This window comes from Herbaspirillum sp. GW821-FHT09A12 (assembly GCF_059418325.1).
Window position 1 is genome coordinate 56,364 of record NZ_JBWKPR010000004.1, and the last position, 114,985, is coordinate 171,348.

Annotated in this window: 101 protein-coding genes, 1 tRNA gene and 3 pseudogenes (2 of these 105 only partly in view); 46 read left to right on the forward strand and 59 right to left on the reverse strand. The window is 61.3% G+C overall.

What is annotated here, in order from left to right; genetic code table 11:
* Together ahpF and ahpC are read right to left on the reverse strand one after the other, a co-directional pair.
* On the reverse strand, positions 1 to 117 hold the beginning of the coding sequence (ahpF, locus tag AC07N6_RS12430) for an alkyl hydroperoxide reductase subunit F (RefSeq protein WP_494781668.1). 1,479 nt of this gene lie to the left of the window's left edge; only the first 117 of its 1,596 coding nucleotides appear in the window; its start codon is at positions 115 to 117; its stop codon lies beyond the left edge, outside the window.
* 173 nt (positions 118 to 290) lie between these two features.
* Positions 291 to 854: an alkyl hydroperoxide reductase subunit C gene (gene ahpC, locus AC07N6_RS12435; protein WP_494781667.1), complete on the reverse strand. Its 564-nt coding sequence runs from the start codon at positions 852 to 854 to the stop codon at positions 291 to 293.
* A 94-nt stretch (positions 855 to 948) separates the two neighbouring features.
* Between ahpC and AC07N6_RS12440 the strand changes: the two genes are divergently transcribed.
* Entirely contained in the window at positions 949 to 1,218 is a 270-nt protein-coding gene (locus AC07N6_RS12440; RefSeq protein WP_494781666.1) for a hypothetical protein, read from the forward strand.
* Positions 1,219 to 1,223: 5 nt separating this feature from the next.
* Positions 1,224 to 1,670: an acyl-CoA thioesterase gene (locus AC07N6_RS12445; RefSeq protein ID WP_494781665.1), complete on the forward strand. Its 447-nt coding sequence runs from the start codon at positions 1,224 to 1,226 to the stop codon at positions 1,668 to 1,670.
* An 88-nt stretch (positions 1,671 to 1,758) separates the two neighbouring features.
* Here the strand turns inward: AC07N6_RS12445 and AC07N6_RS12450 are convergent, their stop codons facing one another.
* Positions 1,759 to 3,627, reverse strand: a complete 1,869-nt coding sequence (locus tag AC07N6_RS12450; RefSeq protein ID WP_494781664.1) for a phosphoenolpyruvate carboxykinase (GTP) — start codon at positions 3,625 to 3,627, stop codon at positions 1,759 to 1,761.
* A 14-nt stretch (positions 3,628 to 3,641) separates the two neighbouring features.
* On the opposite strand from AC07N6_RS12450, the gene AC07N6_RS12455 reads away from it, so the two are divergent.
* Complete coding sequence (locus AC07N6_RS12455; protein WP_494781663.1) at positions 3,642 to 4,001, forward strand: hypothetical protein; 360 nt, start codon at positions 3,642 to 3,644, stop codon at positions 3,999 to 4,001.
* A 448-nt stretch (positions 4,002 to 4,449) separates the two neighbouring features.
* Positions 4,450 to 5,436, forward strand: a complete 987-nt coding sequence (locus tag AC07N6_RS12460) for a D-2-hydroxyacid dehydrogenase family protein (protein ID WP_494781662.1) — start codon at positions 4,450 to 4,452, stop codon at positions 5,434 to 5,436.
* Here AC07N6_RS12460 and AC07N6_RS12465 read toward each other — a convergent pair.
* Positions 5,414 to 6,178 carry an L-asparaginase gene (locus AC07N6_RS12465; protein ID WP_494781661.1) on the reverse strand — a complete coding sequence of 255 codons (765 nt, stop codon included), beginning with the start codon at positions 6,176 to 6,178 and terminating at the stop codon, positions 5,414 to 5,416. The two genes, AC07N6_RS12460 and AC07N6_RS12465, sit on opposite strands and share 23 nt — an antisense overlap.
* Before the next feature lie 466 nt (positions 6,179 to 6,644).
* On the opposite strand from AC07N6_RS12465, the gene AC07N6_RS12470 reads away from it, so the two are divergent.
* Positions 6,645 to 9,242, forward strand: a complete 2,598-nt coding sequence (locus AC07N6_RS12470) for a chemotaxis protein CheW (RefSeq protein ID WP_494781659.1) — start codon at positions 6,645 to 6,647, stop codon at positions 9,240 to 9,242.
* Between the two features lie 94 nt (positions 9,243 to 9,336).
* Positions 9,337 to 9,825 carry an asparaginase domain-containing protein gene (locus AC07N6_RS12475; protein WP_494781658.1) on the forward strand — a complete coding sequence of 163 codons (489 nt, stop codon included), beginning with the start codon at positions 9,337 to 9,339 and terminating at the stop codon, positions 9,823 to 9,825.
* Positions 9,826 to 9,837: 12 nt separating this feature from the next.
* Here AC07N6_RS12475 and AC07N6_RS12480 read toward each other — a convergent pair whose 3' ends face one another.
* Positions 9,838 to 10,740: a LysR family transcriptional regulator gene (locus tag AC07N6_RS12480; protein ID WP_494781657.1), complete on the reverse strand. Its 903-nt coding sequence runs from the start codon at positions 10,738 to 10,740 to the stop codon at positions 9,838 to 9,840.
* Between the two features lie 147 nt (positions 10,741 to 10,887).
* Between AC07N6_RS12480 and AC07N6_RS12485 the strand changes: the two genes are divergently transcribed.
* From AC07N6_RS12485 to AC07N6_RS12495, 3 genes and pseudogenes are all read left to right on the forward strand, one after another.
* Positions 10,888 to 11,943, forward strand: a complete 1,056-nt coding sequence (locus AC07N6_RS12485) for a YeiH family protein (RefSeq protein WP_494781656.1) — start codon at positions 10,888 to 10,890, stop codon at positions 11,941 to 11,943.
* Between the two features lie 228 nt (positions 11,944 to 12,171).
* Positions 12,172 to 12,837: pseudogene (locus tag AC07N6_RS12490) on the forward strand (site-specific integrase family protein); the annotation flags it as partial.
* A pseudogene (locus AC07N6_RS12495) lies at positions 12,807 to 14,446 on the forward strand (DUF3363 domain-containing protein); the annotation flags it as partial. The pseudogenes AC07N6_RS12490 and AC07N6_RS12495, both read left to right, overlap by 31 nt.
* 121 nt (positions 14,447 to 14,567) lie before the next feature.
* Here AC07N6_RS12495 and AC07N6_RS12500 read toward each other — a convergent pair.
* From AC07N6_RS12500 to AC07N6_RS12535, 8 genes are all read right to left on the reverse strand, one after another.
* A complete protein-coding gene (locus tag AC07N6_RS12500) occupies positions 14,568 to 15,686 on the reverse strand; it encodes an amidohydrolase family protein (RefSeq protein WP_494781655.1) in 1,119 nt (372 codons plus the stop codon).
* Positions 15,687 to 15,698: 12 nt separating this feature from the next.
* Positions 15,699 to 16,985 carry an NTP/NDP exchange transporter gene (locus AC07N6_RS12505; protein ID WP_494781654.1) on the reverse strand — a complete coding sequence of 429 codons (1,287 nt, stop codon included), beginning with the start codon at positions 16,983 to 16,985 and terminating at the stop codon, positions 15,699 to 15,701.
* 221 nt (positions 16,986 to 17,206) lie between these two features.
* Positions 17,207 to 17,935, reverse strand: coding sequence for an SDR family oxidoreductase (locus AC07N6_RS12510; protein WP_494781653.1), 729 nt, complete (start codon positions 17,933 to 17,935; stop codon positions 17,207 to 17,209).
* A 10-nt stretch (positions 17,936 to 17,945) separates the two neighbouring features.
* The gene (locus AC07N6_RS12515) at positions 17,946 to 18,221 is read right to left on the reverse strand and encodes a hypothetical protein (protein ID WP_494781652.1); all 276 of its coding nucleotides are present in this window, start codon (positions 18,219 to 18,221) and stop codon (positions 17,946 to 17,948) included.
* Positions 18,222 to 18,293: 72 nt separating this feature from the next.
* The gene (locus AC07N6_RS12520; RefSeq protein ID WP_494781727.1) at positions 18,294 to 19,244 is read right to left on the reverse strand and encodes an aldo/keto reductase; all 951 of its coding nucleotides are present in this window, start codon (positions 19,242 to 19,244) and stop codon (positions 18,294 to 18,296) included.
* A 318-nt stretch (positions 19,245 to 19,562) separates the two neighbouring features.
* Positions 19,563 to 20,312, reverse strand: a complete 750-nt coding sequence (locus AC07N6_RS12525; RefSeq protein WP_494781651.1) for a DUF1330 domain-containing protein — start codon at positions 20,310 to 20,312, stop codon at positions 19,563 to 19,565.
* A gap of 95 nt (positions 20,313 to 20,407) precedes the next feature.
* Positions 20,408 to 21,073, reverse strand: a complete 666-nt coding sequence (locus tag AC07N6_RS12530; RefSeq protein ID WP_494781650.1) for a carboxymuconolactone decarboxylase family protein — start codon at positions 21,071 to 21,073, stop codon at positions 20,408 to 20,410.
* Between the two features lie 94 nt (positions 21,074 to 21,167).
* Positions 21,168 to 21,692 carry a (R)-mandelonitrile lyase gene (locus tag AC07N6_RS12535; RefSeq protein ID WP_494781649.1) on the reverse strand — a complete coding sequence of 175 codons (525 nt, stop codon included), beginning with the start codon at positions 21,690 to 21,692 and terminating at the stop codon, positions 21,168 to 21,170.
* 368 nt (positions 21,693 to 22,060) lie between these two features.
* On the opposite strand from AC07N6_RS12535, the gene AC07N6_RS12540 reads away from it, so the two are divergent.
* A complete protein-coding gene (locus AC07N6_RS12540) occupies positions 22,061 to 22,954 on the forward strand; it encodes a LysR family transcriptional regulator (protein WP_494781648.1) in 894 nt (297 codons plus the stop codon).
* 302 nt (positions 22,955 to 23,256) lie between these two features.
* Complete coding sequence (locus AC07N6_RS12545; protein ID WP_494781647.1) at positions 23,257 to 24,318, forward strand: NAD(P)-dependent alcohol dehydrogenase; 1,062 nt, start codon at positions 23,257 to 23,259, stop codon at positions 24,316 to 24,318.
* A 120-nt stretch (positions 24,319 to 24,438) separates the two neighbouring features.
* On the opposite strand, the gene AC07N6_RS12550 is transcribed toward AC07N6_RS12545, so the two are convergent.
* The gene (locus AC07N6_RS12550; RefSeq protein WP_494781646.1) at positions 24,439 to 25,335 is read right to left on the reverse strand and encodes a LysR family transcriptional regulator; all 897 of its coding nucleotides are present in this window, start codon (positions 25,333 to 25,335) and stop codon (positions 24,439 to 24,441) included.
* A gap of 138 nt (positions 25,336 to 25,473) precedes the next feature.
* Between AC07N6_RS12550 and AC07N6_RS12555 the strand changes: the two genes are divergently transcribed.
* From AC07N6_RS12555 to AC07N6_RS12590, 8 genes and pseudogenes are all read left to right on the forward strand, one after another.
* Positions 25,474 to 26,454: an aldo/keto reductase gene (locus tag AC07N6_RS12555; protein WP_494781645.1), complete on the forward strand. Its 981-nt coding sequence runs from the start codon at positions 25,474 to 25,476 to the stop codon at positions 26,452 to 26,454.
* A 10-nt stretch (positions 26,455 to 26,464) separates the two neighbouring features.
* Positions 26,465 to 27,238 carry an SDR family oxidoreductase gene (locus AC07N6_RS12560; RefSeq protein WP_494781644.1) on the forward strand — a complete coding sequence of 258 codons (774 nt, stop codon included), beginning with the start codon at positions 26,465 to 26,467 and terminating at the stop codon, positions 27,236 to 27,238.
* A gap of 13 nt (positions 27,239 to 27,251) precedes the next feature.
* Complete coding sequence (locus AC07N6_RS12565) at positions 27,252 to 27,563, forward strand: putative quinol monooxygenase (protein WP_494781643.1); 312 nt, start codon at positions 27,252 to 27,254, stop codon at positions 27,561 to 27,563.
* 35 nt (positions 27,564 to 27,598) lie between these two features.
* The gene (locus tag AC07N6_RS12570) at positions 27,599 to 28,366 is read left to right on the forward strand and encodes an SDR family NAD(P)-dependent oxidoreductase (protein WP_342738233.1); all 768 of its coding nucleotides are present in this window, start codon (positions 27,599 to 27,601) and stop codon (positions 28,364 to 28,366) included.
* Positions 28,367 to 28,404: 38 nt separating this feature from the next.
* Entirely contained in the window at positions 28,405 to 29,487 is a 1,083-nt protein-coding gene (locus AC07N6_RS12575; protein WP_494781642.1) for an FAD-dependent monooxygenase, read from the forward strand.
* Between the two features lie 259 nt (positions 29,488 to 29,746).
* A pseudogene (locus AC07N6_RS12580) lies at positions 29,747 to 30,208 on the forward strand (LysR family transcriptional regulator); the annotation flags it as partial.
* 128 nt (positions 30,209 to 30,336) lie between these two features.
* Positions 30,337 to 31,608 carry a TraB/TrbI/VirB10 family type IV secretion system protein gene (locus AC07N6_RS12585; protein ID WP_494781641.1) on the forward strand — a complete coding sequence of 424 codons (1,272 nt, stop codon included), beginning with the start codon at positions 30,337 to 30,339 and terminating at the stop codon, positions 31,606 to 31,608.
* Positions 31,605 to 31,847 (forward strand): DUF2274 domain-containing protein, encoded by a 243-nt coding sequence (locus AC07N6_RS12590; protein WP_494781640.1) that lies wholly within the window; start codon positions 31,605 to 31,607, stop codon positions 31,845 to 31,847. The genes AC07N6_RS12585 and AC07N6_RS12590 overlap by 4 nt, the downstream gene beginning before the upstream one ends.
* A gap of 328 nt (positions 31,848 to 32,175) precedes the next feature.
* Here AC07N6_RS12590 and AC07N6_RS12595 read toward each other — a convergent pair whose 3' ends face one another.
* Complete coding sequence (locus AC07N6_RS12595; protein WP_494781639.1) at positions 32,176 to 32,646, reverse strand: SRPBCC family protein; 471 nt, start codon at positions 32,644 to 32,646, stop codon at positions 32,176 to 32,178.
* 117 nt (positions 32,647 to 32,763) lie between these two features.
* Between AC07N6_RS12595 and AC07N6_RS12600 the strand changes: the two genes are divergently transcribed.
* The 7 genes from AC07N6_RS12600 (at position 32,764) to AC07N6_RS12630 (ending at position 40,407) form a co-directional block, all read left to right on the forward strand.
* Positions 32,764 to 34,836 (forward strand): UvrD-helicase domain-containing protein, encoded by a 2,073-nt coding sequence (locus AC07N6_RS12600; protein ID WP_494781638.1) that lies wholly within the window; start codon positions 32,764 to 32,766, stop codon positions 34,834 to 34,836.
* Positions 34,837 to 35,047: 211 nt separating this feature from the next.
* Positions 35,048 to 35,854 (forward strand): basic amino acid ABC transporter substrate-binding protein, encoded by an 807-nt coding sequence (locus AC07N6_RS12605; protein ID WP_494781637.1) that lies wholly within the window; start codon positions 35,048 to 35,050, stop codon positions 35,852 to 35,854.
* A gap of 71 nt (positions 35,855 to 35,925) precedes the next feature.
* On the forward strand, positions 35,926 to 36,669 hold the full coding sequence (locus AC07N6_RS12610; RefSeq protein WP_494781636.1) for an amino acid ABC transporter permease: 744 nt from the start codon (positions 35,926 to 35,928) through the stop codon (positions 36,667 to 36,669).
* Between the two features lie 37 nt (positions 36,670 to 36,706).
* Positions 36,707 to 37,984 (forward strand): TIGR03862 family flavoprotein, encoded by a 1,278-nt coding sequence (locus AC07N6_RS12615; protein WP_494781635.1) that lies wholly within the window; start codon positions 36,707 to 36,709, stop codon positions 37,982 to 37,984.
* A complete protein-coding gene (locus AC07N6_RS12620) occupies positions 37,981 to 38,190 on the forward strand; it encodes a SlyX family protein (RefSeq protein ID WP_494781634.1) in 210 nt (69 codons plus the stop codon). Before AC07N6_RS12615 ends, AC07N6_RS12620 begins: the two co-directional genes overlap by 4 nt.
* A gap of 40 nt (positions 38,191 to 38,230) precedes the next feature.
* The gene (locus AC07N6_RS12625) at positions 38,231 to 39,382 is read left to right on the forward strand and encodes a Y-family DNA polymerase (RefSeq protein ID WP_494781633.1); all 1,152 of its coding nucleotides are present in this window, start codon (positions 38,231 to 38,233) and stop codon (positions 39,380 to 39,382) included.
* 98 nt (positions 39,383 to 39,480) lie between these two features.
* Positions 39,481 to 40,407 (forward strand): recombination-associated protein RdgC, encoded by a 927-nt coding sequence (locus AC07N6_RS12630; protein ID WP_494781632.1) that lies wholly within the window; start codon positions 39,481 to 39,483, stop codon positions 40,405 to 40,407.
* 97 nt (positions 40,408 to 40,504) lie between these two features.
* Here the strand turns inward: AC07N6_RS12630 and AC07N6_RS12635 are convergent, their stop codons facing one another.
* Entirely contained in the window at positions 40,505 to 41,182 is a 678-nt protein-coding gene (locus AC07N6_RS12635; protein WP_494781631.1) for a TetR/AcrR family transcriptional regulator, read from the reverse strand.
* 317 nt (positions 41,183 to 41,499) lie between these two features.
* Here AC07N6_RS12635 and fusA point away from each other — a divergent pair, with 317 nt between their 5' ends.
* Positions 41,500 to 43,605 carry an elongation factor G gene (gene fusA, locus AC07N6_RS12640; protein WP_494781630.1) on the forward strand — a complete coding sequence of 702 codons (2,106 nt, stop codon included), beginning with the start codon at positions 41,500 to 41,502 and terminating at the stop codon, positions 43,603 to 43,605.
* 59 nt (positions 43,606 to 43,664) lie between these two features.
* On the opposite strand, the gene AC07N6_RS12645 is transcribed toward fusA, so the two are convergent.
* Positions 43,665 to 44,477 carry a class II aldolase/adducin family protein gene (locus tag AC07N6_RS12645; RefSeq protein ID WP_494781629.1) on the reverse strand — a complete coding sequence of 271 codons (813 nt, stop codon included), beginning with the start codon at positions 44,475 to 44,477 and terminating at the stop codon, positions 43,665 to 43,667.
* A gap of 116 nt (positions 44,478 to 44,593) precedes the next feature.
* Here AC07N6_RS12645 and AC07N6_RS12650 point away from each other — a divergent pair, with 116 nt between their 5' ends.
* Positions 44,594 to 45,514 carry a LysR substrate-binding domain-containing protein gene (locus AC07N6_RS12650; RefSeq protein ID WP_494781628.1) on the forward strand — a complete coding sequence of 307 codons (921 nt, stop codon included), beginning with the start codon at positions 44,594 to 44,596 and terminating at the stop codon, positions 45,512 to 45,514.
* Positions 45,515 to 45,762: 248 nt separating this feature from the next.
* Here AC07N6_RS12650 and AC07N6_RS12655 read toward each other — a convergent pair.
* Both AC07N6_RS12655 and AC07N6_RS12660 read right to left on the reverse strand, forming a co-directional pair.
* Positions 45,763 to 45,839, reverse strand: a tRNA-Asp gene (locus AC07N6_RS12655).
* A gap of 99 nt (positions 45,840 to 45,938) precedes the next feature.
* Positions 45,939 to 46,532 carry a nitroreductase family protein gene (locus AC07N6_RS12660; protein WP_494781627.1) on the reverse strand — a complete coding sequence of 198 codons (594 nt, stop codon included), beginning with the start codon at positions 46,530 to 46,532 and terminating at the stop codon, positions 45,939 to 45,941.
* Positions 46,533 to 46,673: 141 nt separating this feature from the next.
* Between AC07N6_RS12660 and AC07N6_RS12665 the strand changes: the two genes are divergently transcribed.
* Positions 46,674 to 46,964, forward strand: a complete 291-nt coding sequence (locus AC07N6_RS12665) for a hypothetical protein (protein ID WP_494781626.1) — start codon at positions 46,674 to 46,676, stop codon at positions 46,962 to 46,964.
* Between the two features lie 149 nt (positions 46,965 to 47,113).
* Here AC07N6_RS12665 and AC07N6_RS12670 read toward each other — a convergent pair whose 3' ends face one another.
* The 12 genes from AC07N6_RS12670 to rpmH form a co-directional block, all read right to left on the reverse strand.
* Positions 47,114 to 49,885 (reverse strand): DEAD/DEAH box helicase family protein, encoded by a 2,772-nt coding sequence (locus AC07N6_RS12670; RefSeq protein WP_494781625.1) that lies wholly within the window; start codon positions 49,883 to 49,885, stop codon positions 47,114 to 47,116.
* On the reverse strand, positions 49,882 to 50,946 hold the full coding sequence (locus tag AC07N6_RS12675; RefSeq protein WP_494781624.1) for a virulence RhuM family protein: 1,065 nt from the start codon (positions 50,944 to 50,946) through the stop codon (positions 49,882 to 49,884). The genes AC07N6_RS12670 and AC07N6_RS12675 overlap by 4 nt, the downstream gene beginning before the upstream one ends.
* Positions 50,946 to 52,739, reverse strand: coding sequence for a site-specific DNA-methyltransferase (locus tag AC07N6_RS12680; RefSeq protein ID WP_494781623.1), 1,794 nt, complete (start codon positions 52,737 to 52,739; stop codon positions 50,946 to 50,948). The genes AC07N6_RS12675 and AC07N6_RS12680 overlap by 1 nt, the downstream gene beginning before the upstream one ends.
* Position 52,740: 1 nt before the next feature.
* Positions 52,741 to 55,824 carry a TrlF family AAA-like ATPase gene (locus AC07N6_RS12685; RefSeq protein WP_494781622.1) on the reverse strand — a complete coding sequence of 1,028 codons (3,084 nt, stop codon included), beginning with the start codon at positions 55,822 to 55,824 and terminating at the stop codon, positions 52,741 to 52,743.
* Complete coding sequence (locus tag AC07N6_RS12690; protein ID WP_494781621.1) at positions 55,824 to 58,724, reverse strand: SNF2-related protein; 2,901 nt, start codon at positions 58,722 to 58,724, stop codon at positions 55,824 to 55,826. Before AC07N6_RS12690 ends, AC07N6_RS12685 begins: the two co-directional genes overlap by 1 nt.
* Positions 58,725 to 58,743: 19 nt before the next feature.
* Complete coding sequence (locus AC07N6_RS12695; protein WP_494781620.1) at positions 58,744 to 59,736, reverse strand: restriction endonuclease; 993 nt, start codon at positions 59,734 to 59,736, stop codon at positions 58,744 to 58,746.
* A gap of 26 nt (positions 59,737 to 59,762) precedes the next feature.
* Entirely contained in the window at positions 59,763 to 60,080 is a 318-nt protein-coding gene (locus tag AC07N6_RS12700) for an HVO_A0114 family putative DNA-binding protein (protein WP_494781619.1), read from the reverse strand.
* A 491-nt stretch (positions 60,081 to 60,571) separates the two neighbouring features.
* Positions 60,572 to 61,972, reverse strand: coding sequence for a tRNA uridine-5-carboxymethylaminomethyl(34) synthesis GTPase MnmE (mnmE, locus tag AC07N6_RS12705; RefSeq protein ID WP_494781618.1), 1,401 nt, complete (start codon positions 61,970 to 61,972; stop codon positions 60,572 to 60,574).
* A gap of 185 nt (positions 61,973 to 62,157) precedes the next feature.
* Positions 62,158 to 63,852, reverse strand: coding sequence for a membrane protein insertase YidC (yidC, locus tag AC07N6_RS12710; RefSeq protein WP_494781617.1), 1,695 nt, complete (start codon positions 63,850 to 63,852; stop codon positions 62,158 to 62,160).
* A 16-nt stretch (positions 63,853 to 63,868) separates the two neighbouring features.
* Positions 63,869 to 64,216, reverse strand: coding sequence for a membrane protein insertion efficiency factor YidD (yidD, locus tag AC07N6_RS12715; RefSeq protein WP_494781616.1), 348 nt, complete (start codon positions 64,214 to 64,216; stop codon positions 63,869 to 63,871).
* Between the two features lie 13 nt (positions 64,217 to 64,229).
* Positions 64,230 to 64,631 carry a ribonuclease P protein component gene (rnpA, locus tag AC07N6_RS12720; RefSeq protein ID WP_494781615.1) on the reverse strand — a complete coding sequence of 134 codons (402 nt, stop codon included), beginning with the start codon at positions 64,629 to 64,631 and terminating at the stop codon, positions 64,230 to 64,232.
* Between the two features lie 27 nt (positions 64,632 to 64,658).
* Positions 64,659 to 64,796: a 50S ribosomal protein L34 gene (rpmH, locus tag AC07N6_RS12725; protein WP_006461360.1), complete on the reverse strand. Its 138-nt coding sequence runs from the start codon at positions 64,794 to 64,796 to the stop codon at positions 64,659 to 64,661.
* 577 nt (positions 64,797 to 65,373) lie between these two features.
* Between rpmH and AC07N6_RS12730 the strand changes: the two genes are divergently transcribed.
* From AC07N6_RS12730 to AC07N6_RS12750, 5 genes are all read left to right on the forward strand, one after another.
* Positions 65,374 to 65,598, forward strand: coding sequence for a hypothetical protein (locus tag AC07N6_RS12730; protein WP_494781614.1), 225 nt, complete (start codon positions 65,374 to 65,376; stop codon positions 65,596 to 65,598).
* 626 nt (positions 65,599 to 66,224) lie between these two features.
* Entirely contained in the window at positions 66,225 to 68,147 is a 1,923-nt protein-coding gene (locus AC07N6_RS12735) for a PrkA family serine protein kinase (RefSeq protein ID WP_494781613.1), read from the forward strand.
* Positions 68,148 to 68,308: 161 nt separating this feature from the next.
* Complete coding sequence (locus AC07N6_RS12740; protein WP_494781612.1) at positions 68,309 to 69,574, forward strand: YeaH/YhbH family protein; 1,266 nt, start codon at positions 68,309 to 68,311, stop codon at positions 69,572 to 69,574.
* The gene (locus AC07N6_RS12745; protein ID WP_494781611.1) at positions 69,571 to 71,100 is read left to right on the forward strand and encodes a SpoVR family protein; all 1,530 of its coding nucleotides are present in this window, start codon (positions 69,571 to 69,573) and stop codon (positions 71,098 to 71,100) included. The genes AC07N6_RS12740 and AC07N6_RS12745 overlap by 4 nt, the downstream gene beginning before the upstream one ends.
* Before the next feature lie 28 nt (positions 71,101 to 71,128).
* Complete coding sequence (locus tag AC07N6_RS12750) at positions 71,129 to 71,782, forward strand: LON peptidase substrate-binding domain-containing protein (RefSeq protein ID WP_494781610.1); 654 nt, start codon at positions 71,129 to 71,131, stop codon at positions 71,780 to 71,782.
* A 26-nt stretch (positions 71,783 to 71,808) separates the two neighbouring features.
* Here the strand turns inward: AC07N6_RS12750 and AC07N6_RS12755 are convergent, their stop codons facing one another.
* From AC07N6_RS12755 to metH, 4 genes are all read right to left on the reverse strand, one after another.
* Positions 71,809 to 72,498 (reverse strand): MarC family protein, encoded by a 690-nt coding sequence (locus AC07N6_RS12755; protein ID WP_494781609.1) that lies wholly within the window; start codon positions 72,496 to 72,498, stop codon positions 71,809 to 71,811.
* 122 nt (positions 72,499 to 72,620) lie between these two features.
* The gene (locus AC07N6_RS12760; RefSeq protein WP_494781726.1) at positions 72,621 to 73,802 is read right to left on the reverse strand and encodes an MFS transporter; all 1,182 of its coding nucleotides are present in this window, start codon (positions 73,800 to 73,802) and stop codon (positions 72,621 to 72,623) included.
* 262 nt (positions 73,803 to 74,064) lie between these two features.
* Positions 74,065 to 74,361, reverse strand: coding sequence for a WGR domain-containing protein (locus AC07N6_RS12765; RefSeq protein ID WP_050467747.1), 297 nt, complete (start codon positions 74,359 to 74,361; stop codon positions 74,065 to 74,067).
* Between the two features lie 52 nt (positions 74,362 to 74,413).
* Positions 74,414 to 78,157, reverse strand: a complete 3,744-nt coding sequence (gene metH, locus AC07N6_RS12770; protein ID WP_494781608.1) for a methionine synthase — start codon at positions 78,155 to 78,157, stop codon at positions 74,414 to 74,416.
* 196 nt (positions 78,158 to 78,353) lie between these two features.
* Here metH and AC07N6_RS12775 point away from each other — a divergent pair, with 196 nt between their 5' ends.
* A complete protein-coding gene (locus tag AC07N6_RS12775) occupies positions 78,354 to 78,944 on the forward strand; it encodes a phosphorylase family protein (RefSeq protein WP_494781607.1) in 591 nt (196 codons plus the stop codon).
* A gap of 70 nt (positions 78,945 to 79,014) precedes the next feature.
* On the opposite strand, the gene AC07N6_RS12780 is transcribed toward AC07N6_RS12775, so the two are convergent.
* Together AC07N6_RS12780 and rocD are read right to left on the reverse strand one after the other, a co-directional pair.
* The gene (locus tag AC07N6_RS12780) at positions 79,015 to 79,896 is read right to left on the reverse strand and encodes a dimethylarginine dimethylaminohydrolase family protein (protein ID WP_494781606.1); all 882 of its coding nucleotides are present in this window, start codon (positions 79,894 to 79,896) and stop codon (positions 79,015 to 79,017) included.
* Positions 79,893 to 81,131 (reverse strand): ornithine--oxo-acid transaminase, encoded by a 1,239-nt coding sequence (rocD, locus tag AC07N6_RS12785; RefSeq protein ID WP_494781605.1) that lies wholly within the window; start codon positions 81,129 to 81,131, stop codon positions 79,893 to 79,895. Before rocD ends, AC07N6_RS12780 begins: the two co-directional genes overlap by 4 nt.
* A gap of 162 nt (positions 81,132 to 81,293) precedes the next feature.
* Here rocD and AC07N6_RS12790 point away from each other — a divergent pair, with 162 nt between their 5' ends.
* From AC07N6_RS12790 to AC07N6_RS12800, 3 genes are all read left to right on the forward strand, one after another.
* A complete protein-coding gene (locus tag AC07N6_RS12790) occupies positions 81,294 to 81,761 on the forward strand; it encodes an Lrp/AsnC family transcriptional regulator (RefSeq protein WP_494781604.1) in 468 nt (155 codons plus the stop codon).
* A gap of 132 nt (positions 81,762 to 81,893) precedes the next feature.
* Positions 81,894 to 82,505 carry an isochorismatase family protein gene (locus tag AC07N6_RS12795; RefSeq protein WP_494781603.1) on the forward strand — a complete coding sequence of 204 codons (612 nt, stop codon included), beginning with the start codon at positions 81,894 to 81,896 and terminating at the stop codon, positions 82,503 to 82,505.
* A 59-nt stretch (positions 82,506 to 82,564) separates the two neighbouring features.
* Positions 82,565 to 83,023, forward strand: coding sequence for a cupin domain-containing protein (locus tag AC07N6_RS12800; RefSeq protein ID WP_494781602.1), 459 nt, complete (start codon positions 82,565 to 82,567; stop codon positions 83,021 to 83,023).
* A 72-nt stretch (positions 83,024 to 83,095) separates the two neighbouring features.
* Here the strand turns inward: AC07N6_RS12800 and AC07N6_RS12805 are convergent, their stop codons facing one another.
* The 9 genes from AC07N6_RS12805 to hemE all read right to left on the reverse strand — a co-directional run bounded on the left by AC07N6_RS12805 (position 83,096) and on the right by hemE (position 94,176).
* On the reverse strand, positions 83,096 to 83,983 hold the full coding sequence (locus AC07N6_RS12805; protein ID WP_494781601.1) for a LysR family transcriptional regulator: 888 nt from the start codon (positions 83,981 to 83,983) through the stop codon (positions 83,096 to 83,098).
* 105 nt (positions 83,984 to 84,088) lie between these two features.
* Positions 84,089 to 85,042, reverse strand: a complete 954-nt coding sequence (fmt, locus tag AC07N6_RS12810) for a methionyl-tRNA formyltransferase (protein WP_494781600.1) — start codon at positions 85,040 to 85,042, stop codon at positions 84,089 to 84,091.
* A gap of 46 nt (positions 85,043 to 85,088) precedes the next feature.
* Positions 85,089 to 85,895, reverse strand: coding sequence for an SDR family oxidoreductase (locus AC07N6_RS12815; RefSeq protein WP_494781599.1), 807 nt, complete (start codon positions 85,893 to 85,895; stop codon positions 85,089 to 85,091).
* Positions 85,896 to 85,989: 94 nt separating this feature from the next.
* Positions 85,990 to 86,691: a thiol:disulfide interchange protein DsbA/DsbL gene (locus AC07N6_RS12820; RefSeq protein WP_494781598.1), complete on the reverse strand. Its 702-nt coding sequence runs from the start codon at positions 86,689 to 86,691 to the stop codon at positions 85,990 to 85,992.
* Between the two features lie 280 nt (positions 86,692 to 86,971).
* On the reverse strand, positions 86,972 to 87,586 hold the full coding sequence (locus tag AC07N6_RS12825; RefSeq protein WP_494781597.1) for an SPOR domain-containing protein: 615 nt from the start codon (positions 87,584 to 87,586) through the stop codon (positions 86,972 to 86,974).
* 41 nt (positions 87,587 to 87,627) lie between these two features.
* Positions 87,628 to 89,379 carry an arginine--tRNA ligase gene (gene argS / locus AC07N6_RS12830; protein ID WP_494781596.1) on the reverse strand — a complete coding sequence of 584 codons (1,752 nt, stop codon included), beginning with the start codon at positions 89,377 to 89,379 and terminating at the stop codon, positions 87,628 to 87,630.
* A 155-nt stretch (positions 89,380 to 89,534) separates the two neighbouring features.
* Entirely contained in the window at positions 89,535 to 90,080 is a 546-nt protein-coding gene (locus AC07N6_RS12835) for a DUF6622 family protein (protein ID WP_494781725.1), read from the reverse strand.
* Between the two features lie 128 nt (positions 90,081 to 90,208).
* Positions 90,209 to 92,347 carry a primosomal protein N' gene (locus AC07N6_RS12840; RefSeq protein ID WP_494781595.1) on the reverse strand — a complete coding sequence of 713 codons (2,139 nt, stop codon included), beginning with the start codon at positions 92,345 to 92,347 and terminating at the stop codon, positions 90,209 to 90,211.
* 749 nt (positions 92,348 to 93,096) lie between these two features.
* On the reverse strand, positions 93,097 to 94,176 hold the full coding sequence (gene hemE / locus AC07N6_RS12845) for a uroporphyrinogen decarboxylase (RefSeq protein ID WP_494781594.1): 1,080 nt from the start codon (positions 94,174 to 94,176) through the stop codon (positions 93,097 to 93,099).
* Positions 94,177 to 94,459: 283 nt separating this feature from the next.
* Between hemE and AC07N6_RS12850 the strand changes: the two genes are divergently transcribed.
* Positions 94,460 to 95,254 (forward strand): transporter substrate-binding domain-containing protein, encoded by a 795-nt coding sequence (locus tag AC07N6_RS12850; RefSeq protein WP_494781593.1) that lies wholly within the window; start codon positions 94,460 to 94,462, stop codon positions 95,252 to 95,254.
* A 49-nt stretch (positions 95,255 to 95,303) separates the two neighbouring features.
* Here the strand turns inward: AC07N6_RS12850 and AC07N6_RS12855 are convergent, their stop codons facing one another.
* From AC07N6_RS12855 to AC07N6_RS12915, 13 genes are all read right to left on the reverse strand, one after another.
* A complete protein-coding gene (locus tag AC07N6_RS12855; protein WP_494781592.1) occupies positions 95,304 to 96,116 on the reverse strand; it encodes a polyphosphate kinase 2 family protein in 813 nt (270 codons plus the stop codon).
* A 105-nt stretch (positions 96,117 to 96,221) separates the two neighbouring features.
* Positions 96,222 to 96,674, reverse strand: coding sequence for a CoA-binding protein (locus AC07N6_RS12860; RefSeq protein WP_494781591.1), 453 nt, complete (start codon positions 96,672 to 96,674; stop codon positions 96,222 to 96,224).
* A gap of 190 nt (positions 96,675 to 96,864) precedes the next feature.
* Positions 96,865 to 97,287 (reverse strand): F0F1 ATP synthase subunit epsilon, encoded by a 423-nt coding sequence (locus tag AC07N6_RS12865; RefSeq protein ID WP_494781590.1) that lies wholly within the window; start codon positions 97,285 to 97,287, stop codon positions 96,865 to 96,867.
* Positions 97,288 to 97,480: 193 nt separating this feature from the next.
* A complete protein-coding gene (gene atpD / locus AC07N6_RS12870; protein ID WP_050467729.1) occupies positions 97,481 to 98,881 on the reverse strand; it encodes a F0F1 ATP synthase subunit beta in 1,401 nt (466 codons plus the stop codon).
* A 64-nt stretch (positions 98,882 to 98,945) separates the two neighbouring features.
* Positions 98,946 to 99,818, reverse strand: coding sequence for a F0F1 ATP synthase subunit gamma (atpG, locus tag AC07N6_RS12875; RefSeq protein ID WP_494781589.1), 873 nt, complete (start codon positions 99,816 to 99,818; stop codon positions 98,946 to 98,948).
* Between the two features lie 29 nt (positions 99,819 to 99,847).
* Positions 99,848 to 101,389, reverse strand: a complete 1,542-nt coding sequence (gene atpA, locus AC07N6_RS12880) for a F0F1 ATP synthase subunit alpha (protein WP_494781588.1) — start codon at positions 101,387 to 101,389, stop codon at positions 99,848 to 99,850.
* A gap of 47 nt (positions 101,390 to 101,436) precedes the next feature.
* Positions 101,437 to 101,970: a F0F1 ATP synthase subunit delta gene (locus AC07N6_RS12885; protein ID WP_494781587.1), complete on the reverse strand. Its 534-nt coding sequence runs from the start codon at positions 101,968 to 101,970 to the stop codon at positions 101,437 to 101,439.
* A 1-nt stretch (position 101,971) separates the two neighbouring features.
* Positions 101,972 to 102,442, reverse strand: coding sequence for a F0F1 ATP synthase subunit B (locus AC07N6_RS12890; RefSeq protein ID WP_494781586.1), 471 nt, complete (start codon positions 102,440 to 102,442; stop codon positions 101,972 to 101,974).
* A 74-nt stretch (positions 102,443 to 102,516) separates the two neighbouring features.
* Positions 102,517 to 102,762, reverse strand: a complete 246-nt coding sequence (gene atpE, locus AC07N6_RS12895; protein ID WP_006461334.1) for a F0F1 ATP synthase subunit C — start codon at positions 102,760 to 102,762, stop codon at positions 102,517 to 102,519.
* Positions 102,763 to 102,838: 76 nt separating this feature from the next.
* Positions 102,839 to 103,660 carry a F0F1 ATP synthase subunit A gene (atpB, locus tag AC07N6_RS12900; RefSeq protein WP_494781585.1) on the reverse strand — a complete coding sequence of 274 codons (822 nt, stop codon included), beginning with the start codon at positions 103,658 to 103,660 and terminating at the stop codon, positions 102,839 to 102,841.
* Positions 103,657 to 104,001 carry an ATP synthase subunit I gene (locus tag AC07N6_RS12905; protein WP_494781584.1) on the reverse strand — a complete coding sequence of 115 codons (345 nt, stop codon included), beginning with the start codon at positions 103,999 to 104,001 and terminating at the stop codon, positions 103,657 to 103,659. The genes atpB and AC07N6_RS12905 overlap by 4 nt, the downstream gene beginning before the upstream one ends.
* A gap of 678 nt (positions 104,002 to 104,679) precedes the next feature.
* Complete coding sequence (locus AC07N6_RS12910) at positions 104,680 to 106,857, reverse strand: TonB-dependent receptor (RefSeq protein WP_494781583.1); 2,178 nt, start codon at positions 106,855 to 106,857, stop codon at positions 104,680 to 104,682.
* Positions 106,858 to 107,075: 218 nt separating this feature from the next.
* On the reverse strand, positions 107,076 to 107,966 hold the full coding sequence (locus AC07N6_RS12915) for a LysR family transcriptional regulator (protein ID WP_494781582.1): 891 nt from the start codon (positions 107,964 to 107,966) through the stop codon (positions 107,076 to 107,078).
* 319 nt (positions 107,967 to 108,285) lie between these two features.
* On the opposite strand from AC07N6_RS12915, the gene AC07N6_RS12920 reads away from it, so the two are divergent.
* The 7 genes from AC07N6_RS12920 to AC07N6_RS12950 form a co-directional block, all read left to right on the forward strand.
* Positions 108,286 to 108,891 (forward strand): isochorismatase family protein, encoded by a 606-nt coding sequence (locus AC07N6_RS12920; protein WP_494781581.1) that lies wholly within the window; start codon positions 108,286 to 108,288, stop codon positions 108,889 to 108,891.
* 157 nt (positions 108,892 to 109,048) lie between these two features.
* The gene (locus AC07N6_RS12925; protein ID WP_494781580.1) at positions 109,049 to 109,543 is read left to right on the forward strand and encodes a nuclear transport factor 2 family protein; all 495 of its coding nucleotides are present in this window, start codon (positions 109,049 to 109,051) and stop codon (positions 109,541 to 109,543) included.
* Positions 109,540 to 109,950, forward strand: a complete 411-nt coding sequence (locus AC07N6_RS12930; RefSeq protein ID WP_494781579.1) for a DoxX family protein — start codon at positions 109,540 to 109,542, stop codon at positions 109,948 to 109,950. The genes AC07N6_RS12925 and AC07N6_RS12930 overlap by 4 nt, the downstream gene beginning before the upstream one ends.
* Before the next feature lie 11 nt (positions 109,951 to 109,961).
* Entirely contained in the window at positions 109,962 to 111,155 is a 1,194-nt protein-coding gene (locus tag AC07N6_RS12935) for an MFS transporter (protein WP_494781578.1), read from the forward strand.
* Positions 111,152 to 112,291, forward strand: a complete 1,140-nt coding sequence (locus AC07N6_RS12940) for an FAD-dependent monooxygenase (RefSeq protein ID WP_494781577.1) — start codon at positions 111,152 to 111,154, stop codon at positions 112,289 to 112,291. The genes AC07N6_RS12935 and AC07N6_RS12940 overlap by 4 nt, the downstream gene beginning before the upstream one ends.
* A 91-nt stretch (positions 112,292 to 112,382) precedes the next feature.
* The gene (locus AC07N6_RS12945) at positions 112,383 to 113,798 is read left to right on the forward strand and encodes an efflux transporter outer membrane subunit (protein ID WP_494781576.1); all 1,416 of its coding nucleotides are present in this window, start codon (positions 112,383 to 112,385) and stop codon (positions 113,796 to 113,798) included.
* Positions 113,799 to 113,839: 41 nt separating this feature from the next.
* Positions 113,840 to 114,985, forward strand: partial view of an HlyD family secretion protein gene (locus AC07N6_RS12950; RefSeq protein ID WP_494781575.1) — the 5' portion only. The gene runs 63 nt beyond the window's last position; the window shows 1,146 of its 1,209 coding nt (coding positions 1–1,146); it begins with the start codon at positions 113,840 to 113,842; the stop codon falls past the right edge of the window.

A 114,985-nucleotide genomic window follows, 5' to 3' on the forward strand; every position in this document is an offset into this window, starting at 1 on the left:
GAGTTCCTGCATCTCACGGGATTTGGCGCCATCATCCAGCGACGCGACGATCTCGATCGGCTGGGTGACCTTTTCCAGGTAGGCCTTCAATTGGGTCTTGAGATTGGCATCAAGCATGATGATTCACTTCCTCTGTTGAGAGATTTCATATCGTCCGGGCCACGGCATCCGCCTTGTGGGTTTCAGCCGCTTGCCGATGATGTTTCGCAGGCCCGGACGTGTACTACGAGATTTTTTACTACCGTTGAATCGTTGAGTGGGCCGTGCAGCAACCCAATCAATAACTCAAATTAAATTTTGCCAACCAGATCCAGGCTCGGCTTCAAGGTTGCAGCGCCTTCTTCCCACTTGGCGGGGCAGACTTCACCCGGGTGCGAAGCGACGTACTGGGCAGCCTTGACCTTGCGCAGCAGTTCGGAAGCGTCGCGGCCGATGCCGTTGTCGTGGATTTCCAGGATCTTGATCTGGCCTTCCGGGTTAATCACGAAAGTGCCGCGCAGTGCCAGGCCTTCTTCTTCGATCAGCACTTCGAAGTTGCGCGCCAAGGTAGCGGTCGGGTCGCCGACCAGCGGGTATTGCACCTTCTTGATGGCTTCCGAGGTGTCGTGCCATGCCTTGTGGGCAAAGTGGGTGTCGGTCGAGATGCCGTAGATTTCCACGCCCAGCTTCTTGAATTCAGCGTAGTTATTTGCCAGATCTTCCAGTTCGGTCGGGCAGACGAAGGTGAAGTCGGCCGGATAGAACACGAACACGGACCATTTGCCCTTCAGGGTCGCTTCGGAGATGTCGACGAACTTGCCATCGTGGTATGCAGTTGCCTTGAACGGTTTGATAGTGGTGTTGATCAGGGACATATCTATTTCCTTTTTAGGGGGTTGAGTGAAGCAGTGGTAAGAATAGTAAAACGCCAAACGAAATAGATCAATTTTATTTAATCAATATTTTTGATTGGATTTAACTATCGATGTCGAGGACGATGCTATCAGCGGAATTTCAAGCAAGCAACAAACAACTCGCTTGAACCACATGGTGGCGCCGTGCATTTCTGCAAGCCGCCATCCCGGCAAATTCCGATCGCGATCGCTTAACATTGAAGCGGCGCGCACAGCGCTCAACAGCCGGCTGGCGGCGCCGCAGGATCAGGATCCCGCCGCAATGTTACTGCAAGGAAGCGAATTTTGTGCGCACCGCACCATCGGCCACCGCCCCACACCATGAGCACCATGAGCGAACACAAACCCGTCCCCGGCCATCGCGCCGACTATCGCCACTTCCATGCCATCCAGACGCGCTGGATGGATAACGACGTCTACGGCCACGTCAACAACGTGGTCTATTACAGCTGGTTCGACACGGCGGTGAACCATTACCTGGTGGCCAGCGGCGTGCTGGACATCGAACGCAGCCCGGTGATCGGCCTGGTGATCGAGACGCGTTGCAATTACTTCGCCTCGGTGGCGTTTCCGGACAAGGTGGACGTCGGCGTGCGGGTAGCGCATATGGGACGTAGCAGCGTGCGCTACGAGATCGGCATTTTCAAGGAGGGCGAGGACAGCGCGGCGGCCCAGGGGCATTTCATCCACGTCTATGTGGATCGCGCCTCCCGCCGCCCGGCAGACATCCCGGCGCCGATGCGCGCAGCATTGGCCCGCATCGCCGTCGCCGGCTAAGCCGCCGCCCAAATGAAAACGCCTGCCGCATCGCTGCGGCAGGCGTTCCTTACTTCATCGATGCATACTTCATCGATGCATCACAGGCTCAGGCAGCCAGTTGCTTTTCCAGCTTGCCCTTGACGCCTTCCAGCTCGCCCGGCAGCTTGTACTTGAGCTTTTCGAACAGCTCCGCGTGCAGTTCCAGCTCTTTCCGCCATGCGGCCTTGTCGATGGAGGTGATGGTGGCGAACTGCTCGGCGGTGAAGTCGATGCCATCCCATTGCAGGTCGCCGAAACGCGGCGTGAAACCGAACAAATGCTCGGTGGCGCCGGTCTTCACGCCTTGCGGATCTTCGATGCGGTCCAGCATCCACTTCAGCACGCGCATGTTGTCGCCGAAGCCCGGCCACACGAACTTGCCGTTCTCGTCGGTGCGGAACCAGTTGACGCAGTAGATCTTGGGCAGCTCGGCCGGCGAGGCGGCGATCTTCTTGCCGATATCCAGCCAGTGCTGGAAGTACTCGCTCATGTTGTAGCCGGCGAAAGGCAGCATCGCGAACGGGTCGCGGCGCACCACGCCCTGCTGGCCGACGGCCGCGGCGGTGGTTTCCGAGCCCATGGTGGCGGCCATGTAGACGCCTTCCACCCAGTTGCGGGCTTCGGTCACCAGCGGCACCGTGGTGGAGCGGCGGCCGCCGAAGATGAAGGCCGAGATCGGCACGCCGGCCGGGTCGTCCCAGGCGGCGTCGATCACCGGGTTCTGGGTCGCGGCGACGGTGAAGCGCGCGTTCGGGTGCGCGGCCTTGCGGCCGGTTTCCTTGGCGATTGCCGGAGTCCAGTCCTGGCCCTGCCAGTCGATCAGGTGCGCCGGCGCTTCCTTGGTCATGCCTTCCCACCAGACGTCGCCGTCATCGGTCAGCGCCACGTTGGTGAAGATGGTATTGGCCGCGACCGAGGCCATGCAGTTGTAGTTGCTCTTTTCGTTGGTGCCCGGCGCCACGCCGAAGTAGCCGGCTTCCGGGTTGATCGCGTACAGGCGGCCATCGGCGCCCGGCTTGATCCAGGCGATGTCGTCGCCGATGGTGGTGACCTTCCAGCCGCCGAACGCCTTGGGCGGAATCAGCATGGCGAAGTTGGTCTTGCCGCAAGCCGACGGGAAAGCCGCGGCGACATAGTGCTTCTTGCCTTGCGGCGATTCGACGCCGAGGATCAGCATATGCTCGGCCAGCCAGCCCTGGGCGCGGCCCATGGTGGAGGCGATGCGCAGCGCGAAGCACTTCTTGCCGAGCAGGGCGTTGCCGCCGTAGCCCGAACCGTAGGACCAGATTTCGCGGGTTTCAGGGTAGTGCACGATGTACTTGGTGGCGTTGCACGGCCATGCCACGTCCTGCTGGCCGGCGGCCAGCGGCGCGCCGACGCTGTGCACGCAAGGCACGAAGTCGCCATCGGCGCCCAGCACGTCATACACGGCACGGCCCATGCGGGTCATGATGCGCATGTTGACGGCGACGTAGGGCGAATCGGACAGCTCGACGCCGATGTGGGCGATCGGCGAACCCAGCGGGCCCATCGAGAACGGCACCACGTACAGCGTGCGGCCGGCCATGCAGCCGTCGAACAGGCCGTTGAGGGTCTGGCGCATGTCGGCCGGGTCGGTCCAGTTGTTGGTCGGGCCGGCTTCTTCCCTGGTCTTGGAACAGATGAAGGTGCGGTCTTCCACACGCGCCACGTCGGACGGGTCGGAGCAAGCCAGGTAGCTGTTGGGGCGCTTTTCCTGGTTCAGCTTCTTCATGGTGCCGGCGGCGACCATCTCGGCGCACAGGCGGTCGTATTCTTCCTGCGAGCCATCGCACCAGTAAATGCGAGCCGGCTTGGTCAGCGCGGCGATTTCCGCGACCCAGTTGATCAATTTCTGGTGTTTGACGTACGCGGGTGCGTTGACTGCGGGAACGCCAGCCATGAGGGGTTGGTTCATAGGTTTTACCTCCAATGCCACAAGTTAAAGAATTCGTCTTGGCACGGCAGGATCGTCGTCTGCTTGTAACTGGCGGGTGGGTATCCGGCGCAGGTCACGCCAGCCAGCGATACGGCGGTCTTGTCGACAGCGGCCGGTCTCGGCCGCAAGGCCCGCAGCCGTGGTTGGGTGCGGGCTCCAGTCACTTTTCGACCATCAAAAGTGAGAAAAAGTGGCAGCGATTGTACCCCGATAAAAAAGAATTTACTGAAATTTGTAGCGGAAAATACCCGAGTTATGTAGTGGGTAATTACAAATTCAAAAAAAACTGTTTTTTCATTACCCAATCGCATAACACGATTTTTCTCAAAATCCGCATGAACACTGGATTCTAGCGGTGTTGCGGGGAGTCAGTCATTCACATCAAGAATATCTTATTTGAAAATCGACAAAAATCCTTATCCAAGCCCTCTCCCCAGGTTTGCGCGGGTAGAACTTAAGGAGTCATGGAATTTCTGCCGGCTATTCCGCAAACACCCGCCCCCGTCCACTACTGCACAATGCCAAAGCCAGCGATGCCGACATGACTGCCGCGCCCCCGGCTCATTGCACTCCATTGCTGAAAAATATGCGAGTAAAGCTCATCGCCGCAGGTACATTGCCATCGATGAACGGTGCATATGCGCAAAGCGACGCCCCTTGCGGACGAACCGGCCCAAGGATCCCCGCCATCGGCTGCGCGGATCTCCCGAAATCCGGCAATCCCTTTATGATGTTGCCAGTGCGCCTCATTCATCTTTTCTGCGATGGCGCGGTTCAAAAGGCAAAGCCACGGAGACCCTCATGAAAATTGCCATCCTCGACGACTACCAGGACACCGTCCGCCACCTCGATTGCTTCCGCATGCTCGACGGCCATGACGTCAAGGTGTTCAACAACAGCGCACGCGGCGCGGGGCAACTGGCGGCGCGGCTGGCGCCCTTCGATGCCCTGGTGCTGATCCGTGAACGCACCGTGCTCAACAAGATGCTGCTGGAGAAATTGCCGCTGCTGAAACTGATTTCGCAAACCGGCAAGGTCAGCGGCCACGTCGATGTGGCGGCCGCCACCGAGCGCGGCATCGCCATCGTTGAAGGCGTGGGCGATCCCACCGCACCGGCCGAGCTGACATGGGCGCTGATCATGGCCGCCATGCGCCGCGTGCCGCAATATTGCAGCGCCTTGCGCGCCGGCGCCTGGCAGCAGGTATCGGCCACGCCCCACCACAATACGGTCGGCAGCGCATTGAAGGGCCGCACGCTGGGCATCTGGGGCTACGGCAAGATCGGCCGCATGGTGGCCGGTTACGGCCGCGCTTTCGGCATGAAGGTGGTGATCTGGGGGCGCGACGCCAGCCGCGAACAGGCCGCCAAGGATGGTTACGGCGCCGCCGCCGGCAAGGAAGAGTTTTTCAGCCAGGCCGATGTGCTGTCGCTGCACCTGCGCCTGAACGAGGCCACCCGCGGCATCGTCACCGCGGCCGACCTGGCGCTGATGAAACCGACCGCCTGCTTCGTCAACACCAGCCGTGCCGAGCTGGTCGAGGCAGACGCGCTGGAAGCCGCGTTGAACCAGGGCCGCCCCGGCCTGGCCGCACTCGATGTCTATGAACAGGAACCACTGCCGGTGGACTCGCCATTGCTGAAGATGGATAACGTGGTGGCGGCGCCGCACCTGGGCTACGTGGAAAAGGATGGCTACGAGCTGTACTTCCGCGCGGCCTTCCAGAACATCCTGGACTATGCCGCGGGCACGCCGAAAAATGTACTCAATCCTGAGGTTCTGGAGTAATCCGATAAGTGGCGCGCACGGGCGGGGCGTACCGCAACGGCGGCGACTTGCCCGATGCCCGCCACATATGCCGCCAGCCGGGCGGCCATGGCAAGGGCGGCCCGGCATATTCAGGCACGTTGCGGCGTATCGGGATGACCGGCAAGTATTCCGGCATGCTGCCGTTGTCATGCCAGCCCAGGCTGAACGCATAATCGGGCAGCAGCGTGGCGCATACCATTTCGAACCACTTGCTGTGTTCTTCGTCCTCACCCAGCGCTTGCGCCAGACCTTGCGGGTCGAACTGCGCCAGCAGGCGCGCCAACTCTTCCGGCGTGGCACTGGGCGTATCGCCCCACCCCAGCACCGGGTTGAAGTTGTAGTCGGCCCCTGAGCCATACCAACCTTCGCGCCAAGGCCGCTCTATCCATTGTCGCGGTCCGGTAAACAAGTGCCAGCGCCAATGCAGCCCGGAAGGCTTGGGCCAACTGTAGAGATAGAGCCGCTGATAACCGCTGCGGTGCAACTCGCGCACCATCGCCATCAGCCGCGCATGCGGCATGCGATCCGGCGGGGAGCGGCGAAACAGGATCGGGGCGCCGTCCGCATGTTGGACTTCATCGGACGACAGGTTGAGATCGAGCGTACGCACTTCGCTGCCAAAGCGCGCGGAAATCCACCCCGTCAGCAAATTGACGGAGACGATCACGCCATAGCCGCGATGGCGATGAAAGATGACGGTGCCGGGCGCCAGTGGTTTCATATCCGTTTCATTATAAAGCCCATTGCCTGATGAAGTTTCCCCACTGCATCGAGCGCCTCATTGAGGTGACGTGCGGCGCCGTTGTTGCCATCGCGGTGCGCCGGGCGCGGCCCCCCGCATGTTTCCACATAGCATCAGAAGAAAATCCATACGCAGGACCTGTCGCCCATGCGGCAAATTCCAGTCTTTTATCATGCGATAACCGTCGCAATCCGCAGTGCCCGGCGCGTGCGGCGACCGCCCCGGCCCGCACACATGCCGCAGGGCAATACGCCGCGAGAACAATATAAATAATTTCCAACGGGCAGGCCGGATCCGCCGGGCCGCCACCGGCCATATCGCAAGCGCATTGGCACGCAATTTGCAGTTCCTCCTGAGCAAAACACAAAAAACAAACAACAGATGTCGGAAGATCCAACATCGCGGTTCGTTGGTCTTACGGCGCTACCAGAGGGAGTCGATAACAATGCCAAATGCCACGACCATACAGACCGAAACGTTTTTGCCTTACATGCGCGACGTCGCCAAATGCGAACAGTCGCTCCAGGAACTGAACCTGATGTGGCGCGTCATCGAAGCCTCGGCCAAGATGAACTGCCCTACCGAAGCCAAGACCATCCTCCCCACCATGGCCGCCACCCGCTCGGGATTTTCCCGGCTGGAACGCGAACTGGTGAGCAGCCTGGTGGAAGAAAAAGTGCGCAACGTGCTGGCTGAAATCGGCACCAAGGCGCAATACGTGATCGACATCGTGGTGCGCAACCTGTTCGAGCGCACCGCCGACGTCGGCTTCCTGGCCACCGACCGCGAGCTGTGCAACTTCGTCGCCGGCATCAGCGATTCGGTCGAAGCCGCGCGCTATCGCCTGCGCGAGTACCGCAACAAGTACACGGTCTACGATGAAATCATCCTGACCGACACCGACGGCAACGTACTGGTGCAGATCGACCCGGCCACGCCGCTGGAACACACGGCCGATCCGTTGATCAGGCAGACGCTGGAATCCGAAACCTACGTCGAGACCTTCCGCGCGACCGACCTGCGGCCGTCCAAGGATCGTGCATTGATCTATTCGCGCCGCATGCACCATCCCCAAACTGGTGCAGTGATCGGCGTGCTGTGCCTGTGCTTCCATTTTGAAGAAGAGATGGCCGGCATCTTCTGCGCGCACCGCGATCCGGAAGCGCGCGCCAACATGCTGCTGCTGGACGGCGACAACCGCGTGATTGCAAGCGCCGATGCCTTATGGATCCCGCCCGGCACCGAAGTGCCGGTCAACGCCACCGGGCAGGCGCGCCTGATGATGTTTTGCGGCCGCGAATACCTGGTGCGCACCTTCGCCTCCGAAGGCTACCAGGGCTATCCGGGCCCGGTAGGCTGGCAGGGGCAGGTGATGATCCCGGTCGAAGTCGCCTTTTCCGGCATCGCCGGCGACGTGCTCTCGCGCCTGTCGCCGGAGCTGGCGGAGGGACTGCTGTCGCACGCGCATTCGTTCTGCCCGCCGCTGTACGACATCATGACCGCGGCCAAGACCATCCAGCGCATCGTCTGGAACGGCCAGGTGATGACCGCCGGCCAGCGCGGCGAAATGCTCAAGCTCAAGACCATCCTCGACCAGATCAGCGAAACCGGCAACCGCAGCAACGAGCTGTTCGCGCAATCGATCCACGACCTGTACCAGACCGTGCTGTCGTCCAGCATGCGCGATGCCGAGTTCACCACCAGCCTGCTGGTCGACCTGCTCGACCGCAACCTCTACGAACGCTCGGACGACTGCCGCTGGTGGGCGCTCACGCCGGAGCTGCGCGCGGCACTGGCGCAGCCGGCGATTGACGAAGCCACTACGGCCAAGCTGACCGAGATCCTCGCCTACATCAACGGGCTGTACACGGTCTACACCCGCCTGTTCATCTATGACCGCGACGGCCGCATCGTCGCCAGCACCGGCGACGATCTCGATAACGTGGTCGGCAGCAGCATCGATGAAGCCACGCTGGCGCAGGTAACCTCGCTGCGCAGCCAGCAGCACTACCATGTCAGCGCCTTCGGCCCCAGCGTCCTGTACCAAGGGCGGGACACTTATATCTACCATGCGGCCGTGCGGGCGCTGGACAATGACGGCGACGTGGTGGGCGGCATCGGCATCGTGTTCGACTCCGCGCCGGAATTCCACAACATGCTGCGCGCGGGGCTGGCCGGCAAGGAAAAAATGAGCGCGTTCTACGTCAACCGCAGCGGACGCATCCTCTCCAGCACCGACGAGCGCCGGCCGGTGGGCAGCACGCTCGACATCGACATCGCCCTGCTGCAGGTCGCCAATGGCGCGTGCAGCTCCGGCGTGACTTCGCACGACGGCCAATACGCCATCGTCGCTTGCAGCGCCTCCAACGGCTATCGCGAATTCAAGGTCAGCGACGGCTACCAGGAAGACGTGATCTCGGTGGTGTTCCAGTGCTTCGGCGCGACCAACCAGGGCAGCCTGCAAGGCGCGTCCAGCCAATTCCTGCTGGAGAGCGGCGTGACATCGTCGGACGACCTGGAATACGCCACCTTCTTTTCCGACAACAGCCTGTTCGCCATCTCGGCGGCCAACGTGATGGAAGCCGTGCCGTTCTCGTCCGTACTGCCGACCTCGATGGGCAACCGCGCCGAGCAGGTTGGCGTGCTCGGCCTGAACCACGACGACCAGCACAAGGAATTCATCTGGGTATTCGACCTCGGCCACCTGATCCGCGGCACACGCTCGGCGGTAACCAGCAGCAGCCAGGTGATGATCGTACGCCACGGCAAGCACACCATCGGCCTGCTGGTCGATGAGCTGCATGCCGTGCCGCAGTTCAGCCCGACGCAAATCACCCATACCCCGCTGGCCATGCAGGGCGACTCCATGCTGATATCGCAGGTGATCAAGGCCAACGGCGGCAAGCTGCTGATCCAGGCCATCGAGGTCGAACGGCTGTTCGCCTACGTGATCGACGGCACCATCCCGCTGCCGCCGTCGGCGCAGGAAGCGGATGCCTCCGTGCAGGCCATGCCGGGGGCAAGGGAACTCATGGCAGCATAAGCTGCGACAAGTCTCGGGAGGGGGAGAGCGAAGCGCCGTCCGTGTAAGATAACGGGCGGCGCTTTTTTTTGAGTTCCTCTTCAACAGGACAACCATGAGTCTACGCATCATCGCCACCGGCGGCACCTTCGACAAGCATTACGACGAGATCGCGGGGCAGCTCGATTTCGGCGCCAGCCACCTGCCGCAGGTCATTGCCCGCGCGCGCATCACCGCCGACGTGGCGCTGGAAGAATTGCCGCTGCTGGATTCGCTGGAAATGCAGGACGCGGATCGCCAGCGCGTCCTCGCCAGTTGCCAGAACGCGCCCCAGCGCGCCATCGTCATCGTGCACGGCACCGACACCATGCAACTGACCGCCCAGGCGCTGGGCCAGGCGCAACTGGACAAGGCCATCGTGCTGACCGGCGCCATGATCCCCTACGAAATCGCCAACTCCGACGCCCTCTTCAACTTCGGCTTCGCCTGCGGCGTGGCGCAGGTGCTGCCGCCCGGCGTCTATGTCGCCATGAACGGCCAGGTCTTCGCCTGGGACAAGGTGGCGAAGAACCGCAGCGCCGGGGTATTCGAACACATCCAATAAGCCGCGCGCGGTTCAGGCGCCCCCATGCCTGCGCGCCCACGCGCGGCAAAAGTCCAGCAACGCCGCCAGGCTGGGCGATGGCGCCCGATGGTTGCTGACCACCATGTAGAAATGCCGGCGCAAGATCGGCAACGGCGTCGCCAATTCCACCAGCTTGCCCGATTCGATCAGGTCTTCCACCACCGCGCGCGACAGGCAACTGATGCCCAGGCCTTCGGCCGTGGCGCGCTTGATCGCTTCCGAATTGCCGAACTCGAATGAGGATGGCAGGTAGTGCAGGTAGGGAATCAGCGCATGCTCGACCGCCTCGCGCGTGCCGGAACCCGCTTCGCGCAACAGCCAGTCGGCCTCGCGCAGCATCTTGAAACTGATCTTGCGGCCGCCGGCGGCGATGGGATGATGCGGCGCCGCCACCACGATCAGTTCGTCGGTCATCCAGGGCTCCACACTGACATCGCTGGCGTGGCACGGCCCTTCGATCAATCCCGCATCGACGTCGAAATTGACCACCGCATCGACGATGTCGGCCGTGTTGGCCACCAGCGCACGCACGCGCGCTCCGGCATGGAGTTTGCGGTAGGCCGCGATCATGGCCGGCAGCATGTAGCTGCCGATGGTGGTGGAAGCGCCGATGTGCAATTCGCTGCCGGAAGCCGGGTCGGCGAACTGGCGCTCGATGGTGTGCGCCGCGTCCAGCATGTGGCGCGCCTGCGGCAGCAACAGCCGGCCGCTGTCGTTCAACACCAGGCGCTTGCCGACGCGGTCGAACAATTGCACGCCGAGCAGGCTCTCCAGCTCATTGAGCGAAGCGCTGGCGGCCGACTGCGACAACGCGACCAGCCCGGCCGCCGCCGTGGTGGAACCGGATTGCGCCACCGCCAGGAAGATTTGCAACTGCCTCAGGGTAATTTTCATGATTGCACCGATTGCGGCCGGCCTGAAATCAACTAGATAACATCAACCAGATAAACAGGTTGATATTAACAAAATAACGCGTTTTTCTTTTATATCGCCGGCGCGTAAAGTCCAGCCATCATAAAAAATACCCAAGCAGAGAGCCAAATGCGTACCGCCAGCCATCTCCAAACCCTGCCGCCGGCCCTGCCCGGCCTCGCCCTGTCGGCCGCCGTGGCCTGGGCCGCCGTGGCCTGGGCCGCCATGCGCCTGGGCGATGTCGCCTGGCTGCAAGAGCATGGCTTTTCGGCGCTGACGGTGGCCATCGTGCTGGGCATCGTGCTGGGCAACACCCTCTACCCGCGCATCGCAGCGCTGTGCGGTGATGGCGTGCGCTTGTCCAAGCAAACCCTGCTGCGCGCCGGCATCATCCTGTACGGTTTCCGCCTGACGCTGCAGGACATCTCCCATGTCGGCCTGGCCGGCGTGGCCATCGACGCCGCCATGCTGCTCTCCACCTTCGGCCTGGCCTGGCTGGCCGGCGTGAAACTGCTGAAGCTGGAGCGCGACGCCGCCTTGCTGATCGGCGCCGGCAGTTCGATCTGCGGCGCGGCGGCGGTGATGGCGACCGAACCGGTGCTGCGCGCGCGCAGCGAACAGGTGACGGTAGCGATATCGACCGTGGTCATCTTCGGTTCGCTGGCGATCTTCCTCTATCCGCTGCTCTACACCCTGCAGGCAGAACCGGCATGGGGCGCGCGCCTGCCCGACTTCGGCATCTACATCGGCTCCACCGTGCATGAAGTGGCGCAAGTGCTGGCCGCCGCGCGCTCGATCGACCAGCACACCGCCGACACCGCGGTGATCACCAAGATGGTCCGGGTGATGATGCTGGCGCCGTTCCTGCTGATGCTGTCGATGAAGGCCGGCCCGTCTTCTTCCGGCCAACGCGGCAAGCTGTCCATCCCCTGGTTCGCCTTCGCCTTCATCGGCGTGGTGCTGCTCAATTCGGTGCTGCCGCTGCCCGCCGCCGTGGCCCAACTGGTGCTGCAGGCCGACACGCTGCTGCTGGCCATGGCGATGGCCGCGCTGGGCCTGACCACCCACCTGTCGGCAATTCGCAATGCGGGGATGAAGCCGATGATCCTGGGCGCCATCCTGTTCGCCTGGCTGGTCATCGGCGGCGCGCTGGTCAATGGCGCGCTGGGCCGCCTGCTGGCCTGAACCGCAAGCCCAATGAAAAAGCGCGGGCCGTTTCCGACCCGCGCTTTTTTTGTTTCACGATGACTCCAGCCCGGTACTTTGCTGGACTGCGCCGTAGCTCGATACAGCAGGTTTATCAATAACTTACGCGCGTCCATCATATGCCGGTGTTTTCCGAAACTTGATCCGGTTTCCCCTCGCGCCGCTCCTATCTGGCTCCTGGAATCCGGGTCGTTCCAAGGAGTCATCATGGCAAAGATCAAGCTCACAAAGACCGCCGTGGAGGCGGCACAACCCCAGTCCAAGGACGTCGAACTGCGGGATACCGTGGTGCCCGGCTTCCTGTGCAAGATTACCCCGGCGGGCCGGAAGGTGTTCATGCTCCAGTACCGCACGAACGCCGGGCAGCCTCGCAAGCCCTCGCTGGGGTTGTACGGGGAACTGACCGTCGAACAGGCACGGGTCAAGGCTCAGGACTGGCTCGCCGAGGCGCGCAAGGCGCCCACGATGGAGGCGCTGTGCAAGAAGTTCATGGAGGACTACTCCAAGAAGCGCAACAAGGTCAGCACGCAGGATGGCTATCAGGGCGTCATCGACCGCAACATCATCCCTCTACTGGGCCGCAAGAAGGTGCATGAGGTGAAGCGGCCCGATATTGCCGGGCTGATGGAGAAGCTGGCCTACAAGCCGACCGAGGCGAACAAAACTTTCGGCGTGCTGCGCAAGATGTTCAATCTGTCCGAGGTGTGGGGCTTCCGCCCGGACGGCACGAATCCGTGCCGTCACGTCCCCATGTACCCGCCTGGCAAGGAAACCCGACTCATCATTGACGATGAATTGGTGCTGATCTTCCGCCATCTGGAGACGCTGGAAGCTGAGGGGCTGGAGAGCCGGGCCAAGCCTATGGGTCGCAGACCGATACCGCCGACCTCGATGCCTTCAAGGAACGCTGCGCCGACGACCGGCACCATTTCCGCTTCATCCTCTCGCCGGAGGACGGCGCGGATCTGGAAGACCTGCGCACTTACACGCGGCACCTGATGCAGCGCATGGAGGCCGACCTGGGCACGGGCCTCGATTGGGTGGCCGTGAACCACTGGAACACCGACAACCCGCACACGCACATCGTCGTGCGCGGGCGCGACGATACCGGTAAAGACCTCATCATCGCGGGCGACTACATCGCCGACGGCTTCCGCCATCGCGCCGCTGAGCTGGCGACCGAATGGCTGGGGCCGCGCACCGAGCTGGAGATCCAGCAGACCTTGCAGCGCGAGGTGGAGCAAGAGCGGTGGACGAGCCTCGACCGCACGTTGCAGCGCGAGGCCGGCAAGGATGGCCGGGTGCAGATCGAACGCTTCAACGAACCGACGCTGCAACGCCAGCGCCTGCTGCTGATCGGCCGCCTGCAACGCTTGCAGCGCCTGGGCCTGGCCGAGGAGGCGCAGCCCGGCGCCTGGGCCGTCCATGCCGATGCGGAAAAGACCTTGCGCGCCCTGGGCGAACGCGGCGACATCATCCGTACCATGCAGCGGGCCATGCGCGGCGAGCCGCGCGAGCTGGCGGTGTTCGAGCCGGGCGACGATGGCCGAACCATCCTCGGCCGCGTGGCCGCGAAGGGGCTGGCCGACGAACTACGCGACCGAGGCTATCTGGTCATCGACGGCGTGGACGGCAAGGCGCACTACGTCGCACTCAATGCCCGCGACGAACTGGCGAACTATCCGACCGGGGCCGTGGTGGAGGTGAAGGGATCGGCCGATGTGCGCGCGGCGGACAGGAACATCGCCGCGCTGGCGAACGATGGGCTGTATCGCACTGACCATCACCTCGTCATCGCGCAGGGTCAGGCCATGCCGGGCCGCGATCCGCAGGAAGTAGGGCAGCCCATGTCCGCCGGCTGGAAGCCCTGCGCCGCGCCGGCATCGTGGAGCGCGTGGCCGAAGGGCTATGGAAGGTACCGGACGACCTGCCCGAGCAGGGCCGCCGCTACGACGCGCGGCGCCTGGGCGGCGTGTCCGTGGAGCTGAAATCGCACTTGCCCATCGAGCAGCAGGCGCGCGTGATCGGGGCCACCTGGCTCGACCAGCAGTTGATCGGCGGCGGCAAGGGACTGGGCGACCTGGGCTTTAGCGGCGAGGCAAAACAGGCGATGCAGCAGCGCGCCGACTTCCTGGCCGAACAGGGGCTGGCCGAACGGCGCGGGCAGCGGGTGATCCTGGCGCGCAACCTGCTAGGCACGCTACGCAACCGGGAGTTGGCGCAGGCTGCGAAGGACATTGCCGCCGAAACCGGCCTGGAGCATCGTCCGGTGGCCGATGGGCAGCGTGTGGTCGGTATCTACCGGCGCAGCGTCATGCTCGCCAGCGGGCGCTACGCGATGCTCGATGACGGCATGGGTTTCAGCCTGGTGCCGTGGAAGCCAGTGATCGAGCAGCGGCTGGGGCAACCCCTTGCCGCCACGGTGCGAGCGGGTGGAGCATCTTGGGAAGTTAGCCTGAAGCGTGGAATCTCGCCAGGTTGACCAAAATTCCTGCGCTCTCAGACTCCGAGCCATCGATTTCGCGAACAGCCTTGCCGCATGTAACGCATGCACCTTCGCAGCAGTAAGAGTCCTCTATCGCTGCTCACCTCAACAGATACAGTTATGTAGCCGATGCCTTCTCGGCATCCACATCGGGTAGAGGAATACGGTAGACCTTCGCCGCCGTGCCGTGGAACAACGCGGCCTTGTCTTCAGCCGATGCGGAGCGCACAATGTGCTTTAGGGCGTTCCAAAGCGGTACGAAGCCGGCTGATCGGCCATCCGGGGGATAGTTGCTTTCCATCAGGCAGCGGCCGGCACCAAAGGCCTCGATAGTGGTCTCCACATAGGGACGCCAAGCCGTCGCAAGCTCTCGATATCCGATTGAGTCATTGCGCTCCTCGAATCGGAAGCCCCAGAAGGGCATCCCCAGCCCCCCCACCTTGCAGTAGATATTCGGACGCCGGCCTGCCTCGGTCATTAGTCTGCTGTACTCGCGGAACACCTGTTGCCTCGCCAGCTCATCCATGTCCATCGCCATGGCTTGGCCACAGTGGTTCAGAACGATGGTTGTATCGGGGAAGGCATCCGCCAGCGCGATCACCTCCGGCAACTGGTGATGAAACACGGCGGCGTCGAAACTCAAGCCCCGTTTGGCGAGGTGGGCGAAGGCGGGCTGAAAGCCTGCGCTCTTCATCACGCCGCCCGGCGGCCTGTTCGGAATGAACCGATACGGCGCTTCAGAGGGGTGTTCCATGGTGACTTGGCGCACTCCCCGGAACCGATCAGGCGCACGCTCCATCGCACTGTCCAGCAACCCAGCCACTTGGTCACCAAGCCGGAAATCTGCGTGGCCCACGATCGCGGCACAGGCCCGACAGCCGTATCGTCCGCTCTCGCACATCGCGCCAATGCCGTTGGCGAACTCGATTTCGCCCAGTGGCCGCAGCATTTCTGAGCCATGCGTCCGAGCGAAGACCAAAGTCTCCACGTACACCGAGGCAACCACGCGATGGCCTGCGTTCGTGTCGGCCAGGTAGTCGTCGATCATGTAGCGCAGGCCGGGCCGGTCGAACAGATGGTGGTGTGCGTCGATGATCGGGAGATCCGGTTCAAGGATGGGTTCGTTACGGCCGACCTGCAACTGGCGATAGCTTGCGGATGACGGCGTCTGTGCACGCGCAAAGGGAAGTGCTAAAGGCGCGGAAAGCGCGAACGCGAGCAGGTTTCTGCGATTCATCAGGGTCGGGCCTCAGATGGCGTCACGCGCCTGCAAAGGTGCATCCAGAGCCACCTCGTTGGCGTCATTGTTGCGGCGCCGGTGCTGCCGGCCTAGCCAGACTGACAGCGCCAGCCAAAGAGCGGAGAGAGGAACGGCAATCACAGCGATTCCTGTCATGCTGAGCCCGAACAACCCGGCGAGCGCCGCATAAGTCCAACTTCCGACCTGATCGCCGAGGCGATAGACGACGGTGTCGATGAAGTTCTTAGCCTTGTAGCGATCCTCCCTCCGCACGGCGGTGAAAAGAACCTCGCGCGTCGGCCGGGACAGCGCAAAGTTACTTACGCGGCGAGCAACTTGCACTGCGACAAAAACTCCTATCGCTGGAGCGGTGGCCAAGGCTGCGAACCCAACTACGCTGAAAAGAGGCAGCACACACAACGTCACGGCCACACCAAACATCCCAACCAGGCGCCCTGTCAAGAATAGTTGGAAGAACAACGTAACGGCGTTTACCCAAAAGTCGATATCGGCGAAGAAGGCTGTGCGCGCCCCTCGGTCCGTGAAGTGCGCCTCCGCGATGGTTGCTTGCTGGAAATACAGGAATGTAGAAGTGACTGAATAGAAGAGAATAAAGAACGCTATCCCCAACAAATATGGAGAGCGCAAGGTGTGCGAAATCCCGGCGAAGATGCCGCCACCAATCGGGGCATGGAGGTCAGTTTTAGTGGGGCGCTGGAATGCGTCGCTGAACGAAGAAAGGCGGCGGGACGCGAAGACGGCGATTTCAAGAAACAGGATCGAAGCGAGAAGCAACCAATCCTGCCCGATTTTTTCCACTAGCCCCGAAGTCAGACTTGCGCCTGCGATTCCGCCTGCCGTAGCACCAGTCGCCAGGAAGCCAAAGAGCCGCTTTCCCTGCTCCGCGTTGAATACATCAACGACAAAAGACCAGAAAACCGAGACAACAAAGAGATTGAAGACTGAGACCCAAATGAAGAACGCCCGCCCGATCCAAACGTGATGTTCCGGCGCTGCCGCCTGGAGCAGTACCATGAATACCAATAGATTCGCTGCAAAGAATCTGTAGGCGATGGCGATGAAGCGCTCACGTGGCCAGCGACGTACAGCGAATGCAAACAGGGGATTCACGGCGAGCATCACCAGCAGCGTCCCTGTAAAGAGCCAAGGGAGATTCCGAACTCCGCCAGCCACGCCGAGTTCGTCCCGTATGGGACGCAAGACGTAGTAAGCTAGGAATAGCGAAAAGACATAGAGCCACGACCAAGCAACGGCGCTTGTCTCGTCTGGACGCATGTCGATTATTTTCCGAATCCTGGCCACAAGGCCGCTCTCGCTCCCCGGAAAGAGCCTTCTTGATGACATAAGTGCGTTCCTTCGCTCAGGACAGGCGCTATCGAATGTGCCCCATGTCCGATGATTCAAAATGGTTCGAAGACACCTGAGCCGGCGCCTTACACCAGTCCCATATGCGTCAATGAAAAATAGAGGCAGGAGAATGGGTGCCGCGAGATAGGTCAGGTGATCGAGGTACCTGTAATGCCACGCAAATAATCGAACAATCGATCTTGCACATCTTTGTCTCGCGCGACAGGAAGCATTCGCTGTGGCTTCTTGTGGTAGAAATTCTGGCCGGTGACGAGCGCGGCGGAATCATTGCTCGACGCCAGCCAGGCTTGGGTGACAGCCCCTTCAGAAAGGTCGTCAGGTGCATGGGCGCCCCCCATTCGGGTCGGAACCCAGCCGGGTTCTACCGCGTTGGAACGAACATCGGGCCAGCGCCGGGCCACTCCCATCGCCAAGATCAGATCAAACAACTTACTATCAGAGTACGCTTGGGATCCGTTCCAACTGCGCTTGCTCCACTGCGGATCTTCCAAACTGGCATTACCCCCCATGTGCATGCTCGAACTCAAGTAGATCAATCGCTCGGGCCGGGTGATCAACGCAGTCAGTAAATAGGGAGCAACAACGTTGATGGCAAACAGATGGGACAACCCATCCATAGTTTCAATACGCCGGGGCTCACGATCGCCAATGCCGACGTTGTGGATGACGGCGTCACACCGCCCCATTGCGTTGACCTGCTCCGCAACCGTGCGCATGCCGGCCAGGCTTGAGACGTCGCCAATGACGACGGCCTCGCAAGCGGGCAGCGCCTTGCGGGTGGCCTCGGCTCGCTGCGCATTCCGTGCATGCAGAATGACACGATGACCACCGGTTGCGAGGATATTGCCCGCGAGCATGCCCAATCCGTCAGAGGACCCGGTTATCAATATGCGTGCAGAAGCTCCACCATTTGCCGATGCGCTCGCTGTCTGGTTGGGCGAAGTGTTCCCCTTGATTGCCGCTACCATTCCTGCCGCCATAGCGGCCGCATTGATCATGAGACTGCGCCGGGTAATCTTGAAATTCTGAATTCTGCTGGGCATAGAAAAGTTCTAAAAAATCCAGTGCCATCGCGTCGATGCACCCCGCGACCTCAAACGTAGGTAACAGGCTTCCGGGCAGGATGTGGACATTAATTTCCAATGGCCATCCCCCGATTCATAGGGGGATGGTTGCAACTGGAAGGAAGTGCGCAGCGGATCTTCCGAATGCGTCCTATAGCGCTACATTGCCCCCAGCAGCTTGTTCCGGACTATATCTTTCGCCATAAATTCTGATCTTCGATATGGCGCCGTTGAATGCCAGAAGCTCATCCGGTGAGAATTGAAATGCTGCCGACGCCAGGTTCTCTCTTAGATGCGCCAGCTTCGTCGTTCCAGGTATGGGCACCATTCCAATCTCCTGAGCCGACAACCACGCCAAGGCGACCTGAGCGATCGTCAAGCCGCGTTGATGTCCGAACTCGTACATTGCGGTGATAAGTGGCCAGTTTGATGCAATGCTCTCGGTCTTGAAGCGCGGCAGATCCGGTCTATTGTCATTTTCAGGATAGAACTTGGTGTTCTGATTGATCATGCCGGTTAGGAAGCCACGCCCCACAGGGCTGTATGGGACGAAGCCGATCCCAAGTTCCTGCAGGGTCGGAAAGATTTGAGTCAGTGGTTCCCGGTACATCAATGAGAATTCGCTCTGCAGGGCCGTCACGGGCAATACCTTATGCGCTCTCCTGATTGAGTCGGGGTCTGCCTCGCAAAGACCAAAGCGCCGAACTTTGCCTTCGCGGATAAGGTCCTTCACTGTGCCGGCGACATCCTCCATCGGAACACGGGGATCGATGCGATGCTGGTACAGCAGATCGATACGATCTGTTTTCAGCCTTTTCAGGGAGCCCTCAGTTGCACGCCGAATTTGTTCAGGGCGGCTATTGAGACCTCCAATTTTTCCATTCTCAATCTGGAAGCCGAATTTTGTGACTAGAACAATTTCATTCCGTATCGGAGCGACGGCTTCTCCGACCAGTTCCTCATTGTTATTGGGGCCGTACACTTCCGCCGTATCGAAGAACGTGACGCCGGCCTCGAAAGCATCGCGGATCAAGCGAATCGAGACCTCGCGGCTTGGAACCAGCCCACGGTGGTAGGTCATTCCCATGCACCCTAGGCCCATGGAGGAGACCTCAAGGCGGTAGTCGCCGCGTCCCAAGACTCTTGTCTTTGACGATGTCGGTGAAGAATTCTTCCGGGGCGAGGTATTACCTGTGGCGGCGTCGGCGCCGAACGGAGCAGCAATTGAGGCGGCACTTAGAGTCGCGCTCATTCTGAGAAAGCGACGACGATTGTTTGTACACTCGCCTGCGATTGGGCTGTCTAAGTCATCTGCACAAGAATGACCGCTGCTGGTGAATTCGTTGATGGATGGGCTTGTCATGGATTGATCTTTCTCGGTAGTGGCAGAAGGTCTCGCAGAGCAGGAGAAGGAGAAACGTCAGCCGGGCATACCGTTGCCGATCACGATGGTGACCGGGATGTTCGGGAGTTGCGATTGACGCAATGCGGTGTATTCGAGGGATCGATAGAACTTCGTTGCATATGAAATGCCAGGAAAGTCAATGATTGCCAAAAGTTGGTCGCGAGAACCCTCTACCACTTCCGCATTCCCATCAGATGAAATAAATCGCCCGTTGTAGGTTTCGAGCAAAGGTTTGATTTTCTCCAGATGCTCATTGACGGCAACAATGTCCCGCCTGGAGTAGTTCACAATCAGATATCCACGAGCGGGGTTCGTTTGCTCTGAGACCACACCCTGAACGCCCGAGGCCAATGCAACAACGCTGTCGGTTGCGGTGATACGATTTTTTTTGGCAGCGGTATATTCAGGAGAGAAGTAATATTTCTTCGCCGCACCGATATTCTCGAATTCGATGATCGCCATGACTTGTTTAGCGGCATCGCCTTCCATGGCTATAGCATTCGTATCCCTCATGATCATCTTGCCCTGGAAGTTGCTGAAGAATTTCCCAACGTCGCTGCGGTACTGATTGAAAGGTCCTTCATTAAAAACCGTGAAGTTAGCAATCAAGTACCCGCGAGGCTCGGCGTCAGCTCCCACGGTAATTCGATCTTGGGATGCGGACCATCCAGCGGCGGAAGCTTGGTTGTCCGCCGCAATATTTCCGCAAGCAGAGAAAACTATGAGTGGGGCAGCTGCCGCCAGGCATTTAATTGCTTTGACCATGTGCGTCACCTTTGAGGCTCATCTCCCGAGATGGCACCCTGACTTACGAAGACTGCGTACATATGAACTGCGCTTTTTTGAAGTCAGATAAGACATCACTTGCCGGGCTGCGCGGCAAGCAGCCGCGCCAAAGCCTCTTTGCCACGCCGAGCGTTCTCGGGACCTACGCGGTCGGCCAGCAGTTGAGTGAGGTGACGCAGCTGAGCGGCCGTGATGCCCACATTCATGCTGATACCCATGTGTGATTGCAGTTGTGCTTCGGCTCCGGGCAGTGCGGACAGCATGCCCACGGTGGCAAGCTCTCGTTTTTTCCAGTCGAGGTTGTCACGCTCGAAGATGTCGCCAAACAGATGGGTCTGCAGGTACTCGCCAATGGCGGGCGCAAAATCAAACAGCGGCCCTTGCACGGGCTTACCGACCAACTTTGTCTGGTTGTCCGTGCCCGCAACGCGAAGCGCATCACCTTTAGGAATGGCATGGCTGGGTTCACAGCCAGGGGAGTCCTGAATGCCACGCTTGCGGCGTTCTTCCAAAACCTTCATCAATTCGGTGAGGGCGTTGAGGCTGCGCGGAAAACCTGCGTAGGCATAGAGTTGCACCAACACCTCCTTGGCATCACTGATCGCAAGGCCAGCATCCAGGCCTTGGGTCAAAGCCGCGCTCAACTTAGGCATATCGCCTGCAGCAGCGAATGCAGCAATGGGAACGATGGCCTGCTGTTGGGCAGAAAGCGTTTCGGCGGAGGTATTTTCGATAGTCATGCAGCAAGACTCCTGTGCATTTGCGGGGGTTTGAATCAATCCTGTAATCAGACACAGGACCAAGGCCACGACCAGTGTGTTGGCTTTGCGAGTGCTAGCGCCCGTTGTATTGTTCATCGGTCACTTTCTCCATCCATTGGACTTGCTTTCCATCCACTGAACCGGTGACCGCAAGATGGGTCATTCCCGTGGTAGGGCTGGCGCCATGCCAATGCTTGACCCCAGGCGGGCACCAGACAACGTCACCCGGGCGGATTTCCTGCATAGGCTGCCCCCACTCCTGGGTGCGACCCACGCCTGCCACCACCACTAGACGTTGCCCCGCGGGGTGAACGTGCCAAGCCGAATGAGCACCAGGTTCGAACGTCACCAAACCGCCCGAGGCATTGATGTGCTCGTTTCCGGGCCAGACAGGATCTCCACGAACCCGGCCGGTGAATGTGTCGTTGGATCCAATGTAAGAGGCCTGGCTGCCTGCACGAGTAATTTCAACTTTCGCCTTGGCATCCGTTGAGGGATCTGCGGCGGCGGTCAGCGACACAGTCGTGACCAGCGCGGTAGCGGCGTGTAGGACCGCGTTTGAGGAAAATTTCCTCGTCGTCGAAGTGTGCTCGTTCATGGTGGGATCGCTTCCAAAATTTTCGGGATTTGTGTGTACATACCCTTGCCAAAATATAGGGCGGGCCCCATTGCGTGACTAGACACCAAAATCGGCATGATCTTATAAGTGTGGCTTCTTAATTGAATTCGGCAAGTTTGACTCCAAATGCTTCAATGCTGGGAACGGCTGGCCTGCGCACTACATGACGCACAGACCAAGCGCCCCCAATCGGTCGGGCGGTGATTAAGGAGCTATCCCTCGCTGCATCGATCCCTGCCAGTAATTGGTCCGTCTTTACGCTTGCACCCTCAGCCGCGCCATCGCTCCATTCTGGAAACCTGGTCCGGAGGATATAATCTGGATGGACTCATAAGGGGGATTTATCAATGCCGCGCAGTAATCTGACGGATCTACTTTCCTTCATCGTCGTCGCAAAGGAGCGGAGCTTCACCCGAGCGGCCGCACAGCTTGGCGTATCTCAGTCGGCCCTGAGTCAGACCATCCGTGCGTTCGAGGAAAGTCTTGGTGTGAGGCTTTTAACGCGTACGACACGTAGCGTCTCGCCTACCGAGGCGGGAGAGCACCTGTTGTTGTCGGCAGCACCTCGGCTGGAGGAAGTCGAGGCCGAATTGGCCGCAGTGGCTGAATTGAGGGATAAGCCCAAAGGCACCATTCGCATCACGACCACCGACTATGCATTCAATTCGGTCTTATGGCCAAAGCTGACGAAGTTCCTAGAAAAATATCCTGACATCAGAGTCGAGGTGATGATCGACTATGGTTTTTCCGACATCGTTGCGGAACGCTATGACATGGGCGTTCGTCTCGGCGACGAGGTTGCCAAGGACATGATCGCTGTCCGCATTGGGCCGGATGTACGCTTCGTGGTCGTTGGATCACCATCCTACCTAACGAAGCGCCCAGAGCCAAAGACGCCGCAGGAGCTGGCTAAGCACGACTGCATTAATTTGCACTTGCCGACTTACGGTGGGCCTTACGCTTGGGAACTAAAGAAAGGCAAGCGCGAACTGAGAGTCCGTGTCGGAGGGCAATTTGTCTTCAATGGCATCTATCAGGTTCTGGAGGCCACCTTGGCGGGGTTTGGACTGGCGTTTGTTCCCGAGGAAATTGCACAAGATCATGTCGCCAACGGACGGCTCAAAAAGGTACTTGAAGACTGGCATCCTACATTTCCCGGCTTCCACTTGTTCTATCCGAGTCGCCGCCAGTCGGCGCGAGCAATTGTCTTGCTAATCGAATCGTTGCGCTACAAAAAATAGTCGGCATGGCGAAATTAACTGGTAGCCGGGCCTGATTGATTAGCATGGCTTATGACTTCATGCCAGTTATGGGCCTTAATCAATAGGATAGGTCCTTCTATCATCGCCACATAAGCTGCTAGCCAATACTGGCGAAGTAGCGGCACACCTGCTTGTCAAGCTCACACGGTTCGCCGCGTGACGTGAATTGCCGTCGAGTACTGGCTTCGTAGCCTGACCGCTGTCACGTTTGATGCATGGGAAGCGGTGCCACCCGATGCTGCCCAATCACGGGGCCGTCCTACCCATCTTGGAAATCAGATATGAAAACCACCGGTTACGCCGCGCAAAATTCCACTTCACCATTTGCACCTTTCGATTTTGAGCGCCGCGCTTTGCGTCCGAACGACGTGGCCATGGAGATTCTCTACTGCGGTGTCTGCCACTCGGATTTGCATACCGCCCGGAACGATTGGGGCTGGACGACCTATCCTGTCGTCCCAGGCCACGAGATCATCGGCCGTGTGATTGAAATCGGCGACAAGGTGACGAAGCACAAGATTGGCGACGCCGTTGCCGTGGGTTGCATGGTTGATTCCTGCCAGCATTGCGATCAATGTCACAAGGGCGAGGAACAACTGTGCCGCAATGGCATGACCCAAACTTACAACGATCGCGACCGTCTCACTCAGGACATCACCTATGGCGGCTACTCCAAGCACCTTGTGGTTCGCGAGGAATTCGTCCTGAGCATGCCGGCCGGCTTGGATCTGTCAAAGGCCGCGCCACTACTGTGCGCCGGCATCACCACCTACTCGCCGCTGCGCACTTGGAATGTCGGCCCGGGCAGCCGTGTCGGCATCATTGGACTCGGCGGCCTGGGCCATATGGCGGTCAAGCTCGCGGTTGGCCTCGGTGCAGATGTCACCGTGCTTAGCCGTTCACCGAGTAAAGAAGCAGACGCACTGACCCTGGGGGCTGACCGTCTGCTCATCTCCAGCGATGAGGCGGCCATGGCCAAGGCGCAGTCTCGTTTCGATCTCATCATTGATACGGTGCCGGTCAAGCACGACCTCAATCCTTACATGCCGCTGCTGGATGTTGATGGCACGCTGGTTCTGGTGGGCCAGATCGGCCCGCTTGCCGAGCAGAGCACGGTGCCGATGATCCTGGGCCGACGCCGCGTTGCTGGCTCGCCGATCGGCGGCATCCACGAGACGCAGGAAATGCTTGAATTCTGCGCGAAGAAGAACATCTTGCCGGATTGCGAAATGATCCGCATGGACCAGATCAGCGAGGCCTACGAGCGCATGGAGCGTTCCGACGTCCGCTATCGATTTGTCATTGATATGGCGTCCTTGCCTGATCTGGTCACGGCCCAGTAGCTGTTCTGCACGCGCCCTATAGGCGCTTACTCAGCAACGAACTGTTCAGCACGTACTGCGCGTTCACAAGCGCGTTCTTCCTCTTTGTAAGTTGGCCGGCCCCGCCTTGGTATCGCTGTCTCAATCCCGCAGCTTGAGCGCTTCGACCACGAGCGCGAAGGCGGGCAAGGACTGGCGGCGGCTGGGGTAGTAGAGGTGGTAGCCCGGGAAGGTCGGGCTCCATTCCTCCAGCACACGCACCAGGCGGCCGGCCTCGATGTGCGGCTGAATGACGTCCTCGGGCGCATAGGTCAATGCATACCCTTCCAACGCGGCGGTGAGCAACTGGGTGGAGGTGTTGAAAATGAGCTGGCCAGATACATGCACATGTACCTCCCTTCCGTCCTGCACAAACTCCCAGGCATACAGCCCCCCATGTGTCGCCATGCGCAGGTTGCCGCAGTTGTGCTGCGTGAGCTCTTGCGGCGTTTGGGGTTGGGGCCGGTTCGCAAAATAGGCCGGTGACGCCGCGACGGCCATCCTGAAGTCCGGCGAGATGCGGACCGCAATCATGTCCTTGGCAATCTGGTCGCCGATGCGCACGCCGGCGTCGAAGCGCTCGGCCACGATGTCGATCAAGCCATAACCGATGTTGATTTCCAACTGGATGTCCGGGTACTCGGGCAGCAGTTTTGACAGCTTGGGCCAGAGGATGGTGGACGCCGCATGGTCATGCGTGGTGATGCGGATGGTGCCTGCAGGCTTGTCGCGCAGCTCGCTGATGGCAGCCAGTTCCATCTCGATGCCCTCGTAGTGCGGCGCCAGGCTCAAGAGCAGCCGCTCTCCCGCCTCGGTCGGCGATGCACCGCGGGTGGTGCGCGCCAGCAGCCGCACGCCCATGCGCTCCTCCAGTGCTCGCATGCTGTGGCTCAGCGCCGACTGGGTCACGCCCAACTGGGCCGCGGCGCGGGTGAAGCTGCGCTCGCGCGCCACCACGATGAAGGCAGAAAGGCTGTTGAGGTCTATGCGGTTTGTCATGAACAGAATTCATATTGCTTAGACAAGTATGCTGGGTTCTCACATAACCCACAAGTTCTTAAAGTACACATATGTCTTCCGGACAGGGCCATTCCGGCACCGCCAAGAGGGCACCCATCAACTCTGAAGGAACTGAATATGCAAAAGCGCACACTGGGCAAGAACGGTCTTGAAGTCTCCGCCATCGGCCTGGGCTGCATGGGCCTGAGCTTTGGCTATGGCCCGGCCACCGAAAAATCGGCCGGTATCGCATTGATCCGCGCCGCGTTCGAGCGCGGCGTCACGTTCTTCGACAGCGCCGAAGCCTACGGCGCGGTGAATGAAGAAATGCTCGGCGAGGCCGTCGCCCCCTTCCGCGACCAAGTCGTCCTGGCCACCAAGTTCGGCTTCAAGGATGGCATCGCCACCGCCGGCCTCGACAGCACGCCCGCCCGCATCCGCCTGGTTGCCGAGCAGTCGCTCAAGCGCCTGAAGACCGACCGCATCGACCTGTTCTACCAGCACCGTGTGGACCCGAACGTGCCGATGGAAGACGTGGCCGGCACCGTGCGCGACCTCATCCAGGAAGGCAAGGTCAAGCACTTCGGCCTGAGCGAAGCCGGCGTGAACGCCATCCGCGCGGCCCATGCGGTCCAGCCCGTGGCCGCGCTGCAGAGTGAATACTCGATGTTCACGCGCGAGCCGGAACAGGAAATCATCCCGACTCTGGAAGAGTTGGGCATTGGCTTCGTGACCTTCAGCCCGCTGGGTAAGGGCTTCCTGACCGGCAAGATCGACGCCGGAACGACCTTCGCCGAAGGCGACGTGCGCCGGAACCTGCCGCGCTTTGCCGACGAAGCGCGAGAGGCCAACCACAACCTGGTCACGCTGATCGGCGAAGTGGCCCGGCGCAAGAACGCCACGCCCGCGCAGGTCGCCCTGGCCTGGCTGCTGGCACAAAAACCCTGGATCACGCCGATCCCCGGCACCACCAAGCTGCACCGGCTGGAAGAAAACATCGGCGGCGCCAGCGTCGAGCTGACGGCGGCCGACCTGCAGGAACTGGCCGAGGTGATGGCCAAGGTGCCCGTCACGGGCGAGCGCTACAACGCCCAGATGATGAAGACCGTCAACCGCTGAAGGGACTGAGATGACTGCACAAACACTTCAAGGGCGCATTGCGCTCGTCACCGGCGGCACGACGGGCATCGGCTTTGGCTCGGCCAAGCGCCTGATCGAGCACGGCGCGACCGTTTACATCACGGGCCGCCGGCAAGAGGTTCTCGACCTGGCTGTCGCCAAGCTCGGCAAGGGCGCCCACGGCATCCAGGCGGACGCCAGCGTCAAGAACGACATGCAGCGTGTGGCGGACACCATCAAGGCAGCGCACGGCAAGCTCGACATCCTGTTCGCCAACGCCGGCGGCGGCCATGCCACCCCGCTCGAAGAGCTGACCGAGGAACAGATCGACAGCGAGTTGTCCATCAACATCAAGGGCGTCGTGTTGACGATGCAGACGATGCTGGGCGTGCTGCGCAATGGCGCCTCGGTGGTGCTCAATGCGTCCATCACGGCGGACATGGGTTTGCCGGGTTTTGCGGTGTATGCGGCCACCAAGGCGGCGGTGCGTTCACTCGCTCGCAGCTGGACGACGGACCTCAAGCACCGCGACATCCGCGTGAACACCATCAGCCCCGGTGTGGTGCCGACCGAGGGATACGGCAAGGAACAGAAGATGAGCGATCAGCAGGTGGCGGACTACGTCGAACGTGTTTCGACCGAAATCCCGGCTGGCCGTGTCGGCTCCGCCCAAGACATCGGCGATGCCCTGGTGTTCCTGGCCTCCGATGCCAGCGCGTACATCCGCGGCATCGACCTGGTGGTGGACGGCGGCATGACCCGCGTCTATGCCGGCAAGAACTGAAGGAAGCAGCACCATGACTGCAAACCGACTGGACGAAATCCACATCGTGTGCGAGCTGCGCTGCGAAACGGCCGATCGCGAACGAGTGCGCGAACTCGCGCTCCAGTTCGTCGCGCCTGCCAGGGCCGAAGCGGGTTGTCTCTATTACAACCTTCATCAAAAGCAGAGCGAGCCCAACACCTTCTTCATCATCGACGGCTGGGCCAACCAAGCGGCGGTCGATGCCCACGCCAGCAACGCCCACGTGGCTAGCGTGATGAAAGAGCTGGGGCCGCTGCTGACCTTCGGGCCTTCACTCACTTTCACTTCCCGGGTGAGCGACTGAGGAGCCCGGCCATCCTCCCGTAGAAAGGTACCCCCATGAGCCGCGTTTTCATCACCGGATCGTCCGAAGGCTTGGGCCGCGCAGCGGCGCAGGAACTCATCGCCGACGGCCATGAAGTCATCGTGCATGCTCGCTCCAATGAGCGAGCCCGCTCACTGCGGGGAAGCCTGGTGGGTGTGGCGGCCGTTGTGGTGGGTGACCTTGCCAGTGCGGCCGAAACCCGCGCCCTCGCCGCCCAGGTCAACGCCATCGGCCGGATGGACGCCGTTATCCACAACGCCGGTATCTACATGGAAACGAGCCGTGGCAATACGCCCGAGGGCCATGCAACGGTGCTCGCCGTAAACACGTTGGCGGCGTACCTGCTCACCGCCTTGATGGAGCGACCGGCCCGGTTGGTGTACCTCAGCAGCGGCATGCATCGCGACGGGGAAGGTTCGCTGCGCGACATCGACTGGATCGAACGTCGCTGGCAGACCACCAGAGCCTACTGCGAGACCAAGCTCCATGTCGCCGCGCTTGCGGCAGCGCTCGAACACAGATGGCCCGAGGTACTGAGTAACGCTGTCGACCCGGGTTGGGTTCCCACACGCATGGGCGGCGCCGGTGCACCTGACGATCTGCAGATGGGTCACCAGACGCAGACGTGGCTGGCCACCAGCAGCGATGCGGCTGCGCTTGTCAGCGGTGGCTACTGGCATCACAAGAAAAGGCAGAAGCCGGCCGGTGAAGTGTCGGATCGCACCTTTCAGAATCAGTTGTTGGCCCGGCTCGCCCAACTCACAGGGGTGTCGTTGCCGTGAGTGAACGAACATCTCTCCGCACAGCGCCGGACCCGACCATGCCAGGCACTGCAGTCATCGTCGGAGCTTCGCTATCCGGCCTCATGACGGCGCTCGCGCTTTCGCGCGCAGGACTGACGGTCTCCGTCTTGGAAAGGTCGGGCGATACGGGGCGTACCGGCGCGGCCATCCACGTTGAGGAGAAACTGCTGCAGCGCATCGTCGGCCCTCGACTCACGGCGCTCGGGCAAGAGATTCCGGCCGGCGTGCAAACTTGGGTCACCGTCCACGCCGGACTGCGCGAGGCAGCGGACGCCGATCCGAACATCCGCCTCTACGCCCACACCGACGTGGTATCCGTGGATCAGGACGACGACAGCGCATGGGCGATGACCCGCGCCGGTGACCGCTTTCGCGCTGACATCGTCATCGGTGCCGATGGCCATCGCAGCGTGGTGCGCAAGCGCGTCTGCCCGCAAAGCCCAGATGCCCGCTTCGCCGGCTACCTGATCTGGCTGGGCGTGGCGCAGGAGAGCACGCTGCCGTCCAACGTTCGCTGGCCAACCGATGTCGCTTACCTGGACAGCGGCGATTTCATCCTGCTGGGCTACCCGCTGCCAAGCGCGGATGGATCGCTCAAGAAAGGTTCACGCCAGTTGGGCTGGGCCTGGTACGACGTCAACAGAAACGGACTACTCGAAGAGAGCGGGTGTGTCGCCGATGACGTGGTCCAACACACGCTGCGTGCTAGGGATGTGCCCGAGGCGGTCTACCAAGACCTCGCAGATCAGGCCCGCAAGCACTGGCCGACGCCGTGGCGCGACGCCATCCTAGACTGCATTAGCCGCCGCGCCGTCATCGGCACGCCCGTTGCGGAATACCTCCCGGACCGCCTCGCGCGCGGGCGCATTGCACTCGTCGGAGACGCAGCACACGTGCCGACGCCCATGACCGGAAAGGGCTTCGGCGCCTCCCTGCTGGATGCCTTGGCGCTCGCCGACGCGGCGAGTGACGGGGTGCGGGGCAGCGCGGGCCAAGAGGCGCTGCGCCGTTATGAGCAACAGCGCCTGCAGTCTGCGCGCAGCTTGGTTGAGGGCGGGCAGCAGTTCAGCCACTCGTTTGCTCCGTATGTCGGCGCATGAAGCATGAAAGAACGAACTCTCGTCAATGCGTCAGTAGCCACCTGTGCGACTGTGGGCCCGCCGAACCTGCGGTCGCTCGCGCTGAAGGCCGGAGAACCTTCGTGCCTCCTCACGAGGCATTTCACGCCGGATGGTGCTGGGGGCTCGTGGCCCCCCCCCTGCATGCACAGGGGCATCGCGCGTTTGCTTCTCCTCCAAAGTCGAAACAAGCACTCGAACAAGCGGCCGGTAAGCAAAAGTACATCGTGGAGGAAATGTCATGGAACTCCGCCAGCTTCGTTGTTTCTTGGCAGTCGCCGAAGAACTTCACTTCGCTCGTGCTGCCGAGCGACTGCATATCGACCAGTCGCCGTTGTCCCGCTCTATCAAGGAACTGGAGGAAGAACTTGGTGCACGCCTTTTCGTTCGCACTACTCGCAGCACGCAACTGACCCGTGCGGGGCGGTTGTTCCTGGAGCACGTTCCGCGTGTCTTTACCGCACTGGAGCAGGCCCGCGATAGCGTCAAGTCCGCCACCAATGGCTTTCACGGTCAGTTGCGCATCGCCTTGTTCGATGGCATCACGCCATCGCGCCTGCCGGCGCTGTTGGCGCAATGCCGCGAGGAAGACCCCGAGGTCGAGATCCGGCTGTTCAAGGTTCCACTGGCCCAGCAGATCAAGGGCTTGCACGATGACCTGTACGACGCTGGTTTTTCGATGGCTGAAGACGCAGGCGATGGCAACTACCGATTCCGTTCACCGTACTACATCGTGGATCGGCTGTTTGGCGCGGCCGAACTGCGCCTGGGCAGGGACAAGGGCAACGTGGTGCGGATCGAGCGCACGGACGGCACGCGGAGGAATTGACCATGAGCCAGGACGATACCCCCGACTTCGCCGCGCCGCAGGCAGGAAAGATCGCGCCCGAGGCGGTGGCGCTGCGCGCGCAGCCACGCCCCGTGACTCGGTTGAACCGGCGCACGCTGGCCATCCTCACCGGCGGCCTGTCGGTCGCCGTGCTCGGGGCCACGATCTGGTCATTGCAGCCGCATCGGCGCGGCGCGGGCGAGCAGACCGAGCTGTACAACGTGGATCGCGTCTCGAAGTCCGAAGGGCTGGACGGCCTGCCTTCGGACTATTCCAAGCTGCCGGCGAAGGTGCCGGAGCTCGGACCGCCGCTGCCGGGCGATCTCGGCCCGGCCATCGTGAAGTCGCAGCAGCCCGTGACGCCGGCCTATGCGCCGCCGGGCCACGACCCGGAGGATGCGCGGCGCAAGGAGGCCGATGCCGCGGCGGCCTCGTCGGTGTTTTTCCGCTCGGGCAGTCCGGGCAAGGCCGGTGTGTCGGCCCCAGCACAAGTTGCAGCGACTGCGCCTGGCAACACCTTGGCGGGCTTCGACCCGCTGGCGGCCGGGCCGGCCTCGACGGCAGCCCAGCCGTCCGGCCCGACCGCTGTGCAGAACCGGCAAGACCAGAAAGAGGCTTTCCTGAAAGGCGGTTCTACGGAAACCCGTAATTCCGGCCATCTGCAAATGCCTGCCTCGCCGTATCAGGTCATGGCCGGAACCGTGATCGCTGGCGCGCTGGTGACTGGCATCAAGTCCGACCTGCCGGGCGACGTGATCGCCACTGTGACGGAGCCGGTCTATGACACGGCCACTGGCAAGTTCTTGCTGATCCCGCAGGGTTCACGCATTCTCGGCCGGTACAACAGCCAGGTCAGCTACGGGCAGAGCCGGGTGCAGATGGTGTGGAACCGCATCATCCTGCCCGATACGTCATCGCTGACGCTGGACAACCTGGTGGGCACCGATCCAGCAGGCTATGCCGGGCTGGAGGATGAGGTGGATCGGCACTGGGGCCGCATCTTCGCCGGGGCGGCGCTGACGACGTTACTGGGCGTGGGCGCCGAGCTGGCCGCGCCGGAGAACCGGCAGGATGGCAACCGCATCGTCATCGCCGGGCGCGATAGCGCCCAGGACAGCATCAACCACGTGGGCCAGGAGATGACCCGGCGCAATATGAACATCCAGCCGACGCTGACAGCGCGGCCGGGGCTGCCGGTTCGCATCATCGTGAACCGCGACTTGGTGTTGCGGGCGTACCAACCGCTGTTCTTCAATCGGGGGGCTTCGCAATGAACACGAAGAAACTGCGGCTCGGGCCGCTGCCCAAGACCGAGAGCGTCAAGCTGACCTTTGCCTGTCCGGCCCGCTTGAAGGCCGATCTCGACCGCTACGCCGCGCTGCACGCGCAGACTTACGGCGAGGCAGTCGATGCCGAGAAGTTGATCCCGCACATGCTGGAGGCGTTCATGGCAGGGGATCGAGGATTCAAGAAGGGCACCGCGACGCGGAACGCGCCACCGAGGCCGACATAATGGCTCGGCTCACCATCCAGCGACATCCATCGAACGCGCAGCCCAAGGCTGCGCGTTCTTCATTCTGGATGCTGCCAAGAGTCGCTTGGGCTATGATGACAAGACAAGCCCGCGGTTCCTCGGCAATCCCGCACGACACAGTGCGATGCGGCTTTCTCTCCCAACGCTCTTATGTGGCTCCTAGTCCACGCGGCCAAGCTTCTGCAAAGTGGCCTGAAAAAGAGCTAACCTACTGTCCCATATACGGTTTCAAGCCTTGCGTGATTGGCACGAAAGACTTGACACCGGCACTTTTTTGCGACTGCCGTTGCCGGCCTGAAACCTCGCCTCAGTGCAAGCTGCCGTCCACCGTCAATTCGCGGATGATGCGGATGGTGTCGATATCGGCCTCTTCGTAGGCCGAACGGCGGAATTGGTTATAGAAGGCTTCGGCGCCGTCCTTATCCTCGGGATGGCCGTCGTCGTATTCAAAACGCACGAACAGCAAGCCGGGCTGGGGCTCTTCGATGGTCATGCTCATGCGCGACGGCGGTATCTCGCCCTGGGCCGGCACTTCGTAGAGCACCTGGATCTGCGGCAGGTAAGTCACGCGGTCATGGATCACCAGCTCGCCATAGCGCAACTCGCGGCGCACGTTATCCATGCTCTTGTCGCTCAGGCGGCAGTCATCCAGGTGCGGCATGAACAGCCTGGGCGCCTCCGCGCGCATGACCAGGCCGCGCCACAGCTGCTCGCGCGTCAGGGGATCGATCAGCGGGTTGAGCGGATCGTTGATCTGGATGAGGTGGTTGAATTTCATGGCTATGCTTCTAGAACGCTGATAGTTTTCCGTTTGTCGGTTTGCGGCATTGTCCCACATCGGGCGCGAACATCGGGACTGATACAATGGCCCGTTTCCCCGCCCACCACGATCCGTATGTCCGCCCCCTCCTTCGGCCTGAACAAGCCTCAAAGCGAAGCTGTCCATTACATGACCGGGCCCTGCCTGGTGCTGGCCGGCGCCGGGTCGGGCAAGACGCGCGTGATCACGCAGAAGATCGCCCACCTGATCGAGAACTGCGGCTACGAATCCAAAAACATCGCGGCGCTGACCTTCACCAACAAGGCCGCGCTGGAAATGCAGGAACGCATCGCCAAGCTGCTCAAGGATCCGAAGCAGGCCAAGCACCTGACCGTGTCGACCTTCCACTCGCTGGGCGTGAAGATCCTGCGCCAGGAGTCCCAGCATCTGGGGTTGAAGGACCGCTTTTCAATCATGGACAGCGACGATTGCTTTGCCCTGGTGCAAGAACTGGCGGTGACCACCGACAAGGGCATCATCCGCGGCATCCAGAACAGCATCTCGCTGTGGAAGAACGGCCTGGTCGATCCCGAAGTCGCGCTGAAAAACGCGCGCACCGAAGACGAGGCGCAAGCGGCGCGCATCTTCCGCAGTTATGTCGCCACGCTCAAGGCCTACCAGGCCGTCGACTTCGACGACCTGATCCGCCTGCCGGTGGAACTGTTCCAGGCCAACGAGCAAGTGCGCGACCGCTGGCAGCGCAAGCTGCGCTACCTGCTCATCGACGAATACCAGGACACCAACACCTGCCAGTACGAACTGGTGAAGCTGCTGGTCACCGGGGTGGGCAAGAAACCGATGTTTACCGCCGTGGGCGACGACGACCAGGCCATCTATGCCTGGCGCGGCGCCACCATCGAGAACCTGAAGCTGCTGGGGGTGGATTTCCCCAACCTGCACCTGATCAAGCTGGAACAGAATTACCGCTCCAGCACCCGCATCCTGCAGGCGGCCAACGCGGTCATCTCCAACAATCCCAAGCTGTTCGACAAGACCCTGTGGTCGGAACACGGCCTGGGCGACCCGGTCAAGGTCATGGCCATGGACGACGAGGAAGCCGAGGCCGACCAGGTGGCGATCTCGCTGTCGGCGCACCGCTTCGAGCGCCACGCCAAGTTTTCCGATTACGCCATCCTGTATCGCGGCAACCACCAGGCGCGCATCTTCGAGAAGGCGCTGCGGCGCGAGCGCATCCCCTACGTGATGTCAGGCGGCCAGAGCTACTTCGACCGCGCCGAGATCAAGGACATCATTGCCTACCTGCGCCTGATCGCCAACCAGGACGACGACCCGGCCTTCATCCGCGCCGTCACCACGCCGCGCCGCGGGGTCGGCCAGGCCACGCTGGAAGTGCTGGGCACGCTGGCCGGCCAGTGGCAGTGCTCGCTGTTCGAAGCGGTCTACAAGGGCGGCCTGGAAGACAAGCTGACCGACCGCCAGTTGCTGCCGCTGCGCAAGTTCTGCGATTTCATCAATGCCATGGAGCCGCGCGCCACCCGGCCCGGCCCCTCCGGCAGCGGCGAGAATGCCGCCAAGGTGCTGGACGACATGATGGAGGCCATCAACTACGAGTTCTACCTCTACGACTCGTTCGAAGAGCGCGCCGCCCAGGCCCGCTGGCAGAACGTGCTGGACTTCACCAACTGGCTCAAGGAACGCGCCTGCGGCGGACGCGACCGCGACGGCGAAGAAAAGAACCTGCTCGAAATCACGCAGATGGTGGCGCTGATGAGCATGCTCGAGGGCAAGGACGAGGAACAGGACGCGGTACGCATGTCCACCCTGCACGCCTCCAAGGGCCTGGAGTTTCCGCATGTGTTCCTGGTCGGCGTGGAAGAAGGCATCCTGCCGCACAAGGGCGACCCCGACACCCCGCCCGAGGAAGCCGCCGCGCGGGTGGAAGAAGAGCGCCGCCTGATGTACGTGGGCATCACGCGCGCCCAGCGCTCACTGCACCTGTCGTGGTGCAAACGCCGCAAGCGCGCCAAGGAAATCATCGAGTGCCAGATCTCGCGCTTCGTCAAGGAGATGCGCCTGGACGAAGGCGAAGCGGTGCCGCAGGAGTCGGAAAAGATCACGCCGCAGGCGCGCCTGGCCAACCTCAAGGCATTGCTGGCCAAACCGCGGCCCACGCCGGACCCGGCCTGAACAGGTTCGCAGGTTTCCGGACGCACAACATTTACGCGTGAAGAACCGGGAAAACGTGGTTTTCAGGGCAAGGGACCATGCTTTTTGCCCGTCATTGCCCATCGCCGGCGCTATCGCGGTTTACAATCTCGCCTGCAAAAAAATCCGGACGTTTCCTTTTAGCAAGAAAATAACGCCCGGCACATACCGACATTCGAATAAGGTTTTGAAGATGAACAACATGTTTTTCCGCCGTGCGCGCGCACTGGCGCTGACCGCCGGCTTCATCGGCATGCTGGGACTGGCCGCTTGCGGCAAGCAAGAAGAGCAGGCCGCCGCGCCGCAAGCCTCGGCCCAGCCGCGCGTCTACCTGGTCGGCGTGGAATCGGCCTATGCGCCGTTCTCGGCGGAAAACGAACAGAAGACCGTGGTCGGCTTCGACATCGACGTGATGAAGGTGCTGGCCAAGAAGATCGGCATCGAAGTGAAGTTCGTGCCGACCCCGTTCGAAAGCATCTTCAACTCCCTGGCCCAGGGCGACCTCGACCTGCTGATCTCGGCCATCACCATCACCGACGAACGCAAGAAGTCGGTCAATTTTTCCGACCCGTACTTCGTGGCGACCCAGGCCATCGCCGTCCTGGCCAATGACACCAAGGTCACCAAAATGGATGACCTGAAGACGCTGGTCGTGGGCACCCAGAGCGGCACCTCCGGCGACGAGCTGGTACAGCAGGTGCTGGGCAAGAACAACGCCAGGATCAAGCGCTTCGAATCGACCCCGCTGGCACTGAAGGAACTGGAAAGCGGCGGCGTCGATGCCGTCGTGGCCGACGAACCGGTGGTGAAGAACTACATCGCCAACAACCCCAACAGCAAGCTGCGCACCGTCAGCGATCCCACCTTCCCGAAGGAAGACTACGGCATCGCCGTGCGCCGCGATGACCCGGAACTGCTGGCCAAGGTCAACCAGGCCCTGGCCGAGATGAAGGCCGACGGCAGCTTCGCCGCCATCAGCGCCCAGTATTTCGGCAAGTAAGCAAGGCATGACCCGTCGACGGCGGCGGCATGCCGCCGTCGTGTTTTTCTGACCCACCAATCGAGTCCGACATGGATTTCCGCTGGAGCATCATCCAAGGCTATGCGCCGCTGTTCGCCAAGGGCGTCCTGATGACGCTGCAGGTGTCGCTGATCAGTATCGTGATCGGCACCCTGATCGGCCTCATGGTGGGCATGCTGCGCCTGTCGGAAGTGCGCCACGGCGGCTGGAAGTGGCCGCTGAAGCTGGGCCGCTGGATCGCAGGTTTCTACGTCGCCTTCTTCCGCGGCACCCCGCTGTTCGTGCAGATCATGCTGATCCACTTCGCGGTGATGCCGGTGCTGGTGCACCAGGAACACGGGCTGCTCATTTCCGGCGACCTGGCGCGCGTCATCAAGCAGGACTACGGCGCCTTCCTGTCGGGCACGGTGGCGCTCTCGCTCAATGCCGGCGCCTATATCTCCGAAATCTTCCGCGCCGGCATCCAGTCCATCGAACGCGGCCAATCCTACGCCGCCGCCAGCCTGGGCATGAACTATGGCCTGACCATGCGCTACGTGGTGCTGCCGCAGGCGTTTCGCCGCATGCTGCCGCCGCTGGGCAACGAAGCCATCACCCTGCTCAAGGATTCCTCGCTGGTCTCGGCCATCGGCCTGGCCGAGCTGGCCTATGCCGCGCGTACCGTGGCCGGCACTTATGCGCGCTATTGGGAACCCTACATCACCATTTCCGTGATCTACTTCGCCATGACCATTTGCCTGGCGCTGGTCGTGGCCCGCCTGGAACACAAGTACAGCGCGCCGCACCGCCGCTGAACCGCCAACCGGCGCGACCAGCGCGCCTGGAACAAGCATGCACAATTTACCTTTCCTTTCTCCCGGCCGCGCGCGCGTGGCCGTGATCGGCGCCGGCCCGGCCGGCCTGATGGCGGCTGAAGTGCTGGCGCAGCAAGGCGCCGCGGTCGACGTCTACGACGCGATGCCTTCGGCCGGCCGCAAGTTCCTGCTGGCCGGCATCGGCGGCATGAACATCACGCATTCCGAGCCGCAGCCGGACTTCCTGCCGCGCTACGGCAACCGCCGCGAACAACTGGCGCCCTTCATCCGCCGCTTCGATTCGGAGCTCCTGCGCGCCTGGATCCATGCGCTGGGCATCGATACCTTCGTCGGCAGCTCCGGCCGTGTGTTCCCGCTTGAGATGAAAGCGGCGCCGCTGCTGCGCGCATGGCTGCATCGCCTGCGCGAGTCGGGCGTGCGCTTCCACATGCGGCATCGTTGGCTGGGCTGGAACGAAGACGGTTCGCTGCGCCTGTCGGCGCCCGCCGGCGAAATCAACGCGCAGGCCGATGCCGTGGTGCTGGCCCTGGGCGGCGGCAGCTGGCCGCGCCTGGGGTCGGACGGCGCCTGGGCGCCGCTGCTGCAACAAAGGCAAGTCGCAGTGGCGCCGCTGCAGCCGGCCAATTGCGGCTTCGACCTGGCCTGGAGCGAACACTTCCGCGCCCGCTTCGCCGGCGCGCCGGTCAAGCCGGTGGTGGCCAGCGTGGCACGGCCCAATGGCGGCATGCTCAACCGCCGCGGCGAGTTCATCGTCACCGCCCACGGCATCGAAGGCAGCCTGGTCTACGCCTTGTCGGCCAGCCTGCGCGACGCCATCGCCGCCAACGGCCAGGCGCACCTGTACCTTGACCTGTTGCCCGACTGGACGCTGGAAAAGGTGCAGGCCGAACTGGCCCACCCGCGCGGCGCGCGCTCCATGTCCAGCCACCTGCAAAGCCGTTTGCATCTCAAGGGCGTCAAGGCCGGCCTGCTGCGCGAATGCGTCAGCAAGGAAGACTTCGCCGACACCGCCAGACTGGCGCGCGCCATCAAGGCGTTGCCGCTGGCGCCGACGCGTCCGCGCCCGATCGAGGAAGCCATCAGCAGCGCAGGCGGCGTCAGCTTCGAAGCGCTGGACGACGCGCTGATGCTGCGCGCCCTGCCCGGCGTCTTCTGCGCCGGCGAGATGCTGGACTGGGAAGCGCCCACCGGCGGCTACCTGCTGACCGCCTGCTTCGCCACCGGCCACGCCGCCGGCGCCGGTGTATTACACTGGCTGTCCACCCAAGCGCAGCAAGAGGAGCCACTGACGTGAGCAGCGAAGAACGCATCATCGATATTGAAACGAAGCTGGCGCACCAGGAACACCTGGTCGACGAACTCAACCAGACCGTTTACCGCCAGCAAAAGAAGATCGACGAACTGGAAATGCTGCTGGGCGCACTGGCCAAGCGCTTCAAGGAACTGGCCGACACCAGCCAGGACCGCGCCGCGGCCAACGAGAAGCCGCCCCACTACTGATCCGCGGGCGGCATCCGGCCGCCCCATCCTTCCCTTCGCCATGCCATCCGATCGCCGCATCGCCCACATCGACATGGATGCCTTCTATGCCTCGGTGGAGCTGCTGCGTTATCCCGAGCTGCGTGGCCAGCCGGTGGTGATCGGCGGCGGCGCGGCCACCAGGCCGGTCGAACTGCCCGACGGCAGCCGCCAATATTTCCGCATGCGCGACTACGCCGGACGCGGCGTGGTCACCACCTCCACCTACGAGGCGCGGGCGCTGGGCGTGTTCTCGGCGATGGGCATCATGAAGGCGGCGCAACTGGCGCCGGACGCCATCCTGCTGCCGACCGACTTCGAGGCCTACCGCAAGTATTCGCGCCTGTTCAAGGAGGCGGTGGCCGGCATCGCGCCGCAGATCGAGGACCGCGGCATCGACGAGATCTACGTCGACCTGTCGGACTGGCACGACGAAGTGGAACAAGTCGCCCGCCGCATCAAGCAGGCGGTGCATGCCGCCACTTCGCTGACCTGCTCCATCGGCGTGGCCCCGAACAAGATGCTGGCCAAGATCTCGTCCGAACTGGACAAACCCGACGGGCTCACCATCCTCACCCGCGACGACATTGAACGCCGCATCTGGCCGCTGGCCGCGCGCAAGATCAACGGCATCGGCCCCAAGGCCGCCGCCAAGCTGGCCGCGCTCGGCATCAAGACCGTGGCCGACCTGGCGCAGGCGCCGCCGGAACTGCTGCGCGCGCACTTCGGCCGCAGCTATTCGGAATGGCTGGGGCGCGTCGCGCAGGGTATCGACGAGCGGCCGGTGCAGACCTATTCGGAACCCAAGTCGATCAGCCGCGAGACCACCTTCGAGCGCGACCTGCATGCGCGCGCCGACCGCGTCCGGCTCTCGGAAATCTTCACCGCGCTGTGCCTGCGCCTGGCCGACGACCTGAAGCGCAAGGGCTATGTCGGGCGCACCATCGGCATCAAGCTCAAGTACGCGGACTTCCGGGGCGTCACGCGCGATGTCACGCTGCCGGCACCGACCGGCGATGCCGCCACCATCCGCCAGGCGGCCGGCGAATGCCTGCGCCGCGTGCCGCTGGAAAAGAAACTGCGGCTCCTGGGCGTGCGCGTGGGCGCCTTGTCGCGCCGGGACGAGCAGCCCGCGCAGCCGCGCCCGGCGCAAGGCGAACTGCCCTTCTCCTGAAACGGCCCGGCGCCACGGTTTAATCATCCAACGTGGACAATCCGACATCGCCCGGCAGGAATCAGGCGTGTAGAATGGTTGCTTTTGCCCGGAACGTTATGTGGTTTAAGAACCTCCAGATTTATCGCCTGCCCGCACCATGGGCGATCACCGCCGACGAGCTCGAATCCCATCTCGCCCCACAGGCATTCACCGCCTGCTCCAGCATCGAAATGCAGAGCCAGGGCTGGGTCTCGCCCCGCAACAACGAGAAGCTGGTGCATGTCGTGAACCGCCAGTTGCTGTTGCAACTCTCCACCGAAAAGAAACTGCTGCCCTCGACCGTGATCAACCAGGTCACCAAGGCGCGCGCGGCCGAGCTGGAAGAACAGCAAGGTTTTCCGCCGGGCCGCAAGCAAACCAAGGAATTGAAGGAGCAGGTCACCGACGAGCTGCTGCCGCGCGCTTTTTCCATCGTGCGCAGCACCTGGGTCTGGATCGATCCGGTCAACGGCTGGCTGCTGGTCGATGCCGGCAGCCCCGGCAAGGCCGAGGAAGTGTTGAAGCTGCTGTTCAAGGCGATCCCCAAGTTCCCGCTGGAAACCCTGCGCACCGCCATGTCGCCGGCGGCCGCCATGACCAACTGGCTAGCCAGCGACGAAGCGCCCAACGGCTTCACCGTGGACCAGGATACCGAGCTGCGTTCCACCGCGGAAAGCAAGGCCACCGTACGCTATGTGCGCCACACGCTGGATCCTGAAGACGTGCGCCGCCACATCGAATCAGGCAAGCAATGCACGCGCCTGGCGCTGACCTGGGCCGACAAGGTGTCCTTCGTGCTGACCGAGAACCTGTCGGTCAAGCGCATCGCGCCGCTGGACGTGTTGAAGGAAGATGCCGACTTCACCGGCAAGAACGAGGATGAGCGCTTCGACGGCGATTTCATGCTGATGACCGGCGAGCTGTCCAAGCTGCTGGCATCGCTGGTGGAAGCGCTGGGCGGCCAGTTGAAGGAAAACGACGGGACGCTGGCGCAGGCGGCGTAAGCGGCCGTTGCAAAAGCATCCATCCAATGAAAAAGGGAGCAATGATTGCTCCCTTTTTCTTTGCCCGCGCTACGCGGCACATACTCAGGCGCCCGCTTCAGGCCGCCCGCTTGGCCACCTTGCGCCGGACCGGAACGGCCTCGCCCTTGCGCTCGACCAGCACGCTCTCCAGCGGCAGCATCGCATGCCGCAAGGTCGCCGCCAGCCGCGCGTTGGAGACGCCGTCGCGCGCGCCCAGCGCCATGCCGTTCAGAAAGCTGGTGTAGAAGTCGCCCAGTGCCGTGACGTCGGCATCGGCACGGATCTCGCCGTCGCGCTGCGCCTGCTGCAGGCGCGCGCGGATTTCGTTGCGGCGCTTGTGGCGGCGTTGCGAAAGCGCGTCACTGTGTTCTGCGTTCTCGGGAGCACAGTTGATGGCCGAGATCACCACCATGCATCCCCTGCCCACCGGCAAACCCGGCGCGCTGCCCTTGCCTGAGTACATCTGGACGCTGGCGCGCAGCATCGCGTACAAGTCTTCGTAAATGCCGTTGCCGGCCTGCAATTGACGCAAAGGGCCGGCGCTGACGGTGCGCGAATAGAAATCCACCGCCTCGCGGAACAATGCGTTCTTGTCGCCGAAAGCCGCGTACAGGCTGGGCGCCTTGACGCCGATCGCCTCGGTCAGGTCGGCCATGGTGGTGCCTTCGTACCCCTTGCTCCAAAAGACCTGCATGGCCTGCTGCAGCGCCTGCTCGCGGTCAAAACTGCGGGGACGGCCGCGTGTTCGTATCATCGGTGTTCCTTTATTGCCCGGTTGCCTTGTTTCTGTTGCGGTAATCCCCGCAGTGCGCAGTGTAGTTTATTTTAATCTGCATTACAAAAATAACAGAGATTGCTCTTGAAGAAACTCCCGCAGGTTCCTATTATCTAATCCTCGTTACAGAAATGTGGCGGGAATGGCGCAACGGGGGATGCAATACTTGCCCTGCCGCCAACAAGACGGGCGCCGGCCCTGAGAAAAAAAGGCGCCCTTGCAATCAACGACAAATCATTTCATCACCATCCACGCAACAGACTGAGGAATGACGGCACCCACTGAAAGGATATGCCATGAGCCGCAAGACCCGAATAGAAAACTACCGCAACATCGGTATCAGCGCCCACATCGACGCAGGCAAGACCACGACCACCGAGCGCATCCTTTTTTATACCGGCGTCAACCACAAGATCGGCGAAGTGCATAACGGTGCTGCCACCATGGACTGGATGGAGCAGGAACAGGAACGCGGCATCACCATTACCTCGGCCGCCACCACCGCCTTCTGGAAAGGCATGGCCGGCAATTATCCCGAGCACCGCATCAACATCATCGACACGCCGGGCCACGTCGACTTCACCATCGAGGTCGAACGCTCGATGCGCGTGCTGGACGGCGCCGTGATGGTGTACGACTCGGTGGGCGGCGTGCAGCCGCAATCCGAGACCGTCTGGCGCCAGGCCAACAAGTACAAGGTGCCGCGCATTGCCTTCGTCAACAAGATGGACCGCGTCGGCGCCGACTTTTTCCGCGTGCAGCGCCAGATCGAGGAGCGCCTCAAGGGCCGTGCCGTTCCCATCCAGATCCCGGTCGGCGCCGAAGACCATTTCTCCGGCGTGGTCGACCTGGTCAAGATGAAGGCCATCATCTGGGACGAGGCCAGCCAGGGCGTGCTGTTCAAGTACCAGGACATTCCGGCCGAACTGGAAGCCAGCGCGCGCCAATGGCGCGACAACATGGTCGAGCAGGCCGCCGAGGCCAGCGAGGAATTGCTGGAGAAATACCTCTCCGGCACGCCGCTGACCGAGGACGACATCAGGCACGGCTTGCGCCTGCGCACCGTGGCCAACGAGATCGTGCCGATGCTGGCCGGCAGCGCCTTCAAGAACAAGGGCGTGCAGGCCATGCTGGATGCGGTGATCGACTACCTGCCCTCGCCCATCGATGTGCCGGCGATCGCCGGCCATGCCGAAGACGACTCGGAAATCGAACGCCATCCGTCCGACGATGAACCGTTCTCGGCGCTGGCCTTCAAGATCATGACCGACCCGTTCGTGGGCCAGCTGACCTTCTTCCGCGTCTACTCGGGCATCGTCAATTCGGGCGACACCGTGTACAACCCGCTCAAGGGCCGGAAGGAACGCCTGGGCCGCATCCTGCAGATGCATGCCAACGAGCGCAAGGAGATCAAGGAAGTGTTCGCCGGCGATATCGCCGCCGCGGTCGGCCTGAAGGACGTGACCACCGGCGACACGCTGTCGGATCCGGAGCACCCGATCATCCTGGAACGCATGGTGTTCCCGGAACCGGTGATTTCGCAGGCGGTGGAACCAAAGACCAAGGCCGACCAGGAAAAGATGGGCGTCGCCCTGAGCCGCCTGGCGCAGGAGGATCCCTCGTTCCGCGTGCATACCGACGAGGAGTCGGGCCAGACCATCATGTCAGGCATGGGCGAGCTGCACCTGGAGATCCTGGTCGACCGCATGCGGCGCGAGTTCGGCGTGGAAGCCACCGTCGGCAAGCCGCAGGTGGCCTACCGCGAAGCGATCCGCAAGGCGGTGGAGGATGTCGAAGGCAAGTTCGTCAAGCAGTCCGGCGGACGCGGCCAGTACGGCCATGTGGTGCTGAAGCTGGAACCGCAGCCGTCCGGCAAAGGGTATGAGTTCGTCGATGCGATCAAGGGCGGCGTGGTGCCGCGCGAATTCATCCCGGCGGTCGACAAGGGTATCCAGGAGTCGCTCAAGGCTGGCGTGCTGGCGGGTTACCCGGTGGTGGACGTGAAGGCCACGCTGACCTTCGGCTCCTATCACGACGTCGATTCCAACGAGAACGCCTTCCGCATGGCCGGCTCGATCGCCTTCAAGGAAGCGATGAAGCGCGCCGGCCCCATGCTGCTGGAGCCGATGATGCAAGTCGAGGTGGAAACGCCCGAGGAATTCATGGGCAACGTGATGGGCGACCTGTCGTCGCGGCGCGGCATGGTGCAGGGCATGGAAGACATGGTGGGCGGCGGCAAGCTGGTGCGCGCCGAGGTGCCGCTGTCGGAAATGTTCGGCTACTCGACCACGCTGCGCTCGCTGACCCAGGGCCGCGCGACCTACTCGATGGAGTTCAAGCACTACGCGGAGGCGCCGCGCCAGGTGGTGGAGCAACTGAGCGGCAACAAAGCCAAGGGCTGATCTTCTGCGGCACGTCACAACCGATGCATCTTGCGATGCATCGGTTTTTTTTCGCGCCTTCAGGTGAACATGTCCGGCTGCGTCGCCGCCAGATGCTCGTAGATGGGCTGGAAATGCAGCCAGCCGATGTAGTCGCTGCCGACGTGTTCGCGGCTGTAGCGCGCCTTCTCCGGCGGCACCAGCCGGGGCGCCTGGCCGCTGGCGGAAATCAGCAGTTGCTGCTTGCAGCAGCGCTCCAGCGCGATGAACCAGAACGCCGCCGATTCGATGCTGTGGCGGCTGGCGGTCAGCAAGCCGTGGTTCTGGTGGATCGCCGCCTTCACGCCGGCAAAAGCGTTCGCCACGCGATGCCCGGCCTTGACCTCGACCGCCACCTGGCCGGCCTCGTCGCCGATCACCACATGGTCTTCATAGAAGGCCGCGGCGTCCTGGCTGATCGGCAACAGCGGCTGGCCCAGCGCTGAAAACGCGGTGCCGTATTCGGTATGGGCATGGCACATCGCCACAATCTCGGGATGCGCCTCGTGCACGGCTGCATGCAGCACGAAGCCGGCGCGGTTGACCGCATAATCGCCCTCCACCACGCGGCCCTCGTGATCGACCAGGATCAGATTGGACAGGCGCACCTGGGCGAAATGCACCGCCATCGGGTTGGTCCAGTACAGGTGCGGATGCTCCGGATCGCGGATGGTCAGGTGGCCGGCGAAGCCGTAATCGAAGCCCTGCTGCGCGAAGGCGCGGCAGGCGGCGACCAGGCGCTTTTTCAGGTGCAAGCGCTGCTCTTCATGGCTCTTGAAATCGGGGATGTCGGGAAATTTCAGTCCCAGCTGCTCGGGCTGGTAGACGGAGGTGCGTTTGACGCTGTCCAGCATGGGGTCTCCTCAGATGTTCTGGTTGTGAAGGCCCATGGTGGCAGCTGCCGCCGGCGTTGACAAAAGAGGGGTTTTCACCGATTGTTGAATCAGGCTCAACCATACCTTCATTGCCGATGCGCAAGCTCCCGTCTTTCTTTTCGCTGCGCGCCTTCGAGGCTGCCGCCCGCCTGGGCAGTTTCACGCTGGCCGCCGAAGAGCTGCACCTGACCACTTCCGCCATCAGCCACCAGGTGCGGGCGCTGGAACAATGGTGCGGCAAGGTCCTCTTTATCCGCCAGACGCGACGCGTGACCCTGACCATGGAAGGCCAGCTGCTGCAAAACAAGCTGTCTCCGGCCTTCGACGCCATCGAAGATGCCTGCGCGGCCTTCCGCCCGGGCGATGGCCGCAGTGTGCTGGCGGTGCATTGCGCCCCCAGCTTCGCCAGCAAATGGCTCAGCCCGCGGCTGGCGCAGTTCATGCAGGCGCATCCCGGCATTACTCTGCAGCTGTCTTCCAGCGCCGAACCGGCTGACCTGGCGCGCGATGGCGGCGCCGACATCGACATCGCCTATGGCCCGCCGCCACATCGCGAAGGCGTGGCGGTGGAAGCGCTGGGCAGCGAAGCCACGCTCCCCTTGTGCTCGCCGCGCCTGCTGGAGCGCCACCCGGTGCAGCAGGCGTCAGACCTGCTGCAATTGACGCTGATCGAATCCAAACTCAATCCGGTGCGCTGGAAGGATTGGTTCGACCTGCACGATATCCGCCTGCCGCCGCGTGCCCATCCCTCCTTCGACCGCGGTTCGCTGGCAGTGGCCGCCGCGGTGGACGGCCTGGGCGTGGCGCTGGAGACGGCGCGCTTCGCCGAGGCCGAACTGGCGCGCGGGGAGCTGGTGGTGGCCGGGGCCGGCAAGTTCAAGCCGATACGACGGGAGATGCACTTCCTGTGCTATCGGCGGGGAGATGCGGGCGCCAGGGGAATCAAGGCGTTCCGGGAGTGGATTGCGCTGGTGGCGGATGGGGCGGACGATTTGCCGGCGCCGCTTCCGGGATGACGATTCGCAGCGGGAATCCGGACGGCAAAAACAAAAAGGGCCTGCTCGATGAGCAGACCCTTTTATGTGGCGGAGCGGACGGGGCTCTCCTACATGCTGCAGGCCGCGGAATCGCTTGCAAGCGATTCCCTTCTCGCCCCGCCGCAAGCCGCGCAGGCGGCTTGCTCCACTCCGCTTCCAATCGGAAGATTCGCTACGCGAATCAAAGCGTAAACGTAAAAACGCCCGCTTACGCGGGCGTTTTTATCTGGCGGAGCGGACGGGGCTCGAACCCGCGACCCCCGGCGTGACAGGCCGGTATTCTAACCAACTGAACTACCACTCCTAAAACCGTCTTCAGCTGTTGGTTCTCGCTGAAAGACCGCTATTCTATAAGAGGTATTTCAGAAAATCCAGCGTTTTGTCGCGCTTTCGCCAAAATTATTTACGCCTTGAATTTGCCTTCAAACGCCAGCTTGGCGAGCGGCTCGCGCGGGCTGGGCAATTCGCGGGCTTGCAGGCCTTCGGGCAGGATGGATTTGTCGCCCAGCTTGCCGATGGCGATGGCGGCTTCCACCGCGTATTCGGGCGGCACGTTCAGTTCCACGCGGGCCTTTTCCTTGTCGAAACCGGCCATGCCGTGCGCATGCCAACCGGAAATGCTGGCCTGCAGCGCCATGTAGCCCCAGGCCGCGCCAGCGTCGAACGAATGGGTCGGCGCCGGCACCGCCTCGGTGGCGCCCGGCGGGACCATCACGGTGCGCGACAGAACCACGATCAGCACCGAGGCCTTCTCGGCCCAGCTGCGGTTGAATTCATTGAGCAAGCCCAGCAGGCTGTCCCAGGCAGGTGTGCCGCGACGGGCATAAACGAAACGCCAGGGTTGCGCATTGTAGGCCGAGGGCGCCCAGCGTGCGGCCTCGAGGAAGGTCAGCACGGTTTCTTCCGAGATATCGGCGCCGGTGTAGGCGCGCGGCGACCAGCGGTTGATGAAATGCGGATCGATGGGGTAATCGGCCAAACGTGGATTGGAAGACATGCGCACTCCTGTGGATGAGTCGTGAAAAAAATGCATCTTAGCAGCGGCGCGCCATTCCTGCTGACGAGCCCTGCAATGCGCCAATGAAAGCGGGTGCATGGAACCTGCGAACCATCCCGGGCCGCGTACAAAGCCGCGGACATGGACGTAAAAAAGCCCGCGTACCTTGCGGTGCGCGGGCTAAATCCAATTCTCAGGGGTGATGAATTGGAGGGGGAGGAACTTCAGAATATCCATCTCCCTCCGGCGCCACTATCGTTTTTACACGCTGTAACATCCGCTGCGAAGTTTTATCAGTTCATCAAGCGTTTACATGCCGATGGCAACTTCTTGTTACGTCCATCAGCGCTTTGTCAGCGTGCTTCTGCATTACTTGCCGATGCAGAAGTAGCCAAACGTCATGGCGTGAGCGAGCAAAGCATTTATGGCTAGCGCAAACGGTGATCCGAAGCAGGAAATGCTGTCCGCCAATCAGCAGTTGCAAGACTTGCAAGCACGGCAAAGGATCAGCCAGGAACTTGGGCACGAACGGACGTCGATCACCGCAATCTACTTGGGGCGATGACGTCCGAAGCTTGAACTCAGGCTGGGCTACCTCCTTCCGCAGCGTCCTTGACTTCATACCGTAGATAATCGGACAGCCGCTTGTCTTCAGTGACTTCATCGTGAGGAACCACCAGGTAGCGCCAGGGCTTGCTGCCGACTTCAGCCGCATGTTCACTTGCGTGCCGACACCAACGAGAGGCGGCAGCGCTCTTGGCCTGGACTTCAACGGAAGCCAGATCGACGCGCGCTTTGGTTTCGACTATCAGGATCATTCCATCCAACTCTGCTACGAAGTCGGGAATGTATTCCGGCTGTTCGCTGCCCAGCTTGTAGTAGATCTGAAACTGGCCCTTGGCGGGTTTGAACCATTTGAGGGCGTCACGTTCCAGCAGCAAGGCAAAACGTCGTTCGGTGTCCGAGTCGAACTTCTGCAGTGGGTACAAGCAACGGATGAATCCACCAAACAGCATCTGCTTGATGCGACTGGTTTCCGTAACGGTTTCCCTCAGGTTATGGGCAGTCTGCCCCTCCGTAGCGGTGTAGCTGCATGGCTTCAACTCAGTGAAGCCCCGGCTGACCTGCACCTCGTAGCCCGCCGCTTTCTCCCAGAAATGCTCCATCATCTGGGCGCGAATCAGGCGGGCGAGTTCCTTGCCATAGGTATCGAAAATCTCGTGCAGTTCACTGTCCGAATAGTTCTGTTGCTGGTAATGCTCAACGGCATGTCCGGCGAGGTCGTAGAGCAAGTCGGCCTGAGTGAAGTAGTCGATGTCGTCGAAGTCGATCAGCTTCTTGACGATGTAATCTTCAAAGCGATTCTCCCGCAGGCCACTTTCACGACTCAGAGTGAATTGCTCGCTGGTACGCAATGTCTGGCCGACGATCTCACGCTGCCCTGGCTGGAAGTTGGGCAAGGTCCCCAGCCGGAACGGATGAAAGCCCGTGGTGACTTCGCCGGTAGGCACAACGGCGATACGCGGAATGTCAATGGTCTGCTGAACCAAAATTTCAGTGGTCTTGGCCACGACGGCGGACAGATCCAGCGCTGGCGCCTGGTCGTCAGCTCCTTGCAGCAATTGCCTCTGTTGGGGTTTCAGACGTTTTTCCACTTCTGCCAGAATCTCTTGCTGGATCTCCGGCTTCAGCAATGCCGCACTGGTCGGCGCCAAGTCACGCTTCACCTCGTAGGTGGCGAGGACCTCTCGCACGACGTAGGCCGCCTTGAATTCTGCTTCGGTCGTAAAGACCGGCTGAGTCTGTGTTCTGACTTGTTCGCCACCAGCCTCAGTACCTGCATCCACCGTCTCCAACGCAGGCGGGACATGTGGCGCATGCTCATCTTGCAGTCCCAAGCGGGTCAACAGATTGGGCAGCACTTGAACGCTGACCTTATTATCCTCGCTGCTGGGGGCTTCCAGGATCACCTGCTTGAGACGGATCGGCGAGTCGCCACGGTTGGCCTCGTCGAGAATCTCCTGGAACTTGTCGTGCGCCACGATGTTGAGGCGATCCACCGCCCCCACTCCCGTACGCTTGCCATAAGGCAAGCGCAGGCCACGCCCGATGGATTGCTCGATCAGCGTACGTGCATTGGCGGCACGCAGCGGCACGATGGTGTAGAGGTTGGTGACGTCCCAGCCTTCCTTGAGCATGTTGACGTGGATGACGATCTCGGTGGGCTCCTCCGGGTTCTCCACATTCAGCAGCACCTCGATCATCCTCTCTTCTTCGGCACCGGTGCGGCTAGAGTCCACCTGGATGACCTTGCCCTGGTAGCGCGCGTCAAAGAACGCCGAGGACTCGATCAATGCCTTCAACTGCCCTGCATGCGTCGTATCGCGCGCGATCACCAGGATGAAGGGTTTTACAACCTTGACGCCGCTCTCCCGGGCATAGGTCAATAGCTCGACCTTTGTGGCTTCGTGCAAGCGAACGCCGTCCTCCAGCTTGATCTTCTCGATCTCTTCCGCAGCGTGGTTGCTGGCCTTGAAGTTGCGCTGGGTGACGACGGCCGGCTCTTTGACGAAACCATCTTCCATGGCGCGTGCCAAGGGATAGTCCATCACCACATTCTTGAAAGGTATCGGGGCCTTGGCGGACTCCACAAAGGGCGTGGCCGTCACCTCCAACCCGAACAGCGGATTCAGTTCGTTGATTGCCCGCATACCGGCCTGGGCACGATAGCGGTGTGATTCGTCCATCAACAACACCAGATCCGGCAGATTGGCCAAGTGGTTGAAGTAGCTTTCGCCCAGCACCTCGCGCATGCGCTTGATGCGTGGCTCCTTGCCGCCGCGCACCTCGGAATTGATCTTGGAGATATTGAAGATGTTGATCCGTACCTCGCCGAACAACTCGCCACCCGTGACGTTCTGCTGGTCGTAGTTGTCGCCCGTGATGACCCTGGGCGCGTTGATGGCGAACTCCCCGATGCCCTTGAACACGTACTTGGGCGTGTTCGGCGTGAAATCGGCAATCAGCTTGTTGTAGATGGTGAGGTTCGGAGCCAGCACGAAGAAATTATTGATGCCGTGTTCCAGATGCAGGTAGGCGACAAAAGCTCCCATCAAGCGCGTTTTGCCGACCCCGGTGGCCAAAGCGAAGCACAGCGAAGGGAAGTCCCGCTCGAAGTCTTCCAGCGTCGGAAATTCGGCTTTCAGGGTCGCCAGGATCGAGGCAACGTCTCTATACTTGCCCAGCATTTCAGGTGCGGCTTCCAGAGCGCGTACCAGCCGTGCCAGGGATTCGGCTTGTGGCGGCCGCAGCGACAGGCGGCCAGCGACGTGATTCTGAACACGCGAACTCATGCTTTCCCCTCATTCTTGTTCTGGTCGCTGCCCTGGCTGGGGTGATCAACCTCAAGCTGCCTCAACATCCGGTCAAAATCGCTCTCGAACAACCTGTCCTGCACGATGCGGTACTTTTCGAATTCGCTTTCGGCGTGTGCCTTGGCAATTTCCGCCGTCACTTTCCCCGCGTCTTGCAGAACTTTGCGGTCTGTCGCCTCCAGAAAGCGGTTCAAGCGTATTTCCCAGTCCTGCATGGTCATGGGGATCTTGCGCAACGCCATGTCCTCGGCCACGTCCAAATAGGCGGAGACTAGGCGGGTGAGTTGCGCCATTTCGTGTTCGCTCAGGTAATTCTTGGCGAGCACCACATCGAACTTCTGGATCTTCCCCCGGGGCGCGTCTTTCCAGGTCGTCAGACCCATGTTGGTCTTTTCGGCATCGGCTCGGGTGTATACGACTTCTGCGGCCGTCTGCCCGTGAATCGCCCAATGCAGCTTGTTCTGCACGGAGGCGAAAAAGCGCTTGGTGGCCTGCGCCGTTACATCGTAGTCGATAGCGGTGGCATAGATATCGGTGATTTTCTGGTAAAACTTTCGCTCCGACAGGCGTATCTCGCGCACGCGCTGGAGCTGTTCTTCGAAGTACTGTTCCGTCAAGACGGAGCCGCCGCTTTTCAGGCGCTCATCGTCCATCGTGTAACCCTTGATGGCGAATTCCTCGACGATGCCGGTGGCCCACTTGCGGAACTGCACCGCACGCTCGGAATTGACCTTGTAGCCTACAGCGATAATGGCGGCCAAGTTGTAGTGCTTGGTGTCGTAGCTCTTACCATCGGCGGCAGTTATTCGAAAATTTCTAATAACTGCATCTTCTTGCAACTCACTATCGGAAAACACTTTTTTCAGGTGGTAATTGATGGTGGGCGTTTCCACATCGTAAAGTTGCGCCATCATCTTCTGGCTGATCCAGACGTTTTCATCGGCATACACCGCATCGACACCGCCCTGGCCGCTAGCCGCGACAAAGGTCAGGTATTCCGCTGTCGAGGAGCGAACTAGAGACGCTGACTTCTTCGTCATCAGGCGTCCTCCCCATCGCCAAACAGGTCCGTCGTCCGGCTATCGCCTGGTTTTTTGCCGGACTTGGCCGTCTTCGCTGCAGGTACTCGCGGCGATGGCTCTGCCAAAGGTAAGTTCGCCACATTCAGGCTGTAGTCGTCATGGCCCCATTCGCAGCGGGCCAGCACCATCTTCGGAATCTTCTTCAGCGTCAGGTTCGGCCAGCGCACAGCGGCCGCCGTTGTGCTGATACCGTGGAAGGCCGCGCAGCACACCAGCAGACTTTGCTCTGTGCCCACTTCATCCGACAAGGCCTGCAACTGGGCGACAGACAGGTTCTGGGTAGTGACGTAGAGAAAGTCCCGTTCACTGGAATGCCCCTGCTGCCACCAGCGGGTTTCCGACGGCGCATAGGTAAAACCTTCCAGCTTGCACAAGGCCTCAGCCAATTGTGCTGCGTTGTACTCCGGGTTAATAACCGGATTGCCCCAGCGATCCTCCACGATCAAGCTGGGGGCGAGACGGTAGTAGCGGAAGCCACCGCCCCCTTGCCACCCAACTGCTTTCGAAATACCACTTTGGTCATTTCCATCGATGATGGCTTGCAGACGAGGAATGATGTGAGTTTGGCAGTGATCGCCTAACTCCAACATGATCCAGTGGCGGCCCATCTTGTGAGCAACAGCCCCGGTGGTGCCGGAGCCCGAGAATGAGTCGAGAACAATGTCTCCCGGTTGTGTTGAAAGCTCGATGCACCGTTTGATCAATGCTTCCGGCTTCTTGCCATTTGGGAAAGAGACTCCACCCTCGTTGTGAAGATTGTTCGATAGCAGATCGTCCCATAGATTCGTGAGCGGGGATGCTGTGCAAGTAGTACCGTCGATATTGCGAGTCTTATTTTTGTAAAAGACCAATTGCTCGCCACTAAGGAAATAATAATCGTCCTTTCCATCTCGAGGGGAACAGAAAACCTGCGTGCTGTCGGAGTTTGATTTTGACAGCGCTTCCCTAGCTGATTCATTCACATCTTTGGGCGCAACACGCGCAGTGCGAACGACTCGGTGGGCATTCGACACAACAAAATCAGAGAGTTTTATCTCAAGTTTGTCTGCGAACTTCGCCTTGGCGGCATCCCATGAATCCAACCTACTACTTCTAAGGAATGCTTCACGCAAACCGATTAGTCTCCAATCGCCATATCCATCCTCATAGTTTTCAATGAACTTTGAATAGCGATCGTCACGGGGGCCTGGAACGAATACCCGATTGGGCGACCACACACTTTTGTCTTTTGCATAATAAAGCAGGTAGTTGTTTGTGGTGACTAACCCTGGGTTAATTGCCTTAGGGCCTGACGCGGAGCTTTGTTTGAACGTAACGATGCCGATTCGATTGGCGCGGCCAAAGACCTCATCAAGCAACACAATCAGGTAACCAAGCTCGTTGTCATCAATATGGACAAAAAGTGATCCATCATCCGACATCAATCGCCGGAGTGCTTCTGCTCGATCCCGAATCAACCCAAGCCAGATGGAGTGCTCGTAGCCATCGTCATAGTGCTCAAAGGCCTGCTGGGTATTGAACGGCGGATCGATGTAGACGCACTTGACTTTTCCCGAAAATTCCTGCTCCAGCGCCTTAAGCGCCAACAAGTTGTCACCAAAGATCAACCGGTTGTCGAAAATGTCGTTCTCCGAAACGCGCTGCTTGGCATGATAAGACTTCTCGGGATCTTCGAGCAATATGCGCGGCTCCAGCTTAGGGCGCTTTTCCTTCCCAATCCAAGTTAGCTCGAGTTTTTGGTTATTTGCCATATCAGTGATACTTCCCAGAACGGTTGTCGAATGCCGGCTTCGTCCCTTCCAGAATGGTTACAACAATGCCATTGAGATTGGAGTTCTCGATAGCGCCGGATTCATAGCTGACCGTTGAATTGTTGGCACGATCAAACTTTGCGTAGATGATTTGCTCTGCATCGCACACAACCGCCAAGTTCGGATTGTGCGTAACCATGATGATCTGCCGTTGCTTCTTGGCCTCGGAAAGCACTGGGACAAGCAACCGGAATACTGTTTCATTGTCTAAGTTTTCTTCTGGCTGATCGAGGATGATTGGTGTCTTACCCTTGTCCACCAGCAAATAGAAAATCAGCAGCAACGCACCACGTTGACCGGGTGATAGTTGCTCAATCTGTGTATCTTGGAACAACAATGAATATCTAGGCTCAAGGAAGTTCAACCCAAAGATTAAGTCATACACTGATGCAGCAGACTGCCCCTTCTTGACCAAATTGAAAATGCCGACAGTCGCACCGGAGTGCGTTGAGGCTTCCTGAACCTTTTCCTGCAAGGCAGCGACGAATGCCAGCGCCCCCTCTTTGGAGTTCAGATCGTGGTTGTCGAACAGTTTCCTAATCGTCGAAGGCGCCTCGTCCTGACCTCGGAAATTCCCCCAAGTCTGCTTTATCAGCGCAAACAACTGATCAGCGATAGCCTCCGAAGAGGCTGCAAGCGTTGCCTGAAACTGCAACTTGTAATCCTCGCGTATCAAGCTGTTTTTCTGGATTAGATCTTGCACCGGTTTGAAAAGCTCTTCGCGTGCTTTGCGCTGCGCGTCTAACGTGTCGAAAATCTCACCAGATAGACGCAAGCGCTTTTCTTCCAACTCCTTGTGCTGTTCCGGCAACATCTTGATTTGTTCAATACGAGTTTCCAAGCCAACCTTGGTTTCGGGCTCGGTAGGTGAACCCTTCAGATCAGCGAGCTTTTTGTTCCATTCGGCAAGTTGTCGCTGGTACGCCTCGAATTGCTGCTGGGGAGCGTTCAATTTCGCCGTAACCCCTTGCTGCGAAACCATATACCCCGTCAACTCTTCGGCTGTCTTTTCAGACTCGCTCTTCAATTCACTCTGCCTCTGGGAGATTTCCTCCGACTTCTCATCAAGGACTCCCAGGTTGATGTCGATAGTGGCTAGATCAGTCCATGCGATATTCAGAAGCTTCAGGTCATCGGAAACTCCCTGCTGGGCTTGCTCGAATGTGCGCTGGAGCAACCTCAACTGTTCACGAATGTTGACAATGGCCTTCTGTCGCTTGGCAAGGACGGTACTCTCCGCCGCGACTTCCTGTGACCGCTGTTTGGACGCATCAATCTTCTGGTTTATTTCCGCCAATTCATCCGCAGCCTGCTTTTGCTCAGGAGCTAGCATTTCTGCAGGTGCAACAACTTCCACTGGTTTCAGTTTTTCATGCTCATCGATTTGTTTCGATTTCTGCAAAAGCAACTCGTTCAACCGCTCCAACTCAATGGGCTGAAGCTGCTCTTCAATCCGCACAATCGCGGCATTCGTGGACGCCAACTCCTTGCGATACTCACCCAACCGATTCCTGAGTGATTGCTCCTGCTGTTCAGTCAACTGATCGAAGTCGAGCGCTCCTAGCCGCATCTCCTCACTTGTGTGCGAAAAGATAACGGCACGCAGTTCTTTCTCGAATGCATTTGACTTGCCGGACACATGTTCATTACAAAGCTCCTCGAAGTAGCCTTGAGGGATATAGCGAACCAGCTCCGGCTTTTCTTCAGAAGGGAACTCATTGAGTGGCCGCGCCTCGGTGCTTTCGTCGCACCATGTCAAAGTACCTGTGAAGTGGCGTGCAGGCTCGCCAGTCTTCCCAAGAAAACGTTCTTTTCTTAAAAAACTGAAGTGCCTTGATTGCTTGGAATTTCCAAGTGTCGCAATGACATCCGCCAACGCACTCTTACCACTGCCTTTGTTACCGATGACGGCAACAAGATCGGGGTTCAGCGGAATGTCACAGCCATCCAGCCATTTACCAATATCCGGCTTGCTGCCAGTCTTGGCGACCTCCAGCGAGTCGATGTAATAAACCTTGTTGGATTCGATCTCTTGCAACTTGGGGGGCTTCTGCCCAATGAAAGAGCGTTTGGCAGGCTCAAGAATGGTTTGCTTTAGGCCACGAAACGACGGATCGGCTTTAATCCAGGTTTTCTTTCCTGACGGGAAATCGCCATAGCCGCGCTTGTCGTTATCTCCGGGCGTACCAATAAAGCAGTGCGCATCACTGCCAGCAACCACAAGCCTTGGAATTCCTTTCAGGCCATGCTTGAAATTTCCAATCCAGCCCTTGTTCTTCTCCGTTTCCTCACAGAGGAAGGAAAACCTAAGCTCTAGATTTCTGGATTCAAAAATTGGCGATGATTCCAAAAGCCCAAGGAAATATGAGTAATGCTCCTCCCACTTGACCTCCGCCAAGCCATCACTCGTGTCATACGGCATAAAACCAATCGCCAATCCATTGGGGACTTTTAATATGGCATCTTTGTAGCTATCAGCTTTAATCTCGGCCAACTTGTGCCCAGCCAAAAGGGCATCCGCATCATCGGCATCTACTACATCTTTTTTATGCCCTTTTTTTTCAAGCATATCTGGGGCCGTTGCTCTGGCCAAGGCAATAAGTGCATCTTTGGAGACGGAACGGCCAGTCCGCTCAATCTTCAGATCCGCCAAGAAATCCTTGAGGTGTTGGTCGGGAATTTCGTCCGAAAAAACAACATGAGCATTAAGTCTTATCGCAGTAGGGGCAGAAAGACGCAGCTCGATTCCAGGGAACACTTTCTTGTGAAGCTTAGGAGAATCTTGTTCTGCAAGCCGTCGCTTGAGTGCAAACCAGCCATCGAATGTCCAATAATCCATGATGGCAAAAACCGCAGGTTCTGCCTTGTTCATGGCATCAATCATTTCATCCACTAGCGCCCTGTTGACATCAGATGACAGGTCGCCCTCAAATTTCTTCCCCGACCAGTGAAATGAAGCTGGCGTGTGCACATGCAAATCCCATTGATTCCAAAGCGAACCACGGGAAATTTCTCGTTTAGCCATTACGTCAACTCCCATTCGACGGTAAATAACGTGAGTTCCGCTACCTGCTGCTTGAGCTGACCTTCTAACTCGCCAATCAGCTTGTTCCGCTGTTCTTCCACCTCATCCTGCCGCGCAAACAGGTCGCGGCGCAGTTTGCTGCGCTTGGCTTCCAGTTCTCGCTGGCGTTTTTGATGTGCCAGTTTTTCTTCCAACGTGGGTGATGCAGCGGCGGTGCGGCGCACCTCCTTGATCTCGCCGTCGATAGCCTTGATTTCCTGCTCCAGCCCGAGTTTCAGGTCATCGGCCCAAGCATCGAGCTTCTGCACTTCCTGCTCGAAGTAGCCAAGATTACGCTGATTGATCTCACGCAGTAGCACGGTTTTCCGGCTGTCCACGTCGACAACGAGTTCAGCACATGCTTGCAGGTGCACATCCCCTTCGACTTGCGCAGGTAGGCGCAGTAATTTTTCTGGATCGTCCTCTGGCAGCGCTTCCCCTGTCTTGGTGCAGGCGGAAACAACCAGGTGCTGCTCTTGATCGTTCAGGGTTTCGACGGTCAGCAGGGTCACGCTCAGCCAGCCGCTCTGCCCACGCCATTTTTCAAGGCTGACGAGCCTTTTGCCGTAGGCGGCGTAGTCAAACGCCAATCGTGCAGGAGCTTGTAGATCTCGCGCCTTGGCGCGCTCAATGGCCCATTCCGCCAAGGGATGGCCCATACGGTAAAGATGCGCATCGCCGCTGCGCCTGGGCAGTTCATAGCGTCCTGCCGTCACCACCTGTTGGCTGCTACCAGTGGCGTGACCTAGCCCATCGGGCAGGCTGTGCAAGACAAAGCCATTGATCTCTTCGGCAGTATCAAAGTGGGCATGATCCTGCAACTCCGTGCGACTCAAGTCCATCAGCAGGCGCTCGTACTTGTTCAGCACCGCTTGGCTGTCCTGGCTGCGGATGCGCAGTTTCTCCTGCACTTCCTCGTCGAAATTCTCCAGCAGAAGCTGCCGTGTTCTGAGCATCGCTTCGTCGATCTCGCTGGCAAGTTCTCGCTGGAGGTCTTCGAAGCGGCTGCGGATTTCTTCGGGCTCGCGGCAATTCTGGTAGATGGCGGCGATCCGCCGCTCGAAATCCACGCCGGAGCCGATGGCCCCCAGGACTTCGTCGCTGGCGCCGAACACGCCTTCGAACAGCTTGAACTTCTGTGACAGGAGGTCGTAGATGCGCGCATCCGCCTCGTTACTGCGGTCCACGAAGTTGACCACCACCACGTCGTGCTTTTGCCCGTAGCGGTGGCAGCGGCCGATGCGTTGCTCAATTCGCTGGGGATTCCACGGCAGATCGTAGTTGATGACCAGAGAGCAGAACTGGAGGTTGATACCTTCCGCGCCGGCCTCCGTCGCGATCATGATGGTGCCGCGCTCCTTGAAATGTTCAACCAGAGCGGCGCGGGTGTCGGCGGTTTTGGAGCCAGTTATGTGATCGCTGCCTTCATGGCGTTGCAGCCAGTCTTTGTAGATGGCCTGCGCTCTGGTATCGCTGTTGGTACCGTTGAACAGCACAATGCCGTCGCCGTAGGCTGTCTCAGCCAACAGGGAAAGCAGGTAACCCTGAGTGCGCTTGGACTCGGTGAAAATGATGGCCTTTTTGCTCGCTCCTAAACGCTCCAGCTCAGCAAAAGCTTTGTCCAGTGCGGTCAGCAGCGCCTGCCCCTTGGCATTCTGTCGAATGCCGGTAGCCAACTCCTTGAAGCGTCGAAGTTCAGCAGCTTCGTCGGCAATGGCTGCTCGTTCGTTGGCGCTGGCATCGGAATCTCTGGTGGCGCTGTCATTCCACTCATCAGCGGTCTCGTCCAGTCCCTCGTAGTCGTCATCCAACGACTCCGTCAGTTCAGGTACATCAGTCAACTCATCCAGTTGTCCTTGAAGACGATTGGCCATGGTCTCCAGCGCCCCGGCAATGGCGTGGCTGGACGAAGCCAGCAGCTTCCAGAGCACCAACGAGATCAGTTGACGCTGACCTTCAGGCAGTGCCTTGAGATTCGGGCGACGCAGATAATCGGCGACCAATGCGGAGAGTTCCCGCTCTTCCTGATTGGGCTTGAATTCTTCAAGGATGGCAATACGGGCGGTATACGGCACGTACTGCTGAACTTGTCGGCGCAGCGTGCGCTTGCATAGCGACATCAAACGCTCTCGCAGTGCCCGATTGGAGTGCTCGGTTCTGATACCAGAAAATTGCGTTCGGAAACTGTCGAGATCGCCAAACACCCGCTCGTCAATCATGCTCACCAGGCCATAAAGCTCCAGCAGGGTGTTTTGCAGCGGTGTTGCCGTCAGCAGAACTTTGGCATCAACGTGCTCCAGCGCATCGCGGATCGTCCGGGCAATGACGTTGCCATTTTTGTAGACATTGCGCAGACGGTGGGCTTCATCCATGACCACCAGATCCCAATGAATGCGCTTGAGGTCATCGGCCTTGGCTTTGGCGAACTGGTAGGAGCAGATGACCGGCCCACCTGCGTGCAGGAAGGGTTGCGTGACACCATCCTTGCGCATGGCGTTGTAGTTTTTCGCTTCGAGGATCAGCCCCTGAAGATTGAACTTGTCCTGCAGTTCCTGGTGCCATTGCTTGCGCAGGTTGGCCGGCACGATGATCAACATCTTGCGACGCCGCTCCGCCCAATGTTGGGCAATGACTAAACCTGCTTCGATGGTTTTTCCCAGCCCCACCTCGTCCGCCAGGATCACGCCCCGCGATAGCGGGTTGCGGCAGGCAAAGAGCGCGGCTTCGACCTGGTGCGGATTCAAATCCACCTGGGAGTCCACCAGTGCGCTAGCCAGAGATTCCACGCTGTCACTGGCGGCCTGTCGGGTCAGTTGCCAGGCGAGGTATTGACTTTGATGCGGAGTCAGAAAGTGTTCCAAGTGAGGGTCTCCGCAGGCGTCAGGCAGGCCAGTACAGCCGCTTCAGCGGCACGATTCGTTTGGTTTCGGCATCGGTAGCGTCGTAGTGCTCGATCAGCGCGCGGACTACATGATCCAGCGTCCACATTGCCAGCGGAATGGATGCCCGATCTGCTTCGTACTGGGCATCCTTGGTGAAGCCGCCGGTGTTGACGTACAACCCGCGATCATCCTTGTGGCGGCCGCCGAGGAAGCTACGGATTTCCTGACTGCCCATCTGGCCCTTGCGGTGCTTGACCTCCACAACGATGCGCGGGTGTTCGAAGCCGAAGCCATCCGGCGAGGCAACGATATCCTTGCCTCGATCCGAGCCAGGGGGGGAGACCTGGGTCTTGTAACCCATGGCGCGCAGGATGCCGGCGACCAGTTGCTGCATGTCGTCCCAATCGAGCTCGTTGACCCGATCCTTGATGCGTTCCAGCGCCTGAGACTCAATGTCGGCCAATGGGTCGGCTATGACTTCCTCGGTTTCATCTTCCACAACTGGCAACGGTTTTCCCTTCAGCGCCGCCAGCACTTCGGCTGCCGCGCTGGACGGCACCTCGAAGAGGGTCAAGGTCGAACCCAGACTGTTCTTTGTGCTGGTGCCCAAGCTGTCGCGAGGCAGCTCCTGCGTTTGCCACTGTACCTTGCGCACCAGTGGCATGCCTTGCTCGGCCCACTCCGGATGGTACTCGGCTGGACCAGTGACTTTGCCAATTGAGTAAAGACGGTTGGCTGGCGAATAGGTGATGACCCAATCGCCATCCTGCATGTCGTTGACGAAGCGCCAGACCTGGGATGCGCCCGACACCACCGTCCCTTGTTTTGCCTGGGGCTCGGAGGACCGGTACAGGGCGATCAACTGCTTGCGCCCGACACCGGGTTTGGCATGGGCCGCCAATTGATTCCAGCCCACGGCAGCCACGCCACGTTCTCGAAAGGCGTCATACAGGCTGCCGCCTTCGCCGCGCACCATCCACATCCGTGCCATCGCATTCCCTCTCGTATTCATAGCCATCAATCCAGCACAACTAGAAATTCAGTCGCCAGTGCGGTCGGCTGAACATCCCGAACATTGCGTTGCAGCGAAACCAGGCCGTAATCCGACATCATCCGCAGAGTGCGCGACAGGTTCGACACCTTGCGGCCGCTGAGTTCGGCCAGTTCGGTCAGAGACTTGGGTTGTTTGTCATGGATCAGGCGCAGCAGGCGGCGGTTGTCGTCCGACAGCACTGCGGCCAGTGAGGCCAGAGACGGAAACCAAATACTGGGCGTTTCGCTTCCCTTCGGTGGCGAACCTTCTGGCTGTCGGATACCCACAATGCAGCGCTTCATGATCGCAAATCCAATGACACGTTGATTTACGATTGTATCAGTGTCTGATAATCATCGTCGATCATAAATGCCTGCCACAAAGGAAAAGGCAGAGACAAGGAAATGGCAATCAAGGAGCAAGAGCCCTACCCAAAAAGGGAAAAGGCCACCAGCGCCTCGGACGGACTTAGAGCCGCTAACAAAACGCTGCTGGCAAGGCGCGCCGACGCAGACAGTACGAAGGTACGGCAAGGAGGTGCAACGCGGCCAGCGGCGTTTTGTTAGCGGCTCTTATACCACCAGATTTGCCGACGGCGCCAAGCTGTCGATGCAGTCCGACTATGCCGGCAACATCTCTCGCTGCTGCTCGGCGTATTCCGCTCGGTTGTAGACGCCGCGCACACCGCCGATGGTGTGGTTCAGCGCTTTCCCCACCACGTCCGAAGACCGGCGGCAAAGGGCTTGGTCAGGGCTACATCAGCAGACATCAGTGTATGTCCTTGGGCATCAAATCACTTACCAATACAGAACCGCGAAAAAATCACCCCCAGCAAATCATCCGGCGTGAACTTGCCGGTGATGCTCGACAATCGCTCCTGCGCCAGGCGCAGCTCTTCCGCGAACAGGTCCAGCGCATGCTCGCCCGCCTCGTTGTCGAGCGCGGCGTGGGCGGCGGCGTGCGCCAAATGCTCATCGGCCGCCTTCAGCGCCAGCAGATGGCGTTCGCGCGCGAGATAGCGCGACTCCACCGTCTGTTGCCAGCCGGCGATGCGCAGCAGTTCCGCGCGCAGCATGTCCACGCCCTGCCCTTCCGCTGCGGAAATATAGACGTGCGTCGCGTCCGGCATCTGGTCCACCGCGGCCTTGTGGCCGGAGCGGTCGATCTTGTTCCAGATACGGACGATGGGCACGCCTTCGGGGAAGCGCGACGTGATCTTCTCGTCTTCCAGCGTGGGGCCGAGGTCGGCGTCGAGCATGTGCAGGATGACGTCGGCCTTGGCCACTTCGGCCCAGGTGCGCTCGATGCCGATGCGCTCGACTTCATCGGGACCGCTGCCGTCGTCACTTGCCTCGCGGATGCCGGCGGTGTCGATGATGTTGAGCGGCATGCCTTCGATCAGGATGGTCTGCGTGACCTTGTCGCGGGTGGTGCCGGCGATGGGCGTGACGATGGCCACATCCGAGCCGGCCAGCGCGTTGAGCAGCGACGACTTGCCCACATTTGGCTTGCCGGCCAGCACGGCATTCAAGCCGTCACGCAACAGCGCGCCCTGGGCGGCGTGCTTGAACACGTCTTCCAGGGTCGCGCGGATTCTTGCCAGTTGGCCGCGCGCGTCGGATTGCTTGAGGAAATCGATTTCCTCTTCCGGGAAGTCGAGCGTGGCTTCCACCAACATGCGCAAACTGGTGACCTGCTCCACCAGTTCATGGATGACCTTGGAGAACGCGCCGCTCAGGGATTCTGAGGCCGACTTGGCGGCCGCTTCGGTGGTGGCCTCGATCAGGTCGGCGACAGCTTCGGCCTGGGCCAGGTCGATCTTGTCGTTGAGGAAGGCGCGCTGGGTGAACTCGCCCGGCTCGGCCAGGCGCAAACCGATCTCGGCGCCGGCTTCCAGGCAACGCGCCAGCAGCATCTGCATCACCACCGGGCCGCCATGGCCCTGCAGTTCCAGCACGTCTTCGCCGGTGTAGGAATGCGGCGCCGGGAAGTGGATCGCCAGGCCCTGGTCGATCGGGCTGCCGTCGGCGCGGCGGAACGGCAAATAGGTGGCATGGCGCGGCGCCAGGCGCTCGCGGCCGCACAGCGCGGCGATCACCGGCGCCAGGTCCTTGCCGGAAATGCGGACCACGCCGATGCCGCCGCGTCCGGGCGCGGTGGCAATGGCGGCGATGGGGGAAGAATCGAAAGTCATCGTGTGAGTCATTTATTGTAGTAGTGGCTTGTTGCGGTGCCGCCCTTCCTTGGAACAAGTTCTTAAACCCGGCACAGCCACAATGTTAAGGCCTGTGTAGATTTGCGACCGAAAAAAAACCCGTGAATTTCCACGGGTTTTTTCAGGATCAGTCCCGGCGCACCGGGACTGGCGCAACGATCCGATTACTTGGTCTTGCCTTTTTCGATGTTCTTGGTGATCACCCATTGCTGCGCGATCGACAGGATGTTGTTCGTCACCCAGTACAGCACCAGGCCGGACGGGAAGAAGAAGAACATGAACGAGAACACCAGCGGCATGAACATCATGACCTTGGCCTGGACCGGGTCCGGCGGCGTCGGGTTCAGCTTGGTCTGCAGGAACATCGAAGCCGCCATGATGATCGGCAACAGGCCGACCGGCATGTTGAAGTAGGGGATGGTGCCGAACAGTGTGTCCGGGGCGGTCAGGTCATGGATCCAGCCCAGCCACGGCGCGCCGCGCATTTCGACCGACGCCAGCAGCACCCAGTACAGCGAGATGAACACCGGGATCTGGATCGCGATGGGCAGGCAGCCGCCCAGCGGGTTGATCTTCTCGGTCTTGTACATCGCCATCATTTCGCGGTTCATGGCCTGCGGATCGCCCTTGTGGCGTTCGCGGATGGCCTGCATGCGCGGCGAAACCGCCTTCATCTTGGCCATGCTGCGGTACGAAGCGGCCGACAGCGGGAAGAAGATCAGCTTGATCAGCACGGTCAGCAGGATGATGGTCCAGCCCCAGTTGCCGACCAGCGCGTGGATGTGCGTCATCAGCCAGAAGATGGGCTTGGCGATCAGGGTCAGCCAGCCATAATCCTTGACCAGATCCAGGCCGGGCGCCACCGCCTCCAGCACCTTCGACTCTTGCGGACCGGAGTACAGGTGCGCATCCATGGTCACCGAAGCGCCAGGGGCCACGGTGCCCAGCGGCAGGATGGTGCCGACCGCGTACAGGTTGGTGGCGACCTTCTTGGTGAAGATGTCGCGCTGCACCTGCTGCGGCGGGATGAAGGCCGAGACGAAGTAGTGCTGCACCAGCGCGATCCAGCCGTTGTCGGCCTTGGCGGCGTGCTCGGCCTTGCCTTCTTCGATCTTCTCGAAGGTCATCTTCTGGAACTTGCTGGCGTCGGTGTAGACGGCCGGACCGGTAAAGGTGCTGTAGAAGTGCGACTCGCCGCCCGGCTTGTTGCCGTCGCGCAGCAGTTGCAGGTACAGCGAAGGATTGATCGCCGCGCCGCTGTCGTTGGTGACGGTGTGCTTGAGGTCGATCAGGTAGCTGTCGCGCTTGAAGGTGTAGGTCTTGGTCAGCTTGACGCCGTCTTGCTCGGATTCCAGCACCAGTTGCACTTCGTTGCCGTTGTCCAGGGTGCGCGCACCCGGCTTGGCGACAAACAGCGACTTGTGGTTGGGGAAGGGGCCGCCGATCAGGCCGGTTTCAGCCAGGTAGGTGTGGGCGGCGCCCGAGTCGAACAGCACCAGGTTCTTGCTCGGATCGACCACGTCGCGCTGCTTGAGCAGCTCCAGGCGCTTGAGCTCGCCGCCCAGGGTGCCGATGTCGGCCTTGACCACGTCGGTGGTGATGGTGATGGTTTCGCCCTTGCCGACCGGCGCGGCGGACGCGTCGGCGGGAACCGCGGCGGGCGCCGATGTGCCGGCCTGCGGCACCGGCGAGCCGGACGGGCTGGCGACCGGGGCGGCAGGATTGGCGGCCTGCTCCTGAGTCTGGTTCGCCGATGGGAAGAACATCGACTGATGTCCGTTATGGCGCATCCAGCTATCCCAGAGCAGCAGCAAAGAGAAGGAGAATACAACCCACAGGACGGTACGTTTGATATCCATATGCGTATTGGTTAGTTCAGGAGTGATTGCAACCGTCAGCGGCCACAGCAGGGGGAACTCGCGCCGCGCTGCTCTGCGGCGAAGAACGTTGGGAAATCAGGGGAGCGTCAATTGCAGCCTTGCCGTCGCCCGGATCATCGGCGGCGCCGGGCGAACCGGGAACAGGATCGAGGCCGCCGGGATGCCAGGGATGGCATTTGCACAAGCGCTTGCCCGCCAGCAAACTGCCTTTGAGCGCGCCATGCAGGCGCACCGCCTCGGCCGCATAGTCGGAACAGCTGGGATAAAAACGGCAATTCTGCCCGAGAAAAGGGCTCACTCCCAGCTTGTAGGCGCGTAACAGCAGGAGCAAAGGCGTTTTCATCACTTCCGGCTTCCTATTTCCTGGCAAACGCTGGCGCGTTCGGCAAAAAGGCGAACAACTGCGCCAGCTCGGCCCGCAAGGCGGCCTTGAGCGCCGAATTGGTTGCCGCATCGCGTTTGGCGTTCACAGGCCGGGACAGGCGCACGATACAGTCGACAGCCGGCAAGGAAGCCTGGCGGAACAGTTCCCGCGTGGCGCGCTTGATCGTATTGCGCGTCACCGCGCGCGGCGCAAAACGCTTGGCCGCCACCACACCCAGGCGGGCATGCGGCAAGTTGTTGCGGCGCGCGTACAACACGAAATGCTCCGTACGATGGACGGGGCGCAAACGAAAAACGGATGAAAACTCATCCGTTTTAACGATTCGCCGATCGCGTGGGAAAAGCGTAGAGAGCGTAGGAAGTACGTCCGTCACGCGATGCAGCAGCGCTGTCGCGGCTTGTTAAACAGCAGCCAGACGCTTGCGGCCCTTGGCGCGGCGAGCGTTGATGACGGCGCGGCCGCCACGGGTTGCCATACGAGCGCGGAAACCGTGGGTACGCTTGCGACGCACGACGGAAGGTTGGTAAGTACGTTTCATGTTGGACTCGCTTAGTTGGGATGCTTATTCAGCAAACAGCAAAAATAAATCGGAATTCTGGAACCGCTTTCAATGTGCCTGTTCCGTATCACCGATGCCCTGCTGTCCGTTGCCCCGGCAGCCCCGCATCGCTGACACCATTTGTCGGCCCCTCTTCGTCCGCGTGTCTTCTTGTCTTTATACGTAGGTATTCCGACTAGTTGAAAGCTGAAAGAGCACTGCGACGGCACCGTGCGCAATTCTTCAGATGGTGAACCCTGAATTAGACTGCATTTTCCATTTACCTGTCAATGACTTATCTGCTTTTGGACGCATCACGATCGCCAGGCACGCAGCTTCTGCCATGCCGGCGTGGCGGATTTGCCAAACGGGCAATGACCAGCATGGAAATGTTTCCCGTATGACATTGTTTTTATGGATACCCTCCTGCGCACGAAAATGATGCATCCGGGAAAGACAATCGCACGCAATGCGCCCGGCGCCCAAACACCGATCGTTCAATATGCTCTAAAAGATTTAGCGCGCGCGGCCTCCCCTCCCCATCCATTTTCTCAAATCCCCAGATTGCGAAACGGCATTGTTAGCGCGCAACCGCATCCATGCGCCGCATATCGACATGCAAAAAAAACCGATGCTCACGAAGTCTTGCGGCTGGCCGGCGCTGCGGAGATGGCAAATGAGGCTCAGCAGCAACACTTGGCGAACACCTCCTGCCGCAGTTACAAAAAAGGCCGCGCTGCCGCGCAGCGAAGAGAACATCGCCCAGGCTGCGGCCGACGACATTGCCGCGCCGCGCAACTGAACCGAGAGAACGGCTGCGCCCCGGACCTCGCGGCGCGGCATGCCGCTGCGCGCACAAGAAGTTTTCCCCAGCTGGCACGATTCCAGCTATAACTGAGGCGAGGGATGCGCACGCGCTTGAGCCGCGCAAGAGACGGGCAAAGCACATGCGGCCGGGAGGCGCAGCCGTGGCAGGCCGGCACTTCCGTTGCCACGCTGTTTTCCCATATTGGCGGTCAGGTTTTTCCTGGCGGCGTGGTGCGCAAAAATAGCGCACCGTGACGTCAACCGCCGCGCCTTGCTGCACATTGAAAGAGCATGGGAAAAGGGGATCCATCGCGCACTCGGCCGGCATGCCGGCAACCCATTTCTGCAAGAAGGGATGCAAAACGCCAGGTGTTTTGCGCTACGCGAAAATAAATCCGGCCTATGCTGAAACAAAGCCAATACGATTCGATCAGTAGCAGAAAGAGAAAAGGAATAGAATAAAAACCGAGGTCTCTCGCATCGCGCTGTCGATGCTACGGCTTTCAAAGAACACTTCGGCAATGGCGCCTTCCCGAGCCACCGACGCGTTCTTCGATAACCGCAGATGGCAAGTCCAAACATATGAATCTGTTTCGTATTTTCTGAAGCGACGGAGGTGGTATGGATATCTACAGCAGCTTTGCAAGCCGGTTCGACAAGACCAGAGAAGAAGAATGTTCGCTTGAAGAGTATCTGAATCTGTGCAAGAACGATCCGGCGGTGTATGCATCTGCTGCCGAACGGATGCTGATGGCCATCGGCGAACCGGGAAAGGTCGACACCCGGGAAGACCCGCTGCTCTCGCGCATCTTTGCCAACAAGGTGATCAAGGTCTATCCCGCCTTCAGGGAGTTCTACGGCGCCGAGGAGGTCATCGAGCAGGTGGTCGCCTATTTCCGCCATGCCGCGCAAGGGCTGGAAGAGAAAAAGCAGATTCTCTACCTGCTGGGGCCGGTCGGCGGCGGCAAGTCGTCCATCGCCGAGCGCCTCAAACAACTCATGGAACAGGTGCCCTTCTATTCCATCAAGGGTTCGCCGGTCAATGAATCGCCGCTCGGCCTGTTCGACTACGACGAGGACGGCGCCATCCTGGAAGAGCAGTACGGCATCCCGCGCCGCTATCTCAAGCCGATCCTGAGCCCATGGGCGGTCAAGCGCCTGCATGAGTACAACGGCGACATCCGCCAGTTCCGCGTGGTCAAGCGCTACCCGTCCATCCTGCGCCAGATCGCCATCTCCAAGACCGAGCCGGGCGACGAGAACAACCAGGACATCTCCACGCTGGTGGGCAAGGTCGACATCCGCAAGCTGGAGCAGTATTCGCAGGACGACGCCGACGCCTACAGCTACTCGGGCGGCCTGTGCCTGTCCAACCAGGGCCTGCTGGAATTCGTCGAAATGTTCAAGGCGCCGATCAAGGTGCTGCACCCGCTCCTGACCGCGACCCAGGAAGGCAACTTCAAGGGCACCGAAGGCTTCGGCGCGATCCCCTTCGACGGCGTGATCCTGGCCCACTCCAACGAATCGGAATGGAAAGCCTTCCGCAACAACAAGAACAACGAAGCGCTGCTGGATCGCATCTTCATCGTCAAGGTGCCGTATTGCCTGCGCGTGTCCGAAGAGATCAAGATCTACGAGAAACTGATCCGCACCTCTTCGCTGGCCAAGGCCACGTGCGCCCCCGGCACGCTGAAGATGATGGCGCAGTTCTCCATCCTGACGCGCCTGAAGGAACCGGAAAACTCCAGCCTGTTCTCCAAGATGCAGGTATATGACGGCGAGAACCTGAAAGACACCGACCCCAAGGCCAAGTCGTACCAGGAATACCGCGACTACGCCGGCGTCGACGAAGGCATGACCGGCATCTCGACGCGCTTCGCGTTCAAGATCCTCTCGCGCGTGTTCAACTTCGACACCACCGAGGTCGCAGCCAACCCGGTGCACCTGATGTATGTGCTGGAGCAGCAGATCGAACGCGAGCAGTTCCCGCAGGAGGCCGAGCAAAAATACCTGTCCTTCGTGAAGGACACGCTGGCCTCGCGCTACGCCGAATTCATCGGCAAGGAAATCCAGACCGCCTACCTGGAATCGTATTCGGAGTACGGCCAGAACGTGTTCGACCGCTACGTGACCTACGCCGACTTCTGGATCCAGGACCAGGAATATCGCGACCACGACACCGGCGAAAGCTTCGACCGCGCGGCCCTCAACGCCGAACTGGAAAAGATCGAGAAGCCGGCCGGCATCAGCAATCCGAAGGACTTCCGCAACGAGATCGTCAACTTCGTGCTGCGCGCGCGGGTCAACAACGGCGGCAAGAACCCGCTGTGGACCAGCTACGAAAAGCTGCGCGTGGTGATTGAAAAGAAGATGTTCTCCAACACCGAAGACCTGCTGCCGGTCATCTCCTTCAATGCCAAGGGCTCCACGGAAGAAATGCAAAAGCACGAAGACTTCGTCAACCGCATGGTCAGCAAGGGGTACACGCCCAAGCAGGTGCGCCTGCTGTGCGAATGGTATCTGCGCGTGCGCAAGTCGTCGTAAGCTGTACCGGCGAACGCACCGGTTCATCAACGGCCGGCGCATTCGCCAACACGCTCGGGCTGTCTGCCAAGACTGCCGCGACAGCCCGCCCGCTTGGAATCTGTCCACGCTCTCCTCGTGGAGAGCGTGGACAGATCCCTAGACCAGCAGGAGAACGGACAGTGCTGCATCAGATTATCGACCGTAGGCTAGCTGGCAAAAACAAGGGCATTGCCAACCGGGAGCGCTTCCTGCGGCGCTTTCGCGGGCATATCCAACGCTCGGTGGCGGATGCGATCCGCGACCGCAGCATCACCGATCTGGAACAATCCAAAAGCATCAGCATTCCGCGCAAGGATGTCTCGGAACCCTTCTTCCATCACGGCAAGGGCGGCCGGCGCGAAGCCGTGCATCCGGGCAACCAGGATTACCTGCAGGGCGACCGCATCCCGCGCCAAAACGGCGGCGGCGGTGAAGGTGGCAGCGCCGCCAGCAACGAAGGTGAAAGCGAGGATGACTTCACCTTCGAGCTTACGCGCGAAGAATTCATGCAGTATTTCTTCGAAGACCTGGAGCTGCCGCGGCTAGTGGAAACCAACCTGATGACGGTGCCCAACTGGAAGAACATGCGCGCCGGCTATTCGGTGGACGGTTCGCCCACCAACATCGACATCGTGCGCTCGTTGCGCAGCTCGCTGGGGCGGCGCATCGCGCTGGGGGCGCCGCTGCAGAACAGGCTGGAGGAGCTCGAGCAGCAGCTGGCCGAACTCAACCGCGATCCGAACGAACACCTGCCGGAAATCAAGTTGCTGGAGGAAGAGATCCACCATGTGCGCTCGCGCATCTGGCGCATCCCCTTCATCGACCCGTTCGACCTGCGCTACGTCAACCGGGTGCGCCAGCCGCAGCCGTCCAGCCGCGCCGTGATGTTCTGCGTGATGGACGTGTCGGGCTCGATGGACGAGCAGCGCAAGGATCTGTCCAAGCGCTTCTTCATCCTGCTGTACCTGTTCCTGACCCGCAATTACGAGCACATCGAGGTGGTGTTCATCCGCCACCACACGCGCGCCGACGAAGTCGACGAGGAAACCTTCTTCCATTCGCAGGAAAGCGGCGGCACCGTGGTCTCCAGCGCGCTGGAGCTGATGCACGACATCATCACCAAACGCTATCCTCCCAGCGAATGGAATATCTACGGCGCCCAGGCATCCGACGGCGACAACTGGAACGACGACTCCCCCAAGTGCCGCGAGCTCCTGGAAAACGCCATCCTGCCGCTGATGCGCTACTTCGCCTATATCCAGGTGGCCGAGCCGGAGCAAAACCTGTGGACCGAGTACCTGCAACTGATCGACTCGCACCCGCACTTCGCGATGAAGAAGGTGCAATCGGCTGCCGAGATCTATCCGGTGTTCCGCGAACTCTTTGAAAAACAGGTGCACGCATGAACAGCCGCTTCAAGTACGATCCGCTGCCCTGCCCGTCGGACTGGACCTTCGACCTGATCGAACGCTACAACGACGAGATCGCCCGCGTGGCGGCGGGATACCAGCTGGACATCTACCCGATCCAGCTGGAGATCATCTCGGCCGAGCAGATGATGGATGCCTACGCCTCGCACGGCATGCCGGTGAACTACCGGCACTGGTCCTACGGCAAGCATTTCATGCTGACCGAACGCGACTACAAGCGCGGCCAGATGGGCTTGGCCTACGAGATCGTGATCAACTCCGATCCCTGCATCGCCTACCTGATGGAAGAAAACACGATGACCATGCAGGCGCTGGTCATCGCGCATGCGGCCTATGGCCACAATTCCTTTTTCAAGGGCAACTACCTGTTCCAGCTGTGGACCGACGCCAGCGCCATCATCGACTACCTGGTATACGCCCGCAACTACATCGCCGAATGCGAGGAACGGCATGGTTTCGAGCGGGTCGAGGAATTGCTGGACTCCTGCCATGCCCTGATGAACTACGGCGTGGACCGCTACAAACGCCCGCAACGGCTGTCGCTATCCCAGGAACGGGCGCGCCAGCGCGAACGCGAGACCTACCTGCAGTCGCAGGTCAATGAATTGTGGCGCACCCTGCCGGCCAAGAAGGAAGCGGCCGCCGCGCTGGTCGAAGACCGCTTCCCGCCGGAGCCGCAGGAGAACCTGCTGTATTTCGCCGAAAAGAACGCGCCGCTGCTGGAACCGTGGGAGCGCGAAGTGGTGCGCATCGTGCGCAAGGTCGGCCAGTATTTCTATCCGCAGCGCCAGACCCAGGTGATGAACGAAGGCTGGGCCACGTTCTGGCATTACACGCTGTTGAACACGCTGTACGACCAGGGCCGGCTGACCGACGGCTTCATGATGGAGTTCCTGCATTCGCACAGCAACGTGGTATTCCAGCCGCCCATCACCAAGCCCTATTACAACGGCATCAATCCGTATGCGCTGGGCTTTTCGATGATGAGCGACATCCGCCGCATCTGCGAAGACCCGACCAATGAAGACCGCGAATGGTTTCCCGACATCGCCGGGCGCGACTGGCTGGAAACCCTGCATCACGTGATGCGCAATTTCAAGGACGAGAGCTTCGTGGCGCAGTACCTGTCGCCCAAGCTGATGCGCGACATGCGCATGTTCGCGGTGCTCGACGACGAGGCCCGCAGCGAAATGGAAGTGTCGGCCATCCACAACGAACGCGGCTACCAGTACGTGCGCCAGGCGCTCTCGCGCCAGTACGACATCAACCACCGCGAGCCCAACATCCAGGTATGGTCGGTCAACACGCGCGGCAACCGCAGCCTGACGCTGCGCCATTTCCGCAGCGACGGCCGCTCGCTGGGCGAGAGCACCAACGAGGTGTTGCGCCACATGGCGCGGCTATGGCAATTCGATGTCTACCTGGAGAGCGTGGACGACAACGGCTACATCGTGCAGCGCTATGAATGCGTGGCGGAAAACCGGTATTCGCTGCGCACATGAACGCGCACGCCCCAGCACGAAACTGACCATGCCCGCCGTTCCCGCCACACCCCGACCGCCGATTTCGGCACAGACCATCCCGCTGTTTCCGCTGGCCAGCACGCTGTTTCCCGATGGCCGCCTGCCCTTGCAGATCTTCGAGGTGCGCTACCTCGACATGATCGGCAAATGCATTGCCGAAGGCAGCAGTTTCGGCGTGGTGGCGTTGACGGAAGGTTCGGAAGTGCGCCGGCCGGGCCACATGGAACGTTTCGTCGGCGTCGGTACGGTCGCCAGCATCAACGAATGGTCCACTCCCTCGGTGGGCCTGATGCGCATCGCCTGCAGCGGCGCCGCGCGCTTTCGCATCTTGCAGGCGGAGCAGCAAAAACATGGGCTATGGACGGCCGAGGTGGAGATGCTGGAAGCCGACCATGCGGTGGCCATCCCCGAGGAACTGATGAACACCTCGCAAGCGCTGGAGCATCTGCTGCAATCGGTGATGCGCCAGGGCTTGCCGGAGAGCGAGGTGCCGATCGCCATGCCGTTCAAGCTGAACGATTGCGGCTGGGTCGCCAACCGTTGGGCCGAGATGATGCCGGTGCCGGTCGAGATCAAGCAAACGCTGCTGGCGCTGGACAATCCGCTGGTGCGGCTGGAACTGGTGCAAGACGCGCTGGATGAACTGGGCTGGCTGAAATAAGCGGCCATCGGCCCTGCAACAGATTCTCAGGGCGCCACGCCGCTGATGCCCGCCTCCGCCAGCAAGGCCGCCATGCCCGACCAGAAGATCTGGATGCCGATGCACAGCAAGATGAACGCCGACAGGCGCAATACCACCATCGTCCCCAGGCGCCCCATCAGGCTCACCAGCTTTTGCGCATAGTTGTAGCACAGGAAAATCGCCAGCGCGGTCAGCGCCGCGCCGAAGGCCGCGCTCCCTACCGAAATCACCCAGTCCAGCAAGCGCGTGGGCGTGTTCGCGCCCAGCGTGATCGATGCCGCGATGGTTCCTGGCCCGACGGTCAATGGAAAACTCATCGGGTAGAAACTGCGGGCCTTGATTTCCTCGTCCGGCAAGTCTTCGTCGTAGCTCTTGGCGACCTGATTGGGGATGGACGAGTCCTGGCTGTTATTGGAGAGCAGTTTCCAGCCCGATGCCGCCACCAGCAAGCCGCCGCCGACACGCACGATGGGCAGCGAGATGCCGAAGAACGTCAGCACGTGCGAACCGATGAAAATCGCCCCCACCAGCATGAACCAGCAATTGATCGCCACCTGACGCGCAATCTTCTTTTCCGTCTTGCGGCTGACATTGCCCAGCAGGTTGGCGAACACCGGGGCGATGCCAAGCGGGTTCAGGATCGGCAGCAGCGTGACCGGGATCAGGATGGCCGCTTTGAGGAACAGGATCAGCATGCTGGGCGCAGGAAGGGTGGCAAATCGTTATAGGAATGGCGTGGATTTCCCGCCGCCCACAAGCGTAGCGGAAAGCCGCTCCGCTGCCAACCGTGGCGGCGCGCCTCCCCCTTGAGTCTCGCTCAGGCCGTCTTCAGGCGCGCGCCGCGCACCCGCATGAGCAACAGGAATGCGATGGAAAGGTTGACCAGGTTCCAGCCTATGCCATTGGCAAACGCCGCGTGGTAGGAGCCGGTGAGGTCGAAGATCTTGCCCGACATCCAGCCCCCCAGCGCCATGCCGAACATGGTGCACATGATGACCGCCCCCACGCGCTGGCCGGCCTCGGCCGCCGGGAAATACTCGCGCACGATGATCGCGTAGGATGGCACGATGCCGCCCTGGAACAGGCCGAACAGCGCCGAGATCACGTACAGCGACGCCAGTCCGTCGAACGGCAGGAACAGTAGCAGCGACAGGCATTGCAAGACCGAACCCAGCAGCAGCGTGCGCAGGCCGCCGATACGGTCGCAAATGGCGCCCGACACCAGCCGGCTGACCACCCCGCAGGCCAGCATCAACGACAGCATCTGCGCGCCGCGCGCGGGACCGTAGCCGAGGTCGCCGCAATAGGCCACGATATGCACCTGCGGCATGGCCATCGCCACGCAACAGGCCACGCCGGCCACGCACAGCAGCAGTTGCGCCTGGCCGGTGGCAAGGCCGAAGGGGCGGTTGCCGGCGCCGGCGCGCGCGGCATGGGCGCCCGCCGCCAGCGCCGGCGGGCGGGCACGCATCAGCAAGGCCAGCGCGCACATGACGACGGCGCAGATGATGCCCAACCCGATATAGGTTTGTCGCCAGCCCACCGCGCCGACAAAATGCTGGACGATCGGCGGCCAGATCGCGCCGCCCAGGTAATTGCCGCTGGCGCATACCGCCACCGCGATGCCGCGCCGCTTGAGGAACCACAAGGAGGTATCAGCCACCAGCGGCGAAAAGGTCGCCGACGTGCCGAGCAGGCCGATCAGGATACAGTGCGCCGCCATGAAGGCCCAGATGTTGGGCGCCAGCGCCGCCGCGACAAACCCGCCGCCGAGACAGGCGCCGCCCAGCATCAGCGGTACGGTGATGCCGGCCTTGTCGGCCAGGCGCCCCATCATCACGCCGCCGACGCCCACCCCCAGCATCGTCAGCGTGTAAGGCAACGAGGCCATGCCGCGCTCGACGCCGAAATCGGCCTGCACCTCCGGCAACACCACCGCCACCACATACATGCCGCTGGCGCCGACGATCATCAGGATCAGCGTGATGAAAAGCCGCATGGCGGCGTAAGACGAGTCGACCTGATGCGGGCCTGCGGCCTGGATCGATGGGCTGGAATCCACTGTTTGTCTCCGTATTCTTATAGTGAAGATGAGGCCGGCGCGCTTGTGGTTTTTTATCGCGTCGACATCATGCCGCGCAGGCGGCGGCGTGCGCTGCACAGACTAACACGGCGGCATTTTGGCTGCAGGCGAGGCTGACGAGGCGCAAAAACAAAGGCCGCCCAACGGACGGCCTTGGCCAGAACCTGACGGCAAAGCGTTACAACCAATGCGAGCGCACGTGATAAGGATGCACCTGGTCATAACCGTTGCGCTCTTTCTTCTGCGCGATCTTCTGCAGCATCAGCAGGCCCGCCTCATGGCCGTCGACCACGATGCGCTTGCCGCCGCCGCGCTGCATCTGGGTACCGCCCCAGGTCTGGGTCAAAATCCAGTCGCCCAGCAAGTCCTGGCCGAGGTCTACCGTGAAGGTGCTGCGCGAGGCGTCGGAAAAGTGCAGGCGCGTGGCTCCGGTCACGGGCAGCGGATGGGTGGCGTTGTCGGCGGAATCGATCATGGCGCAGGATGATAGCAGGACGGTATACGAATTCAATAGCGCATTCAGGTTCTTAGAGATTGGGCGCCAGCCAGCGCTCGATCTCTTCCTTGGGCACGCCGCGCCGTTGGGCCATGTCTTCCACCTGGTCTTCGCCGATCTTGCCGACCACGAAGTACTTGGACTGCGGATGCGCGAAGTAGAAGCCCGACACCGCCGCGCCCGGGAACATGGCATATGACTCGGTGAGCTGCATGCCAATTTCCTCGCATTGCATGACGCGGAAAGCATCGGCCTTGACCGTATGCTCCGGGCAGGCCGGATAACCCGGCGCCGGGCGGATGCCGAGGTATTGTTCCTTGATCAGCGCGGCGTTGCTCAGCGATTCGTCCGGCACATAGCCCCACAGATCCTTGCGCACGCGCTCGTGCAGGTATTCGGCAAAGGCTTCGGCCAGGCGGTCGGCCAGGGCCTTGAGCATGATCGAGGAATAGTCGTCATGGGCGTCCTCGAAACGCTTCTCGTGCTTCTCGATGCCCAAACCGGCCGTCACGGCGAACATGCCGATGTAATCGGCAATGCCCGAGTCCTTGGGCGCGATGAAGTCCGACAGGCACTGGTTGGGGCGCGCCACGCCATCCACCACCGGCTTCTCGGTCTGCTGGCGCGTGCCATAGTAGGTGAAGGCGACCTGGCTGCGCGAATCGTCGGTGTAGATTTCGATATCGTCGTCGTTGACGGTATTGGCCGGCAGCAGCGCCACCACGCCGTTGGCGGTCAGCCAGCGGCCATCGACGATCTTCTTGAGCATGGCCTGGGCTTCCTCGAATACCTTGGAAGCCGCTTCGCCCACCACGTCATCCTTGAGGATGGCCGGGTAAGGGCCGGCCAGGTCCCAGGTCTGGAAGAACGGGCCCCAGTCGATATAGTTGGCCAGCATTCCCAGGTCGACGTTCTTGAACACCCGGCGGCCGATGAACTTGGGCTTGACCGGCGCGAAATCCAGCCTGGTCTTGTTGGCGCGCGCGGCCGCCAGCGCCAGCATCGGCGCCGCCTTCTTGTTGGCGTGCTGCTCGCGGATGCGCTCGTAGTCGGCATTGATATCGGCGATGTACTGGTCCTTCTGCTCGGGCGTGAGCAGCGACTGCGCCACCGACACCGCACGCGAGGCGTCCGGCACGTAGACCACCGGGCCTTCGTAGTTCGGTGCGATCTTGACCGCGGTATGCGCGCGCGAAGTGGTGGCGCCGCCGATCAGCAGCGGCATCTTCACGCCGCTGAAATACGGGTCGCGCTGCATTTCCTTGGCGACGTAGGCCATCTCTTCCAGCGACGGCGTGATCAGGCCGGACAGGCCGATGATGTCGGCATTCTCTTCCTTGGCCTTGGCCAGGATCTGCGAGCACGGCACCATCACGCCCATGTTCACCACCTCGAAGTTGTTGCACTGGAGGACCACGGTGACGATGTTCTTGCCGATGTCGTGCACGTCGCCCTTGACGGTGGCGATCACGATCTTGCCCTTGGGCTTGGCCACCACGCCGGTCTCGATCTCCTGCAGGCGCTTCTCTTCCTCGATGAAGGGGACCAGGTGGGCCACCGCCTGCTTCATCACGCGCGCCGACTTCACCACCTGCGGCAGGAACATCTTGCCCTGGCCGAACAGGTCGCCGACCACGTTCATGCCGTCCATCAGCGGGCCTTCGATCACGTGGATCGGACGTCCGCCGGACTTGAGCAGGTTCTGGCGCGCTTCCTCGGTGTCTTCCACGATCCATTGCGTGATGCCGTGCACCAGCGCGTGCGACAGGCGCTTTTCCACCGACTCGGCACGCCACTCCAGCGTGGCCTCTTCCTTCTTGTCGCCGGCCTTGAGGGTGGCGGCGATCTCGATCATGCGTTCGGTGGCGTCCGGACGGCGGTTGAGCACCACATCCTCGACCGCCTCGCGCAATGCGGCCGGCAGGTCGTCGTAGACGCCGATCATGCCGGCATTGACGATGCCCATGGTCATGCCGGCCTTGATGGCGTGGTACAGGAACACCGTGTGGATCGCCTCGCGCGCCGGATCGTTGCCGCGGAAGCTGAAGGACACGTTGGACACGCCGCCGCTGATCTTGGCGTAGGGCAGGTTGTCGTGGATCCATTGGGTGGCTTCGATGAAGTCCACCGCGTAGTTGTTGTGCTCTTCGATGCCGGTGGCCACCGCGAAGATGTTGGGGTCGAAGATGATGTCTTCCGGCGGGAAGCCGACCTGGTCCACCAGCAGGCGATAGGCGCGCTCGCAGATCTCGATCTTGCGGGCGTAGGTGTCAGCCTGGCCGACCTCGTCGAAGGCCATCACGATCACGGCCGCGCCGTAGCGACGGCACAGCTTGGCTTCGTGCAGGAACTTGGCCTCGCCTTCCTTCATCGAGATGGAGTTGACGATGGACTTGCCCTGCACGCATTTCAGGCCGGCTTCGATGACTTCCCACTTGGAGGAGTCGATCATGATGGGCACGCGCGCGATATCCGGCTCGGAAGCGATCAGGTTCAGGAAGCGCGTCATGGCGGCGACCGAATCGAGCATCGCCTCGTCCATGTTGATGTCGATGATCTGCGCGCCGTTCTCGACCTGCTGGCGCGCCACGGCCAGCGCCTCGTCGTACTGTTCGTTCAGGATCAGGCGGGCGAAGGCCTTGGAACCGGTGACGTTGGTGCGCTCGCCGACGTTGACGAACAGCGATTGGTCATTGATGGTGAACGGTTCCAGGCCCGACAGGCGCATCTCGTGCGTGGTCTCGGGGATCTTGCGCGGGGCGATCGAGGCCACCGTCTCGGCGATCGCCTTGATGTGCGGCGGCGTGGTGCCGCAGCAGCCGCCGGCGACGTTGACGAAGCCGCTTTCGGCGAACTCCTTCAACAGCGCCGAGGTGACGTCCGGCGTCTCGTCGAAGCCGGTGTCGCTCATCGGGTTGGGCAGGCCGGCGTTGGGATAGATGCAGACGTAGGTGTCGGCGATGCGCGACAATTCTTCCGCATACGGGCGCATCAGCGCCGCGCCCAGCGCGCAGTTCAGGCCCACCGTCAGCGGGCGCGCATGGCGGATCGAGTTCCAGAACGCGGTCACGGTCTGGCCCGAGAGGATACGGCCGGAGGCGTCCGTCACGGTGCCGGAGATCATGATCGGCAGACGCTTGCCGGATTCTTCGAAGAAGGTGTCGATGGCGAACAGCGCGGCCTTGCAGTTCAACGTGTCGAAAATGGTTTCGACCAGCAGCACGTCGGCGCCGCCCTCGACCAGCGCGCGGGTCTGCTCCAGGTACGAGACCACCAATTGGTCGAAGTTGACGTTGCGCGCGGCCGGGTCATTGACGTCCGGCGAGATCGAGGCGGTCTTGGGCGTGGGGCCGAGGGCGCCGGCCACGAACCGCGGCTTGTCGGGCGTCGAATACTTGTCGCAGGCGGCGCGCGCGAGCTGGGCCGACTTCAGGTTCATCTCGTAGACGAGATGGGCCATGTGGTAATCGTCCTGGGCCACGCCGGTGGCGCCGAAGGTATTGGTCTCGATCAGGTCGGCGCCGGCCGCCAGGTACTGCTCGTGGATTTCCTGGATGATGTGCGGCTGGGTCAGCGACAGCAGCTCGTTGTTGCCCTTGACGAACAGCTCCTTGCCGGGAACGCTGAAATCGGCGAAACGCTGGCCGCGGTAGTCTTCCTCGGTCAGCTTGTATTGCTGGATCATGGTGCCCATGGCGCCATCGAGGATCAGGATGCGCTTGGACATCAGGTCGCGCAACAGCAATTCGGTCTGGCAGAGTTCGTTCGGCTTCATCTGGCTGGTTCTCGGGTTCTCGTCTTGGGGCGGAAATGCGCCGTGCCCCGGCATCCGGGACAAAAAAACCGGCCGTCGCAGGGCCGGTTTTCTGGGCGAAAAATATTGTTAAATTATACGCCAAAGGGGCTATCCTTCCCCGGCAGCGGGCGCTTGCGCCCGGCAAGACCGCAACATTTCAAAATGACAATACCCCATGCTCTCCTCCCACAACCCGCACGCCCGCATCGTCATCCTCACCGCCCTGGAAAGCGAACTCAATGCCGCCGATGCGCCGCCGGGCGTGGAAGTGGTCTATTGCGGCGTCGGCAAGGTCAATGCCGCCCTGCACACGGCCCAGCGCATACTGGCCGGCAAACCCGAACTGGTGATCAACTTCGGCACCGCCGGCAAGATCGATCCGCTGCATGACGGCCTGCTGGAAGTGGCCGCCGTGGTCCAGCGCGACATGCTGGCCATGCCGCTGGCGCCGCGCGGGGTAACGCCGCTGGTGAACGCGGCTGAACAGCCGGCGCGGCTGGAATCGGGCTATCCGGGAGTCGTGTGCGGCACCGGCGACAGCTTCGTCACCGCCGCCGACGACTGGCTGCTGCGGGAAAAGATCGACCTGGTGGACATGGAACTGTTCGCCATCGCCCGCGTATGCCGTCACTTCGGCGTGCCCTGGCGCGCCTTCAAGTTCATCACCGACGGCGCCGACGACGATTCGGCCAGCGACTGGCAAGACAAAGTGCACCTGGGCGCGGCGCTGTTCTGGCGCCACCTGCCGCAAGTGGTCGGCCAATAAGAGCCACTCACAGAACAAGGCCCGCAATCTGGCGACTGCGGGCCTTGCTGTTTTGACGCGCGGCAGCCGCTCAGGCCGACAATCTGGCTGCCCCCTCCTCCAGGAGGCCGGCATTGGCCGCGCGCCGGCGCGGTTCCGTCAGCTTGAGGGTCAGGCACTTGGCGGCGCCGCCGGCCTTCATGAATTCGGACAACGGCGTCTCATGCACCGTGAACCCCTTGTCCTCCAGCTCCGCGCGCAATGGCGGCGAGGCCCGATTCATGAATACATGGCGGCCGGCATTGACGGTATTGCAGGCGAAATCCAGCGCATCCTGCTCGCCGACGACGATGCGCCGTTGCTGCGGCACCCGGCAGGCGATCGCCTTTTGCGAAGCGGCATCGAACGCGGCCGGGTAGTACATCACATAGCCTCCCTCGAGCGGGCAGAAGCAGGTATCCAGATGATAGAAGCGCGGGTCGGCCAGTTGCAGCGACTGCACTTCGAGGTCCAGCCAGCCGGCGATCAGCGGCGCCGCCAGCACGTCGGTGCGATGGCCGTAACCCATCCACAGCAGTTCGGACTGCCGATCCAGCAAGGCGTCGCCGGCGCCTTCGAAGGCGACCGCGTCGGGCATGCGCAGCACGCGCAAGCCCTGTTCCCCGAACCAGCCGGCGAAATGCGCCTCCTCCCCCTGGCGCTCGGCATGGCGAAAACGCGACAGCACCACCTTGTCCTCCAGCACCAGGCCGCCGTTGGCGGTAAACACCATGTCCGGCAGGCCGGCGACGGATGGCATCTCGCGCACCTTGGCCACCTGCCCCAGGCCGTCGCGCAGCACCTGCCACTGCCGCGCGGCCAGCGCCCGGTCGCCATGGGCGACATTGCCTTCCATCCAGGGGTTGATCACATAGGACACTTCGAAGTGTCCTGGCGGGCACATCAGGAAGACCTCGTGGCGTTGCTGCTTCATGTTGATTCTCCTTGTGGTGGGGCCGGGATTTCATGGAAAACCTCGCCGATGGCGCGCAAGGCGGCATCGATCTGCTCATCGTCGATCACCAGCGGCGGCGCGAAGCGCACCACGGTCTCGTGGGTTTCCTTGGACAGGATGCCGTGCGCCATCAGGCGTTCGCAAAACGCCCGCGCGCCGATCAGCCGGGGGTCGAGGTCCATGCCGATCAGCAACCCCTTGCCGCGCACTTCGCGGATGGCCGGGTGGCCGATGGCGCGCAAGCCCTTGCGCAAACGCTCCCCGAGCCGCTCGGCATTGGCCGCCAGGGCGCCATCCTGCAGCAGTTCCAGCGCCTTGAAACCGACTGCCGCCGCCAGCGCATTGCCGCCGAAGGTGCTGCCATGGTCGCCCGGAGCAAACACATCCATCACCTCGCTCGATGCGAGGAACGCCGACACCGCCAACAAGCCGCCGCCGAGCGCCTTGCCCAGCACCAGGCCATCCGGCCGGACGCCTTCGTGGTCGCAGGCCAGCAGCTTGCCGGTGCGCCCCAGCCCGGTCTGCACTTCATCGCAGATCATCAGGACGCGATGGCGCGTGCAAATCTCGCGGCATTGCCGCAGGTAACCCTCGGGCGGCACGATAATGCCGCCCTCGCCCTGGATCGGTTCGACCAGGAAGGCTGCGGTATCGGGCGTGATGGCCGCTTCCAGTGCCGCGGCATCGCCGAACGGCACGCTGTCGAAACCGCCGTCGAAGGGGCCGAAGCCGTCACGGTACTGCGCCTCCGACGAGAAACCGACAATGGTGGTGGTGCGGCCGGCGAAGTTGCCGCGGCACACCACGATGCGCGCCCGGCCATCGGCCACGCCCTTGCGCTGATAGGCCCACTTGCGGGCGGCCTTGATGGCCGTCTCGACCGCCTCGGCGCCGCTGTTCATGGGCAGCGCGCGCTCCATGGCGGTCATCTCGCACAGGCGCTGCAGGAACAGCCCCAGCCGGTCGCTGTAGAAGGCGCGCGAAGTCACCGCCAGACGCTGCGCCTGCTGCGTCAGCACCTCCACCAGCGCGGCGTTGGCATGGCCGAAGCTGACGGCCGAATAGGCCGACATCATGTCCATGTAGCGATGGCCCTGGTCGTCCCATAGCCACACGCCGTGGCCGCGGCTGAGCACGACCGGCAGCGGCGCGTAGTTGTGCGCGCAGTAGCGTTGTTCCAATGCGATGTGCAGGTTACCGATGCGGGCGTTCATGTTGCCTCCCATGTACGTTGGCGCCGTCCTTGCGGCTGGATCCGCTCAGTACCGCCAACTCGCTGCATGGATACATGATAGTTTCAAAATAATGAAATTACTGTTCGTTTTTTCTACTTTAAATAATAAAATATGAACGATTCATTCTAAAAATCCATCAACATGGAAAAATTCGATCGTTTCGACCGCATCATCCTGGAAACCTTGCAGCAAAACGGCCGCGCCAGCAATGTCGAACTGTCGGACAAGGTGAACCTGTCGCCCCCGCAGTGCTACCGCCGCGTGCAGCGGCTGGAGCAGGAAGGCGTGATCCGCGGCTATGCGGCCCAGGTCGAGCCGGCCGCGCTGGGACTGGGCGTGATCGCCTTCGTCAGCCTCTCGCTGGCGCGCGAACAGTTCAAGCAGGTGCGCAGCGTGGAGAAAGCGATCCGGCAATTTCCGGAAATCCTGGAGTGCTACACCATTTCGGGCGACTTCGATTACCTGCTCAAGGTGGCGGCGGCCGACCTCAAGAGCCTGTCGTCCTTCCTGACCGACCGCCTGATGCAGGTGCCGGGCGTGGCCGGCGTGCGTTCAATGGTGTGCATGGAAGAAATCAAACCCGCCAGCCCGCTGCCGGTTCCCGGCTAGCGCCAGGCCCTGCCAGGGCCCCTTTTCCGGATTTTTGCGTTTTCAGCACAAATCTTGTCGCGTGCCGCCACTGTGCGGCGCGCGACCGTCTGGCTATGCTTCGTCCTGTCGTCAATCAACCAGGAGCAGCACATGTCGCACCCCACCATCCGCAGCATCGCCGGCGCGCCCGCTCCGGTTTCGCTTGAGGCCGCCAGCACCGCCCTGCTGGTGATCGATTTCCAGAACGAATACTTCACCGGCATGATGCCGATCCCCGATGGCAAGGCGGCGCTGGCCAACGCCAAGCGGCTGGTCGCCATGGCCGACCGCCATCTCATGCCCGTGTTCCACGTCCAGCATGTGACGCCGGCCGGCACGCCGATCTTCGCCGAAGGCGGCGCCACCGTCGCCCTCCATCCCGAGATCCAGCCGGCGGCGCATCACCACCTGGTCAAGAAATCCAATGTCAGCGTCTTCCAGGACACCGACATCGAGGCGCAGCTCAAGGCCGCCGGCATCAAGACCTTGCTGATCACCGGCCTGATGACCCATGCCTGCGTGGCAGGCGCGGCCCGCGATGCGGCGCCGGCCGGGTTCGACGTGATCGTGGCCGCCGATGCCTGCGCCACGCGCGACATCGAGGCGCCCGACGGCGGCGTCGTCGCACACGACGCACTGCACCGCGCATCGCTGGTCAGCATCGCCGACACCTTCGGCAGCGTGCTCAACACCAATGCCATCCTGGAAATGAACGTAGCCTGAGCGAATCCGGCCCGTCTTTCTTCACGCTTCACCCACCGACCTTAAAGGAGTACACCGACATGAAACGTATCGCCACCGCCGCACTGCTGATCGCCGGTCTCACCGCCGCTTCCGCCGCCCTGGCCACCTCCCCTCCAAAGGTTGAAGTCAAGGCGCAACCGCTGGTCTCGTTCCCCGCATCCGACCTGCAATGGCGCGAACTGCCGGGCACCGGCGGCATCAAGGTCGCCGACGTGCGCGGCAGCATCACTGGCAAGGGTCCGTATGACGCCTTCGTGATCTTCCCGGCCGGCAAGGACAATCCGTATCACATGCACACGCAGAACCTGCCGACGGTAGTCCTGAAGGGCACCTTCTACGCCGTGGTCGACGGCAAGCGCATCCAGTACCCGGCCGGTTCCTTCTATAACCTGCCGGCGCGCATGCCGCATTACAGCGGTTGCGAAAAGGGCGACGACTGCGTGCTGTTCCAATATCAGGCGGACCACTTCGACCTGGTGCCGGTCGAGAAGAAGTAAGCGCATTCCCCCAAACAAAAACCCGCTGCATGCATTTGCAGCGGGTTTTTATTTGTGCCGGGCAAGCAGCATTCAGAATGCCCAGCGGTTCTGGGCATAGTAATCGCCGACGAAGTCGACGAAAGCGCGCACCTTGGGCGACATGTGGCGGTTTTGCGGATAGAGCGCATACAGGTCGCGCGAATGCAAGCGGTAGTCGGGCAGGAGCTGCACCAGGTCGCCGTGCCGCAGGTCTTCGCACACCACGAAGGTGGCCGAGGCGGTAATGCCCATGCCGGCGCGCACCGCATCGCACACCACCATGCCGCTGTTGGACTGCAGATTGCCGCTGACGGCCACATTGGACAGCGCGCCGTCCGCCCCGGCAAAGGTCAGTTCGGTAGTTTGCAGCGCCAGCGAGTACGCCATGTAGTTGTGGGCCGCCAGATCGTCGGGCGTACGCGGCATGCCATGCCGCTTGACGTAGTCGGGCGCGGCGACCAGCACCATGTCGCTGGCGCACAGGCGCTTGGCGACCAGCGTCGAGTCCGGGAGGGTACGCGTGATGCGCAAGCCGACGTCGAATTCTTCGGCGATCAGGTCGACGAAACGGTCGTTGCATACGAAGTCGACCTTGAGGTCGGGATGGCTGCGCATGAATTCCGGCAGCCACTTGCCGGATTCCATGATGCCGAACACCATCGGCGCATTGATGCGCAGCAGCCCGGAAGGATGGCTCTGGTGGTGGTGCACCATCTGCGCCGCATCCTCGATCTGGTCCAGGATCTGCACGCAGCGCAGATAGTAGGCCTGCCCCACTTCGGTCAGCGCGAAGCGGCGCGTGGTGCGGTTGAGCAACTGCGCGCCCAGCGCCTGCTCCAGCTGGCTCATCTGGCGCGACACCACGCTGGGCGACATGTCCAGCACCACCGCCGCCGCCGAGAACCCGCCGGCGTCGACTACGTGACGGAATGTACGCATAGCCGTCAATTGATCCATGATTTCCCCCCGTTTGGAAAAACACCCCCTACCTACCCTGCGGCCCGCCCTTGCTGCAGGTATTGCCGCAACCTGCAGCAGTAACGTTCAGGCGAAACGCCCGCCCTCCAGCGCGAAGCCCTTGAGGAATTCCGACGCCGGCAGGCGTTTGCCGCCCGGCTTTTGCAGTTCGGTCAGCAACAGCGCGCCGTCGCCGCAAGCCACCACGATGCCGGCCTGGGCATCGGCCGACAGCACCTGGCCCGGCGCGCCCCGCAGTGCGATGCTGACCGGCTGCGCTTGCCAGATCTTGATGACCGTTTCGCCGAAGCGCCCGCTGGCGCCGGGGAAGGGATTGAAGGCGCGGATCTTGCGCGCCAGCTCGGCGGCCGGTCGCGAGAAATCGAGCGCGGCCTCTTCCTTGGCGATCTTGGCGGCGTAATTGGCGCCCTGCTCCGGTTGCGGCGTGGCCGGCAGTTGGCCTTGTTCCAGCCTGGCCAATGCGTCGACAATCATCTGGCCGCCCAACGCCGCCAGCTTGTCGTGCAGGCTGCCGGTCGTATCGTCGCCGGCGATCGGCAGGCTTTCGATCAACAGCATGGGGCCGGTGTCGAGCCCTTCTTCCATCTGCATGATGGTGATGCCGGTCTCGGCGTCGCCCGCTTCGATGGCGCGGTGGATCGGCGCGGCGCCGCGCCAGCGCGGCAAGAGCGAACCGTGGATGTTGATGCAGCCCAGGCGCGGGATGTCGAGCACGCTCTTCGGCAGGATCAGGCCGTAGGCTGCCACCACCATGACATCGTGCGGCGTCGCGCGCAGCAGTGCGTGCGCTTCTTGGGCGACGTCGGGATACTTGCCGTCCAGCCGCAGCGAGACCGGCTGCGCCACCGGGGCGCCATGCTGTTGCGCGCACTGCTTGACCGGCGAGGCCTGCAATTGCATGCCGCGCCCGGCCGGACGGTCGGGCTGGGTCAGCACCAGCGTGATGTCGTGGCCGGCGGCGTACAGTGCTTCGAGAGCGACGGCGGCGAATTCCGGCGTGCCGGCGAAAATGATCTTCATGGAGGCTCCGGATGCCGCCGCCGGCGATGACCGGCGGCGGCAGAAATTACAGGTTACGCTTCTTCTGGGGGGCGCGCGCGAATGCCATATCGTACAGCCAATTGGGCGCCATCCTGAGCAGCTTGGCGACTACGCCCATCTGCCACGGGATGACGCGGTAACTGGCGCCGTCGGCAATCGCCCGCAGCGCGCGGGCGGCGAATGTTTCTACCGGCAGCAGGAAGGGCATGCGGTAATGGTTGACCTGGGTCATCGGCGTATCGATATAGCCCGGCGCGATGGTCACCACCTGGATGCCGCTGCTGCGCAACTCCACCCGCAGCGACTCGCAGTAACTGATGACCGCGGCCTTGGATGCGCTGTAGGCCCCGGCGCCCGGCAAGCCGCGAATGCCCGCCACGCTGCCGATGCCGACCAGCCGGCAGCGGCGGCGCTCGGCCTCGGGCAGCGCCTTCATGCGCGCGACGAAAGGCGTGAAGGTCGCGAACGTGGCGGTGACGTTGACCGCCATGATGCGCTCGAAGGCGGCCAGGTCTTCGCGATATTCGGTCAGCGTGCCTTGCGAGATGCCGGCATTGGCGATCACCACGTCGGCGCCGCCGAACTCGGCCATGAAGGCATCGGCCGCCGCCTGCAGCGCCGCGTGGTCGGTGACGTCGAGCGCATAGATGCGGTGGCGTTGCGGCTCGGGCAGGCTGGCGCGCAAGGCCTCCAATTCAGCCGCGCGCCGCGCCGCCAGGCCCAGCGTCGCGCCCTGCTGCGCATAGGCGCGCGCCAGCGCCATGCCGATGCCGCTGGAAGCGCCGGTCAGGAAAACGCGCTGCGCTTTCGTCGTGCCGTGGGAATGCGTCATGTCGGCTCCTGCCTGTTCTGATGAATGCGGATGGACAGCCTGCAATGAAAACGGCCCGCGGCCTTGCGGACGCGGGCCGTTTCCGGATCGGTTCTTACTTTTTCTTTGCGGCGCCGGCAGCCTTTTCGGCTGCGGCCTTGGCCACCAGGTGATCCATCACCTGCAGCGTGGCCGCCTGCTGCATCGACTCCGGCTGGTTGGCCAGCGCCACGCCGACCACCGCCGGCGAGGTGACGTAACGGCCGTCGATGGCGATCATCGGCACGCCGTCGACCTTGTAGGCTTCCTGCAGCTGGGCGGCGCGGCGGGCCTTGGTCTGCACGCCGAAGGAATTGTACAGGTCGAGGAATTTCTGCTTGTCCAGGCCCACCTTCTCGATATAGGCCAGGATGGTCTTGTCGGTGTTGATGCGCTGCCCTTCAACGTGGATCGCATGGAAAATCTTCGGCGTCAGCTCTTCCGCCTTACCCATCGCTTCCAACGCGTAGTACAGCTTTTGCTGCGGCACGAAGCTGTCGCGGAAAGCCACCGGCACCTTCTTGAAGTTGATCTTGTCGCCCTGCTTCTTGACCCAGGCCGTCAGCGACGGGTCCCAGGCGGCGCAATGCGGGCAGTCGAACCAGAAGAACTCGGTGACTTCCACCTTGTTGCCCGAGTCGGTCGGCTGGGCCTGGTCCAGCACGCGATAGTCGGCGCCTACTTGCGGATTGGCCGGCGATGCGCCCGCATTCACGCTGGCCGACAGGGCCAGCACGCCAAAGCTGACTGCCGCCAGCAGCTGTTGATAAAAACGCATGAAATTACCCTTCTCTGATGGATATTGGAAAGGGGCCGATGGCACGGCCCCCCCGAATCCTGCTCCCCCCGCCAGCTATCCCCTGTTGCCGGGACGAATCGGACTCTTGCCTGAGAATCTGTCCGCTATCTCTGCCGGGGCTGGGCAGATGTCATTTCAGGATGGGATGCAAGGCGCAAAACGTAGCCGGGCCGGTTGGCCCCGGCGAGGCTTTGCAACGCTGCAGACCGCCTGAAAGGGCATTTGAACGACCCCGGCAGAGATAGTGAACAGGTTCGAATTACCTGGGAATGCGGACGATCGCCGCATCGACCCCGTTATCGGACAATTTGCTGCGCGTCCGGTTCATCGCTTCAGCCTGCTCGAAGGGGCCGATGCGCACGCGGTACAGCACGCCGCTGTCGGCGGTGCGTTCGGTGACCTTGGCTTCGAAACCGAGCAGGGCCAGCTTGGCGCGGGCGCTTTCCGCATCAGCCTGGTCGCGGAAGGCGCCGGTCTGCAGGAAGTAGCTCCATTTGTCGTCGGCGGCATCGCTCTTGGCCGGCGCCTGGGCGGCCGGCTTGGCGTCGGCAGTCTTGGTTTCAGCCGGCTTGGCCGGCGCGGCCGGCGGCGGGACAACCGGCTGCGCCGCGGCCGTGTTGGGGGGCACCGGCGTCTGCGATGGCGGCGGGTTGCTGTCGCGGTTGCCGTACAACGGACGGTTGGGGTCGGCGGCCTGGGCCGGGGTCGGATCGGCGCGCTCGGGGCGGACCACCTTGTTGACGAAGGGGATCGGCGACTTGGTGATCATCAGCGCCACGCCAACGGCAATGCCCAGTCCGACGATCAAACCCAGGATCAGGCCCAACAGCGTGCCGCCGGCCTGTTTGTGATGTTTCGCGTTCAACTGTTTCACGTTTCTCTTGTCTTGATTAGCTTAGCGGCTTGGTTAGCAATTTACATTCTGGCCGGCGCCGATACGCCCAAGAGCGCCAGGCCATTGCGCAGCACCTGGCGGGTGGCGGCCATCAGCGCCAGGCGCGCGAGCCTGGTTGGGACATCGTCGACCAGCACGCGTTCCGCATTGTAGTAGCTATGCAGTTCGCCTGCCAGATCGCGCAAATAGAAGGCCACCTGGTGCGGCCCCAGCTCGGCCAGCGCGTGCGCCAGCATTTCCGGATACTCGGCCAGCTTGGCCAGCAGCGCGGCTTCTCGCGGCGCGGTCAGCGGCGACAGGTCGGCCACATTCCTGAGCTCTTCCTCGTCGCCGCCCCACTTGCCCAGCACGGTGCAGATGCGCGCGTGGGCGTACTGCACGTAATAGACCGGGTTTTCATCCGACTGCGCCAGCGCCAGGTCGACGTCGAACACGAACTCGGTGTCGGCCTTGCGCGAGATCAGGAAGAAGCGCACCGCATCGCGGCCGCGGGTCAGGTCCGGGGTTTCGCCCTCTGCGCCCTCTGCGCCCTCGGCGCCCGCGCCGGCCGACCATTCGATCAGGTCGCGCAGCGTGACGTAGGAACCGGCGCGCTTGGAGATCTTCACCTCTTCGCCGTTACGCATGACGGTGACCATCTTGTGCAGCACGTAATCGGGATAGCCTTGCGGGATGCCCACGCCTGCAGCCTGCAGGCCGGCGCGCACGCGCGCGATGGTGCCGTGGTGGTCGCTGCCCTGGACGTTGATCACCTTGCCGTAGCCGCGCTGCCATTTGTTGATGTGATAGGCGACGTCGGGCACGAAGTAGGTATAGGTGCCGTCGGTCTTCTTCATGACGCGATCCTTGTCGTCGCCATAGTCGGTGGTGCGCAACCACAGCGCGCCGTCCTGCTCGTAGGTCTTGCCGGCCTTGACCAGCGCCTCGACCGCGGCGGCCACCTTGCCGTCGGCATACAGCGACGACTCCAGGTAATAATTGTCGAACTTCACGCCGAAGGCCTGCAGGTCGAGATCCTGCTCATGGCGCAGGTAGGCCACGGCGAAACGGCGGATCGATTCGATGTCCTCGACATCGCCGCTGGCGGTGACCGGTTCGCCATCGCTGGCCGAGACGGTCTTCTGGTCGAGGAAATCGCGTGCGATATCGGCGATGTAGTCGCCGTTGTAGGCCGACTCCGGCCACTCGGCGTCGCCCGGCTTGAAGCCGCGCGCGCGGGTCTGCACGGAAGTGGCCAGCGTGGCGATCTGCACGCCGGCGTCGTTGTAGTAGAACTCGCGCAGCACGTCGTAACCCTGTACTTCCAGCAGCGACGACAGCGCATCGCCGAGCGCGCCCTGGCGGCCGTGGCCGACGTGCAACGGGCCGGTGGGGTTGGCGGAGACGAACTCGACCAGCACCTTCTTGCCCTCGCCGGCACGGCTCTTGCCGAAATCGGCACCTTGTTCGTGGATGACCTTGACCACCGCCTGCCTGGCGGCAGCGGCTACGCGCAGGTTGATGAAACCGGGGCCGGCGATGTCCGCCGACTCCACCAGGCCGTCGCGCGCCGGATCGGCCAGCACGGCGGCCACGATGGCTTGCGCCAGTTCGCGCGGGTTCTTCTTCAGCGGCTTGGCCAGTTGCATGGCGATGTTGCAGGCGATGTCGCCATGCGACGGGTCGCGCGGGCGCTCCAGCGTGATGCTGGGCTGCAGGTCGGTGCCGGCGACGAGCGGCTTCAACGCGGATGAAAACAGGTCGGCAATGCTTTGTTTCTGTTGTGCGAGCATGGGAATGGCAGGTAAAGCGGAAGCGGCCGCGGCGCATCGGAAACCCGCGCCGGGAGGAATCGCTTGAAATTAGTTGAGCAGCCGAGATTATACCGGCTTGCCGCCCCGCTTTGCGCCCGGGGGACGCTGCCCATTCCAGCTTTTTGCGGCCGCGCTCAGCCCGGCGCCGGGCCCGTCTGGACATGGCCCGCCAGCGCACGGCGATAAAGATGTACGATTCGCAACAATCGGCCGGCGAAAATACCGGCGAAGGCGCCATACAACGCCGCCTGCGGCAGGGAGAACCAGGCGCTGGACGCCAGTTGCGGATGCAAGGCCAGCATGACCGCGGCGCTGTATTTGACGGCAAAAATCCCCAGCGTCAGCAACAAGGGCTGCCAACTGCCGCGCTGGGCGATCCGGCGGCGCGCGGCATCGACGCGGATGGCGGCGGCGGCACGGCTGCGGAAACTGAGAAAGCCAGCGGCCAGCATGGCGACAACGCCTGGCAGGGCATTGGCCGGATGGGCGCTGAAACTGAGCAGCAAGCCCGACAAGGACAAGCCGAGCATCACCACCGGCATCGCCAGCGCCTTGGCCAGCGGGGCGTCGCGGTCGCGGCCGGCTTGCCAGCCGCGATACAGCAAAAAGGCCAGCAAGGGCCAGACCCATAAAGGGGTGTGCGTGACGATGCCGGCGATCATGGGATGCTCCTGTGCAATGGATGAGCGACGGGAGCAAGCTTAGTGACCGGTGCGACGCCGGCCCAGCGCCTTGCGACGAAATGCATGCCGCGGGCAAGCAGAAGCGTCGCCAATGGCGTGAAATGCACCGGCGCGCCGGCGCGGCCTCAGATATCGACCGGATCGACCTCAAGCGACCAGCGCACCCGCGTCTTCACCTGCCTGAGTTCGGCCAGCCATTCCCTCAGGAAAGCCTGCAAGGCGGGACGCGAGGGGCATTCCACCAGCAATTGCGCGCGCTCGACGTTGGCCACGCGCATCATCGTCATCGGGATGGGGGCGTTGATGGTGATGGCGGGCGCGGTCAGCATGGCGGCAGCCTCCTGCAGGAAGCCCACGGCCTGCGCCAGCTCGCGCGCTTCAGCGCGCAGCAGCGCCTGGTACATGAAGGGCGGGAAACAGGCTTGCTGGCGCTCTTCCAGCAGCGTGCCGGCGAAGCCGTCGTAGTCGTGGCACACCACCGCCTGGTACAGCGGATGGTGCGGATAGCGGGTCTGGATCAGCACCTCGCCCGAGCTGCCGTCAGCCGACAGCCCGGCGCGGCCGGCGCGCCCGGCCACCTGCATCAGTTGCGCGAACAGGCGCTCGCTGGCGCGGTAGTCGTGCGAAAACAGCGCGGTGTCGGGGTTCATCACGCCCACCAGGGTCAGCTTTTTGAAGTCGTGCCCCTTGGCCACCATCTGGGTGCCGATCAGGATGTCGACCTCGCCGCGGTGCACGCTGTCGAAGGCGAGCTGGGCGGAACCCTTCAGGCGCGTCGAATCGGCGTCGATGCGCAGCACCCGCGCCTCCGGGAAGATCGCCCGCAAGCCCTCTTCCACGCGCTGGGTGCCGCGCCCCAGCGGCTGCAGGTCGATGTTGCCGCAGGTCGGGCAGGACTTGGGGATGTGCAGTTCCAGGCTGCAATGGTGGCAGCGCAGGCGGCGCTCGGGCCGGTGCACCACCATGAAGGCGTCGCAGCGCATGCAATTGCTGATCCAGCCGCAGGCGTCGCACGCCAGCACCGGCGCATAGCCGCGCCGGTTGAGGAACAGCAGCGACTGCTCGCCGTTTTCCAGGCGCTTGCGGATGGCGCCGATGAGGGTGGAGGTCAGCCCGTCCTGCGGCTTGTCGCGCTCCATGTCGACCACCTTGACGGTGGGCAGCACCGCCTGCTGCGCGGCGCGCTGGCGCAGTTCCAGGCGGCGGTAGCGGCCGGCCTGGGCGTGCTGCCAGGTTTCCAGCGACGGCGTGGCCGAACCCAGCACCACCGGAATGCCGAGCTGGTGCGCCCGCCATACGGCCAGGTCGCGCGCGGAATAACGCAGGCCTTCCTGCTGCTTGTAGGACGGATCGTGCTCTTCGTCGATGACAATGAGTTTGAGGTGCGGCAATGAAGACAGGATGGCCAGGCGCGTGCCCAGCACGATATGCGCCTGCCCCAGATGGGCCGCCAGCCAGCTGCGGGTACGCTCGCCCTCGGCCAGCCCGCTGTGCAGCGCCACCACGTTCAGGTGGGGGAAGCGCGCGCGGATATTGCCTTCCAGTTGGGGAGTGAGGTTGATTTCCGGCACCAGCACCAGGATCTGCGCGGGCGCCTCCTGCGGCGCGGCAGGCTGCTCCGCTGCAGCCTTGGCATCGGCCGCGCGTTTCAGGATGGCGGCGGCGGCCTGCAAATAGACTTCGGTCTTGCCGCTGCCGGTGACCCCGTACAGCAGCAGCGGCGCGAACCCTTCCGCCTGGGCGATGACGTCGACTGCCTGTTGTTGCGCGGCATTGAGCGGCGGCGCGGCGCCGAACTGCATGGGATCGGCGGGCGGCGCCGGCTCGGCAGCCGGTTCGCTCTCGGCGTCCTTGGCCTTTGCCTTGCGCTTCTTGGGCGGCGCGGCCATCCGGCCCAGCGCCTTGAGCGCCTTGTCCAGTGCCACCGTAGTCAGCGCGCGCAGGTTCTTGGGCAGGCCCGGCAGCATCACTTCGCCCAACGGCCGCTGGTAATAGTCGGCAGCAAACCCGCACAGCGCCAACCAGTGCGCCGACAACGGCGGCAACTGGCCGCGTACGGCAAGCACGTCCTTGATCTTGTCTGCGCTCAGCTCGGTCCGGGCCGCATGGCCGACCACCACGCCAACCGCTTCGCGCCGCCCGAATGGCACCACGACCAGTTGGCCGACGACGGGGATCGCCTCATCCTCCCGGCCGCGCCAACAATAATCGAAGACGGTATGCAAGGGGGTATCGAGCGCGACTTGGAGGATGCACTGTTCCACGAACTTAATGTAATTCCTGAAAAACCGAGCTAACTATAGGTTTCAACTGTATTTTTTGAGCTATCCACAAATCCTGTGGATAACTTTGGGGACAAGTCGCTCTTGACAGGCTTTGCGCCAGACTGGAGGCGGCTTTCAATAAATTGCCCAAATCAAAAGCAAAAAAATAATTCAATAAAATCAAACACTTGTATTTATCCTTGGCGAGCGGAAAATTTATTTTCTAAATTTTTTTCAGCCGCGGCCCTAACCTCTTCCATGTGCATAAGTCCTGAAGGCACTAGATCACCGCGATCATTTGTCAAGGGGTGATCATCGACCGCGACCGATGATTTTTCATCTCTGCCCGACAAAAATGACTACGCGCATTTAAAGTAAAACTTCAAAAGCACGCGTAAATGACGGTTTAATAAGCGCTTTTAGGGTTATGCACAAAACCTGTGGATAACTTTGTTGAAAAGTACCTCTTGACAGCCTGCAAGCCCGCCAAGGCTGGGCCTCCCAATAGATTGCCCAAAAGCGGAGCAGAAAATAACATCAATGAAATCAAGCACTTGGAAATGCGGCCCGGCCAAAGAAATTCGCATGTCGATATTATCGATTCTTAATTAGAAGCAAGCCCAAAATGTGCATAAGTCAAAAAAATCACTTATCAAAAGATCCATGGCTTGCACCGTGCCGGTTCACGCGGTCGCGACATACCGCGCAACCGCGGCCAGCCACGGCAGGCGCACAGGCATCCGGCGGCCTCAAGACCTCATGCTGCGGCTGATCTCATGGACTGCATCGGCCAGTGTCGTCACCGCCTCGGGCGGGGTGTGCTGGGAAATACCGTGGCCCAGGTTGAAGACATGGCCGTTGCCCACCGATGGCTTGCCGTAGGATTCCAGCAGCTTGCGCACCTCGGCGCGGATGGCGTCGTCGCCGGCGAACAGCACGTTGGGGTCGAGATTGCCCTGCAGCGCCACCTGGTCGCCGACACGGCGGCGGGCCTCGCCCAGGTTGACCGTCCAGTCCAGGCCGACGGCGTCGGCGCCGATGGCGGCGATCTGCTCCAGCCACAGGCCGCCGCCCTTGGTGAACACGATCACGGGAATGCGCGCGCCGTCCTGCTCCCGCTTCAACTGGCGCACCACGTCGGCCATGTAGGCCAGCGAGAATTGCTGGTAGATGCCATCGGCCAGGGCGCCGCCCCAGGTATCGAAGATCATCACCGCTTGCGCGCCGGCGTCGATCTGCGCATTCAGGTAGGCCGCCACCGCAGCGGCGTTGGTCCTGAGGATGTGGTGCATCAGGTCCGGCCGGCTGTAGAGCATGCTCTTGACCAGGCGGAAATCGTCCGAGCCGCCGCCTTCGACCATGTAGCAAGCCAGCGTCCAGGGGCTGCCGGAAAATCCGATCAGCGGCACCCGGCCATCGAGCTCGCGGCGGATTTGCGTCACGGCGTCGAACACATAATTCAGCTTGGCCAGATCGGGCGCCTGCAGCGCCTTGACCGCCGCTTCGTCGCGCAATGGGCGCTCGAACTTGGGGCCCTCGCCTTCGGCGAAATACAGCCCCAGGCCCATCGCATCCGGCACGGTGAGGATGTCCGAGAACAGGATGGCGGCGTCCAGCGGATAACGCGCCAACGGCTGCAGCGTGACTTCGGTGGCGTAATCAGGGTTGGTCGCCAGGCCCATGAAGGAGCCGGCGCGCGCACGCGTGGCGCGGTATTCCGGCAGATAGCGGCCGGCCTGGCGCATCAGCCACAGCGGCGTGTAATCGGTCGGCTGGCGCAGCAAGGCGCGCAGGAAAGTATCGTTTTTCAGCGGTGCGAATCGGGACATGGTCGACCTGGACAGTAGCGGACGGCAAACCTCCATTATCTCATCCAAACCAGGAAAGCCCGGCTAATTATCGGTATCGTCCGGCACCGATATCGACCTGGATGGCAGCGGCGCGCCATTTCCTGCGCGGGGTTGCGCTGCGGCCGACAAGTCCCGAAAAGGCGCATCGCCTGCGAAAGCGCAAGCATTTTTGTTATGATCGGCGGGCAACAAAAAGACCGACAGGCGCACGCTATCGCTCAACAATCGGGCGCCGTATTGCCAACATCCATCTGGAGACAATATGAAAAAATTTCTCGGCGCCGCCTTGCTGGCCGCCCTCGCCCTCGTTTCGCTGTCGCTCCGTCCGGCGCTTGCCGCCGACGGCGACGCCAACGCATCGCGCCTGGACCAGGTGATCAAATCCGGCAAGCTGCGCGTCTGCATGACCGGCGACTACAAGCCGTTCACCTTCTACCGCCCGGACCAGACGTTCGAAGGCATGGATGTGGAACTGGCCACATCGCTGGCCAAGTCGCTGGGGGTGGAAGCGCAATTCGTGAAGACCACCTGGAGCAACCTGATGAATGACTTCATCGCCCAGTGCGACATCGCCATGGGCGGCGTCTCGATCACGCTGGAACGCCAGAAGAAGGCGGCGTTCTCGGCGCCGACCATGGTCGATGGAAAGGCGCCGGTGGTGCGTTGCGCCGACAAGGAAAAATTCCGCAATTTCGACCTGATCGACCAGCCGGGCACACGCGCCATCGTCAACCCCGGCGGCACCAACGAGCGTTTCGCGCGTGCGCACTACAAGCGCGCCACGCTGGCGCTGCACCCCGACAACGTGACCATCTTCCAGCAGATCATCGACGGCAAAGCCGACGTGATGGTGACCGATGCCAGCGAGACCATGTGGCAGTCCAAGCTCCATCCGGAACTGTGCCCGGTCAATCCCCAACAGCCGCTGCAGTTCGCCGAAAAGGCCTACATGCTGCCGCGCGGCGATATCGCCTTCAAGGAATATGTGGATGCCTGGCTGCACCTGGCCAAGGCTACCGGCGAGTACCAGCAGGTATTCGACAAGTGGCTCAAGTAAGTGATGGCGGACCGCCAGTCCGGCCGGCTTCAGGCCCAGGACTGGCGACTCAGTCGACCTTGAGTTTTTTCAGTTCCGGCTTGGGATCCGGAAACTTCAGCTTCAACGCTTCCAGCGTCTCCAGCACGATGCTGGCGACCACCAGGTTGCGGTGCGTCTTGGCGTCGGCCGGCACCACGTACCAAGGCGCATGTTCCGTGCTGGTGGCGCGCAGGGCATTCTGGTAGGCCTGCTGGTAGGCATCCCAGCGCTGGCGTTCTTCAAGGTCCTGGATCTCGAATTTCCAATGCTTGTTGGGATCGTCGATGCGCGACTGCAAACGCTCTTGCTGCTCGTCCTTGGAAATATGCAGGAAGAACTTGAGGATGACCGTGCCGGTCTCGCTCAGCAAGCGTTCGAAGTCGTTGATCTGGGCGTAGCGGCGCTTGCACTCCTTGTCGTCGATCCAGTCGTGCACGCGCGTGATCAGCACGTCTTCGTAATGGCTGCGGTTGAACACCACGATCTCCCCCGCCGCCGGCACCTGCTGGTGCACGCGCCAAAGATAGTCATGCGCCAGCTCAATGGCCGTCGGCGCCTTGAAGTTGGCGATGCGGATACCTTGCGGATTAACGCCGGCGAACACGTCGTTGACCGTGCCGTCCTTGCCGCTGGTATCGATCCCCTGCAAAATCACCAGCAACTTGTGCCGGCGGCCGGCATAGAACATCTGCTGCTGCTCGCCGATGGCGGCGGCCAGGCGGCCGATCTCGGCCTTGTCCTGCTCCTTGTTGCCGGATGACAGCGGTTTGGACGAAGCGCTGCCGTCATTGATCTCCACCTTGCTGTCGGCGACGAATTGCTCTGCGATTTTTTTCGGCATGCTGAGTCCCTGTGGTTGTTGTGGTGATGTCCCGATTGCGTCTTGCTGCTTGCGCCTTGCTGCTTGCGCCTTACCGGCCGTGGCCCGCCGATTGCAACCGTGCCGCTACAGCACGCCGAGGTAATTTCCCTGGCGATGCTCGATCTTGATGCACTTGTCCATGATCACCTTCAATCCCGCGGCACGCGCTTTGCCAGCGGCTTCCTCGTGGAAGATGTCGAGTTGCATCCACACGCATTCGGCGCCGATGGCGATGGCGTCATCCACCACCGGCGGGATGTCGGAGGATTTGCGGAAGCAGTCGACAATGGAAATGCGCAACCCTTCTTTCGCCAGCGCCGCCGCCGCATCCTGCAGCGTGGCATGGCAATGCTCGCCCAGGATGGTCTGGCCGGCATACATGGGATTGACCGCGACGATCCGATACCCCGCCGACTGCATGTAAGCCGCGACGTCATAACTGGCCCGCGCGGGGCGATTGGACAAGCCGACCACGGCAATCACCGGCTTGCCGCCGGCATGGGATGAAAGCGGCTGGGCCTGGCCAGTTTGCGGCATGGAATTCTCCTGTCTCGTTCGGTTCCGGCGATATGCGTCTGCAGCGCAGCGCCGTTTATATTTGTCCAGACTAGCGCAATATGCGCCAACGCGCATCCATCCACCGCGCGCCCATGAAAAAAGGCAGCCGAGGCTGCCTTTAGACTTCTTGCTTGCGCCATCCCGTTGAAGCGATGGCGACGCCGACGCATCAGCGCTTCTGACGCAACTTCTGGATCGCGGCCAATTGCGCGACTGCGGCAGCCAGTTCGGCTTGCGCAGCGGCGTAATCGATCTTCGAATCGCGGTTGGCCAATACTTCTTCGGCCAGCTTCTTCGCTTCGGCTGCCTTGGCTTCGTCCAGGTCGGCGCCGCGGATCGCGGTGTCGGCCAGCACGGTCACGGCATCCGGCTGAACTTCCAGCAGGCCGCCCGCCACGAACACGAATTCCTCGGCCGCCTGGCCCGGCACCTTGATACGGACGGCACCCGGCTTGATGCGCGTGATCAGCGGCGTGTGGCGGGGATAGATACCCAGCTCGCCCGCTTCACCCGGCAACACGACGAATTCAGCCTCGCCGGAGAAGATTGCCTCTTCCGCCGAAACCACGTCCACTTGAATAGTATGTGCCATGTCGTTTCCTATCCGATTGACCGCTCCCGTGCATCAGCAATGCATGGAAGCGGCGCCAAAGATCAATAAATACAAACTGTCGCAAAACTACTGCGCCGTCCGGTCTTGAGCCCTGCGGTGCTCAGCGTACTCTCGTACGCTTGTGCTCCTCGAGCCCAGGCTCGAACCGCGCGCTACGTTTTTCAACAGCTTGTCAGTTGATCTTCTTGGCTTTTTCGATTGCTTCTTCGATCGTGCCGACCATGTAGAACGCTTGTTCCGGCAGGTGATCGAGTTCGCCGCTGGCGATCATCTTGAAGCCCTTGATCGTGTCCTTGAGCGAAACGTACTTGCCGGGCGAACCGGTGAACACTTCGGCAACGTGGAACGGCTGCGACAGGAAACGCTGCATCTTGCGAGCGCGCGCCACCAGCAGCTTGTCTTCCGGAGCCAGTTCGTCCATGCCCAGAATCGCGATGATGTCGCGCAGTTCCTTGTAGCGCTGCAGGGTGCCTTGGACGGCGCGGGCTGTTTCGTAGTGCTCCTGGCCGACCACTTGCGGGTCCAGCTGGCGCGAGGTCGAGTCCAGCGGATCGACCGCAGGGTAGATACCCAGCGAAGCGATGTCACGCGACAGAACGACGGTCGAGTCCAAGTGGGCGAAGGTGGTTGCCGGCGACGGGTCGGTCAAGTCATCCGCAGGGACGTACACGGCCTGGATCGAGGTGATCGAACCGGTCTTGGTCGAGGTGATGCGCTCTTGCAGGCGCCCCATTTCTTCGGCCAGCGTCGGCTGGTAGCCCACGGCGGAAGGCATACGGCCCAGCAGCGCGGACACTTCGGTACCGGCCAGGGTGTAACGGTAGATGTTGTCGACGAAGAACAGGACGTCCTTGCCTTCATCACGGAAGCCTTCGGCGATGGTCAGGCCGGTCAGCGCGACGCGCAGACGGTTGCCCGGCGGTTCGTTCATCTGGCCGTACACCATGGCCACCTTGGAGTTGGCCGGGTTTTCCAGATCCACGACCTTGGCTTCTGCCATTTCGTGATAGAAGTCGTTACCTTCACGGGTACGCTCACCAACACCGGCGAACACGGACAGACCGCTGTGCGCCTTGGCGATGTTGTTGATCAGTTCCATCATGTTCACGGTCTTGCCCACACCGGCGCCGCCGAACAGGCCGACCTTGCCGCCCTTGGCGAACGGGCACACCAGGTCGATCACCTTGATGCCGGTTTCCAGCAGCTCTTGCGAGGGCGACAGTTCGTCGTATGCAGGGGCCTTGCGGTGGATCTCGGCGGTTTGCGCGTGGCTCACCGGACCGCATTCGTCGATCGGGTTGCCCAGCACGTCCATGATGCGGCCCAGGGTCGCAGTGCCGACCGGCACCGTGATTCCATGGCCGGTGTTCGTGATGGTCAGGCCGCGGCGCAGACCGTCCGACGAACCGAGCGCAATGGTACGAACCACGCCGTCGCCCAGCTGTTGCTGGACTTCCAGGGTCAGTTCAGAACCTTCCAATTTCAAGGCATCGTAAATCTTGGGCATCGCATTGCGCGGGAACTCTACGTCCACCACGGCGCCGATACACTGAACGATTTTGCCATCAGCCATTTTCGTTCCTTCAATAGATAAAATTTAAAATCTGATTCGCATCGCTGCGTTACGTCTGCCGCTATCAGCCGACCGCGGCCGCACCAGCAACGATTTCCGACAGTTCCTTGGTGATCGCTGCCTGGCGGGTCTTGTTGTAGACCAGCTTCAGCTCTCCGATCACACTGCCGGCGTTGTCGCTTGCAGCTTTCATCGCCACCATCCGCGCCGATTGCTCGGACGCCATGTTTTCGGCGACAGCCTGATAAATCAGTGCTTCAACGTAACGCACCAGCAGCTCGTCCACCACGCTTTGCACATCGGGCTCATAGATGTAGTCCCAGGAGTGCGAACCCTCATCAGCCTTGAGCTTGTCGCTGGTCAGCGGCAGCAATTGCTGCAGGGTTGCTTCCTGCTTCATCGTATTGATGAACTTGGTGTACACCAGGTACACCGCGTCCAGCTTGCCTTCCTGGTATGCATCGAGCAGCACCTTGACGGGGCCGATCAGCTTTTCCAGGTGAGGCGTATCGCCCAATTGCGTTACGTTGGCGGCCACGCGGGCGCCAATACGATTCAGAAAACCGAGACCCTTGTTGCCAATGGCAACGGTCTCGATGGCAAGGCTCTGGCCTTCCAGTTCACGAATCTTCGAAGTCAGCAGACGCAGCGAATTGGTGTTCATGCCGCCGCACAGACCCTTGTCGGTCGTGACGACGATGAAACCAACGCGCTTGGCGGTATCCTGCTTGACCATGAACGGATGCGTGTATTCCGGATTGGCCTGCGACAGGTTGGCCGCGATATTGCGGATCTTGTCGCTGTATGGGCGGGCAGCGTGCATCCGGTCCTGCGCCTTGCGCATTTTGGATGCCGCGACCATTTCCATCGCCTTGGTGATCTTCTTCGTATTCTCTACGCTCTTGATCTTGCCACGTATCTCTTTACCTGTAGCCACGAGTAAGACTCCTTATAGCTTCAGTAAAATTAGTACGCGCCGGATTTTTTGAAGTCGACGATGGCCGCTGCCAGGGCCGCTTCAGCATCCTTATCCAGTTGCTTGGTGTCTTCGATCTTCTTCAGCAGGTCAGCATGGCTGGTCTTCACGAAGTTGTGCAGACCGGCTTCGAATGCCAGGATCTTCTTGACTTCGACGTCGTCCATGTAGCCCTTGTTGACCGCGAACAGCGTGACGGCCATGATCGAGATCGATTGCGGCGCGTACTGAGCCTGCTTGAGCAGTTCGGTTACGCGCGCGCCGCGATCCAGCTGCTTGCGGGTGGCTTCGTCCAGATCGGAAGCGAACTGCGCGAACGCGGCCAGTTCACGGTACTGCGCCAGGTCGGTACGGATACCGCCGGACAGGCCCTTGATGACCTTGGTCTGGGCAGCGCCACCGACGCGCGACACCGAGATACCGGCGTTGATCGCAGGACGGATACCGGCGTTGAACAGCGAGGTTTCCAGGAAGATCTGGCCGTCGGTGATCGAGATCACGTTGGTCGGAACGAAGGCGGACACGTCGCCGGCCTGGGTTTCGATGATCGGCAGCGCGGTCAGCGAACCGGTCTGGCCCTTGACTTCGCCGTTGGTGAACTTCTCGACGTAGTCGGCGTTCACGCGGGCTGCGCGTTCCAGCAGGCGGCTGTGCAGGTAGAACACGTCGCCCGGGTAAGCTTCACGGCCCGGCGGACGGCGCAGCAGCAGCGATACCTGACGGTACGCAACAGCTTGCTTGGACAGGTCGTCATACACGATCAGGGCATCTTGACCGCGATCGCGGAAGTATTCGCCCATGGCGCAACCCGAGTAGGCCGACACGTATTGCATCGCTGCCGATTCGGAGGCGGTCGCTGCCACGACGATGGTGTATTCCATCGCGCCGTGCGCTTCCAGTGCGCGCACCACGTTCTTGACCGACGAAGCCTTCTGGCCGATCGCGACGTAGATGCAGGTCATGTTCTGACCCTTCTGGTTGATGATGGCGTCGATCGCGACGGCGGTCTTGCCGGTCTGGCGGTCGCCGATGATCAGCTCGCGCTGGCCGCGGCCGACAGGCACCATCGAGTCGATCGACTTCAGGCCGGTCTGCATCGGTTGCGACACGGACTGGCGTGCGATCACGCCCGGAGCGATCTTTTCGATCGGGGCGGTCAGCTTGGCGTTGATCGGACCCTTGCCGTCGATCGGCTGGCCCAGTGCGTTGACCACGCGGCCCTTCAGTTCCGGACCGATAGGCACTTCCAGGATACGGCCGGTGCACTTGACGGTGTCGCCTTCGGAAATGTGCTCGTATTCGCCCAGGATAACGGCGCCGACCGAGTCACGCTCCAGGTTCAGCGCCAGGCCGAAGGTATTGCCCGGGAATTCCAGCATCTCACCTTGCATCACGTCGGACAGACCATGGATACGGCAGATACCGTCGGACACGGAAATAACCGTGCCCTGATTGCGAATCTCAGCGGTATCGCCAAGGCCTTGGATCCGGCTCTTGATCAGCTCGCTGATTTCAGATGCGTTGAGTTGCATACTAACTCCTAAAAATTGTTCTTTCGCTTACGCCAGGGTCCGGCTATTCACGCGGCCAGAGCAGCATGCAGCTGCTGCAGCTTCGCGCGCACGGAGGTATCGAACACTTCGTCGCCAACCACGACACGCACGCCGCCGATCAGGCTGTTGTCCACTTCCACAGAAGGGTTCAGCTTGCGGCCGAACTTCTTCTCCAGGGTGGCGATCACATCCTTGACCTGCGCATCGCTCATCTCGAATGCGCTGACGATATGTGCATCGGCCGAACCTTCCTGGGCGTTTTTCAGCGCATGGAATTGTTCGGCGATCTGCGGCAGCAGGGTCAGACGGCCGTTGTCGGCCAGGGTCTTGACGAAGTTCTGCGCTTCGATGGAAAGCGGAGTCTTCACTGCTGCGGCAAACACTTCGGCCAGCTTGGCATGCGAAACGGAAGGATTTTGCGCGAGGGCCTTGAGCTCGGGATGCGCTGCCACCTGGGCCATCTCGGTAACGAGATCGGACCAGGCTGCCAGGCTGCCGGCCTTGGCCACACGGAACAGGGCTTCGGCGTAAGGGCGAGCGATCGTTACGAGTTCGGCCATATTACAGCTCTGCCTTCAGTTGGTTCAGCAATTCGGCATGCGCCGCTGCGTTGACTTCGCGCTTCAAGATCTGCTCGGCGCCCTTGACCGCGAGCGTGGCGACTTCGCCGCGCAATTCTTCGCGCGCCTTGTTCACTTGCTGTTCGGCATCGGCACGGGCATTGGCGATGATGCGGGCTGCTTCGTCAGCGGCCGTCTTCTTCGCCTCTTCGACGATCAGTTGCGCGCGCTTTTCGGCGTCGCCGATGCGCTTTTGGCCTTCATCGCGGGCCGACGACAATTCGGCCTGCACGCGCTTTTCAGCGGCAGCCAGATCTGCCTTGCCGCGGTCGGCGGCTGCCAGGCCGTCCGCAATCTTCTTGGCGCGCTCGTCGAGCGCCTTGATCAACGGCGGCCACACGAATTTCATCGTGAAGCCGGCGAGGATGAAGAAGACCACGAACTGAGCAATCAATGTTGCATTTAAGTTCACGGTAATTTCCTTCTCAGAATAACGAGTGCCGGAACCAATCGTCCGGCAGGGTGAGAGTGGCTATGAAGCCCGAATTACTTGGCGATGAACGGATTTGCGAATGCGAACAGCATGGCGATACCAACACCGATCAGGAACGCGGCGTCGATCAGACCGGCCAGCAGGAACATCTTGGTTTGCAGGGTATTCATCAGTTCAGGCTGACGTGCGGATGCTTCGAGGTACTTACCGCCCATGATCGCGATACCGATACAAGCGCCGATAGCGCCCAGGCCAATGATCAAACCGCAAGCCAAAGCAACGAAAGAGACATCAGTCATGACAATTCCTTAAGAAAAGTTAGTAAATACAAAAATCAAAAAACAAACCAAAAAACAGGTACTGCAAGCCTTGTTGTTAGTGCGCTTCGTGCGCCTGGCCCAGGTAAACCAGTGTCAACATCATGAAGATGAATGCTTGGAGCAGCACGATCAGGATGTGGAAAATTGCCCAGATGGAACCAGCGATGACGTGGCCGACAAAGCCGAAGGCGGTCGCGGTCGATCCCAGCAATGCGATCAGCAGGAACAACAGTTCGCCTGCATACATGTTGCCGAACAGTCGCATGCCCAGGGACACGGTCTTGGCGGCGAATTCGATGATGTTCAACATCAGGTTGAACGGCGCCAGCCAGATGCCGAACGGCGCGGCGAACAGTTCATGGATGAAGCCGCCGGCGCCCTTGATCTTGACGCTGTAGTACAGCATCAGCGCCAGCACGCCCAGGGCGATGCCCAGGGTGCCGTTCAGGTCGGCGGTCGGCACGATGCGGTGGTGCATCTCGCCCATGCCGAAGAGGCGGAAGATGGCCGAAGCCAGGTCGACCGGCAGGAAGTCCAGCGAGTTCATCAGGGCGACCCAGACGAACACGGTCAGGGCGACCGGCGCGATGAAGGTACGGTTGCCGTGCACGATGGCCTTGGACTGGTCTTCGACCATCTCGACCACCATTTCGACAAACGCCTGGAAACGGCCCGGCACGCCCGAGGTGGCCTTGCGGGCCGCCAGGAACATGAACAGGCAGGCGATTACGCCGCAGAACACGGACCAGAAAATGGTATCCACGTTCAGGATGGAGAAATCGACGATCTTGGTTTGGTGGTGCGTGGAGAAGTGTCCGAGGTGGTGGACAATATATTCGGAGGCTGTTGGCGCGTGCTCAGCGGCTTCTACGGTCATGGTCGATGTCTAAACAGTAAAATGAAATAACTCTTAAGCACCACGATGAAGCTCAGCATGAATGCGAGCCAGTTGACACCGTGGTACAACCAAACGATCGCGCCCATGAGCGCAAAGGTCGTAGCAATCTTGAAAAATTCCCCGAAGAAAAACGTCATCGGGTTGGTACCACCAGGCTTACGTGCGCTGACGTAGAGTCGCAAGGCAAACAGGGCGTTGGGAACCACGCAGCAGATTCCGCCCAGCAAGGCGGACCACAGCGCCGGAAGTCCACCCAGCATGCCTGCCACCAAAGCAGCGACGACCGTGGTTACGAGCTGCAAAAGGATGATGCGCAGCATATATATCCAATATCGTGCATGCGCCGCACTCATTACGAGCAAACGGCAGCTTAAAAGCCCGGCGATTATAAAGGTTCGTTTTCAGGTTAGTCAAACCTTTTACAGCCAGATCACGGCGTTATCTCAGCCATTTATCGGCGAGATGTGGAAAATAGTGGACGGATTGGATTTTGCGCATTGCAACAAACAATGCGCTGGAAAATACCCGGAGGGCCGCGATTTGTTGCGACAGGAAAATCGACGACGCCCGATCGCGGCGCATTGCCCTCTGCCATCCGACGCAGTCGCGCCTGCGGCAGCCTGACAATCCTGTCAGTAAAAGGGTTTTGGCCGGGACAGCGCCCAATGTAATCAAATTCGCCCCGGCGCACCAGCAAAAATGCATGCAAATTCAAGGATTTACCTGCATCCACCGGGCGCTCGCAATCTTCTTGCGCCCGGCCATTGCATCCACAGACAAAACACAAGTTGTCCGACAACCTGGCTCGCCTTGGCAATGTTATGTTGCAGCACAGCGTAGTCTCGCGGCGAAGATCCGCATTACCGTAAAACCACGGTAGCCATAGCCGCAAACATTGCCGTCAATGCAATAAAAGGCGCTGCAAGGAACGTGCCGCGACGACGCCCGCAACGATGGCGGCACAGGCTGCGCGCCTGAGCGCGCGCAGCCCTGCCCCATCAGAAGTCGACCTTGGCCGACAACACGAAGGTGCGGCCGGAGGAGGTTCCTACGTAGCCGTTCTGCATCACCCAATAGTTCTTGTCGAACAGGTTCTCGATATTGGCGCGATAGGTCACGACCTGGCCGGCGGCCCTGGCGATGTAGCGCGCGCCGATATCCACGCGGGTCCAGCCCGGCACCTTCAGGCTGTTGGCGTTGCTGTACCACATGGAACCGGTATTGGCGACACGGGTGTTGAGCGCCAGGCCGGCCAGCCATGGCGTATCCCAGTCCAGGCCCAGGTTGAAGTTGTGGTTCGGCACCGCGCCGACTTCCTTGCCATCGGTCGCGCCATCGCCGGTGTGCGATTGCCTGGTGTCGAAGAAGGTGCCGCTGGCATTGAAGCGCAAGCCGCGCTGCAGCTCGCCGTAGGCTGACAGCTCCAGGCCGCGGATGCGTGCGCGGCCGTCTTGCGACGTATAAGTTGTGCCGTCAATGGTGGTGGAGGTGCTGTTGGCCTGTTCAATCTGGAAGACCGCGGCGGTCGTTGTCACACGCCCCCAGTCGGCTTTCACGCCCATCTCGTATTGCTTTGACTTATACGGGGAAAACTGTTGATTCGGGTTGCCGTCGGCCGCGCCGGTGAACCCGCCTGCGCTGAGCGCGGCCGTGTAATTTGCATACACCGACAAGTTGTCCAGGGGCTTGACCACCACCGCCAGCACCGGGGAAATGGCAGTCCGGTTGGAAGTCTGCGCGTCATCGCTCAAGCTGTGCTGGTAGACCTGCTGGCGACGCAGGCCGGCAATCAGGCGCAATCTGTCGTCGATCAGGGACAGGGTATCGGTCAGCGCCAGGCTGGTCAGGCGGATCTGGTTCTGCGGCGCCGGTTGGCCGCGCACGCCCGTGGCGGCGGGGAGCGCGACCGGATGATACAAATTCGAAGTCACCCCGGTGCTGCGGGAGTCGAAGAAGTAGTCGGTCTGCTGGTCGAGCATGTTCGCCCCCAGCATCAGGGTGTGCTTGATGCCGCCCGTGCCGAAGCGCGCCCGCAGGCCGACGTCGGCCGACGTGGAGGTCACGCGCTGGTCATAGTAGCCGTTGTACAAGGTGCTGGTGTCGCCGCGCACGTTCATGATGGTGGCGCCGGGCCAGCTCTGCGCCGACTCCGCCACGTGGTAACCGACCGCGCCATAGGCGGTCAGCGTGTCATCGATGTCATATTCCAGGCGCGTGGCGACGGCCTTGTCGTCGGATTGCAGCGTCGTGCCCGGATATAGATTGGTCTTGCCCGAGGGCGCGGCCGGCATGGCGGTCAGGCTGCGGTCGATGCTGAACTGCGGACGGAAGTTGCGCGCATCCTCGTGCTGGGTATACGCATCCAGGCTCCAGCGCACGCGGCCGCCGTTGTAATCCAACGCGACCGAGCCCATGGTTTGCTGCTGGTTGCTGCCGGACAGGCCGGTATTGCCGTCGGCATACAGCGCATTGACGCGGATGCCCCATTCCTGGTTCTCGCCGAAACGGCGCCCCAGGTCAGCCTTCAGGCCGAACTGTGCATTGGACAGGTAGGTCGCGCTCACGCTGGAAACCGGATCCTCGGTGGCGCGCTTGGGCACCAGGTTGACCGCACCGCCAATCCCGCCGGCAGGCCCCATGCCATACATCAGCGTGCCCGGCCCCTTCAGCACTTCGATCCGCTCCACCATCGCGATCGGCATACGGGTCAACGGCACCAAGCCGTACAGGCCATTGAAGGCCACATCGTTGGCCGACATCGTGAAACCGCGGATCTGATAGCTGTCGCCGAAGCCGCCATTGCCGTTGGTATTGCGCACCGAGGCATCATTGGTGATCACATCGCCGATCGCGCGCGCCTGCACGTCTTCGATCCCCTGGGACGTGTAGTTGGTGGTGCTGAACGGCGTATCCATCACGCTGGCCGTCCCGAGCACCCCCAGGCTGCCGCCGCGGGCAACCAGGCCACCGGCATAGGGCGCGGTGGGATCGGCGCTTTCGGTGACAGTGACGGTGGGCAGTACGGCGTTGCTGTTGCTGCCTGCGGTGGTTGTGGCCGCCGTCGTTATGCCGCCACTCGCGGTCGAAGTCGACGTAGTCTGCGCATAGGCCGCCGGAACAGCCAGCATCGGCGCCATCAGCACCAGATGGCGCGCAGCGCAAGCCACGGCCTTCATTTGGAAAACGGAATTGCATTGGCGCCTCGACGCCCGGACCTGCCCCATGATCTGACCTTTCGTTTGAACATAAGAAAATGAAAAACGCCTTTTCAGGAAAAAGAAGCGTTCTCACCTTCAATGACTAACGAAAAACCAAAACGGATCACTTCATCGCCAGACCCTGGTCCAGCCAGGGGCACTCCAGATCGGTTGGCGGAATTGCGCCAATGCCGCGCTTAGGCGACTTGGCCGGTTTTATAACCAAAGTGCTCTTGCAAGAACTCGATGAAGCGCTGCGTCTTCGCCGGGAGCAAACGCGTTTCGGTGATCGCGTAGACGGGGATCGAATTGCCTTGCCATCCCGGCAGTATCTGGCGCAGCCGACCGGCCATCACATCTTCGGCGGCGATCTCCGCCGGCAGCAGCACCACGCCCAGTCCCAGAGCCGCGAAACGCCGGAACATCCCAACGCTGTTGACATGAAACCGCCCGCCGACGTCGATGTCGACGGTCTCTTTTTCACGATGCAGCGTCCAAGTGCCTACTTTGGGAAAGCCCAAGCACTCGTGCTGCACCAAGTCGGAAGGATGCATCGGTTCCCCGGCTATCTCAAGATAATGCGGTGAAGCATAGACCTGGGACGACAGCCTGGCTAACTGGCGAGCGATCAAATTCGAACTTGGCAGTTCGCCCATGCGGATTGCGACATCAAACGGTTCGGTAATCAAATCCACCCGCCGCGGCGTGAGGTCGAAATCGAAAGTAATACCGGGATAGCGACGCGCAAATTCCGCGATCAACGGCGCCAGATAGATGACGGCAAAATCTACGGGCAGCGACGCACGCAACATGCCGCTGGGCTGGGCCAACATTTCTCCCAACTGTTCGTGCGCGATACGTGCTTCGTCGACGATACGTTTGCAGCGCTCATAGTAGAGCTGTCCCGCCTCGGTCAATTCCACCCGTCGCGTCGTGCGGTGCAAAAGACGCAGGCCGATGGCCTTCTCCAAGGTACTAATTCTTCTGGACAGGGTGGAGTTCGGCACGCCGGTGGCGTCGGACGCACGGCGAAAACTCATGACGTTGGCGACCTCGATGAACAAGGCCATGTCGTTCAATAGCTCCATCCCAATTATCCCATTTATGGATCATTAATTTCCATCATACCCCATTTATCCCGAATATGAATTGGCCCAAGATAGCTCCATCACTCGCATTCAGACATCCAATGCATTTTCAAAGTGTCGGCCTCGATGACTTGAGCGTCCTCATCCTTCCGGTCGCACCCGAAGCAATGACACACACAAGCTGGTCGCCCAACCGGGAAAACTTAATTGCGGCAACAACCGCATATCACCGTGGCGGAATGGGGAGACTGTAACCGCGCCGCCACACAAGCCTGGGGCTCTTGCTCTTGCCCTTGATCTACTTCTCAGGAGAAACCTAATGAAATCCGAATACTTCAATGCCAATGACTCTGCCTTGCTGTTGATCGACCATCAAGTCGGCACGATGCAACTGATCAAGAATATCGACCACGAATTCGCAGCAAAGCAGTCGATTGCGCTGGCCAAGATGGCCAAGATCCTCAACATGCCGGTGGTGATCACCTCCAGCCAGGAAGATCGCGCCCAAGGCCCGATCCTTCCGAAAATCGCAGAGATCCTGCCTGAAGCACATGCCGCGCGCATCAAGCGCCCTGGCGTAGTCAATGCATGGGCCTATCCCGAGTTCCGCGATGCCGTGCTCGCCACCGGCCGCAAGAACCTGATCATGGCGGGCGTGACCACCGATGTTTGCCTGATCTTCCCGGCCATTGACGCTGCGCGCGAAGGCTTTGCCGTGCAAGCCGTGATGGATGCTTCCGGCTCGCCTAGCGATCTGTCCGAAGAATTCTCCCGCCAACGCATGCGCGATGCGGGCGTGGTGCTCACTGCCACCAATACGCTGATGGCGGAAATCGCCAAGGATTGGTCCACCCCCGATGGCCAGCAATTGATCGGCCTGTTGTTCAGCGATGTGTTCCCCGCCCTGGGCGCCGGGATCGCCTGAACTATGCCCAAGACGACTGCGGCATGCAGGAAATATCGATGAATGCACGGCAGTCGTGAGAACAACAATACCGCCGGCTCTGTGGTGAGCCGGCGGTATTCCATGAGGTTTCGCGTGGTGTTCCGTCGAAGCGGTTCACGCATGCATAAGGTGAGACATGGACGATTTGCATAATCTGGCAGAACGACTCAAGAAAATCGAAGATGAACTGGCCATCCGCAATCTCGCGGCCCGCTTCACCGATGCCGTCAATGAGCGGGATGTCGATGCCTTTCGCGCGTTGTGGACCGATGACGCGGTCTGGGAAATAGGCCCGCCGCTCCAAGTCGCCGCCCAAGGGATTGACGCCATCTCCAGCATGATGGCGCGCCTGCTTGAGCCCAAAACCCTGTTCATCCAGTTGACACATTCTGGCGTGGTCACCTTTACCGGCGAAGACACGGCCATCGCGCGCTTCACCGAACGCGAACGCGGCAAGGGCGAGCAGGATTACTACGAAAATCTGGCGATCTACCGTGACGAACTGGTCAGGCAAGCGGACGGATGGCGATTCAAACGCCGCTTCTATGAATATCGCTACCTTGACACCTCCACTTTCACCGGCGCCGCCATCCCTCCTGAACCTCACGCGCATGAAGGAGCCGACAATTGACCGACACGCATGATTTACTTCTGCTGGCCGCACGCACGTTGATCGCGCTGCTGTTTTTCGCAAGCGCCATCGACAAGTTCAGGCTTGTTCCCGCAGAGCTGGAACAGATCGCCTCCCTCGGATTGCCGGCTCCGGCGGTCATTTCGCGGATCACCGGCGTATTCGAAGTAGTGGCTGCGGCCTCGCTGGCGCTGGGCATCTGCGCGCAGATCGCCGCGGTCGCGCTGGCCTTGTTCCTGGCATTCGTCACGTTCTTCTTCGTGAAGTTCTGGGCCTTCGACGGGCCAGCCGAAATGCGCGCCATGTTAAGGAATATCTTCTTCGGCAACGTGGCGTTGATCGGAGGACTTGCCTACGTTGCCGTGTTCGGCCCCGGCGGGCTCTCGCTTGCGGCTGTTTACGGTTGAGGAGAAATCATATGAAACCTACCGCGCCCATTCTCGCGCTGGCCGCAGGCGCCTTCGGCATCGGCGTTACCGAATTCGCCCCCATGGGGATGCTGCCCCTGATCGCCAATGACTTGCATGTTTCCATTCCCAGCGCAGGCATCTTGATCAGCGCCTATGCCCTGGGCGTCATGCTGGGTGCGCCTTTCATGACGCTGACCACGAGCCGCATGCCAAGACGCGCGCTGCTGATCGGGCTAGCGGCCATCTTCACGCTCGGCAACCTGCTGTCGGCGATCTCCGGCAGCTACACCATGCTGCTTGTCGCCCGGGTGATCACGTCCCTCAACCACGGCGCCTTCTTTGGCATTGGCTCCGTGGTGGCGGCCGGCCTCGTTCCGCCTCAGCGACGCGCGGCGGCGATATCGGCCATGTTCATGGGATTGACGATCGCCAACGTGGTCGGCGTGCCGCTCGCGGCGTGGGCCGGCGAGGTGCTGGGCTGGCGCGCCGCGTTCTGGGGCATCAGCGGAATTGGCGTCCTCACGATGTTGGCGCTGTGGAAGACGCTGCCAGCCATCCCGGCCCCGGCCGCCAGCAATGCCTATGCCGAACTGCGCGTACTGGCGCGCCGTCCCGTATGGATCGCACTTGGGCTAACGGTGCTGAGTTCCAGCGCGATGTTCACGGTGTTCACCTATATCGTGCCCATCCTGCGGATCGAGACCGGCGCCTCGACATCCTTCGTGACGGCCATGCTCGTTACCTACGGTGTCGGCCTCACGGTCGGGAACTGGATCGGCGGGCGCTTCACAGACCGCTATCCGAACCGGACCCTGGTCATATCGCTTGCCGCGCTCTCAATTTCGCTCATCCTCCTGGCCATCTTCATGCCTTACACGATACCGACCGCGGTGCTCGTGTTCCTGTGGGGCGTCGCCAGTTTTTCCCTGATGCCGCCGCTACAGATGCGCGTCATGGCCGCGGCGGAAGGCGCTCCGAATCTTGCCTCGTCGGTGAACATCGGCGCCTTTAATCTTGGCAATGCAACCGGTGCGGCGCTTGGCGGTGCGGTCATCGCCGCAGGCTTGAACTATCCCCTCGTGGCCGTGGCAGGCGCCGTGACATCGGGATTGGGCTTGCTGCTCGTGCTGCTGCTCAATCGCAAGGCCGCTCCCACGGCTTCCCTCGCCTCGCTTGCCGACCAGGCGGAACCGACTCCATGAGCGGCACGCCGCCACGGATCGTGGTCGTCGGCGGGTCTCTTGTCGGCCTGACGCTGGCGCTCGCTTGTGCCAACCGGGGCGTGTCCGTCCGTGTGCTTGAGCGCTCTGCCCGGCGCGTACATGGCGGCGACAGCCTGAGCATTCATCTTGCGGCGCTGGCCGCCACCGTCGGCCGCGATCCGCGTGCGCATCCGGGGTTGGCCGTCGTGCCGGCATATCACGATCGTGATTTGACCACCTGGCCGGCGCTGTACTCCTGGTTGCATGACAGGGCCGCCGGGACGCCCGGCATCAGCCTCGAAGAAGGCAAGAACGTCACATCGGTCACCGACGCGGGCGATCATGTGCGGCTTTGCTTCACCGACGGCACCGAGAGCGTGGCCGATGCAGTGATCGGCGCTGACGGCTATCACAGCATCATCCGCAGGGCGATCGCGCCCGACACGCCATTCGCGCGCTATGCCGGCTATGTCGTATGGCGCGGGCTGGTCGAAGAGCAAACGCTGCAGCGCCCGGTGCCCTGGCCATCGAACGGCGGTCTGTGGATAGCGTTTGTTGGAGGCTACCGCCTGGTCGCCGCGGTGCTGCCAGGTCGCGACGGGTCGGTCGAGGCGGGACGGCGGCAGGTCACATTCGCATGGTTCGATGCGCACCGGGAGGCACTGCTCCGCCGCAAAAATTGCCTGACGGCGGATGGCCATATTGTGGGGACCCTTGGGCGCGACACGATTGACGCAGATGTCCGCGCAGAGTTGGCAGCACTCGTCCCGCGACTTTGGCCTCAGGCATGGCAAGAGGCGGTTTCCGTCGGCCTGCGCTCGACAGATGCGCTGAGCGGCGCGCCCATTGCGGAGTACCAACCAGAGCGGCTGGCCGTTGGCGCCTTGGCGATCGCGGGAGACGCCGCCCACGTCGTCTCTCCGATGACGGGCAGCGGCTTCGCAACCGGAGTAGGCGATGCGGCAGTGCTGGCCAAACTATTGAGCGAACGGCGCGAAAACGAGCCCATCCCCGCCGTTTTGGCCCGCTACGAGGCGGCGCGCTTGCCATTCGTGCGCGCGTTGGTGGCGCACTCCAGGCGGATCAGCGCCGACTTTGTCCACTATGCGCAACAGACTGGGGAACGTCTTGAGTAAGCCTTCTTCCTTCCCGGGCGCAATCGCTTTGTTGGCGCGTTGATTCGATAACCGATTGATGAAAATGAACAGACAATATATTGAGCATCGATTGGCCATCCTGTTTTGTGCAGCATTGCCCTGGCTGATGCTGGGATGCGCCAATCCCGACGGCGCAATATCGTCGCGCGCGTCATTGCTTTCGGCCAATACGCTGGAAAGCGACAAGACGATAAGCAATATCCCGCTCTCAACAGCCGACTGGCCGCAGGGACGATGGTGGAGCCGATATGCGGATGCGCAACTTGATGCGCTGCTTGCCGAGGCATTGGCCGGCACGCCGTCCTTACGCATTGCCGCCGCCAGAGTAAGGCAAGCGCAAGCGATGGCCGGCATTGCCGAGTCGGCCGCATCGCTCAACGCCAATGCGACGCTCAAAGACACCCGCCAGAGATACAGCAAGCACAGCACCATTCCCAGTCCGCTTGCCGGCACCTGGAATACCTTCAATGATCTTTCCTTGAATCTGGGTTATGAATTCGACTTCTGGGGGAAGAACGAAGCCAACATCGCGGCGGCCCTGGACCGCGTGCACGGCGCCGAGGTTGACCAGCGCGCGGCGCAGCTCATGCTCACTACCGGCGTGATACAGGCGTATCTCCGTTTGGCGCAACTCCATGACCAGCTCGATCTGTTCCAGGCCATCCTGCAGCAACGCGTGGCCTTGCTGGCGTTGACCCGGCAGCGTGTCGTCGCCGGCATCGATTCGCAGGTGGAATTGAAGCAGGCGGAAAGCGCCGTTCCTTCGGCCAGGCAACAAATGGCTTCGACGCGGGAAGAAATCGAACTGACCAAGATCCAGCTTGCCGCCTTGCTTGGCAAAGGCCCCGATCGCGGCCTGTCGCTGGCCCGTCCGACGATAAAGCCGCAAGCATCTTTCGGACTGCCGGCGATACTGCCGGCCGATCTTATCGGCCGGCGGCCCGACGTTGTCGCCATGCGTTGGCGAGTGGAAGCGGCAAGCCAGGATGTGCACATGGCGCGCGCGCAATTCATGCCGAACGTGAGCCTGCTGTCTTTCATCGGATTCCAGAGCCTGGGATTCGACCAATTCATCAATGCCGGCAGTCGTACGGTAGGCATTGGCCCAGCCATTTCGCTCCCCATTTTCGATGGCGGACGTTTGCGCGGCAACCTCGGCGCGCGCAATGCCGAATATGACATCGCCATCGAACAATACAACCAGACCGTGATCGGCGCGGTCCAGGATGTCGTCAATCAACTGACCTCGATGCACTGGCATGAAGAGCAGCACCGTCAGCAACTGCAAGCGGTCAGTACCGCGCAAACAGCTTACGCATTATCGGTGCAACGTTATCGCGCAGGCATCGGCACCTATCTTCAAGTCTTGACTGCCGAACTTCTGCTCAATGCGCAGAAAAAAACACTTCTGGATATCGAAGCGCGCTCATTGCAGCTTGACCTCAACCTGATCCGTTCTCTGGGCGGCGGCGTTCTCGACGCTTGACTATTGGGCTAACAGAACATTTTTCATATCGGGAAGCGAAGATGAACCAACCAGAAAAAACTGTCGCCGACACCACGGCACAACATCCCAAACGTCCATCCAGGAGCGTACTGCTCGCGTCCGGCATTGTCCTGATCGCCGCCTTGATTTATGCCTGCGTCTATTTGTTATCCGGCATGCATCAGGAAACAACGGAGGATGCTTACGTCGACGGCAATGTGGTCCAGGTCACCGCCCAGACCACAGGCACGGTTACCAATATCAATGCCGACAACACCGATATGATTGCAGCGGGACAGGTTGTCGTCGCCTTGAATCCGGTGGATGCCGAGCTGGCGCTGACAAGGTCGATGGTCTTGCTCGCCAAGACCGTCAGGCAGGTGCGCGGCCAGTTTTCCGCTTCGTCGCAAATGCTGGCCAACATCGAACTGCGCAAAGCCGATTTGTCTCGCGCCAGGGCCGATATGGAACGCCGCCGCTCGTTGGTCGCTACCGGGGCGGTCTCCACCGAAGACTTCAAGCATACGGAAGAAAATATACGCTCGGCGCAAGCGGCGCTGGCTGTGGCGCAGGAACAATTTTCCACCAATCATGCATTGGTGGACCAGCTCAGCATTGATCAGCATCCGGACGTGGTGTCGGCAGCGACGCAGCTGCGCGACGCCTACGTGGCGAAGATGAGAACGCAATTGCGTGCGCCGGTCAGCGGCATGGTGACCAAACGCAGCGCCCAGGTCGGCCAACGCGTCAGTCCCGGCGCGACATTGATGTCTGTCGTTTCACTCGATCATCTATGGGTCAGCGCCAACTTCAAGGAATCTCAACTCAATCATCTGCGCATCGGGCAAAAGGCAAGAATCATCTCCGACGTATACGGCCGGTCGGTCACTTATACCGGAACCGTAATCGGCCTGGATGCCGGTACCGGCAGCGCCTTCTCCCTGATGCCTGCGCAAAATGCGACCGGCAACTGGATCAAGGTGGTGCAGCGCATCCCCGTCAGAATCGCGCTCGATCCGCAGGAAATTGCAAAAAATCCCTTGCGCATTGGTATGTCGATGAAAGTATCCGTGGAAACGTCCGCACGCTCGGGGTCAGCCTTGCCGACGGTGAAAGATGCCGCCAAACAAAGTTATGCGACCGACGTATTTGCTGACGAAGAGATCGGCGCGGAAGCGATCATCTCC

Coding starts and splice junctions, on each gene's coding strand:
- AC07N6_RS12525 (WP_494781651.1), bottom strand. CDS start 20,312: ATGGTCAAAGCAATTAAATGCCTGGCGGCAGCTGCCCCACTCATAGTT.
- AC07N6_RS12505 (WP_494781654.1), bottom strand. CDS start 16,985: ATGCGTCCAGACGAGACAAGCGCCGTTGCTTGGTCGTGGCTCTATGTC.
- AC07N6_RS12610 (WP_494781636.1), top strand. CDS start 35,926: ATGGATTTCCGCTGGAGCATCATCCAAGGCTATGCGCCGCTGTTCGCC.
- AC07N6_RS12760 (WP_494781726.1), bottom strand. CDS start 73,802: ATGCGGCTTTTCATCACGCTGATCCTGATGATCGTCGGCGCCAGCGGC.
- AC07N6_RS12500 (WP_494781655.1), bottom strand. CDS start 15,686: ATGAATCGCAGAAACCTGCTCGCGTTCGCGCTTTCCGCGCCTTTAGCA.
- rpmH (WP_006461360.1), bottom strand. CDS start 64,796: ATGAAACGTACTTACCAACCTTCCGTCGTGCGTCGCAAGCGTACCCAC.
- AC07N6_RS12470 (WP_494781659.1), top strand. CDS start 6,645: ATGCCAAATGCCACGACCATACAGACCGAAACGTTTTTGCCTTACATG.
- AC07N6_RS12445 (WP_494781665.1), top strand. CDS start 1,224: ATGAGCGAACACAAACCCGTCCCCGGCCATCGCGCCGACTATCGCCAC.
- AC07N6_RS12545 (WP_494781647.1), top strand. CDS start 23,257: ATGAAAACCACCGGTTACGCCGCGCAAAATTCCACTTCACCATTTGCA.
- AC07N6_RS12685 (WP_494781622.1), bottom strand. CDS start 55,824: ATGGCTAAACGAGAAATTTCCCGTGGTTCGCTTTGGAATCAATGGGAT.
- hemE (WP_494781594.1), bottom strand. CDS start 94,176: ATGTCCCGATTCGCACCGCTGAAAAACGATACTTTCCTGCGCGCCTTG.
- AC07N6_RS12795 (WP_494781603.1), top strand. CDS start 81,894: ATGTCGCACCCCACCATCCGCAGCATCGCCGGCGCGCCCGCTCCGGTT.
- AC07N6_RS12935 (WP_494781578.1), top strand. CDS start 109,962: ATGAAACCTACCGCGCCCATTCTCGCGCTGGCCGCAGGCGCCTTCGGC.
- AC07N6_RS12650 (WP_494781628.1), top strand. CDS start 44,594: ATGCGCAAGCTCCCGTCTTTCTTTTCGCTGCGCGCCTTCGAGGCTGCC.
- AC07N6_RS12920 (WP_494781581.1), top strand. CDS start 108,286: ATGAAATCCGAATACTTCAATGCCAATGACTCTGCCTTGCTGTTGATC.
- AC07N6_RS12645 (WP_494781629.1), bottom strand. CDS start 44,477: ATGCTGGACAGCGTCAAACGCACCTCCGTCTACCAGCCCGAGCAGCTG.
- AC07N6_RS12475 (WP_494781658.1), top strand. CDS start 9,337: ATGAGTCTACGCATCATCGCCACCGGCGGCACCTTCGACAAGCATTAC.
- AC07N6_RS12570 (WP_342738233.1), top strand. CDS start 27,599: ATGAGCCGCGTTTTCATCACCGGATCGTCCGAAGGCTTGGGCCGCGCA.
- AC07N6_RS12510 (WP_494781653.1), bottom strand. CDS start 17,935: ATGCTCGCGGGCAATATCCTCGCAACCGGTGGTCATCGTGTCATTCTG.
- AC07N6_RS12585 (WP_494781641.1), top strand. CDS start 30,337: ATGAGCCAGGACGATACCCCCGACTTCGCCGCGCCGCAGGCAGGAAAG.
- AC07N6_RS12865 (WP_494781590.1), bottom strand. CDS start 97,287: ATGGCACATACTATTCAAGTGGACGTGGTTTCGGCGGAAGAGGCAATC.
- AC07N6_RS12790 (WP_494781604.1), top strand. CDS start 81,294: ATGGAAAAATTCGATCGTTTCGACCGCATCATCCTGGAAACCTTGCAG.
- AC07N6_RS12590 (WP_494781640.1), top strand. CDS start 31,605: ATGAACACGAAGAAACTGCGGCTCGGGCCGCTGCCCAAGACCGAGAGC.
- AC07N6_RS12860 (WP_494781591.1), bottom strand. CDS start 96,674: ATGCCGCAAACTGGCCAGGCCCAGCCGCTTTCATCCCATGCCGGCGGC.
- AC07N6_RS12885 (WP_494781587.1), bottom strand. CDS start 101,970: ATGGCCGAACTCGTAACGATCGCTCGCCCTTACGCCGAAGCCCTGTTC.
- ahpC (WP_494781667.1), bottom strand. CDS start 854: ATGTCCCTGATCAACACCACTATCAAACCGTTCAAGGCAACTGCATAC.
- argS (WP_494781596.1), bottom strand. CDS start 89,379: ATGCTCGCACAACAGAAACAAAGCATTGCCGACCTGTTTTCATCCGCG.
- AC07N6_RS12575 (WP_494781642.1), top strand. CDS start 28,405: ATGCCAGGCACTGCAGTCATCGTCGGAGCTTCGCTATCCGGCCTCATG.
- AC07N6_RS12665 (WP_494781626.1), top strand. CDS start 46,674: ATGGACGTAAAAAAGCCCGCGTACCTTGCGGTGCGCGGGCTAAATCCA.
- AC07N6_RS12605 (WP_494781637.1), top strand. CDS start 35,048: ATGAACAACATGTTTTTCCGCCGTGCGCGCGCACTGGCGCTGACCGCC.
- AC07N6_RS12765 (WP_050467747.1), bottom strand. CDS start 74,361: ATGATCGATTCCGCCGACAACGCCACCCATCCGCTGCCCGTGACCGGA.
- AC07N6_RS12635 (WP_494781631.1), bottom strand. CDS start 41,182: ATGATACGAACACGCGGCCGTCCCCGCAGTTTTGACCGCGAGCAGGCG.
- atpD (WP_050467729.1), bottom strand. CDS start 98,881: ATGGCTGATGGCAAAATCGTTCAGTGTATCGGCGCCGTGGTGGACGTA.
- AC07N6_RS12450 (WP_494781664.1), bottom strand. CDS start 3,627: ATGAACCAACCCCTCATGGCTGGCGTTCCCGCAGTCAACGCACCCGCG.
- AC07N6_RS12750 (WP_494781610.1), top strand. CDS start 71,129: ATGCCCGCCGTTCCCGCCACACCCCGACCGCCGATTTCGGCACAGACC.
- AC07N6_RS12530 (WP_494781650.1), bottom strand. CDS start 21,073: ATGACTATCGAAAATACCTCCGCCGAAACGCTTTCTGCCCAACAGCAG.
- yidD (WP_494781616.1), bottom strand. CDS start 64,216: ATGAAAACGCCTTTGCTCCTGCTGTTACGCGCCTACAAGCTGGGAGTG.
- AC07N6_RS12465 (WP_494781661.1), bottom strand. CDS start 6,178: ATGAAACCACTGGCGCCCGGCACCGTCATCTTTCATCGCCATCGCGGC.
- AC07N6_RS12905 (WP_494781584.1), bottom strand. CDS start 104,001: ATGCTGCGCATCATCCTTTTGCAGCTCGTAACCACGGTCGTCGCTGCT.
- AC07N6_RS12675 (WP_494781624.1), bottom strand. CDS start 50,946: ATGACGAAGAAGTCAGCGTCTCTAGTTCGCTCCTCGACAGCGGAATAC.
- AC07N6_RS12460 (WP_494781662.1), top strand. CDS start 4,450: ATGAAAATTGCCATCCTCGACGACTACCAGGACACCGTCCGCCACCTC.
- mnmE (WP_494781618.1), bottom strand. CDS start 61,972: ATGACTTTCGATTCTTCCCCCATCGCCGCCATTGCCACCGCGCCCGGA.
- AC07N6_RS12915 (WP_494781582.1), bottom strand. CDS start 107,966: ATGGAGCTATTGAACGACATGGCCTTGTTCATCGAGGTCGCCAACGTC.
- fmt (WP_494781600.1), bottom strand. CDS start 85,042: ATGAAGATCATTTTCGCCGGCACGCCGGAATTCGCCGCCGTCGCTCTC.
- AC07N6_RS12820 (WP_494781598.1), bottom strand. CDS start 86,691: ATGCGTTTTTATCAACAGCTGCTGGCGGCAGTCAGCTTTGGCGTGCTG.
- AC07N6_RS12630 (WP_494781632.1), top strand. CDS start 39,481: ATGTGGTTTAAGAACCTCCAGATTTATCGCCTGCCCGCACCATGGGCG.
- atpA (WP_494781588.1), bottom strand. CDS start 101,389: ATGCAACTCAACGCATCTGAAATCAGCGAGCTGATCAAGAGCCGGATC.
- AC07N6_RS12780 (WP_494781606.1), bottom strand. CDS start 79,896: ATGAAGCAGCAACGCCACGAGGTCTTCCTGATGTGCCCGCCAGGACAC.
- AC07N6_RS12615 (WP_494781635.1), top strand. CDS start 36,707: ATGCACAATTTACCTTTCCTTTCTCCCGGCCGCGCGCGCGTGGCCGTG.
- AC07N6_RS12670 (WP_494781625.1), bottom strand. CDS start 49,885: ATGAGTTCGCGTGTTCAGAATCACGTCGCTGGCCGCCTGTCGCTGCGG.
- AC07N6_RS12550 (WP_494781646.1), bottom strand. CDS start 25,335: ATGACAAACCGCATAGACCTCAACAGCCTTTCTGCCTTCATCGTGGTG.
- AC07N6_RS12805 (WP_494781601.1), bottom strand. CDS start 83,983: ATGCGTACATTCCGTCACGTAGTCGACGCCGGCGGGTTCTCGGCGGCG.
- AC07N6_RS12925 (WP_494781580.1), top strand. CDS start 109,049: ATGGACGATTTGCATAATCTGGCAGAACGACTCAAGAAAATCGAAGAT.
- AC07N6_RS12625 (WP_494781633.1), top strand. CDS start 38,231: ATGCCATCCGATCGCCGCATCGCCCACATCGACATGGATGCCTTCTAT.
- AC07N6_RS12660 (WP_494781627.1), bottom strand. CDS start 46,532: ATGTCTTCCAATCCACGTTTGGCCGATTACCCCATCGATCCGCATTTC.
- atpE (WP_006461334.1), bottom strand. CDS start 102,762: ATGACTGATGTCTCTTTCGTTGCTTTGGCTTGCGGTTTGATCATTGGC.
- AC07N6_RS12535 (WP_494781649.1), bottom strand. CDS start 21,692: ATGAACGAGCACACTTCGACGACGAGGAAATTTTCCTCAAACGCGGTC.
- AC07N6_RS12850 (WP_494781593.1), top strand. CDS start 94,460: ATGAAAAAATTTCTCGGCGCCGCCTTGCTGGCCGCCCTCGCCCTCGTT.
- AC07N6_RS12755 (WP_494781609.1), bottom strand. CDS start 72,498: ATGCTGATCCTGTTCCTCAAAGCGGCCATCCTGATCCCGGTCACGCTG.
- AC07N6_RS12745 (WP_494781611.1), top strand. CDS start 69,571: ATGAACAGCCGCTTCAAGTACGATCCGCTGCCCTGCCCGTCGGACTGG.
- rocD (WP_494781605.1), bottom strand. CDS start 81,131: ATGAACGCCCGCATCGGTAACCTGCACATCGCATTGGAACAACGCTAC.
- AC07N6_RS12775 (WP_494781607.1), top strand. CDS start 78,354: ATGCTCTCCTCCCACAACCCGCACGCCCGCATCGTCATCCTCACCGCC.
- yidC (WP_494781617.1), bottom strand. CDS start 63,852: ATGGATATCAAACGTACCGTCCTGTGGGTTGTATTCTCCTTCTCTTTG.
- AC07N6_RS12485 (WP_494781656.1), top strand. CDS start 10,888: ATGCGTACCGCCAGCCATCTCCAAACCCTGCCGCCGGCCCTGCCCGGC.
- AC07N6_RS12940 (WP_494781577.1), top strand. CDS start 111,152: ATGAGCGGCACGCCGCCACGGATCGTGGTCGTCGGCGGGTCTCTTGTC.
- AC07N6_RS12855 (WP_494781592.1), bottom strand. CDS start 96,116: ATGCCGAAAAAAATCGCAGAGCAATTCGTCGCCGACAGCAAGGTGGAG.
- fusA (WP_494781630.1), top strand. CDS start 41,500: ATGAGCCGCAAGACCCGAATAGAAAACTACCGCAACATCGGTATCAGC.
- AC07N6_RS12595 (WP_494781639.1), bottom strand. CDS start 32,646: ATGAAATTCAACCACCTCATCCAGATCAACGATCCGCTCAACCCGCTG.
- AC07N6_RS12700 (WP_494781619.1), bottom strand. CDS start 60,080: ATGAAGCGCTGCATTGTGGGTATCCGACAGCCAGAAGGTTCGCCACCG.
- AC07N6_RS12695 (WP_494781620.1), bottom strand. CDS start 59,736: ATGGCACGGATGTGGATGGTGCGCGGCGAAGGCGGCAGCCTGTATGAC.
- AC07N6_RS12540 (WP_494781648.1), top strand. CDS start 22,061: ATGCCGCGCAGTAATCTGACGGATCTACTTTCCTTCATCGTCGTCGCA.
- AC07N6_RS12600 (WP_494781638.1), top strand. CDS start 32,764: ATGTCCGCCCCCTCCTTCGGCCTGAACAAGCCTCAAAGCGAAGCTGTC.
- AC07N6_RS12520 (WP_494781727.1), bottom strand. CDS start 19,244: ATGGGCCTAGGGTGCATGGGAATGACCTACCACCGTGGGCTGGTTCCA.
- AC07N6_RS12560 (WP_494781644.1), top strand. CDS start 26,465: ATGACTGCACAAACACTTCAAGGGCGCATTGCGCTCGTCACCGGCGGC.
- AC07N6_RS12735 (WP_494781613.1), top strand. CDS start 66,225: ATGGATATCTACAGCAGCTTTGCAAGCCGGTTCGACAAGACCAGAGAA.
- AC07N6_RS12815 (WP_494781599.1), bottom strand. CDS start 85,895: ATGACGCATTCCCACGGCACGACGAAAGCGCAGCGCGTTTTCCTGACC.
- AC07N6_RS12800 (WP_494781602.1), top strand. CDS start 82,565: ATGAAACGTATCGCCACCGCCGCACTGCTGATCGCCGGTCTCACCGCC.
- AC07N6_RS12555 (WP_494781645.1), top strand. CDS start 25,474: ATGCAAAAGCGCACACTGGGCAAGAACGGTCTTGAAGTCTCCGCCATC.
- AC07N6_RS12480 (WP_494781657.1), bottom strand. CDS start 10,740: ATGAAAATTACCCTGAGGCAGTTGCAAATCTTCCTGGCGGTGGCGCAA.
- AC07N6_RS12910 (WP_494781583.1), bottom strand. CDS start 106,857: ATGAAGGCCGTGGCTTGCGCTGCGCGCCATCTGGTGCTGATGGCGCCG.
- AC07N6_RS12455 (WP_494781663.1), top strand. CDS start 3,642: ATGCCACAAGTTAAAGAATTCGTCTTGGCACGGCAGGATCGTCGTCTG.
- AC07N6_RS12565 (WP_494781643.1), top strand. CDS start 27,252: ATGACTGCAAACCGACTGGACGAAATCCACATCGTGTGCGAGCTGCGC.
- metH (WP_494781608.1), bottom strand. CDS start 78,157: ATGAAGCCGAACGAACTCTGCCAGACCGAATTGCTGTTGCGCGACCTG.
- AC07N6_RS12680 (WP_494781623.1), bottom strand. CDS start 52,739: ATGGCAAATAACCAAAAACTCGAGCTAACTTGGATTGGGAAGGAAAAG.
- atpB (WP_494781585.1), bottom strand. CDS start 103,660: ATGACCGTAGAAGCCGCTGAGCACGCGCCAACAGCCTCCGAATATATT.